This window comes from Xanthomonas sp. AM6, assembly GCF_025665335.1.
Classification (GTDB): domain Bacteria; phylum Pseudomonadota; class Gammaproteobacteria; order Xanthomonadales; family Xanthomonadaceae; genus Xanthomonas_A.
Genome location: NZ_CP106869.1, coordinates 1093015 through 1204160 on the forward strand (window position 1 = coordinate 1093015; position 111146 = coordinate 1204160).

Sequence of the window (111146 nt, forward strand, 5' to 3'; positions counted from 1 at the left end):
CGCCTGCCAGCGCCGTGGCGGTCGGCGCGGGCGCCGCTGCGTAACCGCCGGCGCGACCGCCGCGACCGCCGCAGGCGGCGATGGCGCCGGCTGCCGCGGAGCGATGCCGAGTTCGTCGCCGACCTCGGCGGCGGGACGCTGCAGCATGCCCAGCAGCGCACGCGCCGCCGCTACCGCCTGCGCGCGCGCGTCCGGGGCGGCGGCCAGCCAGTCCCGGTACCGCCGCAAGGTGTCCGCATCGCGGGGCGCTTCGTCCAGGCGCAGGATCCAGCGGACGGCTTGGTCGAACAGGTCGTCGTCGACGGGGGAGTTGTCGGGCATCGTCTGCCTATCCGCTAAGGAATGGGGTTGTCGTCCGCGGCGAAGGGAAGCCGCGGGCCACTGAGGAGCATGACGGGTCCAGCGCTGCCGATCCCGTAGCCGCGCTAGATGTCCCGGCCGGCCTCCTGCAGCCGCCGCCGGCAGTGGGCGAGCGCGACGGCGATGTGCTTTTCCACGGTGCGCGGCGAGATGCCCAGCTGCGCGGCGATCTGCGCCATGCTCAGGTTGCGGCCGCGGAACAGGACGAAGACGCGCCGCGCCTGCGCGGGCAGGTCGCGGATCGCCTGCAGCAGCACCGCGTATTCCTGCTGGCCCAGGGTCGTCTCGTAGGGCGAGGGCCAGGGGCTGGGAACCTCGTCCTGCGGGTCCGCGGCGGCGGCGAAGCGGTTGCGCGACGCGGCCAGCCGATGCCGGTCCACCGCGACATTGTCGACCACCCGGCGCAGATAGGTCAGCGGGTCGCGGACGCTGTGCTGGCCGGGCTCGCCGCCGGCGCCGGCGCGCGATGCCAGGCGGATCCAGGCATCGTGCACGATGTCGCCCGCCGCGCCGGCGTACTTGCGCGTCGCATAGCGGTGCAGTTCCGCGTAGCTGCTTTCCAGTTCGTCCGCCAGCGAGACGGGCGTGGCGGGGGTGGGAGGAGTGGACATGGCATCCGTCCAGGACCACGGGGAGGACAGCAGTGTAGTGCGGATGAGAGTTATTCTCAATTAAGCCGGGCGCTCGGCGCGATCCGTCCTGCGCGGCCTGCGGGCGGACGTCGTGCGCTTTCCGTTGCCGGGCGCCGCATCGGATCCGGCGCAGCGCTCGCCGATCCGCGCCGTCGCCAGCGGCCGACGGACGTGCTGGCGATGCGGTAGGCGCGTCGATCGTTCAGGAAAAGCGTTTGCTGATCATGGCGTTAAGCCCGGCGGCCGGGGCCGGCGGCAAGCGCGCGCGCCGCTGCGCGGCAGGCATCGGGACACCCTGTCGCTTGCGGTCGCGGCTGGGGCTGGTATCGTGCGCCGCCCGACTTCAATCGACGGCGAGACCTGAGCGATGCGCGGCACTCTCTACATCGTTGCGGCGCCCTCCGGCGCCGGCAAGAGCAGCATCGTCAACGCCACCCTGGCGCGCGATCCGCAGATCGCCCTGTCGATCTCGTTCACCTCGCGCGCGCCGCGGCCGGGCGAGCGCCACGCCGAGCACTACCACTTCGTGTCCGCCGACGCGTTCCAGGGCATGATCGATGCCGGCGACTTCTTCGAGTACGCCCGCGTCCACGGCGACTGGAAGGGCACCGCGCGGCAATCGGTGGAGCCGCAGCTGGCCGCCGGCCGCGACGTGCTGCTGGAGATCGACTGGCAGGGTGCGCGCCAGGTGCGGGCCAAGGTGCCCGATGCGGTCAGCGTGTTCATCCTGCCGCCGTCGCGGGCGGCGCTGGAGCAGCGCATGCGCAAGCGCGGCCAGGACAGCGAGGCGGTGATCGCGCAGCGGCTGGCCGCCGCGCGCGAGGAGATGTCGCATTACGCCGACTTCGACTACGTGATCGTCAACGAGGACTTCGACACCGCGGTGGACGAGATGTGCGCGATCTTCGTCGCCAGCCGCCTGCGCCGGCTGCCGCAGCAGCAGCGCCACGCCGCGCTGATCGCGGCGCTGCTCGAGCCGGATCAGCCAACTGGCTGATTCCAAAGGAAACCGGATGCTGGCGGGTTGATTTCGGCCGGCGCGCGGCCTACAATCGCCGCCCTTTCCCTCATTCGAGCGCGCGGCCGTCGCCGGCCCGCCGGGAGCCCGCATGGCCCGCATCACCGTAGAAGATTGCCTGGAAGTCGTTAACAACCGTTTCGAGCTGGTCATGATGGCGTCCAAGCGCGCCCGCCAGCTGGCCAACGGCGTGCAGGCCACGCTCGACAACACCGAATCGGCCGACAAGCCGACGGTGCTGGCGCTGCGCGAGATCGCCGCGCGCAAGATCGACAATGCGCTGATCGACGAAGTCGAGAAGGCCGAACGCGAGCGCGCCGAGCGCGAAGCGCTGGAGTGGGCTGCGGCCGAGGTCGTCGCCGACGAGGACATGTCCAAGAACGACGACTGATCTCGTCCACGTAAGGCCATGGTTCGCCGAACAGCCCGCATCCGCGGGCTGTTTCGCTTTGGCGGGTTTGCCGTCCTCGCGCCGCTGGCATAGTCTTCGCGCATGAACCCAGGCCCTTCCGCCCAGGTCGCCACCGCCGCGCTGTCGCCGGCCAGCGAGGCGATCCCCGACTACGTCCTGCAACTCGAGCGCAGCGCCAGCTATCTGCCGGCCGAGCAGATCCCGCTGCTGCGGCGCGCGTGGGAAGTGGGCGCGGCCGCGCACGCCGGGCAGACCCGCAAGTCGGGCGAGCCGTACATCACCCATCCGGTGGCGGTGGCCGGCGTGCTGGCCGAACTGGGCCTGGACGTGGAGGCGCTGATCGCCGCGATCCTGCACGACACCATCGAAGACACGCCACTGACCCGCGCCGAGCTGGCCGCCGAATTCGGCGAAGCGGTCGCCGAACTGGTGGACGGCGTCACCAAGCTGGACAAGCTCAAGTTCCGCGACCGCCAGGAAGCGGCGGCCGAGAGCTTCCGCAAGATGCTGCTGGCGATGTCGCGCGACCTGCGCGTGATCATGATCAAGCTCGCCGACCGCCTGCACAACATGCGCACGCTCGGCGCGCAGAGCGCGGAGGCGCGCAGCCGCATCGCCCGCGAGACGCTGGAGATCTACGCGCCGATCGCCCAGCGCCTGGGCATGAGCCTGATGAAGTCCGAGCTGCAGAACCTCGGCTTCCGCGCGCTGCACCCGTGGCGCCACGCGATCATCGAAAAGCACATCCGCAGCCAGCCGGTGGTGCGCCGCGAGTCGATGGCGCAGGTGGAGGTGCAGCTGTCGCAGCGGCTGGCCAAGGAAGGGCTGGAGCACCGCCTGGTCAGCCGGATCAAGACCCCGTGGAGCATCTACAACAAGATGCGCGACGAGAACAAATCCTTCGACCAGGTGATGGACGTGTTCGGCTTCCGCCTGGTGGTGCGCGGGGTGCCGGACTGCTACCACGCCCTCGGCGCGGTGCACGCCACGTTCAAGCCGCTGGACGCGCGCTTCCGCGACTTCATCGCCATCCCCAAGGCCAACGGCTACCAGTCGCTGCACACGGTGCTGTTCGGGCCCTACGGCTCGCCGATCGAGGTGCAGATCCGCACCGAGGAAATGGACCTGATCGCCGAGCGCGGCGTGGCCGCGCACTGGACCTACAAGTTCGGCGGCGACTCGCCCAACAGCGCGCAGAGCCGCGCGCATGCGTGGATCGTCGAACTGATCGAGTCGCAGCGCGCCGCCGGCTCGTCGCTGGAATTCCTGGACAACGTCAAGGTCGACCTGTTCCCCGACGAGGTCTACCTGTTCACCCCGAAGGGCAAGATCCTGGCGCTGCCGCGCAACTCCACCGCGCTGGACTTCGCCTATGCGGTGCATACCGACGTCGGCAACCGCGCAGTGGCCTCGCGGGTGGACAAGAAGCTGGTGCCGCTGCGCACCAAGCTGGTCAGCGGGCAGACCGTGGAAGTGATCACCGCGCGCTCGGCCACGCCCAAGCCGCAGTGGCTGGAGTTCGTGGTCAGCAGCAAGGCGCGCACCGCGATCCGCCACCAGCTCAAGCAGCTCGAGCACGAGGACGCGGTGCAGCTCGGCCACCGCATGCTCGACCGCGCGTTGGAGGCGATGGACAGTGCGCTGGAGCGGCTGCCGAAGGGACGCCTGGATTCGTTCCTCAGCGAGCACCGCTATCCGCGCCTGGAGGCGCTGCTGGCCGACATCGCGCTGGGCAACTGGATGCCGAACCAGGCCGCGCAGGCGCTGATGGCCTATGCGGAACTGCGCGGCGGCGGCCATTCCAAGCATTCGCAGGAAAAGATCCTGATCAACGGCACCGAGCGCGGCGTGGTCAGCTTCGCCAACTGCTGCCAGCCGATCCCCGGCGACGACATCATGGGCTACCACACCGCCGGCAAGGGCATCGTCGTGCACCGGCTGGACTGCCCGAACCTGGCCGAGCTGCGCAAGTCGCCCGAGCGCTGGGTGCCGATCGGCTGGGACACCAGCGTCATCGGCGACTACGACACCGCGCTGGTGGTGGACGTGGAGAACCGCACCGGCGTGCTGGCGCAACTGGCCGCGGCGATCGCGCAGAGCCAGTCCAACATCGAGCGCGTGGACTACCTGGACCGCGACTTCAACGCCGCGGTGCTGCGCTTCAACATCCAGGTGCGCGACCGCAACCACCTGGCCGAGGTGATGCGCCGGCTGCGGCGGCTGACGGCGGTGCAGAGTGTGCGGCGGCAGTGAGGCCGGGATTGGGGATTCGGGATTGGGGATTGGCAAGGGCGCGGTAGCTGCGCTTGTGCGAGGGGCTTCAGCCCCGACGCCTTACCGATAGCGTTGGGGCTCAAGCCCCTCCTGCAAAGGCGTTTGCGCCGGAGCCTGAAAAAAGGGCCTTTTTGCATCAGGCCGCTTGACAGCGATTTGCCCCACGGCAGCATCCTGCCGTCCCGAGTCCCGAGTCCCGAGTCCCGAGTCCCGAGTCCCGAGTCCCGAGTCCCGAGTCCCGAGTCCCGAGTCCCGAGTCCCGAGTCCCGAGTCCCGAGTCCCGAGTCCCGAGTCCCGAGTCCCGAGTCCCGAGTCCCGAGTCCCGAGTCCCGAGTCCCGAGTCCCGAGTCCCGAGTCCCGAGTCCCAAGTCCCGAGTCCCGAGTCCCGAGTCCCGAGTCCCGAGTCCCGAGTAAAATACCCATTCCCTATTTCCGTTGGAGCCGCCATGTCCCGCCAGATCATCCACACCGAGCAGGCGCCGGCCGCGATCGGGCCGTATTCGCAGGCGGTGCGCGCCGGCAACACGGTGTACTTCTCCGGCCAGATCCCGCTGGACCCGGCCACCGGCGAGATCGTGCCCGGCGACATCGGCGCGCAGGCGCGCCGCGCCTTCGACAACCTCAAGGCGGTGGCCGAGGCGGCCGGCGGTTCGCTCGACCGGATCGTGCGGCTGGGCCTGTACCTGACCGACCTGTCCCAGTTCGCCCAGGTCAACGCGGTGATGCAGGACTATTTCCAGGCGCCGTTCCCCGCGCGTTCCACCATCGAAGTGTCCGGCCTGCCGAAGGGCGCCGGTTTCGAGGTCGATGCGGTGATGGTGCTCGACTGACCGTCGCCCGTGCCGCGCGTGCAGGTTCCGGCGCCGGCGCTGTCGGCGGCAGGCGAGGCGCCGTTGTCGGCGCTGCCGGGCGTCGGCCCCAAGCTCGCCGAGAAGTTCGCCGCGCGCGGCCTGCTGACCCTGCAGGACCTGTGGCTGCACCTGCCGCTGCGCTATGAGGACCGCACCCGGCTGACCCCGGTGGCGGCGCTGCAGCCGGGCATCCCGGCGCAGGTGGAAGTGCGGGTGGAGGCGGTGGACCGCGGTTTCCGCTACCGGCCGATGCTGCGCGTGGCGGTGGCCGACGACTCGCGCGGCACGCTGGTGCTGCGCTTCTTCCAGTTCCGCGCCGCGCAGGTGGCGCAGTTCGCGGTGGGCGCGCGGCTGCGCGCGTTCGGCACGCCCAAGCCCGGCCAGCACGGGCTGGAGATCGTGCATCCGAGCTACCAGATCCTCGGCGGCGACGAAGCCGCCGGCCTGGACGACAGTCTGGACCCGGTGTATCCGGCGGTCGAGGGCATCGGCCCGGCGACGCTGCGCAAGCTGATCGGGCAGGCGCTGGACCGGCTGCCGGCCGAGGCGTCGCTGGAGCTGCTGCCGGCGGCGATGCTGGCCGAACTGGGCCTGCCGTCGCTGCGCAGCGCGCTGCTGGTCGCGCACCGGCCGCCGCCGCAGGCCGACCTGGGCGCGCTCGCCGCCGGCCTGCATCCGGCGCAGCAGCGGCTGGCGTTGGAAGAGCTGCTGGCGCACCACCTGAGCCTGCGCCGCCAGCGCATCGCCCTGCAGCGCCAGCGTTCGCCGTCGCTGCGCGGGCGCGGCCTGCTGGCCAGGCGCCTGCAGCAGTCGCTGCCGTTCCAGCTCACCGGCGCGCAGCAGCGGGTGTTCGCGCAGATCCGCGCCGACCTGGAGAAGCCCTCGCCGATGCTGCGCCTGGTGCAGGGCGACGTCGGCAGCGGCAAGACCGTGGTCGCGGCGCTGGCGGCGATGCTGGCGGTGGACAAGGGCAAGCAGGCGGCGCTGGCGGCGCCGACCGAACTGCTCGCCGAGCAGCACCTGGCGAACCTGCGCGCGTGGCTGGAGCCGCTGGGCATCCGCGTCGCCTGGCTGGCCGGCAAGGTCACCGGCAAGGCGCGCGCCGCGGTGCTGGCGCAGATCGCCTCGGGCGAGGCGCAGGTGGTGGTCGGCACGCACGCGTTGATGCAGGCCGCGGTGGCCTTCCACGACCTGGCCCTGGCCATCGTCGACGAGCAGCACCGCTTCGGCGTGCACCAGCGCCTGGCCTTGCGCGACAAGGGCGCCACCGGCGCCGGCGTGCCGCACCAGCTGGTGATGACCGCCACGCCGATCCCGCGCACGCTGGCGATGGCCGCCTATGCCGACCTGGACGTGTCGGCGATCGACGAACTGCCGCCTGGGCGCACCCCGGTGCAGACCATCGTGCTCAGCGCCGAACGGCGCCCGGAACTGGTGCAGCGCATCCGCGCGGCCTGCGCCGAAGGCCGCCAGGCGTACTGGGTGTGCACCCTGATCGACGAAGCCGAGGAGGGCGACAAGCCGGCGCAGGGGCGGGGCGGCGGGGCGGGCGGCCGCATCGACGCCACCGCCGCGCAGGCCACCTTCGAGGCGCTGTCGGCGCAGCTGCCCGAGCTGAAGGTGGGCCTGGTGCATGGGCGCATGAAGGGCGCCGAGAAGCAGGCGGCGATGCGCGCGTTCAAGCAGGGCGAGATCGACCTGCTGGTCGCCACCACGGTGATCGAGGTCGGCGTCGACGTGCCCAACGCCTCGCTGATGATCATCGAGAACGCCGAGCGCCTGGGCCTGGCGCAGTTGCACCAGTTGCGCGGCCGGGTCGGGCGCGGCGCGGCCGCCTCCAGCTGCGTCCTGATGTACCAGGCGCCGCTGTCGGCGATGGCGCGGCAGCGGCTGCAGACCATGCGCCAGACCAACGACGGTTTCGTCATCGCCGAGAAGGACCTGGAACTGCGCGGCCCCGGCGAACTGCTCGGCACCCGCCAGACCGGCCTGGCTGCGTTCCGCGTCGCCGACCTGGCGCGCGACGCCGGCCTGCTGCCGCGGGTGCACGGGCTGGCCGAGCGGTTGCTGGCCGACTCGCCGGCCCTGGCCGACCGCATCGTCGCGCGCTGGGTGGGCGGCGCGGCGCGGTTCGCGGGGGCGTAGGGCGTAGGGGCCGGGATTCGGGATTCGGGATTCGCAAGGCTGTCGCTTTCACCGATCCCGAATCCCCAATCCCCAATCCCGGCTTTCCACCGCCACGTTGCGGTGCCAGACTCGGCGGCCGAACGGACGAATGAAGAATCGCGCATGAGCGACAAGATTCCCCTGCTGATCGACACCGATCCCGGTGTGGACGATGCCCTGGCCCTGCTGATGGCCTTCGCCGACGACCGCCACGACGTGGTCGGCCTGACCATCGCCGCCGGCAACGTCGGCCTGCAGCACACCGTGCGCAATGCGCTGAAGCTGTGCGAAGTGGCCGGACGCGAGGACGTGCCGGTGTTCGCCGGCTGCGCCGATCCGCTGCTGCATCCGGCGGTGGACGCCGCCCACGTGCACGGCCTGGACGGCTTCGGCGACATCGGCCTGGCGCCGGCGGCGCGCGTTGCCGAGCGCGAGCACGCGGCGCTGGCGATCCTGCGCCTGTCGCACCAGTACGCGGGCGCGCTGCTGCTGGTCGCGCTCGGCCCGCTGACCAACATCGCGCTGGCGCTGAAGCTGGATCCGACCCTGCCGCAGCGGGTGCGCCGCTTCGTGGTGATGGGCGGGGCGATCACCTGCCACGGCAACATCACCCCGGCCGCCGAATTCAACATCGCCTTCGATCCGGAGGCGGCGCATATCGTGTTTTCCGGATTTCCGCACGTCGAGGTCGCCGACTGGGAGGCCACCGTCGCGCACGGCCTGCCGCACCGCGAGGTCGAGCAGTGGCTGGCGGCGGACGCCGACAAGGCGCGCTTCTACGAGCAGATCTCGCGCAAGACCCGGCTGTGGTCGGAGGATTCGCGCGGCGAGCACTGGTATGCCGCCGATGCGCTGGCGATGGCCTGGGCGCTGCAGCCCGACGGCGCGCTGGAGGTGCAGGCGCGGCCGCTGCAGGTCGAGCTGGCCGGGGTGCACAGCCGCGGCGCCACCCTGGTCGACTGGAACCGCCAGCTCGGCCTGGCCGACAACGCGGCGATGCTGATCCGCTACGACCAGGCCCGCTTCCAGGCGCTGGCGCGCGCGGCGGTCGGCGCCGGCTGAAGCCGGGCCTGTCGACCCGGGCCGGCAGCCTGCCCGGGCGTCGACCGGGGGCGGACGCAGGGGATTGCCGGGAAAGTGGCCCCCGGCCGCGGCGCTTTTCCGCGCCGCGGCCGCGGCAGTGCGGATTCGGTGCAGGTTGTTGTTGCGCGAGGGCCAGGGGAGTTGGTATAGTTTCCCTCTTGTCCAGCAGCCCCCTACGGTGCGAGCCCATGAAGGCCGACATCCATCCCCAGTACCGCGACGTCGTGTTCCACGATGTCACCTCCGATTTCAAGATCCTGACCCGTTCGACCATGTCCTCGAAAGAGACGGTCAAGTGGGAGGACGGCGAAGAGTATCCGTTGATCAAGGTCGAAATCTCCTCGGCTTCGCACCCGTTCTACACGGGCAAGCACAAGGTCATCGACACCAGCGGCCGCATCGACAAGTTCCAGAAGCGCTACGCGCGCTGATCGAGCGGTCGAAGTGGTAAGAAGACGGCCGCGCCCTGCGCGGCCGTCTTCGTTTGGCGCCCCCCGATTCGTCGATTCCCGGCATGCAGCGCCGGCGTAGATTCTCCCGTCCCTGCGGCGGCGAGGATGCAACGCTGTGTCGCCGCCGCACCCTCGCTCTACGACTTCAGTACGAGCGACTACTCAAATGTTGCTGTGCGATAATGGCGCGATCCGTGGTAATTGCCGTGGACTTCCTTCACGCGTCTGTTCGCAAAGCACGGGCAGGCGCCTTCCACTGAGGAGCGCACACTGTGTCCGATCTTGATCAGGTCACGCTCAACGCCGGCGACAAGTCGGTCGTTCTGCCGGTACTCAAACCCACCTTGGGCAACGATTGCGTCGACATTTCCAAGTTGACCAAAGAAACCGGTCTGTTCACCTACGACTCGGGCTTCACCGCGACCGCCAGCTGCAAGTCGGCGATCACCTACATCGATGGCGACAACGGCGTGCTGCTGTACCGCGGCTACCCGATCGAGCAGCTGGCCGAGAAGTCCAACTTCCTGGAAGTGGCCTACCTGCTGATGAACGGCGAGCTGCCCACCGCCGACGAATTCAAGAAGTTCGACCATGAAGTGACGCATCACACGATGATGCACGAGTCGCTGAAGAACTTCCTCGGCGGCTTCCGCCACGATGCGCACCCGATGGCGATGATGGCCGGCACCGTGGCCTCGCTGTCGGCGTTCTACCACGACACGCTGGACCTCAACGATCCGGAACAGCGGCGCCTGGCCGCGATCCGCCTGATCGCCAAGGTGCCGACCATCGCCGCCGCGGCGCACCGCTATTCGATCGGCTGGCCGATCCGCTACCCGCGCAACAACCTCGGCTACGTCGAGCGCTTCCTGCACATGATGTTCGAGGTGCCGAGCGAGCAGTTGGAGATGAATCCGGTCGTGGCCAAGGCGCTGGACCTGCTGTTCATCCTGCACGCCGACCACGAGCAGAACGCCTCGACCTCGACCGTGCGCCTGGTCGGTTCCACCGGCGCCAATCCGTACGCCTCGGTCGCCGCCGGCATCACCGCGCTGTGGGGCCCGGCGCATGGCGGCGCCAACGAAGCCGTGCTGAAGATGCTGGAGGAGATCGGCACCGCCGACAACGTCGAGAGCGCCGTGGCCAAGGCCAAGGACAAGAACTCGAGCTTCCGCCTGATGGGCTTCGGCCACCGCGTCTACAAGAACTTCGACCCGCGCGCCAAGATCATCCGCGAGATGACCCACAAGGTGCTGGGCGAACTGGGCGTCAACGATCCGCTGCTGGAAGTGGCGCTGAAGCTGGAAGAGGCCGCGCTGAAGGACGACTACTTCGTGCAGCGCAAGCTGTACCCGAACGTGGACTTCTACTCGGGCATCATCTACAAGGCGCTGAACATCCCGGTGGAGATGTTCACCGTGATGTTCGCCATCGCGCGCACCGCCGGCTGGGTGTCGCATTGGCTGGAGCAGCAGGTCGATCCGGAAATGAAGATCGGCCGTCCGCGCCAGATCTACACCGGCTACGACAAGCGCGACTACAAGGCCGACGGCCAGCGCTGATCGCGCTGCCGCTGGTCCGTTGCAAGAACGCCCCGCTGTGCGGGGCGTTTTTTTTTGCGGCGCGGACCAGGGGCGGTGGTTCCGGCTTCGCTCGTCGCGACTGAAGCCGCTCCCACAGAAGTCGTTGCCGCAGAAGCGCCGCCGCAAGGGCGGCAGCGTCCGTGCCAGGCGCGATCGGCGCCTACAGCTCGGCCGGCGCCTCGGTCTGCACGACCAGCGCGTGGCTGTCGGCGTCGTGCATGCGCGCGATGCCGTCCAGGTCGAGCAGGTAGAAATGGCCGCGATCGGTCAGGAAATGCCAGGCCAGCACCTGGCCGCCGTTGTGTGCGTGGCTGGGATCGCCGGCGGTGACCCCCTCCAGCGTGTGCCCGCTGGCGGCGCACAGGCGGCGGATCAGCTTCATGTAGCGCGGTTCGTTCTCCAGCGCCGCGGCAATGCGCGCGTGGCGATCGGGCAGGGCGGCGGCGCGGCGCTCGACCTCGGCCTGCATCTCCGCGATCGACAGCACCACCAGCTGCGGATGCGCGCGCAGCCAGGCCGAATTCAAGGCGATCAGGTCTTCCTGCTCCGCCAGCGCATGGAACGCGTCGCCATGCCGGTCGAGCGCGTCGCGCGCCGGGTTGTCGCCGAAATAGTCGCCATCCATGAACGCCTGCAGCGTGTCGTCGTCCATCTGCTCCAGCAGTGCGCGGCTGGCCGCGTACAGCGCCGCATGCCGCGGCGCCTGCATCGCCTCCAGCCCGCGCCCGACCTGGTCCAGCACCACCGGGTCGGCATTGCAGTTGTAGACGAACTGGGCGAAGCCGCCGTTTTCCACCTGCGCCACGTAGAAATCAACGTAGTAGCTGCACATCGCCTCGGCGGCGATCTCGTCCGGGCGCAGCCATTGGTCGAGCTGGGCGTTGATGAAGCTGATGTTGGACTGGATCGGCGCGTACGCATCGTCGCTGTCGAAGCTGTTGCGCGAGATGACGATGGCGGTGGACGGGATGGCGGGCATGCAGTGGTCCGTTGGCGGAAGAGGAGGCGCGCAAGATGCGCGGCAAGGCGTCAGCGCCGCTGCTGGTAGTCGGCGATGTCCTGCTCGGTCAGCAGTTGCCGCAGTTGGCTTGCCGAGGCGCGCCGCATCGGCTTTTCGTCGACCTGCGACAGCGGCGCCTGGCGCAGCGCGTCGTAGGGCAGCACGGTGAGGTCGAAGGTCAGTTCCTCGGCGGCGAACAGCCACGCCGGGAATTCCTCGCTGCGTTCGCGGTCCAGGCGCAGCCGGCGCGTGCGCGATTCGGCCGGGATCCGGTGTTCCTCGAGGAAGCGCGCCACCGCGTCCGCGTCGTCGCTGTGCAGGTGCAGCTGCACCGGGCTGTTCGCATCGGCGGTGCCGTCGTGCACCGGGCCGACCAGGCGCGGTGCGAACGCATGCAGGAAGTCCATCGCGCGCAAGGCCGCCTCGCGCCGCAGGCGCAGGCCGCCGGCGTGGTCGGGCCCGGCGAACAGACGCTGGTATTCGCGCAGCGCATCCTCGATCTCGCGGTTGCGCGGCAGCGAGGCGTCGTCGTGGATGCCGAGCCGCTCGGCGGCCTTCAGCTTGGCCTGGTGGAAGTCGCGGATGCCGCCCTCGGCCATCAGCCGGGCGGCTTCGTGGGCCAGCCGCCGGCGGCGTTCGTGCGTGCGGGTCTGGGCATGTTGCCGAGCGTGGTGCATGGGGCCGCCTCCCTCAAAGCCTGCCCCGACTGTACAACAGCGCCGTGACATCGGCATGCAGTGCACCAAGGCGCCGGCAGCGAACATCCCTGGAGCCGCGCCGGCCAAATGCGATGCCGCATCGGAGGGCTGGCGGCATCGCAGCCAGCGCCACCGGTGCCGGGACTCGACGAGTCCCGAGTCCCCGGTTCCGAACCGATCAGAAAATATCGAACGCCGCGTCGTCGGTCTTCTGGTCCTGCAGGCCGTAGTCGAACTCCTGGATGCGATCCATGTCCTCGACCTTGACCCACTCGGTGGCGCCGTTGAGCGAGGCCTGGACCATGCCGGCCGGCGGGTCGTTGCTGGCGATCGGCTTGTCCTTCAGCGCCACGCGCATGTACTCGATCCAGATCGGCAGCGCGGCCTTGCCGCCGTACTCGCGGTAGCCGAGCGAGCGGAAGTCGTCGCGGCCGACCCACACGGTGGTCACGTAGGGGCCGCCGAAGCCGGAGAACCAGGCGTCGCGGTGGTCGTTGGTGGAGCCGGTCTTGCCGCCGACGTCCTCGCGGCCCAGCACCTTGGCCGCGGTGCCGGTGCCGCGCTGGACCACGTCGCGCATCATCGAGACCAGCTGGTAGGCGGTGCGCTCGTCGATCGCGCGCGGCGCCACCTTGGCCTCGGGGTCGGGCGCCGGCGCGGTCTCGGCCGCAGCCGGGGTCGCGGCGGCGGTGGCCGCAGGCTTGGGCGCCGGCGGCGGGGTGGCCGCGCCGAAGTTGAAGCCGTCGACCACCTGGCTGGCCGGGGTGGCGCTGCCGCCGACGCTGCCGCAGCTGCGGCAGGCGGTCGGCGGGTGCTCCTGGAACAGCACGTTGCCGTCGCGGTCGGTGACCTTGTCGATGATCCAGGTGTCCACCCGCGAGCCGCCGTTGGCGAACACCGCGTAGCCGCGCGCCACCGACAGCGGGGTCAGCGAGGCGGTGCCCAGCGACATCGACAGGTTGGGCGGCAGTTCGGCCTCCTGGAAGCCGAACTGGCTGATGTACTTGCGCGCGAAGTCCACGCCGATGCTGTCGAGCAGGCGCACCGAGACCAGATTGCGCGACTGCACCAGCGCCTCGCGCAGGCGCATCGGGCCGCGGAAGCCGCCGCCGTCGTTCTGCGGCGACCAGGTCTTGCCGCGGCGGTCGCGGAACACCACCGGCGCGTCGAGCACGATCGAGGCCGGGTTGAAGCCCTTCTCGAACGCGGCCGCGTACAGGAACGGCTTGAAGCTGGAGCCCGGCTGGCGCCGCGCCTGGGTGGCGCGGTTGAACTTGTTGCCGGCATAGCTGAAGCCGCCGACCAAGGCGCGCAGCGCGCCGTTGTTGGCGTCCAGCGAGACCAGCGCCGACTGCCCGCGCGGCAGCTGGGTGATCTCCCATTCGCCCGGCTTGTCGCCGGCCTGGATCCGCACCAGGTCGCCGCGCTTGAGCAGGGTCGCCGGGCTGCGCCCGGTCCAGCGGCTGGAGGCGGCCGGCAGCACCAGTTCGGTCTTGTTGGCCAGCACCACGGTGGCGCTGCCGTCGCTGCCGGTGGCGGCGACGATGCTCGGCAGCATGCCGCCCTGCGCATTGATGCCGGCCAGGTGGGTGGCCAGCGCGGCCGCGTCGGCGTCGGCGGGCACGTCGAAATGCTGCTCCACGCCGTGCCAGCCGTGGCGCCGGTCGTAGATCACCAGGCCCTGGCGCACCGCGTGGTTGGCCGCGGCCTGCAGTTCGGTGTCGATGGTGGTGGTGACGTGGTAGCCCTTGTCGACCACGTCGCCGCCGAAGCGCGCGATCATTTCCTGGCGCACCAGCTCGGCCACGTACGGCGACTCCACCTCGACCGGGCGCTCGTGCGGGGTCGCGTGCATCGGCACCGCCTTGGCCGCGTCGGCCTCGGCCTGGGTGATGAAGCCCAGCGCGGCCATGCGGCTGAGCACGTAGTTGTCGCGGCGCTGCTTGGCGCGCTCGGGATTGCTGATCGGGTTGCCGCTGGACGGGAACTTGGGGATGCCGGACAGCGAGGCCATCTCGTCCAGGCTCAGTTCGTTGAGCTTCTTGCCGTAGTAGTACTCGGCCGCGGCCGCGACGCCGTAGGCGCGGTTGCCGAAGAAGCTCTTGTTGAGGTACAGCTCGAAGATCTCGTCCTTGCTCAGCTCGGCCTCGATCTTGCGCGCCAGCAGGATCTCGGCCAGCTTGCGGGTATAGCTGTATTCCGAGCTCAGGAAGAACTGGCGGGCGACCTGCTGGGTGATGGTCGAGCCGCCCGGCACGCGCTTGTCGCTGGTGGTGGCCAGCAGCCACACCGCGCGGGCGATGCCTTTGTAGTCGACCCCGCCATGCTGGTAGAAGCGCGCATCCTCGGTGGCCAGGAACGCCTGCTTCAGCCGCTCCGGCACGTCCTTCATGGTGATCGGATAGCGCCGGGTCTCGCCGAACAGCGCCATCAGCTTGCCGTCGCTGGCATAGACGTACATGGGCTCCTGCAGCTCCACCTGGCGCAGCGTCTGCACGTCGGGAAGCTTGGAGGACACGACGTAATACAGCCCGCCGGCGGCGGCGGCTCCGACCAGGACGAGGACGACAAACGTGACCAGCGCCCAGCGCAGCCAACGACGAAAACGGGGCATCGACAGAGATTCCGATTGCAGATTTCTTGGGCGCAGAGTATAGAGTACGCCGGGGAACGGCTGGGGCCGGTTCCGGGGATGCGAAGGGTTTGCCGCCACAGGACATGCCGTGACCGAGATCACGACATGCGGCTGGGTGGTTGCCAATTGCAAAAAATTTGTTATTAATGCGCGGACGCAAGATTGGCGTCCAAGTGCCCGTCGGCAGGGGAAAATCCGTGGGGCTTATCCCAAAGAGTCAGCAACCGCTGATCGGTGTCGATATCAGTTCGACTGCGGTCAAGCTGTTGCAGCTGTCGCGTAGCGGCAACCGGTTCCGCGTAGAGCACTACGCCGTGGAGCCCTTGCCGCCCAACGCCGTGGTCGAGAAGAACATCGTCGAGGTCGAAGCCGTGGGCGAAGCGATTCGCCGCGCCGTGACCCGTTCCGGCACCCGCGCCAAGCATGCCGCGGCGGCGGTGGCCGGCTCGGCGGTGATCACCAAGCTGATCCCGATGCCGGCCGAGCTCGACGAGAACGAGATGGAAGCGCAGGTCGAGCTGGAAGCGGTCAACTACATCCCGTACCCGATCGACGAAGTGAACCTGGACTTCGAGGTGCTGGGCAGCATCCCCAACAACCCGGAGATGGTGCAGGTGCTGCTGGCCGCGTCGCGCTCGGAGAACGTCGAGCTGCGCCAGTCGGCGCTGGAACTCGGCGGCCTGGTCGCCAAGGTCATGGACGTGGAGGCCTTCGCGGTCGAGAACGCGTTCGCGCTGGTGGCCAGCGAACTGCCGGTGGCGGCCGACGGCGTGGTCGCCCTGGTCGACATCGGCGCCACCATGACCACGCTCAACGTGCTGCGCGGCGGGCGCAGCCTGTACAGCCGCGAGCAGGTGTTCGGCGGCAAGCAGCTGACCGACGAAGTGATGCGCCGCTACGGCCTGACCTACGAGGAAGCCGGCATGGCCAAGCGCCAGGGCGGGCTGCCGGAGAGCTACGAGATCGAAGTGCTGGAGCCGTTCAAGGAGGCGACGGTGCAGCAGATCAGCCGCCTGCTGCAGTTCTTCTACGCCGGCAGCGAATTCAACCGGGTCGACCACATCGTGCTGGCCGGCGGTTGCGCCGCCCTGGCCGGGCTGCCGGAGATGGTCGAGGAACAACTGGGCGTGGCGACCGTGGTCGCCAACCCGCTGGCGCAGATGACCCTCGGGCCGAAGGTCCAGGCGCACGCGCTGGCCCAGGACGCGCCGGCGCTGATGATCGCCACCGGCCTGGCTCTGAGGAGCTTCGACTGATGGCAAGAATCAACCTGCTGCCCTGGCGGGCGGAGCGGCGCAAGCAGCGCGAGCGCGAGTTCTACTCGATGCTGGGCTTGGCCGCATTGGCCGGGGTGCTGCTGGCGGCGCTGATCTGGTTCTACTACGACCGCCAGATCACCGGGCAGAACGAGCGCAACGCCTATCTGCAGACCGAGATCGAGAAGGTCCAGGCGCAGAACAAGGAAATCGACAAGCTCGACGAGCAGAAGCGGCGCCTGCTGGCGCGCAAGCGCGTGATCGAGGAACTGCAGGCCAAGCGCTCGCAGATGGTGCACCTGTTCGACTCGCTGGTGCGCACCATCCCCGACGGCGTGGTGTTGACCGCGGTCAAGCAGGAAGGCGACATCCTGACCCTGGAAGGACGCTCGCAATCCAACGCGCGGGTCAGCGCCTACATGCGCAACCTCGAAGGCTCGGGCTGGATGACCAATCCGGAGCTGTCGGTGATCGAGGCCAAGGCGCAGGACAAGGACGTCAAGGGGCCGATCGTCGACGCCAAGGCCTTGCCGTACGTGTTCACGCTGAAGGTCAAGCTGCCGGTGCCGGGCGACGCCGCCGAAGCGGTGCCGGGCACTGGTACGCCGGCGCCCGGCACGCCTGCCGCGCCGCCCGCAGCAGGAGCCCCCGCAACGCCGGCGCCCGCTGCCCCGTCCACGCCCGCTGCACCGACCGCACCCGCGACGCCGCCGGCCGCCCCGCCGGCCGCGCCTGCCGCCACGCCAGCGCAACAGGGACCGGCGTCATGAGCAAGAAAGTCAACCTGAAAGACCTGGACTTCAACAACATCGGCAACTGGCCGCAGCAGGCCAAGATCGGTTTCTGCGTGCTGCTCGCGCTGTTCATCCTGATCCTGTCGTGGTTCCTGCTGATCAGCGACAAGCGCGACGAGCTGGGCTCGCTGGAGCAGAAGGAAACCGAGCTGCGCGCCTCGTTCGAGAAGGAGCAGAGCCGCGCGGTCAACCTGCAGCCGCTGAAGCAGCAACTGGCGCAGATGGAGCAGGTGCTGCAGCAGATGCTGCGGCAGCTGCCGAGCAGGACCGAGATGCCGGACCTGATCATCGACATCTCGCAGACCGCGCTGTCCAGCGGCCTGGCCAACGAGCTGTTCCAGCCGGGGCCGGAGTCGCCGAAGGAGTTCTACGCGGAGAAGCCGATCGCGCTGCGCATGGTCGGCAGCTACCACCAGTTCGGCGCCTTCGTCAGTGGCGTGGCGTCGCTGCCGCGGGTGGTGATCCTGACCATGCACGACATCAATCTCCAGCCCAAGGACAAGAGGGCCGGGATCACCACGCGCGGCGAGCTGGAACTGTCCGGCACGGTCAAGACCTATCGCTACCTGGACGACAAGGAAATGGCGGACCAGGAGAAGGCGGCGGCCGCGGCGAAGAAGGCTTCCAAGCAAGGCGGTGGCGCATGAAGCGGCGGACCAGGGCATTGCAGTGCTTGGCCGGGCTGGCGCTGGTGGCGTTGCTCGGCGGCTGTGGCCGCGACGTGACCAGCACGCCGGGCGATGCGCCGAACCTGGAGAACTGGGTGAAGGAAGTGCGCGCGCGGCCGGCGCAGCCGCTGGAGCCGTTGCCGGTGATGCAGCAGTTCGAGACCTTCGAATATGCGGCGCAGGGCCTGCGCGATCCCTTCAGCGATGCCTGGACCAACCCGGACGGCAACAACGGCCTGCGCCCGGATCCGAACCGGCGCAAGGAACCGCTGGAGCAGTTCCCGCTGGACAGCCTGAACATGGTCGGCACGCTGGGCAACGGCGCGGGCCTGGTGGCACTGGTGATGGCGCCGGACAAGGTGACCTACCGGGTCCGGCCCGGCATCTACATGGGGCAGAGCGATGGCCGCGTGACCGGGGTGCACGAGGATCGCATCGATTTGATTGAACTGGTGCCGGATGGCGCTGGCGGTTGGCTGGAACGTCCGGCCGCCGTGGCGCTGGACGATCAATGATTGATTATGGGGATAGCACGATGACTTTTTCCAAAGCCCTGAGCCTGCGTCCCATCCGGCGCCACGCGACGGTGCGGCTATGCGCATTGGGGTTGGCGGCGATGCTGGGGAGCTCGGCCGTGATGGGTGCTGCGCTGGCGGCGACGCCGGCACCGGGTCCGGCGCTGGCCGCGCCGCAGGCGCCGGCCAAGCTCGCGGTGTCGAAGATCGATTTCAAGCGCGGCGACGGCGACGCGGGGCGGCTGATCCTGCACTTCAGCGGCGCCGGCGCCAGCCCCGACCTGCGCACCCAGGGCAACACCGTTGTGGTCGACGTCGGCAACGCGTCGCTGCCGGCGGAGCTGCAGCGTCCGCTCAACGTCACCGATTTCGCCACGCCGGTACAGCGCATCGACGCCAAGCCGTACGCCGGCGGCGCGCAGCTGGTGCTGAGCACCAACGGCGCGTTCGAGTCGCTGGCCTACCAGTCCGGCAACGAGTACGTGGTGGAGATCTCGCCGCGGACCTCGGCGCCGGCAGTGGGCGCGGTCAGCGCGGCCACGGTCAGCCAGGCGGCGGCGCAGGTCGCCGCGCGCGGCTACAGCGGCCGCCCGGTGACGTTCAACTTCCAGGACGTGCCGGTGCGCACCGTGCTGCAGCTGATCGCCGAGGAATCCAACCTCAACATCGTCGCCTCCGACACCGTGCAGGGCAACGTCACCCTGCGCCTGGTCAACGTGCCGTGGGACCAGGCGCTGGACATCGTGCTGCGCGCCAAGGGCCTGGACAAGCGCCGCGACGGCGCCGTGGTCTGGGTCGCGCCGCAGCAGGAACTGGCCAAGTTCGAGCAGGACAAGGAAGACGCGCGCATCGCGATCGAGAACCGCGAGGACCTGGCCACCGACTACATCCAGATCAACTACCACAGCGCCAACACCATCTTCAAAGCGCTGACCGAGGCCAAGGGCATCGGTGGCGGTTCCGGTGGCGGCGGTGGCGGTGGTAGTGGTGGCAGCGGCCAGACCGACAACGGCTTCCTGTCGCCGCGCGGCCGCATCGTCGCCGACGAACGCACCAACACGCTGATGATCAGCGACATCCCGAAGAAGATCGCGCAGATGCGCGAGCTGATCAACGTGATCGACCGTCCGGTCGACCAGGTGCTGATCGAGGGCCGCATCGTCATCGCCACCGACACCTTCGCCCGCGACCTGGGCGCCAAGTTCGGCATCGGCGGCACCCATACCTACGGCGACAACACCGCCACCGTCGGCAGTGGCGCGACCGGCGGCGGCGCCGCGGCCACGCGCGGGCTCAATGTCGACCTCGGCGGCACCACCTTCACCAACGCGACGACGCTGCCGAGCCTGGCCTATACCCTGCTCGGATCGAACTTCAACCTGGACCTGGAGCTGTCGGCGCTGCAGGAAGAGGGCCGTGGCGAGGTGATCTCCAACCCGCGCATCGTGACCTCCAACCAGCGCGAGGCGGTGATCAAGCAGGGCAAGGAAATCGGCTACGTCACCATCACCGGCGGCACCGCCGGTACCGCGGCGACGCCGAACGTGCAGTTCAAGGAAGTGTTGCTGGAACTGAAGGTCACCCCGACCATCACCGACGACAACCGCGTCTTCCTGAACATGAACGTGAAGAAGGACGAAGTCGACCAGTACCGCGTGCTCGAAGGCTACGGCACCATCCCGGAAATCAACCGCCGCGAAATCAACACCGCGGTGCTGGTGGACGACGGCCAGACCGTGGTGATCGGCGGCGTGTACGAGTTCACCGACCGCAACAGCATTTCCAAGGTGCCGTTCCTGGGCGACATCCCGTTCCTGGGCAATCTGTTCAAGAAGCGCGGCCGCAGCAAGAGCAAGGCCGAGCTGCTGATCTTCGTGACCCCGAAGGTGATGCGCGTGGCCAAGCGGGCGCCGGCCGCGGGCTGATCCAGGTCTGCTGAAGTACCGTTGCGCTGACGAGACGGGAGAGGCATTGGCTTCTCCCGTCTTCGTTTTGGGGCGGCGGATGAGGAAAATCTGAATTCGCGGCCGATTCCTGGCGCAGGGGCAGAACCATTTCACCGCCGATAGGTCAAACTCGGCGCATGAACACCACGCCCTCGAGCTTCGATCCTTCTCCCGCCGCGTCCGAGCAGCAGCGTTTGCACGCGGCCTTCCTTGCCCTGCGCGACGGCCTGTCCGCGACCATCGTCGGCCAGTCCGCGCTGGTGGAGCGGCTGCTGATCGCGCTGCTCGCCGACGGCCATCTGCTGGTCGAAGGTGCGCCCGGTCTGGCCAAGACCACCGCGATCCGCGCGCTGGCGGCGCGGCTGGAAGCGGAGTTCGCCCGCGTCCAGTTCACCCCCGACCTGCTGCCGGCCGACCTGACCGGGACCGAGGTGTGGCGGCCGCAGGAGAGCCGCTTCGAGTTCCTGCCCGGGCCGATCTTCCATCCCATCCTGCTCGCCGACGAGATCAACCGCGCGCCGGCGAAGGTGCAGTCGGCGCTGCTCGAGGCGATGGGCGAGCGCCAGGTCACCGTTGGCCGTCACACCTATGCGCTGCCGAAGCTGTTCCTGGTGATGGCGACGCAGAACCCGATCGAGCAGGAAGGCACCTTCCCGCTGCCGGAGGCGCAGCTGGACCGGTTCCTGATGCACGTGCGGATCGGCTATCCGGAAGCCGCCGCCGAAGCCGAGATCCTGCGCCTGGCGCGCGAGCGCGCCCGCGAGACCCTGGAGCACGGCGAGGCGGCGCCGCCGCGCCTGCCGCTGGAGGACGTGTTCGCCGCGCGGCGCGCGGTGCTGTCGCTGCACATGGCGCCGCCGCTGGAGCGCTATCTGATCGAACTGGTGCTGGCCTCGCGCGATGCCAGCGGCTACGACCCGGCGCTGGCGCGGCGCATCGCCTGGGGAGCCAGCCCGCGCGGCTCGATCGCGCTGGAGCGCTGCGCGCGCGCGCGCGCCTGGCTGGCGGGCCGCGACTTCGTGACCCCGGACGACGTGCGCGCGGTCGCGCCGGACGTGCTGCGCCATCGCGTGCTGCCCAGCTACGAGGCCACGGCCGAGGGCTGGGACGGCGATCGCCTGGTCGCCGCGCTGCTGGACAAGGTGCCGCCGCCTTGACCGAGCGGCAGCGCGAACGGGAACGGCGGCGGGGCCGGGCACGAGCGTGTCGCGCCGGCCTGCGCCGTGCCGGCGCCGCCGCGCCGCGGGCGAGGTAGCGCGATGGCCGTGCAGACGATGCCGCCGCAGGCGCCACGCGCCGACGGCGTGCGCCCGACCCTGGCCGAGCTGGTGGCGCTGCGCGCGGCCGTGGCGCGGGTGCCGCCGCCGCGGCGCGGCCGTCACGGCCTCAGCGGCAGCGCGCCGGCGGCGCAGCGCGGCCGCGGCATGGAGTACGCCGAGTCGCGCGAGTACGTGGCCGGCGACGACGTGCGCCACATCGACTGGCGGCTCACCGCGCGCAGCGGCCGCACCCATACCAAGCTGTTCCAGGCCGAGCGCGAGCGGCTCAGCCTGATCGTGGCCGATACCGCGCCGACGCTGTATTTCGGCACCCGCGTGCGCTTCAAGTCGGTGCAGGCGGCACGCGCCGGCGCGGTCGCGGCCTGGACCGCGCAGCGCCAGGGCGACCGCCTGGCCGCGTTGCGCGGCAGCCGCAGCGAAGCACCGGTGCCGCCGGCGGCCGGACCGCGCGGCGCGTTGCGCGTGCTCGACGCGCTGGCGCGCTGGTATGCGCAGCCGCCGCAGGACGACGCCGGCCTCGGCGTGGCGCTGGAGCACGCGGCCAAGCTGCTGCGGCCGGGTTCGCGACTGGTGGTGCTGGCCGACCCGGGCAGCGCCAACGCGATTCCTGCGGCGCGCTGGGCCGGGCTGGCGCTGCACAACGACGTGGTACTGCTGTTGTTAGCCGACGCGCTGGAACTACAGCCGCCGCGCGCGGCGCTGCCGTTCTGGAGCGGCGGTCGCCGGGTGGAAGTCGATCTGCTGGCGGCGAGCGCGCACCAGCGCTGGCACGAACAGTTCGTCGCACCGCTGGAAACCCTGGCCGCCGAACTGCCCGGCCGCGGCGTGCAGGTGCGCGTGCTGCGCAGCGATGCGGCCAGCGAATCCTGGCTGCTGCCGGCGCCGGGCGGGAGCGCGGCGCGATGACCCCGCAACAGCTGCCGCTGCGCGACGTGCACCTGCCGCCGGCGCCGCCGTGGTGGCCGCCGGCACCGGGCTGGTGGCTGCTGGGCGCGGCGCTGCTGCTGGCGCTGGGCGTCGCGTTCGGCCTGTGGGCGTGGCGGCGCGCGCGGCTGCGCCGCTGGCAGCGCCAGTTCGACGCGGCGCTGGCCGGCGGCGATGCGCCGGCGCAGGTGGCGGCGGTATCGGAACTGCTGCGCCGCGCGGCGCGCCGCCGCGACCCCGCCGCCGCGGCCTTGCAGGGCGAGCCGTGGCTGCGCTTCCTCGACGGCGGCAAGCGCCAGGATTTCTCCGCCGGACCGGGCCGGGTGCTGCTCGACGGCGGCTATCGGCGCGCATTGGACCATGCGCACCTGCAGGCCTTGCTGCCGCTGGCGCGGCGCCGCTTCCTCGAGCTGATGGGCGGGCGCTGAGCATGGCGGCGGTCGGCATGTTCTCGCAGCATTGGCAGAGCCTCAGCGACCTGCTGGCCGGCTTCGCCTGGCCGTGGATGTGGCTGGCGATGCCGCTGCCGCTGCTGGCGCGGCTGCTGCTGCCGGCGCGGCGCGGCAGCGCGCCGGCCCTGCGCGTGCCGTACGGCGCGCAGTTGCAGGCGGTGGCAGCGGCGCCCGCGCGCGGCGGCCTGTGGCGCGTCGGCCTGTGGCTGGCATGGCTGGCTTGGTTCTGCCTGTGCGGCGCGGCGGCGCGGCCGCTGCAGTTGGGCGAGCCGATCGCGCCGCCGCAGCAGGCGCGGCAGCTGATGCTGGCGGTGGACCTGTCCGGCAGCATGAGCGAGCCGGACATGACCCTGGGCGGACGCGTGGTGGACCGGCTGACCGCGGCCAAGGCGGTGCTGGCCGACTTCCTCGACCGCCGCGACGGCGACCGCATCGGGCTGCTGGTGTTCGGCCAGCAGGCGTATGCGCTGACGCCGCTGACCGCCGACTTGGCCACGGTGCGCGACCAGCTGCGCGACAGCGTGGTCGGCCTGGCCGGGCGCGAGACCGCGCTGGGCGATGCGATCGCGCTGTCGGTCAAGCGCCTGCGCGAACAGCCGCAGGGCGACCGGGTGCTGATCGTGCTGACCGACGGCGTCAACACCGCCGGCGTGCTGGAGCCGGCCAAGGCGGCAGAACTGGCCAAGGCCGAACACGTGCGCGTGTACACGATCGCCTTCGGCGGCGCCGGCGGCTATTCGCTGTTCGGCTTGCCGATTCCCGCCGGCGGCGGCGACGACCAGGTCGACGAGGACACCTTGCGCAAGATCGCGCAGGACACCGGCGGCCGCTTCTTCCGCGCCCGCGACACCGACGAACTGGTCTCGATCTACGCCGAGCTGGAGCGGCTGGAACCGGTGCGTTCGGCCGGGCCGGCGGTGCGCCCGCGCATCGAGCGCTACGCCTGGCCGCTGGCGGCGGCGCTGCTGCTGGGACTGCTCTCCTTCGTGTGGCCATGGAGGCGGCAATGAACGCCGTGCTCGGGTTCCTGGACGCGCTGCACCTGCTGCGCCCGCAGTGGCTGTGGGCGCTGCTGTTGCTGCCGCTGCTGGGCTGGAGCTGGCTGCGCCGGCGCCGGCGCCGCAACGTGTGGCGGCGCGCGGTGGACGCGCACCTGCTGCCGCATCTGCTGGCGAAGGAAGACGGCCGGCGGTCGCTGTCCGGGCTGTGGCTGGCCGCGCTCGGCTACACGCTGGCGGTGCTGGCGCTGTCCGGGCCGAGCTGGCGCCAGGAACAGCAGCCGCTGTGGCAGTCGCGCACGCCGTTGGTGATCGCGCTGGACCTGTCGCCGCGGATCGAGGCCGGCGACCTGCCGCCCTCGCGGCTGCTGCAGGCGCGCGCCAAGCTGGCGGCGCTGCTGCGCGCGCGCGCCGGCGGCGAAGTCGCGCTGCTGGCCTACGCCGGCGAGCCCTACACCGTCGCGCCGCTGACCGACGACGCGGCCAACGTGGCCTTGTTCCTGGACGCGCTGTCGCCGCAGGTGATGCCGGTGCCCGGGCAGCGCAGCGACCTGGCCATCGACTGGGCGGCGCAGTTGCTGCGCCAGGCCGGTTTCACCCGCGGCGACATCCTGCTGCTCAGCGACCAGGCCGACGCGCAGGCGCAACAGGCCGCGGCGCGCGCGGCCGCGCAGGGTTACCGCGTGTCGGCACTGGGGCTGGGAACCGCGCAGGGCGCGGCGTATCGCGACGGCCAGGGCGGGGTCGGCCACGCGCAGCTGGATGCCGGTGCGCTGCGCGCGCTGGCCGCCGCCGGCAACGGCCGCTACGCCGCGCTGGCGCCCAACGATGCCGACCTGCGCGCGCTGGGCGTGCTGCAACCGGCGCAGCAGCAGGACGCGACGGCCGCCGGCGCGGACGGCGGCCGGGTCTGGCTGGACCAGGGCTACTGGCTGTTGCCGCCGCTGTTGCTGCTGGCGCTGTTCGCATTCCGCCGTCGCGGTGGCGCCGCGCTGCTGCTGGTGTTGCTGTTGCCGCTGGCGATGCCGCCGCCGGCGCATGCGGCGGCCGGCGGCGCGGACGGCGCCGCTGCCGGCGGCAACTGGTGGCGGCGTCCCGACCAGGTGCGCCAGCAGCGCCTGGACGCGGGCGTACAGGCCTATCGCAAGGGCGATTTCGCCGCCGCGCAGCAACAGTTCGAAGGCATCGACAGCGACCAGGGCTGGTACAACCTGGGCAATGCGCTGGCCCGCCAGGGCCGCTACGACGAGGCGATCGACGCCTACGACAAGGCGCTGCAGCAGCATCCGCAGATGGCCGATGCCATCGCCAACCGCGCTGCCGTCGATGCCGCGCGCAAGCGCCAGTCCGGGCAGAACCCCTCCGGGCAGAACAAGCCCGGGCAGCAGGGCAAGCCGCAGCAGAACCAGAAGGGCCAGCCGCAGCCGGGCGCAGGCGGCGCGCCCAACAACGGCCAGGACCCGGCGCAGGCCAAGGCGCCGCCGCAGTCCGGTGCGCAGGGCCAGCCGGGGCAGAAGGACGGGCAGTCGCCGTCGCCGGCATCGCCGAAGGACGCACAGCCGCCGGCGCCGCCGAAGCCGGGCGATGCGCAGGCGCAGCAGCAGGCCGATGCGGCGCAACGCCAGCAGATGCAGCAGGCGATGGCGGCGCAGCAGGGCGCGGCGGGCAAGCAGGCGGCCGCGCGCGCCGCCGCGGCCGCGGCGGAAACCCCGCAGCAGCGCGAACAGCGCCAGGCGGTGGAGGCCTGGCTGCGGCGGGTGCCGGACGATCCGGGCAACCTGCTGCGCGCCAAATTCAAGCTCGAACACGAACGCAGGCAGCGGGAAGGACCATGATCGAACGCACGCAACGCCGCTGGCGCGGGTCCGCCACGCCGATGCGGCCGGCAAGACGGGCGCTGTCGGCCACGCTGATGCTGTTGGCCGCGCTGGCGCTGCCGGCCGCGGCCGCCACCCGCGCGTGGCTGGACCGCGACAGCATCGGCGCCGGCGAGAGCGTCACCCTCAACATCGAGACCGACCAGGGCCTGGCGACGCCGGAGTATGCGCCGCTGCGCGCGCAGTTCGCGCTCAGCGACGAGGTCAACAGCCGGCAGATGCAGGTGGTCAACGGCCAGGTCACCGCGAAGTCGCTGTTCGGCGTGGCGCTGACGCCGCGCAGCACCGGCACGCTGGAGATCCCGTCGCTGCGGGTCGGCAACGAGCGCACCGCACCGCTGCGGCTGCAGGTCGGCGCGGCCGCACCGGCGCCGGCCGGCAGCACCCGTGCCGGCGATCCGGCGCAGATCGGCGACGCCGACGTGTTCGTGCAGACCGTCGCCGACGACGCGCAGCCGTACGTGCAGCAGAGCGTCGGCGTGGTGGTGCGGCTGTACCTGGGGGTGCCGCTGAGCTCGGGCGAACTGGACCTGGATCCGCCCACCGGCGCGGCGCTGCAGCGCATCGGCGACGACGTCCAGAGCCGGCGCGAGATCGACGGGCGCATGTTCACCATCGTCGAGCGCCGCTTCCTGCTGGTGCCCGAGCGCAGCGGTCCGCTGACCCTGCCCGGGGCGCGCTTCAGCGGACGCGGCCCCAGCGGCTTCTTCGACGACTATTTCGGCCGTGGCGGCGACCTCAGCGCGCGCAGCGCGGCGCAGACGCTGCAGGTGCGCGCGCAACCGGCCAACGCGCCGCAGCCGTGGTTGCCGCTGCACGACCTGCGCCTGCGCTACACCGCCACGCCGCAGCGCGCGGCGGTGGGCGAGGCGGCCGACATCGTGGTCGAGGCCAACGCGCGCGGCGCCACCCAGGCGCAGTTCCCGGAACTGCCCACGCCCAGCGTCGATGGCGCGCAGGTGTTCGCCGAGCCGCCGCAGTTCGACGAGAAGTTCGTCGACGGCAGCCCGCAACTGAAGATCACCCGGCGCTATTCGATCGTGCCGCAGGCCGCGGGGCCGTTGCGCGTGAGCGGGCTGCGCATGCCGTGGTGGGACGTGGCCGCGGGCAACGCGCGCGAGGCCACCTTGCCCGACCTGACCCTGCAGGTGCTGCCTGGGCGCAGCGCGCCGGCAGCGCCAGCGGCGCCGGCCAGCGCGCCGACACCGAGTGCGGAGGCGGCGCCGGCCGGCAATGCGGTGACGCCGACCCAGGCCGGATCCGGATGGCGCGGTTCGGTGCCGCTGTGGATGGCGCTCGCCGCGCTGTTCGCACTGCTGTGGCTGGCGACGCTGGTCTGGGCCTGGCGCCGCAGTCGCGGTGCGCGCGCGCCGGCGGCGGTGGCGGCCGTGTACGCGCCGGCGTCCGCTGCGCCACGTTCGCGCTACGGTCTGCCCGACCTGCGCAAGGCGCTGGATGCCGGTGGTCTGGACGAGGTCGCGGCGATCCTGTGCGCGCAGGCCGGCGTCGCCGACCTCGATGCGCTGCTGGCCCGGCTGGACGACCCGGCGCAGCGCGAGGCGGTGCTGCGCATGCAGCGCGCGCGCTGGGGCGGCGCCGGCGACGTGTCCGGCGCCCGCGCCGCGCTGCGCGCCGCGTTCTGGGCCGGGCCGCGCTGGCGCGACGCGCCGCGCAAGCCCTCCAACGACGAACTGCCGCCGTTGTATCCGCGCGACGCATGAGGCGGCGCGCGGCCGCGCGGGCACATCGAGGGAAACGGATGCGTCGCGCGGCGCATCCGTTGCGTCAGTCGAAGAACCGCATCCCTGCGTACGGGTTGACCCGGCACGCCGCCAGCCGCGACTGCAGATCGCCGACATGCGCCTCCAGGCGGTGGCCGTCGGGATCGAGGAAGTACACCGAATCGCCCTCGCTGGCGTCCTGCTTCCACAGCGGTACGCCCTGCGCATGCAGGCGTTGCGCGAACTCGGCGAACGCCTGCTGGGCGATGGAGAACGCGTAGTGGGTGTAGTCCGGCAGCGATGGCGGGCGGCGTTGCGGGTCCAGTGACAGGCACAGCCACAGCGTGCCCAGGGTCAGGTAAGCGCCGCGATCCCAGCACGCCTTCGGCGCGAACCCCAGCGTGTCGCGGTAGAACGCGAGGCTGCGCGGCAGGTCGTGCACGGCGAGGGTGAGATGGTTGAGACCGGTCAGCATGGCGGATTCTGCGCAGTGGACGACATGGCCGAACTCTAGAGCATGGGCCGGCGCTGCCGCACCGCGCTCCGACGTCCCGTCCGGCGCCGCCTGCGCAGGCTTGCCGGCCACCGGCGGGGGTTTGTTAAGCTCGCCGTTCTTTCCTGCAAGGCACACAGCATGACCGACACCCCCGTGAAGGCCAAGACCGGCATGCCCTTGCATTGGAAGATGGCGATCGGTTTCGTGCTCGGGCTGGTGCTGGGCCTGGCCGTGCACATGAGCGTCGGCGGCGATGCGGCCTGGGTACAGACGCTGACCAAGTACCTGACCACGCCGCTGTCCAAGCTGTTCCTCAGCCTGATCTTCATGCTGATCGTGCCGCTGCTGTTCTCGGCGCTGGTGATGGGCATTTCCGAGATGGGCGACATCCGCGCGCTGGGCCGGATCGGCTGGAAGACGCTGGGCTATACGGTGGTGCTGTCCGGCATCGCGGTGCTGCTCGGGCTGGTGCTGGTCAACGTGCTCAAGCCGGGCATGGGCGTGGACCACGCACTGGCGCAGCAGCTGCTGCAGCAGAATGCGGAGCGCGCCGCGCAGATCGTCGACCAGAGCAAGCAGCAGCCGCGCGGCATGGACATGCTGCTGTCGATCGTGCCCGACAACGTGGTCGCCGCCGCCTCCAGCAACGGCGCGATCCTGTCGCTGATGTTCTTCGCGGTGATGTTCGGCGTGGGCATGGTGCTCAGCGACGACGCCAAGGTGGCGACGCTGCGGCGCGGCATCGAGGGCATCTTCGAGATCTCGATGACGCTGATCGGGCTGGTGATCCGGCTGGCGCCGTACGCGGTGGCCTGCTTCATGTTCAACCTGGCGGCGCTGTTCGGCTTCGAACTGCTGATCCGGCTCGGCGCCTACGTCGGCGTGGTGGTGCTGGCGCTGGGCCTGCACATGGTGGTGACCTACGGGCTGGCGGTGAAGTTCGCCGGGCGCTCGCCGCTGGCGTTCTTCCGCGCCACCCGCGAGGCCACGGTGATGGCGTTCTCCACCGCCTCCAGCAACGCCACGCTGCCGACCGCGCTGCGCGTGGCCGACGAGATGGGCCTGCCGAACAAGGTCTCGCGCTTCGTGCTGACCGTCGGCGCCACCGCCAACCAGAACGGCACCGCGCTGTTCGAGGGCGTGACGGTGATCTTCCTGGCGCAGTTCTTCGGCGTGGAGCTGAGCATCGCCCAGCAGTTCATGGTGATGCTGGTGTGCATCCTCGGCGGCATCGGCACCGCCGGCGTGCCGTCCGGCTCGCTGCCGGTGGTGGCGCTGATCTGCGCGATGGTCGGGGTGGACCCGGTCGGCATCGGCATGATCCTGGGCGTCAACCATTTCCTGGACATGTGCCGGACGGCGCTGAACGTGACCGGCGATCTGGCGCTGACCACGTTGGTGGCGAAGGGCGAGGGTGATGCGCGGGACTCGTGATGCCGGGATTGGGGAGGCCGGGATTCGGGATTGGTGATTCGGGATTCGCAAGTGCGCTGCATGCGGTGTTTCTGTGGGAGGGGCTTCAGCCCCGACGCGTTACCGGCGAGGCGCCGGGGCTGAAGCCCCTCCTGCAGAACCCGTGAGGCTGAATCGCAAGGAAACCTCGTTCCGCGATGGCGATACGTTCCACCGGATCGCTTGACCGCGATCGGCTCGGCGACACCCTGTCCCGAGTCCCGAGTCCCGAGTCCCAATCCCCAATCCCCAATCCCGGCATGTGGGACAATGATGGACCCGACGCCCCCGCGCCCGCTCACGGTCCAATAGAACCCACATGACGACGCCTACTCGCCGCCAGCTCGCCAACGCGATCCGTTTCCTCGCCGCCGATGCGGTCGAGGCCGCCAAGTCCGGCCACCCCGGCATGCCGATGGGCATGGCCGACATCGCCGAAGTGCTGTGGAACGACTTCCTCAGCCACAACCCGAACAATCCGAAGTGGTTCAACCGCGACCGCTTCGTGCTCTCCAACGGCCACGGTTCGATGCTGCAGTACGCGCTGCTGCACCTGTCCGGCTACGACCTGCCGCTGGAAGAACTCAAGCGCTTCCGCCAGCTGCACAGCCGCACCGCCGGCCACCCCGAGCGCAGCGAAACCCCCGGCGTGGAGACCACCACCGGTCCGCTCGGCCAGGGCTTCGCCAACGCGGTCGGCTTCGCGCTGGCCGAGAAGCTGCTGGCGCAGCGCTTCAACCGTCCCGAGCACCAGATCGTCGACCACCGCACCTGGGTGTTCATGGGCGACGGCTGCATGATGGAAGGCATCTCGCACGAGGCCGCGTCGCTGGCCGGCACCTGGGGCCTGGGCAAGCTGGTCGCGTTCTGGGACAACAACCATATCTCCATCGACGGCAACACCGCCGGCTGGTTCAGCGACGACACCCCGGCGCGCTTCGAGGCCTATGGCTGGCACGTGCTGCGCGATGTCGACGGCCAGGACGCCGATGCGATCAAGGCCGCGATCGAGGCCGCCATCGCCGAAAGCGACAAGCCGACCCTGATCTGCTGCCGCACCACGATCGGCTTCGGTGCGCCGAGCAAGGCCGGCAAGGAGTCCTCGCACGGCGCGCCGCTGGGCAAGGAAGAACTGGAAGGCGCGCGCAAGGCGCTGGGCTGGCCGTACGGCCCGTTCGAGATCCCGCAGGAGATCTACGACGGCTGGCGCGCCGGTGGCGCCGGCACGCTGCGCCAGGCCGAGTGGGAGCAGGCGTTCGACAAGTACGCCAAGCAGTTCCCGGCCGAGGCCGCGGAGCTGACCCGCCGCTCGCACGGCGAGCTGCCGGAGGATTTCATCGCCCAGGCCGACGCCTACATCGCCAAGCAGGCGAGCGAGGCGCAGACCATCGCCTCGCGCAAGGCCTCGCAGATGGCGATCGAGGCGTTCGCGCCGCTGCTGCCGGAACTGGTCGGCGGTTCGGCCGACCTGGCGCATTCCAACCTGACCCTGTGGAAGGCCAGCAAGTCGGTCGCCAGCACCGACCCGAACGCCAATTACGTGTACTACGGCGTGCGCGAGTTCGGCATGACCGCGATCGCCAACGGCCTGGCGCTGCACGGCGGCTTCATCCCGTTCGACGCCACCTTCCTGGTGTTCAGCGACTACGCGCGCAACGGCGTGCGCATGAGCGCGCTGAACCCGGCGCATGCGATCCACGTCTACACCCACGATTCGATCGGCCTGGGCGAGGACGGCCCGACCCACCAGCCGGTCGAGCACCTGGCCTCGCTGCGCTACATCCCCAACAACGACGTGTGGCGCCCGTGCGACACGGTGGAGTCGGCGGTGTGCTGGAAGGCCGCGATCACCCGCCAGGACGGCCCGAGCTGCCTGGTGTTCAGCCGCCAGAACCTGCCGTTCCAGGTACGCAGCGACGCGCAGATCAAGCAGATCGAGCGCGGCGGCTACGTGCTGGCCGACGCCGAGGGCGGCGCGCCGGACGTGATCCTGATCGGCACCGGCTCGGAAGTGGGCCTGGCCGTGGAAGCGAAGAAGACGCTCGACGCCGCGGGCCTGAAGACCCGCGTGGTGTCGATGCCCTGCACTGACGTGTTCGACCGCCAGGACGCGGCCTACCGCGAATCGGTGCTGCCGAACGCGGTGCGCAAGCGCGTGGCGGTGGAGGCCGGCGTCACCGGCTTCTGGCGCAAGTACGTGGGTCTGGATGGCGCGGTGGTCGGCATCGACACGTTCGGCGCCTCGGCTCCGGCCGACGAACTGTACAAGTACTTCGAGATCACCGCAGAGCACGTGGTCGCGGCGGCGAAGGCGTTGTAACGCGCGTCTCCCGCGGGAACGGAAAAGGCCGGCGCAAGCCGGCCTTTTTCTTGTGCGTGTGCCTGCGCCGTCGCGGAATCCAGATGCACCTCCTGTGGGAGCGGCTTCAGCCGCGACAGGCGTCACCGGTAAGGCCTGTCGCGGCTGAAGCCGCTCCTACAAGGGGCGTTGTCGTCGCTGATCGGACGGCGCACCAGGCACGTGCGACCGCGATTTCAGCTGCGCTTGCGCGGCTTGCCGCGCGCCGGCTTCTTGCCGATGGCGGCGCTGGGGTTTTGCCGGGTCGCGAGCACGCCGTCCTCGTGCATCCGCTCCAGCCACGACAGCGTGTCGACGTAGGCCAGGAACTGCTGCAGGTAGCCTGGCGACAGCGTGCGCATCAGCGCCAGCGCGCGGTGCACCAGCACGCCGGAGTTCAGCGGGCCGGCGCCCGATGGCGCTTGCTGCAACGACTGCCGCAGTTGGCTGCGGCTGCGCAACTCGGTCCACAGCTTGCGCGCATCGTCGAGCGCGGGCACCGGCGCGGATGCGATCGGTGCAGCGGAGGCGGCGGTGTTCGGTGCGGCGTCTGCGAACAGTTCCAGCAGCTCGCCGAGCGGGCCGCGCGGGGCGGCCGGTGTGGCGCCAGCGTGCTTGGCGTTGGTATCGGTATCGGCGCCGCCATCGGCACCAACCGCCGCCGCCGGCATCCCGGCCATGTCGGCAGCGTAGGCGTCGAGCAGCGCGGACAGCTTCTGGTCGAGCAGGCGCCGCGCCTGGCCCTGGTGGGCGTCGGCGCGCCGCGCCAGCGCCTCGATGAAGCGCAGGCGCAGCGGATCCACGCGCGCGCCATGCTGCGCGCGCCATGCCGCGATCCGCGCGCTCGCCGTTGTCGGGTCAGCGCGCATGCGGGATCGGGGCGGACTTGGACAGCTTGGGCAGCGGCGCCATTTCCACGCGCCGGTTGCTGGCGCGCCCGGCTTCGTCGACGTTCGGGCTCACCGGTTGCTGCGAACCGAACGCGGCGGCGAACACCGCGTCGGCCGGCACGCCTTCGTCGATCAGCGCACGGGTCACGGTCAGCGCGCGCTGCGCCGACAGTTCCCAGTTGTCGGCGAACTGGCGGTTGCTGTCGCGCACCTGGCGGTCGTCGGTGAAGCCGCTCACCATCAGGATCTCGCCGCGCGCCTTCAGGTAGCCGGCCAGCGGCGCGGCCAGGCTGTTCAGCAGCTCGCGCCCTTCGGGCTGCAACTGGTCGGAGTTCAGCGCGAACAGCACGCTGCCGCGGATGCCGATGCGGCCATCGACCAGGGTCACCCGGCCGGCCGCCAGCGGCGCGGCCAGCGCCTGTTCCAGGGTCTTGCGTTGCCGCGCCTCGGCCTGGCGCTGGCGGACTTCCTCGTCCAGCTTGTGCGACAGCTGCAGCTGCACGCCGATCACGCCGATCAGGATCAGCACGAAGGCGCCCAGCAGCACCGACATCAGGTCGCCGAACACGGCCCAGATCGGCGCGCCGGCCTCGGCGTCGATTTCCAGCTCGTCGCTCATGCCGCTTCGGCCCCGCCATGCGCGGGCCCTGCCGGCAGCTGGCGCAGTTCCTCGATGATCTGCTTCTGCGACAGCATGCTCAGGTCGATGACCTCGCGTGCCTGGGCCACGTAATAAGCCAACTGCTCGTCGCTGCGCGCCAGCGATTTGTCCAGCGCCTGCTCGATGCCGTGCAGGCGTTCCAGCAGCGCCGCGTTCGCCTGGCCGAAGGCCTCCACCGCGCCGCCGAAGGCATCGCCCAGGCTCGCCACTTCGGTGGCGCCGACCGCGACCTGCGCGGCGACCGATTCGAGCTTGCCGGTCTCGGCCTGGATGTGGTCGGTGAAGCGCGCGCCGACGCGATCGAGCAGGTCCGCCAAGGTGGTGACCAGCGCGTCCACCGCCGTGCGTTGCTCGGTGGAGGCGTGGTTCACCGCGTCGAGCAGGGTGTGCAGCGTGTCCAGCAGGCGGCTGCGCTCGTCCAGCATGGCGGTGTCGCGGACCATGCTCTCGGAGAGTTTCTGGCGCAGTTCGGCGACCACGTCGGCGGCGGCCTTCGGCGCTTCGGAGGCGGTCTGCACCAGCCGCGAGATCTCGGCGATGGTCTCGCTGGCGTGCGCCTGGGTCTGCGCCGCGATCGCCCCTGCGCTGCGTTCGAGCGTGTCGCAGATGTCCTGCTGGCGCTGCGCGATGCGGTCGCCGCTCTGTTCCCAGTGCGCGTTCACCGCGGCGGCCATCGCGGCGAACGTGTCGGTCCACGCGGCCAGGCGCGCCTGGTCGCGCGCCTGCAGCGCGTCCTGCAGTTGCGCGTGCGATTGCTGCATGACCGCGACCAGCGCCGCCGCGCGCGCTTCCAGCGTGGTGGCGGCCGCGCCGAGCGCCTGTTCGTTGCGTGCCGCCAGCCCCGCGTTGACCTCCTCCTGGCGCGCCAACGCATCGCGCCACGCCTGCTGCGCGCCGTCCGCGGTGGCGTCCAGGCGCACCGCGATCGCGTCCAGCGCCTGCGCGTTGCGCGTGGCCAATTGCGCGTTGAGTTCCTGCTGGCGCGACAGCGCATCGTTCCAGGCCTGCTGCGCCGCGTCCGCGGTGGCGTCCAGGCGTGCGGCGACCGCCTCCAGCGCCTGCGCATTGCGCGCCGCCAGGCGGTCGTTGAGGTCTTCCTGTCGCGCCAGCGCATCGTTCCAGGCGTGCCTGGCGGCATCCGCCGTGGCGTCCAGGCGCGTCGACACGGCGTCCAGCAGGCCGTTCGAGCGCGTCGCGAAGCCGTCGCCGAACCCGTCCAGCGCGCCGCGCAGGTCCTGCACCAGGGCCTCGTTGCTGCTTCGCTGTTCCGCCAGCGCGGCGTCCCAGCTTTGCGCGGCGCGCGCGGCGGCGTTTTCGAAGCCGGCGGCCAGGCCGTCCAGCTGCCGCTGCACGGCCTGGCCGACCTGCTCGTGCAGCGCGGCGGTCTCGCGCGCCAGGCCGGCCAGCGTGGCCTGCACCACCGGCTGCAGCGCGGCGCCCAGCGCGCGCGCGTTCTCGGCGACGCCGGCCTGCAGCGACTGCTCCACCGCGCCGGCCAGGCGCGTGTAGGCGGCCTCGGTCCGGGCATGGAAGGCGTCCTGGTGGCTCGCGAGCCGGTCGCCGCTGGCCGCGCCCTGTTGCTCGACGCTCGCCGCCATCGCCTGCAGCCGGTCGATCAGCGCCGGCATCAGCTCGGTCTGCCGCTGCAGCAGCTTGAACGCTTCGCTGCGCTGGAAGGCCTGCGAATAGGGGTGCAGGGTGGTGGCGATCTGCAGGTCGAGCAGTTGCACCGCCTGCAGGCGCTCGCGCCGGCACAGCGCGGCGAGCAGGCCGAGCATCGCCGAGCTGGCCACGCCGGCGATCGAGGTGCCGAAGGCGAAGCCCAGGCCCTTGACCGGCGCGGCCAGCGAGTCGCGGATCGCCTGCAGGTCGGTCGCGCTCTCCAGCGCCAGGCCGGTGCCGCGCAGGGTCGCCATCATGCCCAGGAAGGTGCCGAGCATGCCCAGCAGCACCAGCAGGCCGACCAGGTACGGGGTCAGGCCCGGCGCCGGCAGGGCGATGCGCTCGCCGTCGATGCGCAGGCGCACCGCGTTGCGCAGGCTCGGATCCAGCCGCTGCAGCCAGCCGCCCAGGTCGGACTGCGCCGCATCGGCCTCGTTCACCGCGCGGACCAGGCTGGCGGTGGCCTGCCGGTAGCGGTACAGCTCCAGCGCGCCGGCCACGTAGCACGCGCCGATCAGCAGCGCGAAGCTCACGCCCAGCGGGTTGGTGCCGAGGTAGCCGGCACCGATCCAGCCCACGGCGGCGAGGCCGGCAAGGAACACGACGGAATGGAAGATGGTCTTGGACATGATGTCTCGGTCAGCGGGTGCGAAGCGCTGCGAGCAGCGCCTCGATGGGATGGAAGCGGACGTCCAGCTCGGCGCGCAGCACGCTGCGCATGTCCTGGCGGAACACGTCCAGCCAGGCGCCGGCGCCGGCCGCCGGTGGGGCGTCCGCCGGTTGCGCGGCGGCCGGCACGGTGTGCGCGGCCTCGCGCAGGCGTTCGAAATGCTGGCCCAGCAGCGCCGGGACGGCGGACAGCAGGGTCTGCTCGCGCGGGCTCAGGGTCGATTCCATGACCGCGTCCAGCTCCGCCAGCCGCGCCATGTCCGGCGAGGACCGCGCCAGCGTGTCGCGCAGCTGGCCGCGCAGGCGGCCGGTGGCGGTCAGCATCGCCCGCTGCAGCGACAGGTAGCGCTCGCGGAACGGCGCGTAGTCGGCTGCCGCGTTCGCGTCGGCGCCCTCGCCTTGCGCAGTGGCCCGTGGCCGGCCGGTGCCTGCGGCGGGATCGGCGCAGATGGCCTCCTCCAGCGCAGTGCGTGCGCGCGCGCATTCGTCCTCGTCCACGCCCGCGGCGGGCGCCTCGTCGTCGAGGGCGGGCAGCTTGCCGTCCAGGGCCCTGGACACGGCGACGGCGCGCGTCCAGTCGATCCACTGGCCGAGGCGGTCGGCCAGCGCCGGGCTGGACGGCGCCATGTCGGCGTCGCTGAGACGTGCGAGGAGGCGAATGAACGCCGGGCCCGGGACAGGCGGCCGTGGAGGAGCTTTCGCCATGCTTCTGCGCAAAGCGCGCAATTTTACACGCGAATGACATCCGGGGCCGGGAACGCCCTAGCGGCGGGCCGAAAACCCCGCCGGCCGGACCGTTGCGGCTCAAAGGCACCCGGTGTGGAGGCGCCAACCGGTCGTGGACCGCATGCTGCAGCCCGGTGCCGCGCGCGTAGCGGGCCGGATGCATCGGGTCAGTTTGGGATGCGGACATCGGCTGCAGGCGCGGTCGCGGGCTCGCGTGGCTTGGTGGAAAGGGCGCCTGATCCGCGGCGCCAACATGAGTTCGGAATGGCCCGATTCTGGGTTTTGGGCTCAGGCCGGACCACGGACTGGCGCTAGATGGCCTCGGGAGCGTCGTTCGGACGGCACCGGCCAGGGCGCGCGTTTCCGACCCTGCGGGCCGCTACTGCGCCGCAGGCAAGCTCCCAGTGGCCTGCGCGCCGTGTCCAGGCCGCGACTTCGCCGCGGCTGCGCCTACAACTGCTGCTCCCCGCGCAGCAGCGGATACGGGTTGAGCGATTCCCCCTTCCACCATTGCCGTTCCGGGCCGAGCCGGTGGATCTCGAAATGCAGGTGCGGCGCGCCGGGGTCGGCGTTGCCGGTGCTGCCGACGTAGCCGATCACCTGGCCGCGGCGGATCGCCTGCTTCTCGGCCAGCCCGTCCGCGTAGCGCTGCAGGTGCGCGTAGTAGTACGCGTAACGGCCGCCGGGTTCGAACTGGTACACGGTGAGCCCGCCGCGTTCGCTGTCGAACAGCTTTTCCACGCTGCCGTCGGCGACCGCCAGCACCGGCGTGCCGGCCGGCGCCAGGATGTCGATCGCGTCGTGGCGGCGGCCCTGGCTGCGGGCGTCGGTGAAGGTGTCCTGCAACTGGTCCCGGGTCACGCCCTGCACCGGGATCAGCAGGCCGTCGGAGGCGCTGGCAGGGACCGTGGCGGCGCCTGCCGCCGGCGCCGGCTGCGTTTGCGCAGTGTCCGGCGCGGCCGGCGCAGGCACTGCCGCCGCGGCCGCGGGTTGCGCCTTCGCGGCACCGGGAGCGGCGTCCGCCACCGGCGTGGCGGCAGTGGCGACGGCGGCCGACGGCGCCGGGCTGGGGCGCACCTGCACCAGGTCGCCGTGCAGCAGCCAGTAGCCCAGCGCCGCCGCCGCGATCAGCACTGCCATGCCGAGCACGATCCGCATGCGCTCACTCCTGCATGGTGACCGGCACCGACGCGTTCACCGCGGCGGCCACGGTCAGCGCGTCCCAGTTGGTCAGGCGCACGCAACCATGCGATTGCGCCTTGCCGACCCGCGCCGGATCCGGCGTGCCGTGCAGGCCGTAGTGGTCCTTGGACAGGTCGATCCACACCTCGCCGACCGGGTTGTTCGGGCCCGCCGCCAGCGTCGCCTTCTTGTCGGTCTTGTCGGCGTCCCAGAACAGCTTGGGGTTGTAGTGGAAGGTCGGCTGCCGCACCACGCCCTTGATCTTCCACTCGCCGATCGGCAGCGGATCGTGCTCGCTGCCGGTGGAGGCGGGGAACTGCGCCAGGATCGCGCCGTTGGCGTCGAGCAGGCGCACGGTGGAATCGGATTTGTCGACCAGCAGCTTGGCCGCCTTGGGCAGCGCGGCGGTGCCGAGCACGTTCGGCACCTGCACGCTGGCGCCGGCCTGGCTGAAGTCGGTCGATGGATTCAGCGCGCGCAGCAGCGCCGGCGCGGCGTGGAAGCGCTCGCCCAGGCGCTCTTCCACCGAGGTGTAGCCCAGCGCCGGCAGCTTGGCCTTTTCCGCGGTGTCCTCGGGGATCTTGGGGAACGGACCGGCCACGTCCTCGGCGGTGAGCGTGTAGGCGACCAGGGCCGGCGCGGCGTCCTGCGCCAGCGCCTGCCAGGTGGCGTCGTCGAGTTCGCCGCTGGCGGTCAGGCCGCGTGCGGCCTGGAAACCGGACACGGCGCGGCGCTGGTTGGATCCCGCCTGGCCGTCGATCTCGCCCGGCGAGAAGTGCGCGCGGTCCAGCAACACCTGCGCACGCAGCAGCGAGCGCTCGCCGCTGTCCGGCGCCGGCGTGGCGGCGGCCTTGGCGGGCGGCTGCGCCGCCGCGCTGCCGGCCGCGTTCGCGAACAGCACGGCGAGGCAGGCGAGTGGAAGCGATAGACGGGACATCGACGGCTCCAGCAGGGATTTCGCCCACCATGCCCAGGCGCGGCGACTAGCCCGCGTGAAATGGCTGGCTGCCGGATGACCGGAGGTGATTGCGGCCTTGCAGCGGTGCGCTCGAGTCCTGCTGCCTGCGGTCTCGGCATGGGAACTACAGGGCGCACGGATGCACCGCCGCGACTTCACCCCGCCGCAGTCCGCCGCAGCGCGTAGGCCAGCAGGCGCGCCTGCACCTGTTCGCCGAGGCCGCGCGGCGCCTCCAGCGCCATGCGCTGCATGCATGCCGCGTCGGCGGGTTCGCGCGACAGCAGCGCGCGCGCCACGGTCGCGAGCTTCGCGCCGGTGCCGGCGGTATTGCGCTTCAGCCAGGCCAGCGCGCGCAGCAGGCGCTGCTCGACCTCGGTGAAGTCGCTGCCCAGCGGATAGTCGGGCAGGGTGCCGTCGCCGCGGAACGGCGCCAGCGCAGCGCGCACCCGCTCGGCGCGGTTGCGCTGCCACTGCGGCGGGGCGACGAAATCGGCGCCGAGTTTGCGCGCCTGCCTGGCCTGTTGCAGCAGCGCCGGCTGGAATGCCACGTCGGCAAGCCCGGTCATCGCCACCACGCAGTCCTCGTCGGTCATGCCGCGCAGGTCGGCGATGCCGTATTCGTTGAGGTAGATGTCGCGCAGGTGGCGCGGGATGGTGGTGTGGCCGTAATTCCAGCGCAGGTTGGACTGCAGCGCTCCCGCCTCGCCGCGGGTGGCGCGGAACATCAGCACGCTGCGCGCGTCCTCCAGCGCGTGCGCCATCGCCACGAAGTTGTACTGGCCGCCGACCCCGGACACCACGCGGCCATCGTCCAGCGCATCGGACACCGCCGCGCCGAGCGCGGTGGCCATCATGCACGAGTTGAAGAAGCGCGCCTCGCGCCGTTGCAGGCGGCGCAGCGTCTCGCCGCCGTAGAGCTGGTTGATCTCGCTGATGCGGCGCATGCCGATCGCGGCGCGCGCCTGCGGCGGCATCTCGCGCAGCCAGGCGTAGAACTCGGGCGAGCCGAGATAGAACGCGCCCTGCAGGTATTCGCCGTCGCGCTGCAGCCGCGCCTGGTCGTCGGCATCGGCGCTGCCGTCGGCTACGCGCTGCATCAGCTGCGCATCGTCGAGCACCTTGCGCCGGATCACGCCGCACTGAACCAACTGGCGGAAGCCTTCGTTGAGCATCTCGCTGCAGCCGAACAGGCCGACCGAGAACGGCGCCAGCCCGCCGCATTCCTGGACTGCCGGGTGCGCTTCCAGCGCCGGGTCCAGCGCCGCCAGCACCTGCCGGTAGCGCGCGTTGTCGGTGTGCCGCAGCACCAGCGCGTGGCACAGCGCATCGGCCAGCGTACCGATGCCGATCTGCAGCGTGCCGCCGTCGCGCACCAGCGCGCTCGCGTACAGGCCGATCGCGTAGTCGGCATCGGCCACCGGCTGCCGCGGCAGCCCGAACAGGCGCGGGTACGGGCCCGGCGGTGTCGCAACCACGTCGAAGAACGATGGCTCCACCGCCGCGCTGCCGCCGATCCACGGCAGCTGCGGATCGACCTCGGCCACCAGCAGCGGCCGCGGCAGGCCGCGCCGGCGCACCGCGTCCAGCGTGTCCTGGGTGATGTCGTTGTTGCACGAGAACGACAGCCGGGTGCCGCCGGGTTCGCGCGCCACCTTCTGCACGATCAGGTTCGGCGCGCGCTGCGCCACCGCGTCGGCGGCATGGGTGTAGTTGAGGCTGGTGTAGCCGCGCTGTGCCTGCGCCGAGTGCAGCAGCGCGCCGGACTGCATGTAGAACTCCTCGACCTGGATGTGCGCCGGCAAGGCGTCGCGCTGCAACGCCTGCACGTACTTGAGCGCAGGGAAATCCTCGCCGAAATGGCGCTGCACGAACGGCCGCACGAAGCGGCCTTCCAGCCCGCTGCCGGCCGGCGGCGGATTCAGCGACAGCGCGGTGTAGAGCTGCATCGGCCGTTGCGGATCGGCGGCGACGCGGTCGTACAGCGCGTTGAGCAGGCGATGCGGCTTGCCGATGCCCAGCGGCGCGCCGATGCGCAGCGTGCCGGGGATGCGTTGCAGGATCAGGTCGGCGACGGCGTCGAGGTCTTCGAGGTGTTCGGTCATCGGCATAGCTTAGGCGAGCCCTGCGGTCGCATGTTTCGGCGACCTGCGATCGGCGCTTGACACGGCGTTCGTTTACCCGTGTAATCGATAAAAATTACAGGCGTAAACGCTATGTCGATCAGCGATGCGGAAGCGGTGGTGATGGAGGTGCTGTGGAACCGGCATCCGCTTGCGGCCGAGGAGGTGTTCGAAGCCCTGGCCGGGCATGGCGGCTGGGCCGAGCCCACGGTCAAGACCCTGCTCAACCGGCTGCTCAACAAGGGCGCGATCCGCGCCGACAAACAGGGCCGCCGCTATCTGTACGCGCCGCTGCTGCAGCGCGAGCAGTGGGTGCAGCAACAGAGCGAAGGCCTGCTCGAACGCCTGTTCGGCGGCCGCATCGCGCCGCTGGTGGCGCACTTCAGCGAACGCGGCAAGCTCAGCGACGCCGATATCGCCGAACTCAAACGACTGATCCAGGAGCTGGACGATGAGCGTTGAACACTTCGTAGCGGGAATATGGGCGACGGCGCTGGCCGGCAGCGCGGCGATCGTGGCGGTGCTGGCGCTGCGCGCGCCGGTGCGGCGGATGTTCGGCGCCAGCGTCGCCTACGCATTGTGGAGCGTGGTGCCGCTGGCGATGCTGGCGGTGCTGCTGCCTGGCGATCTGCGCCCGGCGCTGCCCGCGGTGCGGGCGCTGGCGCTGCCGCAGGTGTGGGTGGGCGCGTCGCAGGCGTCGGCTGGCGCCGACGGTGCGCTGTCGGCCGCAGGCAACCAGGCCGCGCTCTGGCTGGCTGCGCTGTGGCTGCTGGGCGCCGCGACGATGGCCGTCGCGCTGTGGCGGCAGCAGCGGCGCTACCGGCGCAGCCTGGGGCGGCTGTCGCAGGGCGCCGATGGCGTGCTGTACGCGCAGCACGCGGTGCACGGTCCGCTGGTGCTCGGCGCCTGGCGGCCGCGCGTGGTGCTGCCGCTGGATTTCGCCCAGCGCTATCCGGCCGCGCAGGCGGAACTGGTGCTGGCGCACGAGCGCATGCATATCGCCCGCGGCGATACCCGCTGCAACCTGCTGCTGGCGGCGTTGCGCTGCGTGTACTGGTTCAATTCGGTGCTGCACTGGGCCGCGCCGCGGTTCCGCTTCGACCAGGAACTGGCCTGCGATGCGGCGGTGCTGGCGCGGCATCCGGCCTCGCGCCGCAGCTATGCCGAGGCGATGCTGCAGACCCAGCTGGATGCGATCGCGCTGCCGGTCGGCTGCCATTGGCAGGCCGGGCAGACCTTGCGGCAACGGATCGCAATGCTGCATCGGCCGGCGGTGACCGGCTGGCGGCGGCGTGCCGGCATCGCCGTGGTGGCGATGGCGGCGCTATGCGGCGGCGCTTCGGCCTGGGCGTTGCAGCCGCCGCGGCCTTCCGCGCTGGCGGCGAGCGGCAATGCGCCTGCGAATGCGCAAGCCGCGGATGCGGATGCGCTGGCGGGGAACGCAGCTGCGCTGGGCGCTGCGCCGGCAAGCAGCGGAAAGCGCTTGCCGATGACGCTCGCGGCCGCAACCGGCGCCGCGGACATGGCCGCCAAGCGCGCGACCACGCCTGCCAAGCCAGTGATGCTGCTGCCGCCGCGCTATCCGCGAGCAGCGCTGCGCGAAGGCGCTTCGGGAAATGTGATGTTGTTGGTCGACGTGGATGAAGCCGGTACGGCCAGCGATGTGCGCTTGCTGGGTCGCGGCAGCGGCAATGCGGCACTGGACCAGGCGGCCATCGCGGCCGCCCGGCAGTGGCGCTTCACGCCGGCGCAGGAGCACGGGCGTGCGATCCGTGGCCGGCTAAAGATTCCGGTCACGTTCGAGTCCGGGATGCATCCTGTCGCGGCGCCCGCGGGGCTGGCCGGTGCGGACGGCTACCGCTGGTATCTGCTGGATGCGGATACGCGCGATACGGGCCAGCGCATGTGCGATGTGGTCACGTCCGATGGGCAAGGGCCGGCCCGGCGCGTGTATTGCGGCGTGACCGTGGCGACACGGAGATGAGCGTGCGCCGGATCGGTTCGGCAGGTCTGTGCCTGTGCCTGGTGGCCTGTGCCGGCCAACCGCCGCGCGAGCAGGCGCAGCGGTTGGACTCGGTCGACCAGCGCCTGCTCGCGCCGCGTGGCGATGGCGCACCGGGCGGCGCCATCGCGGCCTATGCGATGCAGCCGCAGCAGGTGTTCCGCATGCCGCAGCCGGTGCAGGCGGCAACGCCGCAGCTGCCGGCCGATTCGCCGCGGCGCACGCTGGCGCCGACCACGGTGTGCGTGCGCGTGATCCTGTCCGCGCTAGGCGAGGTCCAGCGCAGCGAGCCCTTGCGCGATCGCGAGGAATGCGGCGCCGGCGCGCTGGCCGACAATGCCGACCTGCTGCAGGCGGTACAGCAGGGCGTGGCGCGCTGGCGTTTCGTGCCCGCGGCGATCTGCACCTATGCCGATCCGGCGCAGCGGCCGGCAGTGGAGGGACGCTGCGACGATGCCGTGTCGGTGGAAGAGGTACCGGTGACGCTGGCCTACGCGTTCACATTCGAGGTGCGCGAGGGCAAGGCCAGCGTGCAGGCCGGGCGGGTGGGTGGCCGCGGCGGGCGTTGAGTGCGCGCCGAGCTGGTGCGCGCCCGGGTCCGTGACTGGTTTTTCTCTCCTGATTGCAGATCGCGGAGCGAGTCCTGGTTTCGCCATGGGCTTTTGCGATAGGCGTTGCTGGTGAAGGCTGTCGCGACTGAAGTCGCTCCTACAAGGGGGCGGCGCGTGGGTAGTGGCACTGCATGCATCGCGGCAGCATCGCTCTCGCGGTGTCGGCGCGCTACAGCATCTCCGGCTTGAACAGCCGCCGCCGCGAGACTTCCGCGCCGGACAACATGAACTTGCCGTCGCCGCGGTAGTGCAGGGTCCTGGGCAGTTTCGGCGAGGTGGCGACGTGCGCCTTGACCACTTCCCAGACGAACAGGTTGTGCCTGGCGATCTGGCGGCCGTCGTGCAGGCGGCACTCGAAGCTGGCGTAGCACTCGGCGATCGACGGCGCATCGACCTGCGTGCCGGGCACCGCGGTCAGGCCGAACTGCGCGAATTTGTCGCAGTGCGCGCCGCTGCTGTTGCCGATGCCGACCACGGTGTCGAGCAGGTCCGCGGTGGGCAGGTTGATCGTGCATTGCCTGCTGCGCCGGACCAGTTCGAAGCTGTGGTTGGCGCTGGAGATGCAGCAGGCGATCAGCGACGGCGAGAACTCCAGCACCATGTGCCAGCCCATGGTCATGATGTCGCGCTGGCCCTTCCAGGCCGAACCGACCAACACCACCGGGCCGGGTTCGAGGAACCGGCGCACCTGGTCGAGCGGAAAGTCGTGCTTGCGGTAACGGCGCATGGGCGCTGCTTCGGCGGTGGCGATGGGCCCAGTCTGGCCATCGGCAGTGAATGCGGCGTCGGCGCGGCCTGGCCCGGGCGCCGCGCCAGGCCTAATCCAGCCGATGGATCGCGTCGGCGATGCGTTCCACTTCCTCGGCCTGGTGGCTGACGTAGAGCATCGGCAGGCGCACTTCGTCGCGCACGCGCTGCAGGTACGGGATCAGTTCGCCGCGGCGCTGCGCGTCCAGCGCCGATAGCGGTTCGTCGAACAGCAGGATCGCCGGCTGTGACAGCAGCGCGCGGCCGATCGCCACGCGCTGCGCCTCGCCGCCGGACAGGTTGCCCGGGCGCCGCGCCAGCAGCGGCGCGATGCCGAGCAGCTCCACCACCGCATCGAAGCCGAAGCGCTCGGCGCGGCCGCGGCCGTGGCGGCCGTAGCCGAGGTTGCGGCGCACGTCCATGTGCGGGAACAGCCGCGCGTCCTGGAACACGTAGCCGATCCGGCGCCGGTGGGTGGGCACGTCGATGCCGGCGTCGCTGTCGTAGAGCACGCGCTGGTCGATGGCGATGCGTCCGCTGCGCGGCCGCAGCACGCCGGCGATGGCGTTGAGCATGCTGGTCTTGCCGGCGCCGGACGGGCCGACCAGCGCGACCACGCGCGCCTGTTCCTCGACCCGCAAGCGGCGCTGGAAACGGCCGCGCTGCACCTCGATGTCGATGCTCAGCATCGGCGCGCGCTCCCGTGCCGCGAACGCGGTGCGCGCCGGATGCGCGCTGCGGCGCCGGGCTGGCTCATGCGTCCGCCTCCGGCCCGCGCTGGCGCCGCACCAGCCATTCGGACAGCAGCAGCGCGGCCAGCGAGATCGCCAGCGCCACCGCCGCCAGTCGCCAGATCCCGGCTTCGCCGCCGGGCACCTGCAGCAGGCCGTAGATCGCCGCCGACAGGGTCTGGGTTTCCCCCGGAATGTTCGATACGAAGGTGATGGTGGCGCCGAATTCGCCCAGCGCTTTGGCGAAGGCGAGTGCGGTGCCGGCGACCAGCCCCGGCCAGGCCAGCGGCAGGGTGATGCTGAAGAACACCCGCCATGGCCCGGCGCCGAGCGTGGCCGCGGCCGCCTCCAGGCGCCGGTCGGTGGACTCCAGCGCCAGGCGGATCGCGCGCACCATCAGCGGGAATCCCATCACCGCGCTGGCCAGTGCCGCGCCGGTCCAGCGGAACGCGACCTGCACGCCCAGATGCTCCAGCAGCCAGGCGCCGACCGGCCCGCGCGTGCCGAACACGATCAACAGCACGTAACCGGTGACCACCGGCGGCATCACCAGCGGCAGGTGCAGCAACGCATCCAGCAGCGACTTGCCGGGAAAACGGCGCCGCGCCAGCAGCCAGCCGCAGGCCACGCCGAACGGCAGGCTGCCCAGCGCCGCGACCAGCGCGACCTTGACGCTGAGCGCGATCGCGGTGAGTTCCTGCGGGGTGAAGGCGAACAACGGCAAGGGCTCAGGGCGCGAGCGAGAAACCGCGGCGCTGGAAGATCGCCTGCGCAGGCTTCGTACCCAGCCAGCGCACGAAGCCGGCCGCGGCCGGATGCCTGCTCGCGCGCAGCGCCGCCACCGGATACACGATCGGCGCGTGGCTGTCGGCGGGGAACACCGCCACCACCCGCACCTTCGGTTCGGCCTTGGCATCGGAGCCGTAGACGATGCCCAGCGGCGCTTCGCCGCGCGCGACCAGCATCAGCGCGGCGCGCACGCTGTCCGATTCGGCCAGGCGCGCCTGCACGCCGTCCCACTGGCCGAGCTTGCGCAGCGCGGCGCGCGCGTACTTGCCGGCCGGCACGCTGTTGGTCTGGCCGACCGCAAGCCGGCCTTGCGTGCCGAGCGCGGCGGCGAGCGCGCCGGGCGTGCGCAGATCGACCTTGGCGGCGCTGGACGCCGGTGCGACCAGCACCAGCGTGTTGCCCAGAAGATTGCGCCGCTGCGCCGGGTCGACGAGCTGGCGCTGTTGCAGGTAGTCCATCCATTCCAGGTCGGCGGAGACGAACACGTCCGCCGGCGCGCCCTGTTCCAGCTGCCGCGCCAGCGCCGAGCTGGCCGCGTACGACACCTGCACCGGCGTGCCGCTGGACTGCTGGTAGGCCGCGGCGGCCTCGTCCAGCGATTCCTTCAGGCTGGCGGCGGCGAACACGGTCAACGGCGCCTGCGCCAGGGCCGGCGGCATCGCCATGGCGACGGTGAGCGAGAGCAGGTACAGCAGGCTGCGAAGCGTACGGGACATGGGGGATGCTCCGGGGACATCAGGGAAACGGCCGGCGATCGCGGATCTGGCGCACGCAGCGCAGGCCGCTGGTGCTGCAGCGCGAACGCGCGGCGCATGTCCGCATCCTAACGCCTTCAGCGTGGCGCGGCGTGCAGATCGTCGGTGCGGCCGGCCTGGATGTTGGCGCGCACCGAGGGCTGCATCAGCCGCGGCGCGGCCAGCGTCGCATCGCGCGCCTGGCGCAGCGCGACGAACGCGGCTTCGTCGACGCCGTCGCGCACGTGGATGTTGCCGCGGCGCTGCGCACCGATGCTGGTTTCGCAGGCGACCGCGCGGCCGCCGGCGCCGTAGTCGTGGCAGACGAACACGCGGGTGGATTCGGGCAGCGCGTAGAGCCTGTGGATCGAACGGAACAGCGTCGCCGCGTTGCCGCCGGGGAAATCGCAGCGCGCGGTGCCGCTGTCGGGCATGAACAGCGAATCGCCGGGGAACAGCGCATCGCCGATCAGGTAGGCGATGCTGTCGTCGGTATGCCCGGGCACCGCGATCACCTGCGCGGCCAGCGTGCCGATCGCGAAGCGCTCGCCGTCGGCGAACAGATGGTCGAAGCCGCAGCGCGTGTCGCCGCTGTCCGCGGCCAGGCCGAACTGCGGCGCGAAGCGCGCGCGTACCTGGCGGATGCCGGCGCCGATCGCCAGCGTCGCCTGCGGCCAGCGCCGCTTGAACCACTGCGCGGCGGAGACATGGTCGGCATGCGCGTGGGTTTCCAGGATCCAGCGCAACTGCAGGCCGCGCGCGTCCAGCCGCTCGGCCAGGCCTTGCGCCGGCGCGTCGCGCAGCGCGGCGGTGTCCGCATCGAAGTCCAGCACCGGGTCGATCACCGCGGCGTCGTGGCCGTCTTCGACCAGATAGCTCCAGGTGCCGGACCCGGCGTGGTGGAAGGGGTGGACGTTGGGAACCTGGCTCATGGTCCTGCCTTGGCGGGTGAGGAAGGGCCGGCGCTGCAGTAGATGCCGTGCAGGGTATCGAGGATGCGCTGCGCCGGGCCGGGGGCCAGCGAATAGTAGATGGTCTGCCCGTCGCGGCGGGTCTGCACCAGGCCGTCCTCGCGCAGCAGCGCCAGGTGCTGCGACAGCGCCGACTGGCTCAGGTCCAGGCGCGTGTTGAGCTGGCCCACCGATTGTTCGTGGTCCACCAGCAGGCACAGCAGCAGCAGCCGCTTTTCGTTGCCAAGCGCCTTCAGCAGGCGCGCGGCCTCGCCGGCATGCGCGCGTATCGCGGCCGGATCCATCGCAGGTTGCAGGCGGCGGGCCATCGCGCTCAGAAGGCGACCGGCAGGCCGGCGGCGGTCCAGCCGAGGAAGCCGCCGCTCAGCGAGCGCACCTGGCTGTAGCCGAGCTGCTGCAGGCTCAGCGCGGCCAGCGTGGAGCGGCCGCCGCTGGCGCAGTACAGCAGGATCGGCTGGTCGCGGCGGGCCAGCGCCGGATCGGCGTCCAGGCGGAATTCGAGGATGCCGCGCGGGATGTTGATCGCGTTGGGCAGGTGGCCGACGGCGAATTCGCCGGGTTCGCGCACGTCGATGATCCATTCGCCGGGCAGCGGCGTGGCGGCGGCATCGGTGGCGACTTCCTGGATCTGCGGGCGCGCCCGTTCGACCAGGGCGTGGGCGGAGGAATGGGGCATGGGGGGCTCCGGTGATGGCAGTGCCTATAATATCAGCCTGCTCTAATATAAAAAATCGCGATTCATCTGGCGGCCATCTCTGTCCGCTGCGTCGACCGGCGTCGACCGGCGTCGATCGAACAGCGCGGCCTGGACGTCGATGCGCATGCGCGTCCACGCGGTCTTTGCGGCCTGGGCGTAGAGTCGGCACTCCGTTATCGACGTCCTGGACACCTCATGAGCATCGGCGATCCGATCCGCGTCACCCTCGAACAGGAGGCGGACTTCGCGTTCCGCATCCAGTTCGACGAAACCGACCTGGCGCCGTGGCTGGGCGACGAGACCGCGCCGCTGGGCCACGAGCGCGGGCCCAATCCCTCGCGCATCCTGCTGGCCAGCATCGCCAACTGCCTGGCCGCCAGCCTGCTGTTCGCGATGCGCAAGTTCAAGAACGATCCGGTCGGCGTGGTCGCGCACATCACCGCCACGCCGATGCGCAACGCGGAGGGCTTCTGGCGCATTCCGCAGGCGTCGGTGGAACTGCAGTTGCCCGACGGCAACCAGGACTACCAGCAGCTGCAGCGCATCCTCGACCAGTTCGAGCAGTTCTGCGTGGTCACCCAGAGCGTGCGCCAGGGCATCGACGTGCAGGTCACGGTCAAGGACGCGCACGGCAATGTCCTGCTTGGCGACAAGAGCATCGAGGCCGGCGCGTGAGCGAGCCGCTGCATATCGCCTGCCCGCACTGCCAGGCGCTGAACCGGGTGCCGGGCGAGCGCCTGGCGGCGGCGCCGCAATGCGGGCGGTGCCACCGCGCGCTGTTCGTCGCCGCGCCGGTGGCGTTGACCGCGGACAACTTCGCCGCCCACGCCGAGCGCAGCGACATCGCGTTGCTGGTGGACTTCTGGGCGCCGTGGTGCGGGCCGTGCCGGACCATGGCGCCGCAGTTCGAGGCCGCCGCCGCGCAACTGGAGCCGCGCCTGCGCCTGGGCAAGCTGGATACCGAGGCGCAGCCGGCGCTGGCGGCCCGCTTCGGCATCCGCAGCATTCCGACCCTGGCCTTGCTGCGGCACGGCCGCGAACTGGCGCGGCAGAGTGGCGCGATCGGTACCGCCGACATCGTGCGCTGGGCGCGGGCGCACGCCGGCTAGCTTTCCCGGCGAACCCCGGCTCTTCGCCGAACTCCTGTAGGAGCGGCTTCAGCCGCGACTCGGCTCTACCGGTAAAGCGTCGCGGCTGAAGCCGCTCCTACAGCGGCGGCGGCTCGCGAAATCAAGGCAGCCGGCTTGCCAGCAGCGCGCACGCCGCGCCGCGGCCGCGATTACTTGCCCAGCGCGGCGTTCAGCGTCACGGCGAGATCCGCGCCGGCCTGGCGCAGCTGCGCCTCGGCGACCGGGCGCCAGGTCGCCACGTAGTCCGCCGGCAGCTTGGCGCCGGGTGGGTAGAAGCCCGGGCGCAGCATGATCCGGCACGAGGCTTCGGCCCAGGCCGCGGCCGGCGGCGGCAGCGTGCTGCCCGCAGGCGACGGCGCCGGCAGCGGCTGCGCCTGCAACTGCGCCAGGTAGTGCGCCTCGTCCAGGCCGCGGCTGCGCAGCAGGCCGCTGTCCCACAGCGAATGCAGGTTGCTGCCCTTGCCCTCGAACTGGATCTGGAACGTGTTGCCGCCCTTGTCGCCGGCGTAGCCGGCGTGCAGCGGCTGCTGGATGTCGCCGGCGAAATGCACCACGAACTTCAGCGCCTGGGCGCGCGCCGCCTGCGGCTGGCTGCGGTCGGCCAGGATCGCGGCCTGGCGGCGCAGCGCTTCCACCGCGCAGTTGCCGTCGGGACAGTCGCGGGTCTGCTCGTAGTGGCACTTGTCTTCGCCGAGGTTGACGTAGTGCCAGGGGCCGGTGCGCTTGCCCAGGTCCGGGTCGTGCTCGCGCAGCTGGTCGGCCCAGTTGGCGACGCCGGCCAGGGTCGGCTCGGGTTCGCCCTGCAGCAGTTGCTGGACCTGCGCGCGCGCCTGCGGGGTGAGTTGCGCGTCGGCCAGGTCGGCGACCAGGCGATGGCCCAGCGGGCCCCAGGCGAAGGCGGCGGACGGCGCGCCGGCCATTGCCGCGGCGAGCGCGGCGGAAACGAAGAGGGAGGATTTCATGGCGCCGATTCTAGCCGTCGCCGATGACAGCGCCGCGGCCGCGGCGCTGCGCCGTTGCGCATCCGCTAAGCCTCGCCGGCATCGACGAGGCGGCGGACGCGGCGGATCAGAAGTACATCATGTAGGCGACGCCGTAGGTGATCGGATCGAGCTTGGCTTCGCCGAGCTTGCCACTGTTCACTTCCACGTCGCTGCGCATGCTGGTCCAGCGCGCGTCCACGCGCAGCGCGCTGCGCTCGCCGACGGCGAAGTCCACGCCGGCATGCACCGCCGGGCCGAAGCTGTCCTTGAACTTGACGTCGTCTCGGGCGAACGCGCCCTTGCCGTCGGCGCCCAGGAACGTGGTGTAGTTGAGGCCGACGCCGACGAACGGAGAGATGTCGCCGTTGCCGTTGAAGTGGTACTGCAGCGAGAACGTCGGCGACAGCGCCCAGGCGCGGCCGACATCGCCGCCCTGTTCCAGGCCGATCTTCTGCTGCCCGACCAGGGTCTGGATCTCCAGGCCGAGGTTGCCGCGGAAGAAGTATTCGTAGCTGAACGAGAGCGCCGGGGCGGTGTCGGCGCTGAAGCGCTGGTCGCTGCCGGTCAGGGTGCCGTTGGAGGACGCAGGCACCATGCCGTGGATGCCGTAGCTGGTGGTGTAGTGGCCGGCCGACTGTGCGGCGGCGGGCAGGGCGACGGCAGCGAGGGCGGCGACGGCGAGACGGCGGAACAGGCGTGGCTTCATTGGGGACCCCGGTGGACGACGAATGGGCGGATGCGAATCCCAGTGTCGGCCCGGCGGCGACCGATCCACATCCTTGTGGAGCGTAGTCTGCCAGAGAAGCGCGGCGCCCGTGCAGCCCTCAGAACTTCATCACGTAGGCCAGGCCGTACACCAGCGGATCGATCTGCGCGGTGCCCATGCTGGCGCCGTCGACCTTGACCTTGCTGTCGATGTCGGCCCAGCGCAGGTCCACCCGCAGCGCCGACGTGTCGGTGAGCGCGACGTCCAGGCCGGCATGCAGCGCCACGCCCCATGAATCCTCGAGCTTGAGCTTGCTGCCGGCCAGCGCGCCGGTGGTGTCCTCGCTGAAGAAGGTGGTGTAGTTGATGCCGGCGCCGACGAACGGGGACAGCTTGCCGGCGCTGTTGAAGTGGTACTGCAGCGAGACCACCGGCGGCAGCTGCTTGCTGCTGCCGACCTTGCCGACGCCCTTGACCGCGATGTCGTGCTTGAACGGCAGCGCGGCCAGCACTTCGATGCCCAGGTCCGGGCGCACGAAGTATTCGAAGGTCACGGTCGGCTTGGTGTCGCTGTCCACGCTCAACGGCAAGGCGCCGCCGGCGAGCTTGCCGTTGTCGGACTTCGGGTTGACCTGGTGGGCGCCGATGCCGACGGTCCAGTCGCCCTGCGACTGCGCCAGCGCGGGCAGGGCGCACAGCGCCAGGGCGGCCGCCAGGCCGGACAGCAGGAGGGGGGAGGTCTTGCGCATGATGGTGTCTCGGTTGGGTGTGGACGCAGTGTCCCGCCGGCGGTGGCGCGCCGCCTTGATCCTGATCAAACCCGGGTGCCGGGCGCGATACGGCCGGCCTGATAGAATGGCGTTCCCCTTCCATCCGCCGCGTCAGGCGCGGCCGCAGGAGCTACTGAAATGGCAATCAAGGTTGGCATCAACGGTTTCGGTCGCATCGGACGCAACGTACTGCGCTCGGCGGTACAGAACTTCGGCAGCGACATCGAGATCGTCGCCATCAACGACCTGCTCGAGCCCGACTACCTGGCCTACATGCTGCAGTACGATTCGGTGCATGGCCGCTTCGACGGCGAGGTGTCGGTCGACGGCAACCATCTGGTGGTCAACGGCAAGAAGATCCGCCTGACCCAGGAGCGCGATCCGGCGGCGCTGAAGTGGGACGAGGTCGGCGCCGAGGTGGTGATCGAATCCACCGGCCTGTTCCTGACCAAGGAGACCGCGCAGAAGCACATCGACGCCGGCGCCAAGAAGGTGATCCTGTCGGCCCCGTCCAAGGACGACACGCCGATGTTCGTCTATGGCGTCAACGACAGCACCTACGCCGGCCAGGCGATCGTCTCCAACGCCAGCTGCACCACCAACTGCCTGGCACCGCTGGCCAAGGTGATCAACGACAAGTGGGGCATCAAGCGCGGCCTGATGACCACCGTGCACGCCGCCACCGCCACCCAGAAGACCGTGGACGGCCCCAGCAACAAGGACTGGCGCGGCGGCCGCGGCATCCTGGAGAACATCATTCCCTCCAGCACCGGCGCGGCCAAGGCCGTGGGCGTGGTGATCCCGGAGTTGAACAAGAAGCTGACCGGCATGAGCTTCCGCGTGCCGACCTCGGACGTGTCGGTGGTCGACCTGACCGTGGAGCTGGAGAAGCCGGCCACCTACGCCGAGATCTGCGCCGAGATCAAGGCGCAGAGCGAAGGTGCGCTGAAGGGCATCCTCGGCTACACCGAGGACAAGGTGGTGGCCACCGATTTCCGCGGCGACGCGCGCACCTCGATCTTCGACGCCGACGCCGGCATCGCGCTGGACAGCACCTTCGTCAAGCTGGTGTCCTGGTACGACAACGAGTGGGGCTATTCCAACAAGTGCCTGGAAATGGTCAAGGTGGTGGCGAAGTAAGTCGCCCCGCGCCGCCCACAAAAAAAGCGCCTACGGGCGCTTTTTTTGTGGTTGCCATGTTGCGTCAGGCGGATCGCGCCGGCGCTGCGCTCACTCGGCGGCGATGCGCATGTCCTCGCCGCTGCCGGTGACCGTGACCCGGCTGCCCACCGCCAGCCCGGAGACCTCGGCGCTGGGCTTGGACACCACGACCTGCGATTTGTCGTCGAAGCGGATCTTCACCATGTAGTGCGCGGCCGGGCCGTTGCCGGCGATCTTGGCGCCCACGGTCCGGCCTGCGGCTTCGCCGGCACCGGCGGCCACCGCCGTCGTGCCGATGCCGACGGTATCGGCCTTGCTGCTCTTGATGCCCAGGAGGCTGCCGGCCATGCCGCCGAGCTTGGACGCAGCATTGGTGATGTTCTTGGTTCGCTCGGGAACGTCGGTGTTCTTGTTCTCGATCGGCTCCAGCGCCACGATCGCGCCGTGCCGCGGCCCTGCGGCCAGGGTCGGTGTGGCCAGCGCCAGCAGCGTCAGTGCGATCGCCGACCAGGCGATGCGGGCGAGTGCGTTCTGTGCGTTCATCGGATGTTCCCCTGTGGATGCGAATCGAAAAAGCCGGCGCCGGTGCGGCGCACGGCGCTTACTTCTTTTTCTTGGGCCGGCCCCAGCTGCGGATGTACGGCTGGCATTTGCTGCCGGCGAAGTCGTAGCGGGTGATGATGCCGTCGGCATCGGCGACGAAGGTGATCTCGCAATGGTGCTCGGCGGGCACGAAGACGGTCTGGCTGTGCTGGTTCTGCTCGAAGATCGGGGTCGGAGCGACGCCGTTGCCGCCGCCAACCATGCCTACTACCCCTCCCTGCGTGGTCCAGTAATCGGTCCGGTAGTGTGCCTCGGTACCGAAGTTGTAGGTGTAGGCGGTCTCGTGGGTCTCGGTGTTTTCCGAGGTGTACAGGCCGCGGTCCACCGGCCACTGCAGCATCAGCTCGCTGGCGTCGTGGCCGAGCCAGCTGCGGGCGATGTCTTCGGGGCTGCCGAACATGTCGGCCGAGGCCGGCGGCGCCAGGCTCAGCAGCGCCAGGGCACAAAGTGCAGGCAGCACACTCGAACGACGGTAGGTAGGCATTGCGGGTACGTCCTTGCACTGGGGCATCGATGCCGGATCCATGGGCTGCGCATGGGTCGCGCGCGCTGCGCTGGCGCGATTTCTATCATGCCGTGCCGGCGTCGGGCAAGCGCCGGCGCCAGTGTGCTGCCATGCCGATCGGGCGTGGACATCGGCGGCAACGCATGCACTAATGCGTCGCTGGCCAGTGGATGTTCCCGCGCTGGCGTTGCAGACGATGGACAGGGGGCACTCAATGGATTCAAGGAGCGAAAAAATGCAGATCAACCGTGTATGGACGGGCGCCCTGGTGCTGGCCGTGGCGCTGGCGGCGGCGATGCCGATGCAGGCGATGGCGAAGAAGCAGAGCGGCACGCCGAGCTGGATGAACGCCGACGGCGAAGTCACCAACTCCTCGCAGGTGGAGGCCGGCTACGGCGAGACCGTCAAGGGCGTCAACGACTATGAGGGCGAGATCACCGGCAAGCCGGCGCCCGACAGCAAGTTCACCCAGCTCAAGATCGGCATGCCGATGAAGCAGGTGACCGACCTGATCGGCGAGCCCACCGACCAGGGCTCCTACGTCACCGGCAAGGCCTTCATCCCGTTCTTCTACGGCGGCGACCGTTATCGCTACGAACTGGCCTACAAGGGCCAGGGCCGCCTGGTGTTCGCCGGCAAGTCGATGGGCAGCGGCGGCAACCTGATCTGGATCATCCACAACAAGAACGACAGCGGCTACCGCGAATAAACGGCCGCAGCAGCAGCCCGGGCCGCGTCGCGCGCCCGGGCTTTTTTTTGCCTGCCCGATCGCCGACCGACACGCCGGCCAGCAATTGCTGACGGCCACGGCGGTCCAGCGCCACCGCTGGCGGCAAGCGCACAGGTGGGCGTCGCGCGGGATCGCCGCGGTCACGACGCGCTGCGCGTGCCTGCCGCCGGGGCGGGGTCCAACGATGCGAGCAGGGCGGCGCGGCACGTCGCGAGGATTTCGTCGGCCAGCGGCGAGTCGTCGGGGCAGGCCCGAGACATGACGATCGCGCCGAGGGCGTGCGCCAGCATGTTCAGACGCCTGGCGCGCGCTTCGCCAGGGCTGGCGCCGGTCGCCGCGCCATCCTCGCGCTCCAGGGCCGCCAATAGGCCCTCGACGCCGTCCGCGAACGCGGCCCGCACCGCTTCCGGCTGGCGCGCGGCGTCCCCGCCCAGCGCGGCCATGGTGCAGCCGACCGTGCGGGCATCGCGGTGCGCGCGCGACACGTAGCGGCGAACGAATTCCGGCGTGTCGATTCCACCGACCTGGGCCACGGTCTGCGCGATCCCGCACGCCGTCGCCTCCGCCACCAGGTCGGCCTTGGATGCGAAGTGCTTGTAGAAGCCGCCGTGGGTGAAACCGGCGGCGGCCATCAGATCGGCAACGCCGATCCCCTCGTAGCCGCGCTCGCGAAACAGCGCAGACGCGGTTTCGACGATGTGCGCCCGGTTCGCCTGCGCCTGCGCCTTGCTGACTTTCATCGCGGATGCCCTCCAGCGCTGCCTTTTCCAGGGCCAAGGATACATTGATGCTGGTCATCATCAAAACTTGACAAGTTAGATTATGAACATCATCATTGCGCCGACCGCTTCGACCCATGTGCTTCCCGGTAGCGCCTGTCCATCGCCACGACCCGCCACACCGCGGTACCGGTCGTCGCGCCGCCGGCACGCCTCCCCCTTCGAGAGCCAACGCCACCATGTCCGACGCCGCACTGTTCACGCCGTACCCGCTGGGCCCATTGACGCTCGCCAACCGCATCGTCATGGCGCCGCTGACCCGCAACCGCGCCGGCAAGGGCCTGGTGCCCAGCGAGCTGGCCGCCACCTACTACGCCCAGCGCGCGTCCGCGGGCCTGTTGATCACCGAGGCGACGCAGATCTCGGCGGACGCGCAGGGCTACCAGGACACCCCGGGCATCTACACCCCGGCGCAGATCGCAGGATGGCGCGCGGTCACCGATGCAGTGCATGCCGAGGGCGGGCGCATCTTCGTGCAGCTGTGGCACGTCGGCCGCGTCTCGCACGTGGACCTGCGTCCCGGCGGGACCGCGCCGGTGGCGCCTTCGGCGATCGCCGCCGCCACCAAGACCTTCGTCAACAACGGCTTTGCCGACGTCTCCGCGCCGCGCGCGCTTGAGCGCGACGAGCTGCCGCGCATCGTGGACGACTTCCGCCAGGCCGCGGTGAACGCCATCGCCGCCGGCTTCGATGGCGTGGAGCTGCATGGCGCCAACGGCTACCTGCTGGAGCAGTTCATCAAGGACGGCGCCAACCAGCGCACCGACGCCTACGGCGGTACCATCGAGAACCGCGCGCGCCTGCTGCTGGAGGTCGCCGCGGCGGTGGCCGAGGCCATCGGCGCCGAGCGTACCGGCGTGCGCATCTCGCCGGTGTCGCCGGCCAACGGCATCTCCTGCAGCGATCCGCAGCCGCAGTACGACTACATCGCCGAGCGGCTCAGCGCGCTGGGCATCGTCTACCTGCATGTGGTGGAGGGCGCCACCGGCGGGCCGCGCGACGTGGCGCCGTTCGACTACGCGGCGCTGCGCAGCCGCTTCAAGCGGACCTACCTGGCCAACAACGGCTACGACCCGGCGCTGGCCAGCGCCAGTCTCGCCGCCGGCCGCGCCGACCTATTCGCCTTCGGCCGCGCGTTCATCGGCAATCCCGACCTGGTCGAGCGGTTGAAGGCCGGCGCGCCGTTGGCCGCTCCGGATCCGGCCACGCTCTACGGCGGCGGCGCCAAGGGCTACACCGACTATCCGACGCTGGCCGAGAGCGCCAGCGCCTGATCGGCACCACGGCAGCACCGGCCACGTCGTCGTGGCCGCACTTTCCCTTTCGATCCGAAGAGACCACTCGCATGAGCAGCACCTCCACCGTCCTCATCACCGGCGCCTCCACCGGCATCGGCGCCGTCTACGCGCAGCGCTTCGCCCAGCGCGGCCACGACCTGGTCCTGGTCGCACGCGACAAGACCCGCCTGGACGCGCTCGCCGCGCGCCTGCGCGAAGACCACAAGGTCGCGGTCGACGTGCTGCAGGCCGACCTGACCGCAGCAGCCGACGTGGCGGCGGTCGAAGCGCGCCTGCGCGACGACGCGCGCATCGGCATCCTCATCAACAACGCCGGCATGGCCCAGTCGGGCGGCTTCGCCGAGCAGACGGCCGAGAGCGTCGAACGCCTGCTGGCGCTCAACACCGCCGCGCTGACGCGTCTGGCGGTGGCAATCGCGCCGCGGCTGGCGCAGTCCGGCAACGGCGCGATCGTCAACATCGGCTCGGTGGTCGGCCTGGCGCCGGAGTTCGGCATGACCGTGTACGGCGCGACCAAGGCGTTCGTGCTGTTCCTGTCGCAGGGCATGAGCCTGGAACTGGCGCCCAAGGGCGTGTACGTGCAGGCGGTGCTTCCGGCGGCCACCCGCACCGAGATCTGGGAGCGCGCGGGCATCGACGTCAATACGCTGGCCGAGGTGATGGACGTGGAAGAGCTGGTCGATGCGGCGCTGATCGGCTTCGATCGCCGCGAGCCGGTGACCATCCCGCCGTTGCACGACGCCGACCGCTGGGATGCCCTCGACGGCGCCAGGCAGGCGCTGCTGGGAAGCATCCGCCAGGCCAATGCCGCGGAACGCTACCGGCCGGCGGCCTGACGCCTGCAGTCCACCTGTCGAGATCGAGGCCATCACCATGAAACCGCAACGCGACGGCTGGGTGCTGATCACCGGCGCATCGAGTGGATTCGGCGAGGAATTCGCCAGGCAGTATGCGGCGCGCGGCCACAGGCTGATCCTGGTCGCGCGACGCCTGGACCGGCTCGATGCGCTGGCGCAGGCGTTGCGGCAGCGGCACGGCGTGGAGATCCTCGTGGAGCAGGTGGATCTGTCGGAGATCGCGGCGGTGCGCCGGCTCCATGCCGGCCTGCACGCGCGCGGCATCGAGGTCGAGGTGCTGATCAACAACGCCGGGCATGGGCTGCAGGGGCCGTTCCTGCGGGCCGAGCTGGAGCCGGTGCTGTCGATGATCCAGCTGGATATCGCCAGCCTGACCGCGATGACGCACCTGTTCGGCCAGGACATGCGGCGGCGCCGGCACGGGAAGATCCTGCAGGTGGCCAGCCTGCTGGCCTACCAGGGCGTGGAGGACTTCGCGGTGTATTCGGCCGCCAAGGCCTACGTCCTGCGCCTGGGCGAAGCGCTGCATCGCGAGTTCGCGCGCGATGGCGTCACCGTGACCACGCTGTGCCCGGGACTGACCGACACCGGGTTCGCGAGCGTCGCCCAGCAGCGGATCACGCCGCAGCTCGCGGCGTTGATGATGCAGACGCCGCCGGTGGTCCGCGCCGGCATGTGCGCGCTGGATGCCGGCCGCATCAGCGTGGTGCCCGGGCTGATCAACAAGTTGAACGCGGTCTTCATGTGGGCGACGCCGCGCTGGATCCACCAGGCCGTGCTGTCGCGCATCCTCAACCGCTGACCGTCATGCGTCCGGGTTTCCGCTCGTTGTCGGTCCTGACCTCGCTGCTGTTCCTGGCGATCGCCTGCACCTGGATGTTCTCGCCGGGTGCGATGCTGGCGAACTGGGAGATCGGCGCTTCGCCATCGGCCGAGCTGATGGCGCGACGCGGGGCCGCGCTGTATGCGGGCCTGAGCGTGATGTTCTTCCTGGCGCGCGGCGCGGCGCCATCGCCGGCGCGTTCGGCCCTGGTGGCGGGCTTCGTCACCGCCTGTACGTTGCTGGCGGCGCTTGGCATCGGCGAACTGGCCAGCGGGCACGCGGGCCGCGGGATCCTGGTCGCGGTCGTGCTCGAAATCGTGTTCGTCCTCGCGTTCGTTCTGGTCAGGGAAACATCATGAAAGCGTTCTTCATCGAAGGCTATGGCGACAAGCACCCGGGCCGGATCGGCGAACTGCCCGAACCGGAGGTGCATGACGGCGACGTGCTGGTCGAGGTGCATGCCGCGGGCGTCAACGTGCTCGACACGAAGATCCGCAAGGGCGAGTTCAAGCTGATCCTGCCGTACCGCTTTCCGCTGGTGCTGGGCAACGACGTGGCGGGCGTGGTGGTGCGGGTCGGGGCCGGCGTGCGCCGCTTCAAGCCCGGGGACGCGGTGTATGCGCGTCCCGACCAGACCCGCATCGGCAGCTTCGCCGAACGCATCGCGGTCAAGGAAAGCGCGCTGGCGTTGAAGCCTGCCAACCTCGGCATGGAAGAAGCCGCCTCGGTTCCGCTGGTCGCGCTCACCGCGTGGCAGGCCCTGGTGGAAACGGCGGGCCTGCAGAAGGGACAGAAGGTCCTGATCCACGCCGGCTCCGGCGGCGTCGGCAGCATCGCCATCCAGCTCGCCAAGCACCTCGGCGCGTTCGTCGCGACCACCACCGGCACCGGCAACGTCGATTGGGTGAAGGCGCTGGGCGCCGACCTGGTCATCGACTACCGGACGCAGGACTTCGAGACCGTCGTGCGCGACTACGACGTCGTCCTTAACAGCCTGGGCAACGACGTACTGGAGAAATCCCTGCGCGTGCTCAAGCCCGGCGGCATGCTCATCTCCATCTCCGGCCCGCCGGACCCGGACTTCGCTGCGCGACAGGGACTGGCGTGGCCGCTGCGGCTGGTGACCCGCCTGCTGAGCGGCGGGATCCGCAGGAAGGCCAGGCGGCGCGGCGTCAGCTACGCCTTCCTGTTCATGACCGCCAACGGCGACCAGTTGCGCGAAATCGGCGCGCTGATCGAGGCCGGCATCCTCACGCCGGTGCTGGACCGGGTATTCCCGCTGGAGGCCACGGCACAGGCACTGGCCTACGTCGAGAGCGGACGTGCCAAGGGCAAAGTGGTGATCAGGGTCGGCCAGCACTGAGCATGCGGGCCGTCGCGCACGCGCGGCGCGCTACAGTGCCTGCAGGATCAACGAGTGCCAACCGGTGCGGTAGGTCTCGTAGCCGGGCGAGGCGGCGTGCGCGATGCAGTGCGGGCGGCCGCCGAGATCGCTCACCACCGCGCCGCGCGGTTGCTTGAACAGCGCGTCGCGGCCGGCGAAGTCGATCCGTTCCTGCAGCATGCGGCCGGCCGAATCGGCCAGGACCTGGCCGCGCTGGTCGACGATGCAGACCCGGCTGCGGCCCCATTCCTGCTCCGACAGCGGCGTGCGCTGCACCACCGTCTGCGCCAGCGCATCCCAGCGGAACACGATGCCGAGCACGCCCAGCACGCGTCCATCGACGCGTCCGCCGTCGCGCACCGTGCACGCATACACCAGCACGCGTTCGCCATCGGCCAGGCTGCTGGCATGCACGTCCTGGAAACCGAATTCCTCGCCGCTGCGGGTGCGCGTGGCGTCCTCGAACCAGGCCTGGCCGGAGACGTCGCTGCCGGCCGAGGCGTACTGCTGCGGGCGGCCGTTGGCGAGGACGCGGCCGTCGGTGCCGGCCAGCACCAGGTCGAAGTACACGGTGTACGAATCCAGGATCTGGCCCATGCGCCGCGACGCGTAGGCGAGGTCGTCGCCGCTGCGGCCGTGGCGCGCGGCGGCGACGATCGCCGCGTCGGTCGCCCACCAGCGCACGTCGCAGCTGCGCTCGTAGAGGTTGCGGTCGATCAGGTCGATGTTGCTCAGCGCCAGTTCGCTCAGGCGCGTGCGGCGCACGTCGTCCTCCAGCCGCTGCAGGGTGGTGCGCATGTCGGCGCTGGTGTTGGCGGCGACCTTGTCCAGGTCCTGCGTGGCGTCGCCGACGCGCCGCGACAGCACGTCCATTTCCTGCGCGATGACGCTGAAGCCGCGCCCGGCATGGCCGATCCGCGCCGATTCGATGCGCGCGTTCATCGAGATCACGTGGGTGGTGCGGTTGATCTCGTCGATGCGCTGCAGCGACCGCCGCAGCTGCCCGAGCAGTTGGTCGGACAGGCCGACCACCGAGCGGATATGGTCGTCGATGCCCGCTTCGGCGGGTTTGGCTGGCAGGTTCATTGGGCGCTGTCGGTGGGAGGGGAGGGAACAGCAGGCGCAACACGGGATAAGGGAGTTAGCGGCCGCCGATGCACCGGCTTGAGCCACGCGTTTGCGCGGCGTCCGTCGCCGGCATGCGCTGCCGCGCCTGGGCTGCATCGCCCGCGGCCGGGCCGCGGCGAGGCGAACTCGTCTACCATCTGCGCCAGGACCGGCGTCGCCGGGCCATTGGCACGCCGCCGCGCAGCGGCTGCCGCCTTGGGGATGGATACCGGATGGAAGCGTTGATCGTGTTGGTGGTGGTGGCGGTACTGGCGGTGCCGGTGCTGCTGATCGTATTGCTGGTGTCGCTTTCGGGGGTGCGCCGGCGCGTGGCGGCGTTGGAACTGCAACTGGCGCAGGTGCAAGGCGCGGCGCCCCACGCCGGTGCCCGGTTCGGCACCAATGCCGGCATCGGTACGGGAGGCGACGCCGAGGCCGATGCCGGGTTCGAGGACAGCGACGCCGCGGCGGCGCGTCCGTTCGCCGCCACCGCGCCGGCCGCCATCGCGCCCGCAGCACCTGCGCCGCCGCCGCTTCCGCCGCAGTTCGCAACGCGCGTATCCGCGGCGAGGGACGGTGCGGATACCGATGCAGGCGCTGCGCCAGCGCACGAGACGTTTGCGCCGCAGGGCCCGGGCCCGCTCGAGCGGTTGCTGGCCGGCGCCAAGCGCTGGTTCACCGAAGGCAACGTGCCGGTCAAGATCGGTATGCTGGTGCTGCTGGCCGGTGTGGCCGCGCTGCTGAAGTACGCCGGCGACCAGGGCTGGCTGCGGATGCCGATCGAACTGCGCTACGCCGGCGTCGCCGCCGCGGCGCTGGCCGGGCTGGGCTTCGGCTGGCGCCAGCGCGAACGCAAGCGCAGCTTCGCGCTGGCCCTGCAGGGCGGCGCGATCGGCGTGCTGCTGCTGACCGTGTTCGCCGCGTTCAAGCTGTCCGCGCTGATTCCGGCCGGTGCCGCGTTCGCGCTGAGCATCGTGCTGGTGGCCGGCATGTGCGTGCTGGCGGTGGTGCAGGAATCGCGCACGCTGGCGGTGCTGGCCACGCTGGCCGGGTTCCTGGCGCCGATCTGGCTGTCCACCGGCAGCGGCAACCACGTCGGCCTGTTCTCCTACTACGCGGTGTTGAACGCGGCGGTGTTTGCGATCGCCTGGTACCGGCCGTGGCGGGTGCTGAACCTGCTCGGCTTCGGTTTCACCTTCGGCATCGGCACGCTGTGGGGCGTACTGCAGTACCAGCCGGCGAAGTTCGCCAGCACCGAGCCGTTCCTGCTGCTGTTCTTCGCCTTCTATCTGCTGATCCCGATCCTGTACGCGCGGCGCCAGCCGGCCACGCGCGGCAACCTGGTCGACGGCAGCCTGGTGTTCGGCGCGCCGCTGGTCGCGTTCTCGCTGCAGGCCGGATTGCTGCGTGGCGAGGGCCTGCCGCTGGCGCTGTGCGCGCTGGGCCTGGCGGCGATCTATGCGCTGCTGGCCGCGGCGCTGATCCGGCGCGCGCGCTTCGCGGTGCTCGGCCAAGCCTATGCGCTGCTGGCGGTCGGCTTCGCCACGCTGGCGGTGCCGTTGGCGCTGTCCGCGCGCGCCACTGCCAGCATCTTCGCGCTGGAAGGTGCGGCGCTGGCATGGCTCGGATTGCGGCAGCGGCGCTGGTTGCCGCAGTTCAGCGGTGCCGGCCTGCAACTGGCCGCGGCGATCGGCTTCGTGCTGGGGCTGGACATGGTTTGGCACGATACCCAGGCCGTGGCCAATGCGACGTTCATGAGCGGTGCGCTGCTGGCCCTGGCCGGCTTCGCCAGCGCCTGGAGCTATCGCCGCGCGGGCGCCGCCATGCCGGCGCTGGCCTACTACCTGTGGGGCCTGGCGTGGTGGTGCGGAATCGGGATCACCGAGATCGAGCGCTTCGTCGCACCCGACGCGCGCGCCGACGTCTGGCTGGCGTTCGTGGCGCTCAGCGGCTGGCTCGCCGCCGAAGTGCAGCGGCGTTGGCCGGCGCGCGCGCTGGCGGCGACCACGCTCGGCGGCCTGCTGCTGGCGCTGCCGTTGGCGGCGCTGCAGGCCGAGGCGCACGGCCAGCCGTTCGCCGGACACGGCGCCTGGGCCTGGACCCTGTTCGCGGTGCTCGGCGTGCGCAGCCTGGTCTGCCTGCGCGGCAGCGGCGGCGGCGTGGCGCGGGCGGCGCAGTTCGTGTGGTGGCTGGTGTGGCCGTCGGTGCTGTCGCTGCTGGGCATGTGGCTGGCGCAGCGCTTCGCCCTGGCCGAGGGTTGGCAATGGGCGTTGCTGCTGGCGCCGTGGCTGCTGGCGGCGGCGCTGTCGCTGCTGCGCTGGCGCTGGCTGGCCGCGCCGCTGGGCGCGGATTTCGATCCGTGCCGCAGCGCGTTGCAGTGCAGCTATTTCGGCCTGCTCGGCGTGGCCTGGCTGTGGACCCTGTGCGTGCCCGGCGCCAGCGCGCCGCTGCCGTGGGTGCCGGTGCTCAATCCGCTGGAACTGAGCCAGCTGCTGGTGTTGGCGCTGGCCGCGCGCTGGCTGTGGTCGCCGTCCGCGCCGGTGGCGCTGCAGGGCCGGCGCCTGCAGCTGCTGGCCGGCGGCGGCTTCCTGTGGATCACCAGCGTGACCCTGCACGCGGTGCATCACTGGGGGGCCGCGCCGTGGAGTGCGGTGCTGTCCGACGGCGTGGCGCAGACCAGCCTGACCGTGGTGTGGAGCGTGCTCGGCGTGCTCGGCTGGGTGCTCGGCTCGCGCCGCCGCCAGCGTGGCCTGTGGCTGGCCGGCGCGCTGCTGATGGCGGTGGTGCTGGGCAAGCTGTTGCTGGTGGATCGCGGCAATCTCGGCAACGTCGCCGGTATCGCCTCGTTCATCGCCTACGGCCTGCTGTGCACCGTGGTCGGCTATTTTGCGCCGGCGCCGCCGCGCGCCACCGAACCGGCCGAGGAGGCCCATCCATGAAACGCCTGATCTTCCCGGCCCTGCTGTTGGCGCTGTCGCCGCTCGCGGCATCCGCCGCCAGCCAGCGCGACGACTATGCGCAGCAATGGCCGCTGACCCTGCAGGATCCCGCCGCCGGCGCCTACCGCGTGCAGCTGGACGATGCGGTGTACCGCAGCGCGCATCGCGCCTCGCTGGGCGACGTGGAGGTGTTCAATGCCGCCGGCGACGCCTTGCCGTCCGCGCTGTTTGCCGCCGAACAGGCCGAAACCACGCCGCGCCGGCAGCCGCTGCCCTGGTTCCCGCTGCCGCCGGTGGCCGGCGGGGGCGCCGACGACCTGGAACTGATCGCCGAGCGCGACGCCGACGGCAGCGTGCGCCGCATCCGCACGCGCGTGGCCAGCAGCGCCACCGGCGCCAGCGAGGCCGGTTGGCTGATCGACGCCAGCGCGCTGCGCGAGCCCTTGCGCGCGCTGTCGCTGCAATGGGCCGCCGATACGCAGCCGCGGCAGGCGCGCTACCGGGTCGAGGCCAGCGACGATCTGCGCGATTGGGAATTGCTGGTGCAGGAGGCGACGCTGGTCGACCTGGCCAACCAGGGCAATCGCCTGCAGCAGCTGCGCATCGCCATCGACAGCCGGGTGCGCTACCTGCGACTGCTGCCGTTGTCGTCGGCGCCGCTGCCGCGCCTGACCGGGGTGGAGGCCGAACTGGCGCCGGCGCCGGCCGCCGCCGACTGGCACTGGCAGCAGCTGGATGCGCTGCAGGCCGATCCGGTGCAGCACAGCTTCGAGTTCGCCTCGCCCGGCCGCTATCCGGTGGCGCAGCTGGATATCGCGCTGCCCGGCAACAGCGCGATCGAATGGCGCGTGCAGAGCCGCGACGCCGCCGAGGCGCCGTGGCAGGACCGGGCCGGGCCGTGGGTCGCCTACCAGGTCGGTACCGGCGCCGGCCGCTCGCCGCCGCAGGCGCTGGCGACGCCGGTGCGCGATCGCTACTGGCGGCTGCTGGCCACCCAGGACCCGGGCCGGCAACGGCCGGCACTGCGCCTGGGCTACCAGCCCGAGACGCTGATCTTCCTGGCCCAGGGTGCGCCGCCCTACGCGCTGGCGGCCGGCAGCGCGCGCACCCAGCGCGCCGCCGCGCCATTGGCGGCCACGCTGCAGGCGCTGCGCTCGCAGCGCGGGCCGCAATGGGCACCGGCCACCGCCACGCTCGGCGCGGCGGTGCCGCTGGCCGGCGCCGCCGCCTTGCAGGCGCCGCCGCCGCCGCGCGACTGGAAGGCCTGGCTGCTGTGGGCGCTGCTGGTCGGCGGCGCGCTGATCGTGGTCGGCTTCGCCTTCAGCCTGCTGCGCAAGCCGGCGGCGCCCGGCACGGACTGACTGCCGTACGTCGCCACGCGCCTGTGGCGACGTGGCGCTGCGGCGCCCGCGCCGCACGTGATTGCACCGGCCAGCATGCGCGCGGTCGCGCGCTGCGCGCTGTCCCGATTTGCCGCTGCGCGGCCGACGCCGGACAATGCAGCCCCTGGCATCGCCCGGCGCGCGCTGATTCGCGCGAACACCGGGCGTTCCGACAGCCGCGCCTATGCTGCGCACGGCGTCTTCCATTCCCCCCAGCAACCCCACGATAGCGAGCGACCGACAATGCCCATCCTGCGAATGACCGATCTCGACCTGTCCGGCAAGCGCGTGCTGATCCGGCAAGACCTGAACGTGCCGATCGACGACGACGGCCAGATCACTTCCGAGCAGCGCATCCTGGCGTCGGTACCGACGCTGCGGCACGCGCTCGCGCAGGGCGCGGCGGTGATGGTGACCTCGCACCTGGGCCGTCCCAAGGAAGGCGCGTGGACCCAGCAGGACTCGCTGGCGCCGGTGGCCGCGCGGTTGGCCGCGCTGCTCGGCACCGAGGTGCCGCTGCTGCGCGACTGGGTCGACGGCGTGGACGTGCAGCCGGGCAAGATCGTGCTGCTGGAGAACTGCCGCATGAACGTCGGCGAGGGCAAGGACGACGAGGCGCTGGCGCAGAAGTACGCGGCGCTGTGCGACGTGTTCGTGATGGACGCGTTCGGCACTGCGCACCGCGCCCAGGCCTCCACCCACGGCGTGATCAGGTTCGCCCCTGTGGCGGCCGGCGGCCCGCTGCTGATGGCCGAGCTGGACGCGCTGGCCAAGGCGCTGGAGCACCCGGCCAAGCCGCTGCTGGCGATCGTCGCCGGCAGCAAGGTCTCGACCAAGCTGGAACTGCTGTCGAACCTGGTCAACAAGGTCGAGCAGCTGATCGTCGGCGGCGGCATCGCCAACACCTTCATCGCCGCGGCCGGGCACCCGGTCGGCAAGTCGCTGTGCGAGCCGGACCTGCTCGACACCGCGCGCAAGATCGTCGCCGACGCCAACGCGCGCGGCGCGGCGATCCCGCTGCCCACTGACGTGGTGGTGGCCAAGCAGTTCCTGCCCGACGCGCCGGCCACGGTGAAGGCGCTGGCCGAGGTCGCCGACGACGACCTGATCCTGGACATCGGCCCGCAGACCGCCGCGCACTACGCCGAGCTGATCGCCAAGGCCGGCACCGTGGTCTGGAATGGCCCGGTCGGCGTGTTCGAGTTCGACGCGTTCGGCCATGGCACCGAAACCCTGGCGCGCGCGATCGCCGCCTCGCCGGCGTTCTCCATCGCCGGCGGCGGCGATACCCTGGCCGCGGTCGACAAGTACGGCATCGCCGCGCAGGTCAGCTACATCTCCACCGGCGGCGGCGCGTTCCTGGAGTTCCTGGAAGGCAAGACCCTGCCGGCCGTGGCCGCGTTGCAGGCGCGCGGCGCGTGAGCGCCGACACCCTGTTCTTCGACCTGGACGGCACCCTGGTCGATTCGGAGATCGGCATCGTCGGCAGCATCGCGCATGCGTTCGAGCAGCTGCAGCAGCCGGTGCCGGGGCCGGACGCGCTGCGCGCCTGGATCGGCCCGCCGCTGCGCGACAGTTTCCACGCGCATTTCGACGATCCGGCCGTGGTCGAGCAGGCGCTGGCGCTGTACCGGCAGCGCTACGACGCGCGCGGCTGGCGCGAGCACACGGTGTTCCCGGAGATCGGCGCGGCGGTGGAGGCCCTGGCCGCGGCCGGCCATCGCATGGCGGTGGTGACCTCGAAGAACGAGCGCTTCGCCCGGCGCATCGTCGAAACGCTGCCGTTCGCCGCGCATTTCGAGGAGGTCGTCGGCGCCAGCGACGACGGCCAGCGCCGCTTCAAGCCGGACCTGATCGCCGAGGCGCTGCGGCGGCTGGCGTTGCCGGCGCAGGGCTGCCGCATGATCGGCGACCGGCGCATGGACATCGAGGGCGCCAACCACCACGGCATGCGCAGCATCGGCGTGCTGTGGGGCTTCGGCGACGAGGCGGAGCTGCGCCAGGCCGGCGCCAGCGCGTTGGCGCAGGTTCCGGGGCAGTTGTTGGCGCTGGCTGGCTGAGGGGCCGGGATTCGGGATTGGGGATTCGCGAAAGCGGTTCTGCTGGGTCGGTCTCTCCACTGGGATGACCGGCCTGCGCCGCGGCGCAGAGCGGCCTTCGCTGCCGGGCAGGGTTTGTCCGGTGGCGGGGCTTGGCACGACCGGCGGACGCGGCGCCGGATAGGTAAGGTGCGCTTTCCAGGGAGGGCGCGCGCGTCGCCGGGCGTCGCGCAACGGCGGTGCCGAGTCCGCATACTGTCCCGCACTGTCCGCAAGACATGCATGAATCCGCGGCGGCCTATGCCGATTCGACATCCTGCCGCAGCGGCGCCTGTGCTAGTTTTAGCGGCTTTTCCAGGGAATGATGCCGTCATGATCGAACGCCAGCGCCGCACCAAGATCCTCGCCACCCTCGGCCCGGCGACCGATCCTCCCGGCGTGCTCGAGGACCTGTTCCGCGCCGGCGTCAACGTCGTGCGCCTGAACTTCTCCCATGGCGATCCGTCCGGCCAGGCCAAGCGCGCCGCCGAAGTGCGCGCCGCCGCGCAGCGCGTGGGCAGCGAAGTGGGCATCCTCGCCGACCTGCCGGGCCCGAAGATCCGCATCGAGCGCTTCGCCAGCGGCAAGGTGTCGCTGAAGGCCGGCGCGCGCTTCGACCTGGTCGCCGACGCCAATGCGCCGGCCGGCGACGAGAACCAGGTCGGCGTCAGCTACCTGGGCCTGCCCAACGACGTCAAGCCGGGCGACGTGCTGCTGCTCGACGACGGCCTGCTGCAGCTGCAGGTGGTCGAGGTGCAGGGCGAGCGCATCGTCAACACCGTGCTCAACGACGGCGTGCTGTCCGACCGCAAGGGCCTGAACAAGCAGGGCGGCGGCCTGTCGCTGGGCGCGCTGACCGAGCGCGACAAGGAATTGATCGGCATCGTCGCCAAGATCGGCGTGGATTTCATCGCGGTGTCGTTCTGCCGCAACGCGCAGGACATGCACGACGCGCGCCGCATCGCCGAGCAGCACGGCTGCTACGCCGCGCTGGTGTCCAAGATCGAGCGCACCGAGGCGATCGAGAACCTGACCGAGATCGTCGAGGCCAGCGACGTGGTGATGGTCGCGCGCGGCGACCTGGGCGTGGAGATCGGCGACGCCGAGCTGCCCGGCCTGCAGAAGAAGATCATTCGCGAGTCGCTGGCGCAGAACAAGGTGGTAATCACCGCCACGCAGATGCTGCAGTCGATGGTCGAGAACCCGATCCCGACCCGCGCCGAAGTGCTGGACGTGGCCAACGCGGTGATCGACGGCACCGACGCGGTGATGCTGTCGGCCGAGACCGCCGCCGGCGCCTATCCGGTCAAGGCGGTGCAGGCGATGGCGCGCATCTGCCTGGGCGCCGAGCGCCAGTTCGAGATGGACACCGACTTCGAGGCCGCGCAGCGCAACCTCGAGCGCGCCGACCAGGCGATCGCCATGGCGACGATGTTCCTGTCCGAGCACATCGGCCTGAGCGGCGTGGTCACCCTGACCGAATCCGGCGGCACCCCGCGCTTCCTGTCGCGGTTCCGCTCGAAGATGCCGATCTACGCGTTCACCCGCCACGACGGCGCGCGCCGCGGCATGGCGATGATGCGCGGCGTGTTCCCGATCAACTTCGACAGCCGCGGCCTGACCCCGCGCGAAGCGGCGCGCGCGGCGATCCGCCTGCTGGTCGAGGCCGAGCGCATGGGCCCCGGCGACCGCGTGGTGTTCACCAGCGGCGAGCACATGGAAACCCACGGCGCGACCAACACGCTGCGCCTGCTCGAGGTCGGCCCCGACGGCCGCGCCAGCGGCCTGGGCGACCTGTAGCCGAAGCAGGGTCGTCCGCGACCCAGGACCGCGCGATGCCCGGCGTCGCGCGGTTTTTTTTTGCCTGCCGTGCGGCGTGCGGTGCCGCGCACGCGCCACGTCGCCGAGATGCGTGAGGCCGCAATTGCAACCGCAACGCGCCACACGCTGATGGCGTTCCGCGACGCCGCCGAAGCGGCGACGCCAGCGACATCGGGGCCGCGCCCGTCGGCGGTGCTGCACAACACCGCGGACAGCGCAGCGCTTCCTGTCACGGTACGGCAATGCACGCACGCTCGCGCAGCGTGTCTGGCCGATGGAAACGGTTGCAGGCATTCCGTGAAGGAATGGGCGGCGTTTGCCGCGATATACTTCGGGTTTCCCCCCGTGCCATAGGAATTCCATGAGCATCGAACAGCTTGCCGAAACCGCACAGGCGATGGTCGCCCCGGGCAAGGGCATCATCGCGATCGACGAATCCACCAGCACGATCGCCAAGCGCTTCGCCGGCGTCGGCATCGAGAATGTCGAAGAGAACCGCCGCGCGTATCGCGAGCTGCTGCTGACCACGCCCAAGCTGAGCGAGCACATCTCCGGGGCGATCCTGTACGACGAGACCATCCGCCAGAAGACCAAGGACGGCGTGCCGTTCCCGAAGTACATGGCCGAGCACGGCATCATCCCCGGGATCAAGGTCGACAAGGGCACGCATCCGCTGGCCGGCATGCCCGGCGAGCTGATCACCGAAGGCCTGGACGGCCTGCGCGCGCGCCTGGAGGAGTACTACAAGCTCGGCGCGCGCTTCGCCAAGTGGCGCGCGGTGATCACCATCGGCGAGGATATCCCGTCGGGCGTGTGCATCGAGACCAACGCGCATGCGCTGGCGCGCTACGCGGCGCTGTGCCAGGAACAGGGCCTGGTGCCGATGGTGGAGCCGGAAGTGCTGATGGACGGCAACCACGACATCGAGACCTGCTACGAGGTCACCGAAGCCACGCTGCGTTCGCTGTTCGGCGCGCTGTACGAGCAGAACGTGGTGCTGGAAGGCACCATCCTGAAGGCCTCGATGGTCATCGCCGGCAAGGACTGCGACGAGCAGGCCAGCGTCGAGGAAGTGGCCGAGTCCACCGTGATGTGCCTGAAGAGCACCGTGCCGGCGATCCTGCCGGGCATCGTGTTCCTGTCCGGCGGGCAGACCGACGAGCAGTCCACCGCGCACCTGAACGCGATGAACCAGCTCGGCACGCTGCCGTGGCCGCTGAGCTTCTCCTACGGCCGCGCGATGCAGCAGGCCGCGCTGAAGCTGTGGGCGCAGGACATGAAGGGCAACTTCGCCAAGGCGCAGCAGGTGGTCTACGAGCGCGCCAAGGAAAACGGCCTGGCCGCGCTGGGCAAGTGGCAGGATTGAGGTCGGACCTGCCGTTGGAGTGAGCGAGAACGCCGGCAGATGCCGGCGTTCTTCGTTATGCGGCGTCCGCCGCGTTCCGCTTGCCGCCGGTGCGGTCGACCCTGTCCACCCTCTGGGCGCATCCGCTCAACCTGCCGTGCACAGCCGCTGGACGAGGTAGTCGACGAAGCACCGGACCCGCGCCGGCGTATGCGCCCCGCCGACGAACACCGCGTGGATCTCCTCGCCGTCGCCCGGGTTGAACTCCTGCAGGAGCGCCACGAGCTGGCCGGCCTGGATCGCGTCTTCCGCCGTCTCGGCGCAGACCCGCGCGATGCCGAGGCCTTCGATGGCGAGCTGGCGTTGCGTCTCGCCATTGTTGGTTTCCACGCTGCCCTTGATCGGCAACGCGTAGTCGCGTCCTTCCTTGCGGAACGGCCAGGTCGGGGCGGCGCGCTTGTAGTTGAAGCCGATGCAGTCGTGCTCGTGCAGATCCTCCGGGACGACCGGCGTGCCTCGGCGCGCGAGGTACCCGGGCGAGGCCACGATCACCTTGTGGGTCTGGCCGAGCTTGCGCGCGGTCAACGGGCTGTCGGGGAGCGGGCCCAGCCGCACCGCCACGTCCGCCTGGCCCGCGGCGATGTCGACGACGGCATCGGTGGAGATCACCTCGAGCAGGATGCCGGGGTGGCTGTGGAGGAAGTCGCCCAGAAGCGGCACCACGAACATCCGCCCGTACGTGAGCGACAGGCTCACGCGCAGGCGTCCCTTGGGCGAACTCTGATCGGCGATCAACTGCTCGGTTTCGCGCAGGTCCGCCAGGATCCGCCGTGCGGACGACAGGTAGGTCGCGCCTTCCGGCGTCAACGTCAGCGAGCGCGTCGTCCGCAGCAGCAGGCGCACGCCGAGGCGGGCCTCGATCCGGTCGACGACCCGGGCGATGGACGACGGCGCCAGTTTCAGCCGTCGTCCCGCCGCCGAGAAACTGCCGGCCTCGGCCGCCAGGGTGAAGATTTCAAGTTCGCCAGCGATGTCCATGTGGGGCACTTGTGCGAAAAACGCAAAGGATTTTACGGCGATTCCAGTATAGACACGGCAAGCGGTCGATCCCTATCGTTGCGTCGGTCGAAGGACTCGGGTTCCAGCTCAACGAGCGCACCGATCGCCCGGAGTGGCGGTCAACGCCAAGCGACGCGAGGTAACGCAGATGGTCTCGCTCTACACGATCGACATTCCCGACGCGCGGCTCGCCGCCATCCGGGCAAAAGTGGAAGCCTACGACTGGGATCAGCTCGCCGATGCCGGCGGATGGAGCGCAGGCGTCGGGATCGACGACCTCAGGCGGCTCGTCGCCTACTGGCGGGACCGCTACGACTGGCGGGCGGTCGAACGGCGCCTCAACCAGCTGCCCAACTTCACCACCGAGGTGGAGGGCGAGCGCCTGCATTTCGTGCATCTGCGGGGCGACGGATCCAAGCCGCCGCTGCTGCTCCTGCATGGCTGGCCGGGCTCGTATCTCGAATTCGAGCGGCTGCTTGCGCCGCTGGTGGCCGACGGGCACGACGTCGTAGTGCCGTCGCTCCCGGGCTTCGCGTTCTCCACGCCGATCACCGGCGTCATCGGGCCACGCCGCGCCGCCGAACTCATGCACGCGCTGATGGCCCAGCTGTTCGGCCAGGCGCGCTACATCGTCCAGGGCGGCGACTGGGGCGCGCACATCGCCAGCTGGATGGCCTTCCTGCGGCCGGACGCGCTGCTCGGCTTCCACATCAACATGGTGAGCATCTTCGCCAGCGATGCCGCTGCCACCACCGCGCAGGAGAAGGATCTGATCGCCCGCCGCGACGCGATCCTCGATCTGGAGACCGGCTACTCGCACCAGCAGCGCACGCGGCCGCAGACATTGGGCGTGGCGATGGCCGACAGCCCGGTCGGCGTGGCGGCCTGGATACTCGAGAAGATCGGCAAGTGGGCCGATCTTCCGACCAGCGCCGATGGCCGGCCGGACATCTGGAGCAAGTTTTCGGAGGAGGAACTGCTCACCAACATCATGCTGTACGTCGCCCCCGCGGCCGCCGTCACCTCGACCTGGATCTATCTCGGCCAGCGGCTGGAAGGCTCGGACCTCTTTCCACCCGGCACGCGCATCGCGGTGCCCGCCGGCGTGGCGGCCTTTCCCGATCCGGTGTTTCTGCCGACACCGCGCACCTTCGCCGAGAAGACGTACTCCATCGTGCATTGGAGCCGGATGCGCGAAGGCGGCCACTTCGCCGCCTGGGAGGCGCCGCAGCGGATGCTCGACGACCTGCGCGCCTTCGTCGCCACGGTCCTGGTGCGCTCCTGAGGAGCGAGGCCCGCTGTCCAGGCGTCGCGCGGGGCCTGCGGTGTTGCGCGGGCTCGGCGGCATCGGCATGGCGTGCCTGGATGAGCGCGACTTTCTTCGCCCGCTGCGGCACGCCGCGTTCCCGCAGCGGTTCCACGACAACGCCGACCCGGACGTCCCGCCGCGATGCAGAGCGCCGCGCCGGATACCGGGACGGACGTCTTCCACGAGGTGAATCGTATGAACGAACAGATGGCAAGCGTCGAGACCGATACCCTGCGGATCGCCTATGTCGAGCATGGCCCCGCCGAGGGGTGGCCGGTGATCCTGTCCCACGGCTTTCCCTACGACATCCGCGCCTTCGACGAGGTGGCCGCGGTTCTGGCCGGCGCGGGCGCGCGGGTGGTCGTTCCCTACACGCGCGGGTTCGGCCCGACCCGCTTCGTTTCCGATGCCGTCATGCGCAGCGGCCAGCAAGCCGCGCGTGGCCGCGACATCGTCCAGCTTGCCGACGCGCTCGGCCTGGAGCGCCCGATCCTGGCCGGTTTCGATTGGGGCGGCAACGCGTCCTGTGCAGCGGCGGCGCTATGGCCCGAACGCATCGGCGGCCTGGTCTCCTATGCCGGCTACGACATCATCGACGTGCAGGCGCAACAGCTTGCGGCCGTGCCGTCGCTCGAGCGCGTGTGCTGGTATCAGCATCTTTTCCAGAGCGAACGCGGGCGCCAATGCCTGGCCGAACATCGTCGCGCGCTGTGCCGCCTGCTGTGGGAGGAGTGGTCGCCCGGCTGGCAGTTCGACGACGCGACCTTCGAACGGACGGCGAACTCGTTCGACAATCCGGACTTCGTCGACGTGGTGATCCATGCCTATCGCCACGCCTTCGGCCGGGATCCCGGGGACCCGGCGTTGCAGCCGCTCGAAGCCCGCTTGGCCGGTCGACCCGCGATCACGGTTCCGGCCGTGACGCTCGACGGCACGATCGATCCGCTCAAGCCGGGAGGGACCGCGGGCCACGCCCGCATGTTCGTCGGCTTGCATGAGCACCGCGCCTTCCACACCGGGCACAACCTGCCGCAGCAGCAACCACAGGCTTTCGCCGATGCGGTGTTGAAAGTCCACGAGTGGCTCGGCTGACGCCCAGCGGCGCCGTGCGTCGTCAGCGCGCCGTTCTGCGGCCTGCATGCCGCGCATCGAAGAGATGCCCCGGCTCGGCAAACCCGCAGGATGCGGCAGGCGGCGCAAGCGAAGGAACGCGGAGGGCCGCAGGCGATCGCGGCAATCTGCGCCAGCCGCGCGCAGCGCGGCTCAGGCGACCTGCAGCTGGCTCTGCATCAGCGCCTGCTGGTAGGCCTTGTAGGTGGCCTCGTTGTAGGCCACCAGGATCACCCGCTTGGGCACCGCATGCGCGCGCTGCCAGGCGGTGGTCTCGGCCACGGCGATGCGCGCGGCCTGGTGCAGCGGGTAGCCGTAGACGCCGCAGCTGATCGCCGGGAACGCGACCGAGTGCAGGCCCATCTGTTCGGCCAGGCGCAGCGAGCGCCAATAGCAGTTGGCCAGCAGCGCCGGCTCGTCGTGGGCGCCGTCGCGCCACACCGGGCCCACGGTATGCAGCACGTGGCGGGCCTTGAGCCGGTAGCCGGCGGTGGCGCGCACTTCGCCGACCGGGCAGCGCACGCCCGGCTTCAGTTCCGGCAGGCGCTGGCATTCCTCCAGCAACGCCGGGCCGGCGGCGCGATGGATCGCCCCGTCCACGCCGCCGCCGCCGAGCAGGGTTTCGTTTGCCGCGTTGACGATGGCGTCCACGTCCAGTTCGGTGATGTCGCCTTGCCAGATTTCTATCTTCATGACGCGATCTTTATGGGATTCCAATGATGGAAACGTGATGAACCCGGCAACCGGGCCAGCGCGGTGCAACGGTGGCTTAACCGACGAACGGCAAGACTGCAGCCTCCCCATCTCAGCGCCTGCGAATGAACCGCATCCAACCCTCACCCGCCATTGCCGAGGCCCTGGCGCGTGGCGAAATCATCAAGGCAATCAAGCTGTTGCGTGATCAGAGCGGCATGGACCTGCGCAGCGCCAAGCAACAGGTGGACGCGTGGCTGCAGGCCGGGGCGGCGCAGACGGTGACCGAGATGCTGAACCGGCATGCCGGTGGTACGCCGCCGCAGGCCGCCGCATCGACGGGGGCGGAGGCCGATCGGTTGCCGCCGGCCGCGCTGCTGGCGCTGGGCCAAGGGCAGTTGCTGCAGGCGATCAAGCTGACCCGCGAGCAGCATCCGGGCATGGGCCTGCGCGAAGCCAAGGAACTGGTCGAGCGCTACCGCGACCGCAACGCGCCGCGTGCGGGGACGCCGCCGACCGTGGCCGGCGGCGATCGCCAGGGCGCATGGCTGTGGGCCATGCTGGTCCTGCTGCTGGCGGCTGCGGTAGGGTTCTGGGTGCTGCGCGGTTAGCGCGCTTTCCCCCGGCTGTGGGCGGTGCGGGGCGACGGCGGGTGGCCTCGGGCCATCGGGCGCGGACGGCGCTAGCGGCCAGCCCCGCCGCGACTGACGGGGCCGGCGCAATGCGGTGTCTGGATCATGTCCCTCGGCCAGAGGCGAAAGCGGTTGCGATCCCTCGCGGCCTCGCGGCGCACCCGTTCGCCATGCCGTCAGGCTACAGCCAGCGCCTCACCTGCGCGCAATAGCGGTCGTAGGCGCCGCCGAAGCGCTCGCGCAGGCGCGCCTCCTCGAACGGGATCACCACCCGCTGCAGCGCCAGCAGCGGCATCGGCAGCAACAGCAGCGCCCACGGCCAGCCGATCTGCACGCACAGGCCGACGTAGCTCAGCACCAGGCTCACGTACATCGGGTTGCGCGTGTAGCGGTACGGGCCGCGCAGCACCAGGCTGGACGGCGCACGCTCGGGCAGGATCGTGGTGCGGCGCTGCGCGAACAGCACGAAGCAGGCCAGCGCCAACAGCAAGCCGGCGCCAGCGACGGCGCCGCCGGCGATCTGTATCCACGCCAGTGCGCGGCCCTGCGGCAATGGCAGGGCGAGCATGCGTTGCAGCCAGGCGCCGAGCAGCAGCGCGACGAAGAAATGCGCCGGCGAGGTCGCGCGCACTAGCAGCGGCACGTGCGCAGATCGGCAGTCGTCCCGCCCCGAAACTCGATTGCTCAACGCTCCCTCCCCAGTCGCCATGCTCCCAGCGCGGCTACTTTACCGTGCCGTCGCCTGCAGGCGTCAAGGCGGAGGTGCCTGGGAAAAAGCGGCGAAAGCTATACTGCTCGGCTCGAACAGCGAAGCATGGTGTCCTAGGAAGCGGCATGAGCGGATTGACGGATTTCCATCTTTCCTGGGCGGCGCGAGAGGGGAGCGGAACAGCTATCCGCATGGGTGGAGGCGGGTGCGGAGGATTTCGGCAAGGATCTTTACGGCGAGGACGTCGCAGGATTCTCTGGAAAACAAAATGGTGGCGGTTGGATCGCTGCCAGGCTGGGAAACGGCTACGCAGCTGCAATGCGCGCACGTCGCGCTTGCCGCTGCCGTCGCCAAGGCAGGTCGATGGCGCCTTCGGCGCAAACCCCGCTACCCTAGGCGGCCCGCCCGATGCCGGCATTCGCCAGGCACCGGCGCAGCGCACGCGCTGCCGACGCGCCCCGCATTCCCTTCCTTGCCCGTCCCGATCCATGCCCACACCGCACGCTTCCGCCGACACCGCCTCCGTTCCGCGCCGCCGCGTCATCCTCGAAGACGACATCGATGGCTTCACCCCCGCGCAGCTGCTGTTGCTGCAGTCGCCCGAGGTCGAGGTGCTCGGCATCTCGGTGGTCAGCGGCAACATCTGGCGCGACGAAGCGCTGGCGCATACGCGCCGGTTGCTGGAAATCGCCGGGCGCGGCGAGGTGCCGGTGCTGCCCGGGCCTGTGCATCCGCTGCTCAACAGCGAGCTGGCCACCGAACGCTGGGAGACGCTGTACGGCAAGCTGCTGTGGAAGGGCGCGTGGACCCGGCAGTGGGTCGAGCACGACACCGTGCAGAGTGCGCCGCGCTACCACGCGCACGACGTGGTGCCGGACCTGGCGCTGGGCAATCCGTCGGTGGTGCAGGCTTCGGACGAGCCGGCGGCGCTGTTCATGCTGCGCAAGGTGCGCGAGTTTCCCGGCGAGGTCAGCATCGTCGCCACCGGCCCGCTGACCAACCTGGCGCTGGCGCAGCGGCTGGACCCGCAGTTCGCGTCGCTGGCCAAGGAACTGGTGTACATGGGCGGCAGCCTCAATCCGCGGCAGCGGCGCGACAGCGTGTCGGCGCGGCAGTTCGCGCGCGAGTTCGTCAATTCGCCGCGGCGCGAATTCAACATCCGCTGGGATCCGGAAGCGGCGAGCATCGTGATGCGTTCGCCGTGGCGCAGGATGGTGATGGTGCCGGTGGACCCGTCGACCGCGACCGAGCTGAGCCCGCAGCTGCTGGCGCGGATGAGCGCCGCCGACACGCCGATCGGCCATGCGCTGCGCCGGCGCGAGCCGGGCTTCCCGCTGTGGGACGAGCTGGCCACCGCATTGTGGCTGCGTCCGGAACTGGCCACCGTCACCGAGACGCTGTACGTGGATACCAACACCGAGTTCGGCGCCGGCTACGGCGACATCCTGTCGTGGGCGCCGGGCTACCAGCCCGGCCTGGGCGAACAGGCGCAGCAGGTGGTGCGCGAGGTCGACGTGGACGCGATCGAACGCCTGCTGGTGGAGCGGCTGACCGCGCCGCAGCCGCCGGCGCTGGGCGTGCCGCTGCCGGGCTGCTGATCCATGCCCATTCCACGGACGCGGCAGCACGGCCTGCGCTGCGGCGGCAGCGCCCCGTTGCGTGGCCGCGCGCGATCGCGGCAGGCGTGCTTCGCCGTGCCGCCGCGTGCGCGGAGCGGTCGATGACGGTGGACGTGCGCAGCGCAAGCCTGGCCCGCGCCAGGGCGCTGGCGCAGGCGGCGATGCGCGATCCGGACCGTTGCGACGCCAGCCTGGCCGATGCCGAGGCGCTGCTGGTGATCGCGGCCGGCCCGGCCCGCGACCACGTGGACGCGCTCACCTGCCTGGGTGCGGTGCTGTGCGACCAGGCGAAATACCGCGAGGCGGTCGGCGTGCTGCAGCGCGCCGCGCGCCTGCGCTCGGACGACCGCAATACCTACTTCAATCTCGGCGTCGCGCTGCTCCACTGCGGCAAGCGGCGCCAGGCCATGGCGTGCTTCCGCCGGGCGGCGCCGCTGCGCGCATCGCCCTGCACCTGGGAGGCCTACTTCGATCCGCAGGCGCAGTGACGCGGCCGACCCGGGGGGCGCCGCCGCAAGGCCGAGCGCCAGGCGCGGCCGTGCCGCCGGCCCGCGTTACGGCAAACCGGCCAGCCAGTCGTCGTCGGAGCCTTCGTTGATGTCGGCGAACAGCGGCGTGGAGAAGTAGCGCTCGCCGGTGTCGGGCAGCATCGCCAGGATCACCGAGCCGGGCGCGGCGGTCTCGGCCACGCGCAGCGCGGTGGCGACGGTGGCGCCGCCGGAGATGCCGGTGAAGATGCCTTCCTCGGCGGCGAGGCGGCGCGACACGGCGATGGCATCGCCGTCCTCCACGCTCAGCACCTCGTCGTAGACCTCGCGGTTGAGCACTTCCGGCACGAAGTCCGGGGTCCAGCCCTGGATCTTGTGCGGCTTCCATTCCTGGCCCTGCAGCAGCGCGGCGCCGGCCGGCTCGGTGGCGGTGATGCGCACCTCCGGGCGGGCCACGCGCAACACTTCGCCGACACCGGTGAGGGTGCCGCCGGTGCCCCAGCCGCTGACGAAATGGTCCAGCCGGCGGCCGGCGAAATCGCGCAGGATCTCCGCGGCGGTGGTGCTACGGTGGTAGGCCGGGTTGGCCGGGTTGGCGAACTGGCGGGCCAGGAACCAGCCGTGCTGCTGGGCCAGTTCCTCGGCCTTGCGCACCATGCCGCTGCCGCGCTCGGCGGCCGGGGTCAGGATCACCTTGGCGCCGAACGCGCGCATCAGCTTGCGCCGCTCGATCGAGAACGTCTCCACCATCGTCGCCACGAACTTGTAGCCGCGCGCGGCGGCGACCATCGCCAGGGCCACGCCGGTGTTGCCGGAGGTGGCCTCGACGATGGTGTCGCCGGGCTTGAGCAGGCCCTTGGCCTCGGCGTCGAGCACGATCGCCAGCGCCAGGCGGTCCTTGACCGAGCCGCCGGGATTGAACGCCTCGACCTTGACGTACAGGCTCACGTGCTCGGGCGGCAGGCGGTGCAGCTTGACGATCGGGGTGTGGCCGATGGTGTCGAGGATGTTGTCGTAGATGGCCATGCGCAGGGTCTCCGGAAGGGGGATGCGGGTCAGGCGGCGTGGGCCAGGGTAGGCGCGGCCGGCTTCGGGGAAGGTGAGGGTGGTGGCGTCAGCGGCGCGGCGCCGAACCAGTGCAGCGTGCTCGCCAGCGCGGCCACTTCGCCCAGGATCAGCAGCGCCGGCGAACGCACCTGGTGCGCGCGGGCGGTGTCGGGCAGGTCGGCGAGGGTGCCGGTGACCACGCGCTGTTCGGGGCGCGAGCCGTTTTCGACCAGGGCGAACGGCGTGGTCGGCGCGCGTCCGGCCAGCAGCAGGCGCTCGCGCACCGTGTCCAGCCCGGCCACGCCCATGTACACCGCCAGGGTCTGCCGCGCCTGCGCCAGCGCCGCCCAGTCCAGCGTGTCGAACGAATCCTTGCAGTGCGCGGTGGCCAGGCGCAGCGACTGCGCGTGGTCGCGGTGGGTCAGCGGGATGCCGGCATAGGCCGCGCAGGCCAGCGCCGCGGTGATGCCCGGCACCACCGCGTAGGGCACGCCGTGCGCGCGCAGGCATTCCAGTTCCTCGCCGCCGCGGCCGAACACGAACGGGTCGCCGCCCTTCAGCCGCACCACGCGGCGGCCACGCCGCGCATGCTCCAGCATCAGCGCGTGGATCTGCTCCTGGCGCACGCTGTGGCCGCTGGCCGACTTGCCGACTTCGATCCGCTCGGCCGTGCCCGGCAGCAGGTCCAGGATCGCGGCGCTGACCAAGCGGTCGTACAGGACCACGTCGGCGTTGCGCAACGCGTGCAGCGCGTTGAGCGTCAGCAGGCCGGGATCGCCGGGGCCGGCGCCGACCAGGGTCACCGTGCCGGGGCGGAGCGGGGAAGCCTGCGGCGGCGTGGCGGGCGGGCCGATGCGGTCGCCGGCGGCATCGGCCGACGTGGGGGCGGCGAGCGGATCGGCGGCGCCAGGCGCGACCTGCGCCAGCACCCGCCGCGCGGCGGCCGCCTGCAGCGCCTGCCGGTTCAGCGCGGACTCGTCGCTGGCGGCGACCAGGTACCACGCCGCGTCCAGCCAGGCGGCATCGAAACGGCCCCGCAGCCACTGGATGCGCCCGGCGTCGGCCCAGGCCTGCAGCGCCGGGCTCAGCGCCGGCGCGCCCAGCCGCGGCGCGGCGCCGGCGGCGAGCAGCGCCTGCACCTGGCGCTCGGCGGCGGCACCGCCGCCGACCACCAGCACGGGCCGCTCGCGCAGGTCCGGATACAACGCAATCGGGGCAGGGCTCACGGCGGGGTCGCAACGCAGAAGGAGGAAGACGCAGCGACCGTAGCGCCGGCTTATAGCGCCAGGAAATGACTTCATGCCTCTACCAGATAGCTTTCGGTTATAAGGTGGGAGGCACATATCCACTACAGTCGTGGCTGCTCCCGCCAGGCGGCGCCTCGCCCTCGCTCTCGATGACGCTGACCCAACTCCGCTACCTCGTCGCCATCGCCGACGCCGATCTGAACATCACCCTGGCGGCGGCGCGCGTGCATGCGACCCAGCCGGGGCTGTCCAAGCAGCTCAAGCAGCTGGAGGACGAACTCGGCTTCCTGCTGTTCGTGCGCAAGGGCCGCAGCCTGGAGACGGTGACCCCGGCCGGCCGCGAAGTGATCGAACGCGCCCGCGCGGTGCTGGCCGAGGCCAACAACATCCGCACCTACGCCGCCAACCAGCGCCGCGAGAGCCAGGGCCAGCTGACCCTGACCACCACCCACACCCAGGCGCGCTTCGTGCTGCCGCCGGCGGTGGCGCAGATCAAGCAAGCCTATCCGCAGGTCAGCGTGCACCTGCAGCAGGCCGCCGAGAGCGCGGCGCTGGACCTGCTCAGCCAGGGCGATGCCGACATCGCCATCGTCAGCACCGCCGGCAGCGAGCCGGGCGCCGGCATCGCGGTGCCGCTGTACCGCTGGCGGCGGCTGGTGCTGGTGCCGCGCGGGCATGCGCTGGATGTGCCCAAGCGGGTGCCGGACATGGCCGCGCTGGCGGTGCAGCCGCTGATCAGCTACGAATCCTCGACCCGCTCCGGCTCCTCGCTGCAGCGCGCCTTCGGCCGGCTCGGGCTGGAGCCGAGCATCGCCCTGACCGCGCTCGACGCCGACCTGATCAAGACCTACGTGCGCGCCGGCCTGGGCGTCGGCCTGCTCGCGGAGATGGCGGTGCATGCCGGCGACACCGACCTGCGCGCCTGGCCGGCGCCGCCGGAGATCCCCGAATGCATCGCCTGGGCTGTGCTGCCGCGCGACCGGGTGCTGCGCGACTACGCGCTGGAACTGGTGCACGTGCTGGCGCCGCAGATCGACACCCGCGACCTGCGCCGGGTCATGGAAGGCAACCAGGAACCGGACTGGCCGGTCCCGCCGAGCTGGGAAGAACTGACCCAGACCATCACCAGCTGAGCGGCCAAACCGCGGCCGTCTCTTCGCGGCGCTCGCCTCGCCGGCCACGGTGGCGGGGGCGCACGCCGCCTCGCCACATCGGTGCCCGACAAGCTGCACCTGATCGCACGCAAGACGGCCGGGCGGTGCGTTTCGTCGAACGACACCCCGCTGCCGGCGCCACCGAACGCGCCGCGCGCGACCGTGGCCACGCGCCGCCGCGTTGCCGCCGCTGGCACCACCCCCTATGATGCCCGCCGGCATGTCGCCGCCGGCCGTTTGCGCCGCCGCGACCGCCGCAACCAAGCAATCGATCAAGGACGAGCGGAGCGGCGCCGCCAGGCGCGTGTCCGATGCCGGTCACCAGGGGGAAGGATGGCAGCTTGTGCATGTTGTGACGCGACCGTGCTGTTCGGCGGCACGCGGGTCGGCGATCGGCGCTATTGCAACGCGAACTGCGCGGCACGCGGTCCGCTGCAGGGGGCGCTGCCGCAGGTGCCGCTGCAGGACGCGCACGAGCAGGCGCTGCAGATCTTCCGCGGGCGCTGCCCGCACTGCGCCGGCCCCGGCCCGGTGGACGTGCATGCCGCGCACACCATCTGGTCGGCGCTGGTGCTGACCTCGTGGCAGAGCCACCGCGTCTTCGCCTGCCGTGCGTGCGCGACCAGGCGGCAATTGCTGGCCGCGCTGAAATCGCTGTTGCTGGGCTGGTGGGGGTTCCCGTGGGGCGTGCTCGGCACGCCGATCACGCTGGCGCGCAACGGTTACGCGCTGGCGACCCAGCGCAACCTGCGCGCGCCGTCCGCCGCGCTGGTGCAGCAGGCGCGGGTGCTGCTCGCCGCGGGTTTGATCGCGCAGGCGCGGGAGGCGCAGGCGCGTGCGCCGCGCCAGCCACCGCCGCTGCCCGCCGCGCATCCCTGAGCGCCCGCTTTTTATCGCCGCGCGCCGTCGGCCACGACGCGCTGCATTCTTTTTCCCAACGCAAGGAAGTCCATGCATCCCGTCCTCCAGCAGAACCTGTTCTTCGTCAAGGAACAGGTCGGCATGTTCAAGGCCGCCAACAACTACGACGTGTTCGATCCGCAGAGCAACCAGAAGGTGCTCGAATGCCGCGAGCCGAACCTGGGCCTGTTCACCAAGATCTTCCGTTTCACCGACTACAAGCGGATGACCCCGTTCCAGGTGGAAGTGCGCACCCCCGGCGGGCAGAAGGTGCTGACGGTCAAGCGCGGGTTCTCGCTGTTCCTGTCCAGGGTCGAGGTGCTGGACGAGCACGATCGCCTGGTCGGGTCCTTCAGCCAGAAGTTCTTCTCCATCGGCGGCAAGTTCGACGTGCTCGACGCGCGCGAGAAGCTGGTGTGCACGCTGCGCGGCAAGTGGACCAGCTGGGATTTCCGCTTCGTGCAGGGCGAGCGGGAACTGGCGCGTGTGTCCAAGAAATGGGCCGGGCTGGGCAAGGAGCTGTTCACCTCCGCCGACAACTACATGCTGGCGATCGAGAGCGCAGTGCCGGCCGAGGACGACGTGCGCGTGCTGATCATGGCCGCGGTGCTGTGCATCGACATGGTGTTGAAGGAGTAAGCGCGTGCCGCCGCGCGCGCCGCCGTCGGTGCGCGCGGCAGCGTCACTGCGGTGGGCGAGTGCGATGGCGCCTCGCCATCGAGGCACAGCGTCCCGGCGTTACGGCGATCGCCGCTCCTGCTTTCGAGCTGCCGCGCGCCGCGCCTCAGGCCGGCGCGGCGCCGGACGCCGCCGCCAGCGTGTCGGGCGTGGGCAGGCGTTCGCTGTAGCGATCGACCAGGTGCGGGGCCAAGTCGCGGGTGAGCAGGGTGAACTTGACCAGCTCTTCCATCACGTCGACCACGCGGTCGTAGTACGCCGACGGCCGCATCCGCCCGGGCGTGTCGAATTCCTGCCAGGCCTTGGCCACCGACGACTGGTTGGGGATGGTCAGCATGCGCATCCAGCGGCCGAGCACGCGCATCTGGTTGAGCGCGTTGAACGATTGCGAGCCGCCGGACACCTGCATCAGTGCCAGGGTCTTGCCCTGGGTGGGGCGGCGCGCGCCCTGGCTGAGCGGAATCCAGTCGATCTGCGCCTTGAGCACGCCGCTCATCGCGCCGTGCCGTTCCGGCGAGGACCAGACCATGCCTTCACTCCACAGGGTCAGCTCGCGCAGTTCCTGTACCTTGGGATGGGTGTCGGGCACTGCGTCGGGCAGCGGCAGGCCGGCGGGATCGAAGAGGCGCGTGTCGGCGCCCATCGCCTGCAGCAGCCGCGCCGCTTCCTGCGCCAGCAGCTTGCTGTAGGAACGTTCGCGCAGCGAGCCGTACAGCAGCAGGATGCGCGGCGGGTGCGCGGCGCGCGCGGCGGTCAGTGCCGCCGGGTCCGGGCGCACGAACGCGGCCGGATCCAGGTTCGGCAGCGCGGACAGGTCAACCGACACGGCGGCCGTCCGCGTCAATCAGCGGCGCGCCGTCTTCCTTGGCGAAGGCGCCGCGCTGCGGCGACGGCAGGATCTCCAGCACCGTCTCCGACGGCCGGCACAGGCGCGTGCCCAGCGGGGTGACCACGATCGGGCGGTTGATCAGGATCGGGTGCTGCAGCATCGCGTCCAGCAGCGCGTCGTCGTCCAGCGCCGGGTCGTCCAGGCCCAGGTCGGCGTAGGGCGTGCCCTTCTGCCGGATCACCTCGCGCAGCGGAATGCCCATCGCCGCGACCAGCGCCTGCAAGGTGGCGCGGTCCGGCGGGGTCTTCAGGTATTCGACCACGGTCGGTTCGACGCCGCTGTTGCGGATCAGTCCCAGGACGTTGCGCGAAGTGCCGCAGGCAGGGTTGTGGTAGATCGTGATCGTGCTCATCGGGGCTCGGTACGGTGGGAAGAGGGGCGTGACGGCCGGCGCGTGGCCGGGATGGCGTCGGGGAGGGCGGTGCAGGCGCCGTTGCCGCAGCAGTTCTCGGTCAGGAACCCGATCAGCGCGTACATGCGCGCATAGTCGGCGCGCAGCCGGATCACCCGGCCCTGGCGTTCGTCGCCGATCAGCCCGGCGCCGCGCAACACGTGCAGGTGCGCGGTCAGCGTGGCCGGGGCCAGCCCCAGCGCGGCGCGCAGCTCGCCCACCGCCATCCCGTCCGGGCCGGCCTGGACCAGGGCGCGGTAGGCGGCCAGGCGATGTACGTGGGCCAGGGCGCGCAAGGCGGAAACGGTGCTGTCGGTGTCCATACTTCGATAATTCCAGAAATGACGAAATGAGGCAAGCCGGGCGGCCGGCATCGGCGGACGCGGGCGTTGCCGGTCGGGCTGGGCGGACGCCTGCGCGACCAGTGCAGGGCAGGTCGCGCAGCGGCAGGATGCCGGGGTTGCGAGGCGACGCAGAACTTGCGCGGCGGCGGTCCGCGAACAGCAGCTATGCCGGGGGCGGACTCAACGGCTGGGTGGCGCCAGCGAGCGGCGACCAACTGCACGTCGCCCCTCTGCGACGGACCGTGATCCGGTCGCGGAACCGCTTCGTCGCAGGCCGGCCCCTGCGCCTCACCGATCCGCTGCGTCCCATGCCGGAAGCCGCGCTGCACAGCTACGCCGCGGACGTCGTACCGCCGCCTCCGCTCCGCTGGGCCCGCATGCGCGGTTATGTCGCGTTGGCATTGCACCAGTGGCCGACTAGACTGCCGCGGTGATCCGTCGCCGCCAGCCGATGTCGTTCTGGGCAATGCTCGCCACGCTGGCGATCGTGCTGATGCTGGCTGCGCCGCTGGTGAGCCGCTGGCAGCAGGCGCGCTCCAGCGCCTGGGCCGACGCCGCCGCCGGCGCGCTGTGCACCAGCCGCGGATTGCAGGCCTTGCCCGCGCTGCCGATGGCGGCGGTGACGTCGCACGCCGGCGCGCACGACGATGGCGGCCTGCCGCACGAGCAGGCCTGCGACTACTGCCTGCTCGCCGCGCGGCTGCTGCCGTGGCTGGCCCTGCTGCTGGTGCTGCTGCCCTGGGTGCGCCAGCATGCGCCGCGCGTCGCGCCGCGGATGCCCGCGGTGCGGGCCGGCCTCTGGCGCGCTCACGCCGCGCGCGGACCGCCTCTGTTCTCCTGATCCACGAGTTGGCTGTTCTTTCGTGCCGTGGCATCGCCGCGGCACGTCTTCGTGCTTGATGGAGCCATCGATGATCCATTTCCTTTCCGTGCCGCGCATGGCGGCGTACGGCTGCGTATATCTCGCGGCCAGCGTGGCCGCGCCGGCGCACGCGGCCGACGGCGGCGCGCAACCTCCCGCGGGCGATTCCGCCTTCACCCTGGGCAAGGTCCAGGTCACCGCCACTGCGTTGGCGGCGCCGGCCGCGCGCAGCGTCCTCAGTTCCGTGGACATCCTCGGCGGCGACCTGCTGCAGGACCAGCACGTGGACTACAGCTGGGAGCTGCTGCTGCGCGCGCCCGGGGTGCAGGTCACCCAGTTCAAGATGGGCACCGACGCCGGCCGCTTCTCGTTCCGCGGCTTCAACGGCGAAGGCCGGGTCAACGCGGTCAAGCTGCTGATCGACGGCGTGCCCAGCAACGACAACGCCGGCGGCATGCCGTATCTGGACGCGGTGTTTCCGCTGGACATCGCCGCGATCGAGATCGTGCGCGGCACCAACGATCCGCGCTACGGATTGAACGCCATCGCCGGCAGCGTCGACGTGCTGACCCGCAGCGGCGGCAACGACGGCCGCGCCAGCGTCACCGCCGGCAGCTTCGGCACCCGCGAGGTGCAGGCCAGCCAGGGCATCGAGCGCGGCGGCTGGAGCCAGAACTACTTCGTCGCCTGGCGCGACAGCGACGGCTACCGCGACCACGCCGACGCGCGCAAGCGCGCGTTCGCCGGCAAATGGTTCTACACCGCGCCGGACGCCGCCTGGCGCGCCGGGCTCAGTGCGCGCTACTACCGCAACGCAGCGCTGGAAGCCGGCTATCTGGACTACGCCAGCGCGCAACGCGCGCCGCGCAGTTCGCCGGACTATGCGCGCGACGATCGCAGCGAGCGCCAGACCGGGCAGGTGAGCCTGCACCTGGATGCGCAACTGGCCGACGCCGTGCAGGGCAGCGCCAAGCTGTACTGGAACCGCTACCAGAACCAGCGCTGGGTGCGCTTCACCGCCGCCGGCGCGCAGCAGGAACGCGATACCGACGAAACCCAGCGCGGTTTCCTGGCCAGGGCGACCTGGCGCCCGGAGGTGGACTGGGCGACGGCGTTCGCGCTGGAAGGCGGCATCGACGGGCAGTGGCAGGACAACACCTCGCGGCGCTATCGCACCGTGGCGCGCGCGCGCACCGCGCCGCTGCGCGACTGGGACTTCGACCTGGACACGCGCGGCGTCTACGTGCAGGCGGTGATCCGCCCGTTCGAGCGCCTGCAGCTGGTGCCGGCCTACCGCGTGGACTGGGTCGACGGCAGCTTCCGCGACCGGCTCGGCGGCGCGCGCTACCCGGCCTACGCCTATGGCGCGATCAGGCAGCCCAAGCTCAGCGCGGTATTCGCGCTGACCGCGCAGGCCAGCGCCTACGCCAACGTCGGCCGCACCTTCCAGATCGGCAGCGGCAACGGCGCCTACCGCAGCCAGCCCGGCAACCTGGCGCCGTCGTACAACGACGGCTGGGAAGCCGGGTTGAAGTTCGCCGACGCCCGGCGGCTGGATGCGCGCATCGCCTATTGGGAGCAGCGCGCCTCCGACGAAGTGGCGACCATCCTTGGGGTCGATGGCACGGTCGGCAGCGGCGAGGTCGGTAACGTCGGCAAGACCTTGCGCCGCGGCTGGGATGCGCAGGTCAGCCTGCGCGCGGACGAGCGCTGGACGCTGTGGCTGGCGTATTCGCGGCAGCGCGCAAGCATCGTCACCCCCGACCCGAGCGCGCCGGCCACGCGCGGCAAGGAGATCGAGAACGTGCCGCACTCCCTGGCCAGCGTCGGCGCCGACTGGCAGGCCACGCCGCGGCTGAAGCTGTCGGCGTGGGGCAATGCGCAGGGCGACTACTACGTCGAGCGCAGCAACACGCTGGGCCGCTACGGCGGCTACGCGCTGGCCAACGTCGGCGCGACCTGGGCATGGCGCGCGCAGCGCGAGCTGTCGCTGCAGCTGAAGAATCTGACCGATCGCCATTACGTCTACGCCTGGTACGACAGCGGTTCGTCCGGCTATTCGCCGGGCGACGGCCGTGCGCTGTACGCCAGCCTCAGCTGGGGCTGGTGATGGGCAGGCCGAACCCGAACGCGGTTGCGCCGGCGCGTTTCTACCGCGCGGTGTGGCGCTGGCATTTCTACGCCGGCCTGCTGGTGTTGCCGCTGCTGGCCTGGCTGGCGCTGACCGGCGCCGCCTTCGTCTACCAGCAGCCGATCGATGGGTATTTCCACCGCGCGCTGAAGACGGTACAGGTGCCTGCGCGCGCGCAGGCGGCCACACCGCAGCGCCTGCTCGACGCCGCGCTGGCGGCGCAACCGGGACAGGCGTTGCGCTACACCACGCCGGCGCGAGGCGACGCGTCGGCGGAAGTGACCGTGGGCACCGCCGATGGCCGCCGCGTGGTGGTGTACGTGGATCCGTACCGGGCGCGGGCGCTGGGCAGCCTGCCCGAGCACGGCACCGTGGCGTGGACCATCCGGCGCCTGCACAGCCTCGCCCTGGTCGGGCCGTGGGCCAGTGCGCTGATCGAAGTGGCGGCCGGCTGGGCGATCCTGCTGGTGCTGACCGGCGCCTACCTGTGGTGGCCGCGCGGCCGCCGCGGCGGCGTCACCACGGTGCGCGGGCGGCCGCCGCAGCGCGTGTTCTGGCGCGACGTGCATGCGCTGACCGGCAGCGTGGTCGGGGCGATGCTGCTGTTCCTGGCGCTGACCGGGATGCCCTGGTCGTGGTTCTGGGGCGAGCAGGTCAACCGCCTCGCCAATGGCCATCACTACGGCTATCCGGCCGGGCTGCGCGTGGACCTGCCGATGTCCACGCAGCGCCTGAGCGACGCGGAGGTGCCGGCCTGGTCGCTGCGCCAGGCGCGGTTGCCGCAGTCGCAGCTGCCGCAGACTGCGTCGATGCCGATGCCGATGCCTGCGGCGGCGAATGCGGATGCGCCTTCGGCATCAAGCGTGGTGGACGACGGCAACGATGCGCATGCAGAGCACGCAGCGCATGGCGCGATGGCGATGGACGCGATGGCGCCGGAGCCTGCGGCACCCGGCGCCATCGGCCTGGACGCGGCGGTGGCGCGGTTCCAGGCGCGCGGCATCGCCGCCGGCTACGGCGTGGCGCTGCCGCGCGGCGCGCGTGGCGTGTACACCGCCTCGGTGTATCCGGCGGACCTGGCGCAGCAGCGGGTCATCCACCTCGACCAGTACAGCGGCCAGGTGCTGCTGGACATGCGCTATGCCGATTACGGGCCGCTGGCCAAGGCGCTGGAATGGGGCATCAACGTGCACCTGGGGCAGCAGTACGGCACCTTCAACCAGTTGCTGCTGATCGCCTCGTGTCTGGGCATCGTGTTGCTGTGCGTCAGCGCCGCGCTGATGTGGTGGAAGCGGCGGCCGGCCGGCGGACTGGGCGTGCCGCCGCTGCCGGCGGAGCGGCGCACGCTGCGCGTGGTGGTCGGGCTGTTGGCGATCGGCGGCGTGCTGTTCCCGCTGGTGGGAATGTCGCTGCTGCTGATGCTGGCGGTGGATTGGTGTTGCGTGCTGCGGCGGGAGTGAGGCGGTGTCGTTGGGCGACAGGGCGGCTTCGTGAGCTTGCCGACGCCATTGTGGGAAGACTTCAGCTCCGACGGTGTCCGAAGCCGGAAGGTCCGCCGCTCCGTTCGTCGCGACGGAAGTCGCTCCTACAAGGTTTCGCGCGGCCGACTCGTTGGTGCATTATGGGAGGGACTTCAGTCCCGACGGCCTCCGATGCCGGAAGGTTCACCACTTCGCTTGTCGCGGTTGAGACTGTTGCGGCGGAGAGCCGCGCGACGTGACTGCTGGATGCACTGTGGAAGGGGCTTCAGCCCCGGCGGTATCCGAGCCGGAAGATCCATCGCCTCGTTCGTCGCGACTGAAGTCGCTCCTACAAGGGGCCTGCAGCCAAGCTCGTTGGTGCACTGTGGGAGGGACTTCAGTCCCGACAGCATCCGGTGCCGGGAAGGTCCTTCGCTTAGTTCGTCGCGACTGAAGTCGCTCCTACAGGGGGTGCTGTGGCCTGTTGGGCATCTTGGGCGCATGTTGCGCGGCGTCAGACGTCCTCGTGGATGCCGCATTCGCGCTTGAGGCCGAAGAAGCGGGTGTCTTCCTCGCGCATGCCAGGTTCCCAGCGGCGGGTGGTGTGGAAGTCGCCGATCGAGACGTAGCCTTCCTCCCACAGCGGATGGTAGGGCAGGCCGTGCTGCTGCATGTATTGCCACAGGTCGCGGTCGCTCCAGTCGGCGATCGGGTTGATCTTGTAGCGCTCGCCGCGCTTCTGTACGAACGGGGTCTGCGCGCGGCTGTCGGACTGGCTGCGGCGCAGGCCGGTGAACCAGGTGCCGACCTTCAGTTCTTCCAGCGCGCGGCGCATCGGTTCGACCTTGCGCAGGTTGTTGTACTGCTCGATGCCGACCATGCCCTGTTCCCACAGCCGGCCGTGACGCGCTTCCATCCAGGCGCGGCTGACCAGCGGCCGGTACACCTTGAGGTTGAGCTTGAGCCGGTCGCTGAGCGCGTCGGCGAAGCGGTAGGTCTCGGCGAACAGGTAGCCGGTGTCGATCAGGATCACGGGGATGTCCGGCAGCTGCTGGGTCAGCAGGTGCAAGGTGGCCGCCGACTGCGCGCCGAAGCTCGACGACAGCGCGGCCTCGGCCGGGCCGTGCTCGAGCGCCCAGGCCACGCGTTGCGGCGCGGTCATCGGCGCCAGCAGCGCGTTGACCGCGTCGAGGTCCCATGCCGTCGCCGGCGCATTGGCGGAGTCGTGTGGGGCGGAGGCGGGCAGGGCGCTCATGCGTGCAGTTCCGAAGGAATGAGATGGCGGTGGGTGGGATAGGCGGGCAGGTCGACCAGGCCGCTGCGGTGCAGGAAGTCGCCGAAGCCCTCGTCGCGTTCGCGTTCGCCGGCGTAGCGCGCGAACAGCGGGTCCAGCGCGTCGAGAATTTCCGGCTCGGTGATGTTCTCGCGGTACAGCGTGTTCAGGCGCTGGCCGCGGTGGTCGGCGCCGAGCATCAGGTTGTAGCGGCCGGGTGCCTTGCCGACCAGCGCGATCTCGGCCAGGTACGGCCGCGAGCAGCCGTTCGGGCAGCCGGAGATGCGCAGCAGGATCGGTGCCTCGCGCAAGCCGTGCCGGTCCAGCAGCGGCTCCAGCTTGCCGGCGAAATCGGGCAGGTAGCGTTCGGCCTCGGCCATCGCCAGGCCGCAGGTCGGCAGCGCCACGCAGGCCATCGCCGCGCGCGCCAGCGCGGTGCGCGCCTGGTTGCCGGTGTCCAGCGCATGCGCGCGCACCAGCGTGTCGATCGTCTCGCGCTGGCTGGCGGGAATGCCGGCGATGACCAGGTTCTGGTTCGCGGTCATGCGCAGGTGCGCGCCGTCGCCGTCGCGCAGCAGCTGCCGGGCGATCTCGCGCAGGCCGCTGAGGTGCGGCGCGCCGCCGTCGTGGTCGGCGATGCGCCCGGCCGGCAGCGACAGGGTCAGGTGCGCACGGCCATCCTCGCCCTCGCTCCAGCCGTAGCGGTCGCCGTTGTGGTCGAAGGAGAACGCGCGGGTCGGCTGCAGCGCGACGCCGGCGCGGCGCTGGATCTCGGCGACCACGACATCCAGGCCGTGGTCGTCGATGGTGTACTTGAAGCGTGCACGCTTGCGCACGGTGCGGTTGCCGAGGTCGCGCTGGGTGGTGACCACGGCGGTGGCCACGTCGAGCAGCTGCTCGCGCGCGATGAAGCCGATCACGTTGGCCACGCGCGGGTAGGTCTCGGCGTCGCCGTGGGTGGCGCCCATGCCGCCGCCGATGCTGACGTTGTAGCCGGCCAGTTCGCCGTCGGCGCCGGCCACGCCGATGAAGCCCAGGTCGTTGGCGAACACGTCCACGTCGTTGACCGGCGGCAGCGCGAAGCCGATCTTGAACTTGCGCGGCAGGTAGGTGTCGCCGTAGACCGGCTCGTGTTCCTGGCCGCTGCCGACGATCTGTTCCTCGTCCAGCCAGATCTCGTAGTAGGCGCGGGTGTTGGGCAGCAGGTGCTCGGACACGCGCGCGGCATCGGCGTACAGCGTGGCGTGCGCGCGCGAGGCCAGCGGGTTGGCCGCGACCTGCACGTTGCGGTTGACGTCGCCGCAGGCGGCCAGGGTGTCGATCAGCGCGGCGTTGATCGCCTGCATCGTCGCCTTCAGCTCGCGCTTGATCACCCCGTGGAACTGGAACGCCTGGCGCGTGGTGACGCGCAGCGAATGGTTGCCGTAGGTGGTGGCGATGGCGTCGAGCTTGAGCCACTGTTCCGGCGTGATCACCCCGCCCGGCGTGCGCGTGCGGATCATGAACTGGTAGGCCGGTTCGAGCTTCTGCCGGCGCCGCTCGTCGCGCAGGTCGCGGTCGTCCTGCTGGTAGCTGCCGTGGTACTTGATCAGCGTCTGGTCGTCCTCGCGCAGTGCCCCGGTGACCGGATCGGCCAGGCTCTGCAGCAGCGACCCGCGCAGGCGGCGGCTGGCGGATTTGATGTCTTCGACGTTGCTCATCGCGGGATTCGGCAGTCGTGATTCGGGATTGGCAAAGCAGGAACGATGACGGCGGCTCGACAACACGCAGGCCGAGCGAACCCGCTCTTGCGAATCCACACTCCCGAATCCCCCCTCCCGGCCTCAATAGACATCGCGCGCATACCGCCCCTCCCGCTGCAGCGAAGCGAGATACGCCGCCGCGTCCTCGGCAGGAAGCGCGCCGTGCTCGGCCACGATCTGCTGCAGCGTGGCGTGCACGTCCTTGCCCATGCCGATCGCGCCGCACACGTACAGGTGCGCGCCGTTGCGCAGCCAGTCGTAGACGTCGCGGCCCTGCTCGCGCAGGCGCTGCTGCACGTAGACCTTGGGGGGGAGGTCGTTGCCGCGCAGCGGCTGCACGTCGCGCGAGAACGCCAGGTCCAGGCGCTGCAGTTCGCCGCTGCGCAGCGCCTGCTGCCACTCGGCCTGGTACAGGAAGTCCTGGTTGAAGTGGCGGGCGCCGAAGAACAGCCAGTTGCGGCCGCTGGCGCCGCTCTCGGCGCGTTCCTGCACGAAGCCGCGGAACGGCGCCACGCCGGTGCCGGGGCCGATCATCAGGATGTCGCGGCTGGCATCGGCCGGCACCCGGAAGCGTTCGTTGGGTTCGATGTAGACCGCGGCGCTGTCGCCTTCGGCCAGTGCGGCCAGGTGGCCGCTGGCGGCGCCACCGTGCAGGTGGCCGTGCGCCTGGTAGGCCAGCACGTCGACGGTGAGGTGGACTTCGTCGCCGACCCGCTTGCGGCTGGAAGCGATCGAGTACAGGCGCGGGGCCAGGGGCCGCAGCGCGTCCAGCAGGGCGCTGTGGTCCCAATCCGCCGGCCAGCGTCGCAGCACGTCGATCACCTGGTGATCGGCCAGCAACGCCGCCAGACCGGCGGTCTGGGTAGGGTCGAGCAGCTGCTCCAGCGCCGGGGCGGCTGAGCGGCGGGCGACCGCGGCCAGGAACGGCCGCGATGCCCGGGTCAGTTCGCGATGCGCGGCGAGCCACTCGTGCAGGGGAAGAGTGTCCGCACCGACGGTGACGTCCGCATGACCGTCCAGTCGCGTCGCCGTCAACACGGCCTCGACCAGCGCCGGCGGATTGCGGTGGCGGATGCCCAGCGCGTCGCCGGGCTCGTAGTGCAGGCCGCTGCCGGCCAGCGACAGCTCCAGGTGGCGCACGTCCTTGTCGGCGGCGCCATGCGCGGCGTAGCGCGGGCCCTTGAAGTCGCGGCCGCTGATGCGCTGGTTGGCCAGCACCTCGGCGGCGAACGGGCGCGCGTGGCTCCAGCTGGCGCTGGCGGCGCCGCGCAGCGGGGTCACCGTGGCCGACGGCGCGGCCGGGCTCTTCAGCAGCTCGCGCGCCTGCGCCAGCGCCTGAGTGCGCCACGGCGCCGCCACGGTGTCGATGTCCAGGTCGGCCTCGCCCAGCGGCAGCACCCGCTGCGCGCCGAGCTCGGCCAGGCGCGCGTCGATGCGCTTGCCGATGCCGCAGAAGTCGGCGTAGCTGGAATCGCCCAGGCCCAGCACCGCGTACTTCAGCTCGGGCAGCTTGGGCGCGCGACGGCCCTGCAGGAATTCGACCAGGCCGATCGCGTCGTCCGGCGGATCGCCTTCGCCCTGGGTGCTGATGACCACGTACAGCAGGCGTTCGCTGGCCAGTTCGCGGGTCGGGTAGGCGTCGGCGCGCAGCACGCGCACCGTCAGCCCGGCAGCCTCGGCCTCGGCGGCCAGCTGTTCGGCGGCGCGGCGGGCGTTGCCGGTCTGGCTGCCGTAGACCACGCTCAGCCGCTGCGCGCCCTGGCTGGCCGCGGCGCCACCGGGCAGCACCGCCAGCGACGGCGGCGCATGGCCCTGGCCCTGGGCCAGGCCGGCGGCATAGCCGGACAGCCACCACAGGCTGGCCGCGTCCAGCCCCTCCACCGTCCGCGCCAGCAGGGCCTTGCGCTCGTCGGGCAAGGGGCTGGGCGGCAACGCGGGCGAGGCGGCGGTCATGACCGGTCCGGGTGGGAGGAAGGGATGACCGATGTTAGGGATTCGTTGCGCGAGGCAGAAAGGAGCAGGGGTTATCGGCTTATGCCCGGCGCTTATTTCTGCGCCCGCCGGGCGCGCCACACACTGCCGGCCCCGGTCGCCCCAGGCGCCGCGACCGCTGCTACCCTCGGCACGGTCCTTCCCCAATCGAGTCCCGCGTTGTCCCCGATGCGTTCTTCCGCCCTGTCCCACCTCGACCGGCTCGAGGCCGAAAGCATCCACATCCTGCGCGAGGTGGCCGCCGAGTTCCGCAATCCGGTGCTGCTGTATTCGGTCGGCAAGGACAGCTCGGTGCTGCTGCACCTGCTGCTGAAGGCGTTCGCGCCGGCGCCGCCGCCGATCCCGCTGCTGCACGTGGACACGCGCTGGAAGTTCCGCGAGATGATCGCCTTCCGCGACCGCCGCGCCGCCGAGACCGGCGTGGACCTGCGCGTGCACATCAACCCCGACGGCATCGCCCAGGACATCGGCCCGTTCACCCACGGCGCCACCGTGCATACCGACGTGATGAAGACCCAGGGCCTGAAGCAGGCGCTGGACCAGGGCCGGTTCGACGCGGCGATCGGCGGCGCGCGCCGCGACGAGGAGAAGGCGCGGGCCAAGGAGCGGGTGTTCTCGTTCCGCAACGACAAGCACCGCTGGGACCCGAAGAACCAGCGCCCGGAACTGTGGAACCTGTACAACGCCCGCGTCCACGCCGGCGAGAGCGTGCGCGTGTTCCCGCTGTCCAACTGGACCGAGCTGGACATCTGGCTGTACATCTACCGCGAGTCGATTCCGGTGGTGCCGTTGTACTTCGCCGCCGAGCGGCCGGTGGTGGAGCGCGACGGCGCGCTGATCCTGGTCGACGACGCGCGGCTGCCGCTGCGCGCCGGCGAAGTGCCGCAACTGCGCCAGGTGCGCTTTCGCACCCTGGGCTGCTATCCGCTGACCGGGGCGGTCGAATCGCAGGCCGATACGCTGGAGAAGATCATCGCCGAAATGCTGCTGACCACCACGTCGGAACGGCAGGGGCGGGTGATCGACCAGGACCCGGGCGCATCGATGGAGAAGAAGAAGCTGGAGGGGTATTTCTGATGGGCCGGGATTCGCGATTGGGGATTGGGGATTCGCAAGAGCCGTTGCCCACGACGGACGCGAAAGGGGACGGGGCCGCATTTGCGAATCCCCAATCCCCAATCCCCAATCCCGGCTCCATCGCCGCCTACCTGCAGCAGCACGAACAGAAACCGCTGCTGCGCTTCATCACCTGCGGCAGCGTCGACGACGGCAAGAGCACGCTGATCGGGCGGCTGCTGTACGACAGCAAGCGCCTGTTCGACGACCAGCTGGCCGCGCTCAGCGCCGACAGCAAGCGCCACGGCACCCGCGGCGGCGAGATCGATTACGCGCTGCTGCTCGACGGCCTGGCCGCCGAGCGCGAACAGGGCATCACCATCGACGTGGCCTACCGCTACTTCGATACCGACCGGCGCAAGTTCATCGTCGCCGACTGCCCCGGCCACGAGCAGTACACCCGCAACATGGCCACCGGCGCCTCCACCGCCGACGTGGCGGTGGTGCTGGTCGATGCGCGCAAGGGCCTGCTGACCCAGACCCGCCGCCACAGCTACATCGTCTCCCTGCTCGGCATCCGCCACGTGGTGCTGGCGGTGAACAAGATGGACCTGATCGGCTTCGACCAGGCCACCTTCGACGCGATCGCGGACAGCTACCAGGCGCTGGCCGCGCAGCTGGGCATCGCCCAGGTGCAGTGCATCCCGTTGTCGGCGCTGGACGGCGACAACCTGTCGCAGCGCTCCGCGCGCACGCCGTGGTACGCCGGCCCGGCGCTGCTCGAACATCTGGAGGGCCTGGACCTGGCCGCGCGCGACGCCGACAGCGGCCTGCGCCTGCCGGTGCAGTGGGTCAACCGCCCCCACCAGCAGTTCCGCGGCTTCGCCGGCACGCTCGCGGCCGGCCAGGTGCGCCCGGGCGATGCGGTGGTGGTGCTGCCGTCGGCGCGCCGCTCCACGGTGGCGCGGGTGCTCGACGGCAACGGCGACGTGGAACTGGCGGTGGCCGGGCAGGCGGTGACGCTGACCCTGGCCGACGAGATCGACATCAGCCGCGGCGACGTCATCGCCGCCGCCGGCGACCCGCCGGAGGTGGCCGACCAGTTCGCCGCGCACGTGCTGTGGATGGACGATGCCGCGCTGCTGCCGGGGCGCCCGTACTGGCTGAAGCTCGGCACCCGCACCGTGTCGGCCAGCGTCAGCGAGATCAAGCACCGCATCGACGTGAACACGCAGGAGCGGCTGGCGGCCAAGCGCCTGGAACTCAACGAGGTCGGCTACTGCAACCTGGCGCTGGACGAGCCGGTCGCGTTCGAGCCGTACGCGCGCAACCGCGCGCTCGGCGGGTTCATCCTGATCGACCGGCAGAGCAACGCCACCGTCGCCGCCGGCACGCTGGACTTCGCGCTGCGCCGCGCCGGCAACGTGCACTGGCAGCACCTGGACGTGGACAAGGCGGCGCGCGCGCGGATCAAGGGCCAGGCGCCGAAGGTGCTGTGGTTCACCGGGCTGTCCGGCGCCGGCAAGTCGACCATCGCCAACCTGGTGGAGAAGCGGCTGCACGCGCAGGGCCGGCACACCTTCCTGCTCGACGGCGACAACGTGCGCCACGGCCTCAACCGCGATCTGGGCTTCACCGACGAGGACCGGGTGGAGAACATCCGCCGCGTCGCCGAGGTGGCCAGGCTGATGGCCGATGCCGGGCTGATCGTGCTGGTCAGCTTCATCTCCCCGTTCCGCGCCGAGCGGGCGATGGCGCGCTCGCGTTTCGAGGACGGCGAGTTCGTCGAAGTGTTCGTCGACGTGCCGCTGCACGTGGCCGAAGCGCGCGACGTGAAGGGGCTGTACGCCAAGGCCCGCGCCGGGCAGATCCCGAACTTCACCGGCATCGATTCGCCGTACGAGCCGCCGGCGCAGCCGGAGCTGCACCTGCAGGCCGACGGCGACAACGCCGAGGCGCTGGCGGCGCGGGTGCTGGCTTGGCTCGACGCGCGCGACTGAAGCCCGGCCAGGGCACGGTCTGGGCGCTGGCGGTCATCCTGGCCTACCCGTATTCCACCCGCCGCCGCGATGCCCGCGGCGCCTGGGCCGCGGCGTCGGGCGCATTCCGCATTGCGGCCCGCGATGGCCGCCGCCGGCGGCGCGTGGCGCTGCCTGCAAGGGTCGTTGGTCATGCCCGGCGCGTAGCAACGATCGTCACGTGGCCCCGTTAAACTGGACTGAACCTCATGTGCCCGGGATGCCCATGCCGCACCGACCACGCGCCGGCGTCCGCCTGGCGTGCCTCGTCTCGCTGTCCATCGCGCTGACCGGCTGCGGCAAGCCGCCGGCGCCGGCGCCGTCCGCCGCGGCGATCCCGGTGACGCTGCAGACGGTGGCGGTGCGGCCGTGGAGCGACAGCCTGTCGTCGCTGGGCACGGTCAAGGCGCGCGAGTCGGTGACGCTGACCGCCAAGGTCAGCGAGATCGTGGAGCGGGTGCATTTCGACAGCGGCCAGGAGGTGGCCGCCGGCACCCCGCTGGTGACGCTGCGCGGGCAGGGCCAGCAGGCCGCGCTGCGCGAGGCCGAGGCCACCTTCACCGAGGCCGAGCAGCTGTACCGGCGGCAGAGCGAGCTGGTCGGGCGGCAGCTGGTGTCCAAGGCGCAGCTGGACACCCAGCGCGCGCTGCGCGATGCGGCCGAGGCGCGGGTGCTGCAGATGCGCGCGGACATCGGCGACCGCAGCGTGCGCGCGCCGTTCGCCGGCGTGCTCGGCCTGCGCCAGATCAGCCCCGGCGCGCTGCTGACCCCGGATGCGACGATCGCCACGCTCGACGACGTGGCGCGGGTCTACGTGGACTTCCAGGTGCCGGAGGCGGCGATGGCCTCGGTGGCGGTCGGCGACAAGGTCAGCGGCGCCAGCGTGGCCTATCCGGGGCGCAGCTTCGACGGCGCGGTCAGCACCGTCGATGCGCGCGTGGACAGCGCCACCCGCGCGATCACCGTGCGCGCCGATTTCGACAACGCCGACCGCGCGCTGCGCCCGGGCATGCTGATGGACGTGCGCCTGTACCGGCCGCAGCGGCAGGCGCTGGTGATCCCGGAGATCGCGGTGGTGCAGGTGGGCCGCGAAGCGTTCGTGTACCGGGTCGGCGCCGGCGGCAAGGTCGAGCGCGCCGACGTGCGCACCGGCGTGCGCCGCAGCGGCCTGGTCGAGATCCTGGATGGGCTGGCCGCCGGCCAGCGCATCGTCGTCGACGGCACCGGCAAGCTGCGCCCGGGCGTGGCGGTGGTCGACACCGCCGCCGCCGCCGCGGCGGCCGGCGCCGGCGGCGCGAACGGCGCGGCGGACAGCGCCCGATGAAGCTGTCCGACGTCTCGATCACGCGGCCGGTGTTCGCCGCGGTGATGAGCCTGCTGCTGGTGGTGCTGGGGGTGATGGCGTACAGCCGGCTGACCCTGCGCGAACTGCCGGCGATCGATCCGCCGATCGTCTCGGTCGAGGTGCGCTATCCCGGCGCGTCGGCGGCGGTGGTGGAAAGCCGCATCACCCAGGTGCTGGAGGACGCGCTGGCCGGCATCGAAGGCATCGAGACGATCGAGGCGCGCAGCTCCAACGGCGTGGCCGACATCAGCATCGAGTTCCGCGCCAGCCGCGACATCGAGGCGGCCGCCAACGACGTGCGCGACGCGGTCAGCCGGGTGCTGGACCGCATGCCCGACGAGGCCGACCCGCCGGAGATCGCCAAGGTCGAGGCCGACGCCGACGCCATCCTGTGGCTCAACATGAGCTCCAGCACGATGGACGCGCTGCAGCTGTCCGACTACGCCGAGCGCTACGTGGTCGACCGCCTGTCCAGCATCGACGGCGTGGCCCAGGTGCGTCTGGGCGGGCGCCAGCGCTACGCGATGCGGATCTGGCTGGAGCGCGACCAGCTGGCCGCGCGCGGGCTCACCGTGGCCGACGTGGAAGCGGCGCTGGCGCGCGAGAACGTGGAGCTGCCGGCCGGGCGGCTGGAATCGGCCGACCGCGACTTCACCCTGCGCGTGGAGCGCGGCTACCGCGCGCCGGCGGACTTCGCCGCGATCCCGCTGCGCAAGGGCAGCGACGGCTACGTGGTGCGGCTGGGCGACGTGGCCAAGGTGGAGCTGGCCTCGGCCGAGCGCCGCGCCTACTTCCGCAGCAACGGCGTGCCCAACGTCGGCCTGGGCATCGTCAAGACTTCCACCGCCAACAGCCTGGACGTGGCCCGCGCCGCGCGCGCGGCCGCGCAGCAGATCCAGCAGACCCTGCCCAAGGGCACCAACATCTTCGTCGCCTTCGACACCACCGTGTTCATCGACGCCTCGGTGGAGCGCGTGTACCACACCCTGATCGAGGCGGTGGTGCTGGTGCTGGTGGTGATCTGGCTGTTCCTGGGCAGCGTGCGCGCCGCGCTGATCCCGGCGGTGACGGTGCCGGTGTGCCTGATCGCCGCGTTCATCGCGCTGTACGCGTTCGGCTTCTCGATCAACCTGCTGACCCTGCTCGCGCTGGTGCTGTGCATCGGCCTGGTGGTGGACGATGCGATCGTGGTGGTGGAGAACATCCAGCGCCGCGTGGACCTGGGCGAGCCGGCGCTGGTCGCCGCGCGCCGCGGCACCGCGCAGGTGGCGTTCGCGGTGATCGCCACCACCGCGGTGCTGGTGGCGGTGTTCCTGCCGGTGGGCTTCCTGGAGGGCAACACCGGGCGCCTGTTCCGCGAGCTGGCGGTGGCGTTGGCCGCGGCGGTGGCGATCTCCGCCTTCGTCGCGCTGACGCTGACGCCGATGATGTCGTCCAAGCTGCTCAAGGCGCACGCCAAGGAGAAACCCAACCGAGTGCACGGCTGGATCGAGGCGCGGCTGCAGGGCATCAGCGACCGCTACCGGCGCACGCTCGAGCGCCACGTCGGCCGCTACTGGCTGTTCGGCGCGCTGATGCTGGCGGCGGTCGCGGCCAGCGCGCTGCTGGCGCGGAGCATTCCCTCGGAGCTGGCGCCGGCGGAGGACCGCGGTTCGTTCCAAGTCATGGTCGATGCGCCGGAGGGCGCCGGCTTCGACTACACCGTGGGGCAGATGCACCAGGTGGAGCGCATCCTCGACCGCCACCGCGGGCAGGACAAGCCGATCCAGCGCGCCAACCCGCGCGTGCCGGGCAGTTTCGGCGCCAGCGAGGAGATGCATACCGGCCGGGTCAGCGTGTTCCTGCAGGACTGGGGCCAGCGCGACGTGGCCACCGCCGACGTCGCCGCGCAGCTGCAGCAGGAACTGGCCGCGCTGCCGGGCGTGCGTGCGCGCACCCAGGTCGGCGGCGGCCTAGTCAGCGGCCGCGGGCAGCCGTTCCAGATCGTGCTCGGCGGCCCCGACTACGCCGAGATCGCGCAGTGGCGCGACCGCATCCTGGCGCGCATCGGCGACAACCCCGGCCTGGTCGGCGCCGATTCGGACTACAAGGAAACCCGGCCGCAGATGCGCGTGGAGATCGACCGCCAGCGCGCCGCCGACCTGGGCGTGCCGGTCACCGAGATCGGCCGCGCGCTGGAGACGCTGATGGGCGCGCGCCAGGTCACCACCTTCGTCGACAACGGCGAGGAATACGACGTGATGCTGCAGGCCAGCCGCGACGGCCGCGCCACCCCGGACGACCTGGCCGCGATCCGCGTGCGTGCCGACGGCGGCCAGCTGATCCCGCTGTCCAACCTGGTGACGCTGCGCGAGGTCGCCGAACCGGGCAACCTGCACCGCTTCAACCGGCTGCGCGCGATCACCATCAACGCCGGCCTGGCCCCGGGCTATCCGCTCGGCGAGGCGATCGCCTGGGCGCAGCAGGTGGCGCGCCAGGAGTTGCCGGACTATGCGCAGATCGACTGGAAGGGCGAATCGCGCGAATACCAGAAGGCCGGCGGCGCGGTGCTGCTGACCTTCGCGCTGGCGCTGCTGATCGTGTACCTGGTGCTGGCGGCGCAGTTCGAGAGCTTCATCCATCCGCTGGTGATCATGCTGACCGTGCCGCTGGGCGTGCTCGGCGCGCTGATCGGCCTGGCGCTCAGCGGCGGCACGCTAAACCTGTTCAGCCAGATCGGCATCGTCATGCTGGTCGGGCTGGCGGCCAAGAACGGCATCCTGATCGTGGAGTTCGCCAACCAGTTGCGCGACGAGGGCCGCAGCGTGCGCGCGGCCATCGTCGAGTCGGCGGCGGTGCGGCTGCGGCCGATCCTGATGACCTCGCTGGCCACCGTGGTCGGCGCGATCCCGCTGGTGGCCGCCGGCGGCCCGGGCTCGGCCAGCCGCGCCACCATCGGCATCGTGGTGATCTTCGGGGTGTCGGTGTCCACGCTGCTGTCGCTGTTCGTGGTGCCGGCGTTCTATGCACTGCTGGCGCCGTACACGCGCTCGCCGGACGCGGTGAAGCAGCGGCTGCAGCAACTGGAGGCGCAGACGCCGCCGGTGGGCGGCCACGCCTGAGCGCGGCGCCGGCGCGGTTTCGGCGCGCGCCCGGGGGAGGCCAGGCCAGCGGCGGCGGCGCGCGGCACGGCGCCTGGAGCAGCTGCACTGCGCGGCGATCACCGCGCCGGCGAAATGGCGCCGCACGAACTGGCGGCCGGCCTGGTCCATGCGCTGGCGCCGCTGTGCGGGTGCGGCGCACGCCCGCCGTGGCGCGGCAGGCGGACAGGCGCGCGCCGCGGACGTTATGCTCGGCCGCTCATCCGCACGAGCACCGCCGATGCCCGATGACACCAGCACCGCCGCCTGGCGCGACCTGCGCCTGAGCGCCGACGACATGCAGCTGCGCCGCTGGCGCGGCGACGATCTCGATGCGCTGCTGCGCCATGCCGACGATGCGCAGGTGGTGCGCGGGCTCAGCGAGCGCTTCCCGCATCCCTACACCCGCGCCGACGGCGAGGCGTTCCTGGGCGGGCGCGTGGTCGACCTGGGCCACCCGGTGCTGGCGATCGAGATCGATGGCGAGGCCTGCGGCGGCATCGCCCTGCGCCCCGGCCAGGGCGAGCGCGCGCACGCGGCCGAACTGGGCTATTGGCTGGGGCGCCGGCACTGGGGCCAGGGGCGGATGACGCGGATCGTCGCCGCCTACCTGGACTGGGCGGTTCCCGCGCTCGGGCTGGCGCGCGTGGAGGCCACGGTGCTGGAAGGCAATCCCGCCTCGATGCGGGTGCTGGAGAAGAACGGTTTTCTGCGCGAAGGCATACGCCGCAGCGCGCTGCGCAAGCAGGGACGCCTGCACGACCTGCACCTGTTCGGCCGCGTGCACCTGCCGGAGTGAGCCCTGCATTTCGCAGTCATCGCCGATTCATGCACAATCGAGCCAGTCCCCTGTCGCGGGGCCTCCTTCTTGCGCTTCGGGGAATTGCGTGGAATCGATCATCACTGCATTGAACGGCTTGATCTGGAGCAAGGCGCTGATCTTCATGTGCCTGGCGGCCGGCCTGTACTTCACCATCCGCACCCGCTTCATGCAGGTGCGCGGCTTCGTCGAGATGCTGCGGCTGACCATCGGCGGGCAGAAATCCGACGCCGGCGTGTCCTCGTTCCAGGCGCTGGCGATGTCCATGGCCGGCCGCATCGGCATCGGCAACATCGCCGGCGTGGCCACCGCCATCGCCTTCGGCGGGCCCGGCGCGATCTTCTGGATGTGGGTGATGGGCTTCTTCGGCGCCTCCACCTCGTACATCGAATCGACCCTGGCGCAGATCTACAAGGTCAAGGACGCCGACGGCCGCTACCGCGGCGGCCCGGCCTACTACATCGAAAAGGCGATGGGGCTGAAGTGGTACGCGCTGCTGTTCGCCATCGCCACCATCGTCGCCACCGGCTTCCTGATGCCCGGCGTGCAGGCCAACGCGATCGCCGACAGCGTGGTCAACGCCTGCCGCGGCGGCGCGCTGTGCGGTCCGCTCGACGGACAGTGGATGGGCCTGCCGGCGGTGCAGGCGCTGAAGCTGGGCATCGGCATCGCCGTCGCGCTGCTGCTGGCGGTGATCATCTTCGGCGGGGTCAAGCGCATCGCCAACTTCGCCGAGATCGTGGTGCCGTTCATGGCGCTGGGCTACATCCTGATGGCGGTGGTGGTGATGGTGCTCAACGCCGAGCGGGTGCCGGAGATGTTCTCGATCATCTTCCGCAGCGCGTTCGGCGCGCACGCCGCGTTCGGCGCGCTGCTCGGCCTGGCGGTGGAATGGGGCGTCAAGCGCGGCATCTACGCCAACGAGGCCGGGCAGGGCACCGGCCCGCACGCCGCGGCCGCGGCCGAGGTCTCGCATCCGGCCAAGCAGGGCTACGTGCAGGCCTTCGCGATCTACTTCGACACGATGATGGTGTGCACCGCGACCGCGTTCCTGATCCTGGCCACCGGCAAGTACAACGTCTACGCGCCGGACGGTGGCGACCACCTGTTCGCCGGCCTGCGCGGCGTGCAGGAAGGCCCCGGCTACGCGCAGGCCTCGGTCGACGCGATCCTGCCCGGCTGGGGCGCCGGGTTCGTGGCGCTGGCGCTGTTCTTCTTCGCCTTCACCACGATCATGGCCTATTACTACATGGCCGAGACCAACCTCAGCTACGTCAACGGCAACCGCCGCCGCCCGCTCAGCGTGCTGGTGCTGCGGCTGGGTATCCTCGGCATGGTGGTGTTCGGTGCGTTCCACGACGCCAAGCTGGCGTGGTCGCTGGGCGACATCGGCGTGGGCCTGATGGCCTGGCTCAACATCATCGCCATCCTGATCCTGCAGAAGCCGGCGCTGCTGGCGCTGCGCGACTACGAGCGGCAGAAGAAGGCCGGGCTGGATCCGGTGTTCGATCCGCTGCCGCTGGGCATCAAGAACGCCGACCTGTGGCATGAGCGCCTGCAGCAGGCGCCGCGGAAAGAGTGAGCGCTGCGCGGGCGCGGGGTCGCGCCCGCGTCGTCCGGCCGGCAGCGCCGAGGTGCGCGCATGCGCGAGGCGCGGCAGTGCCGGCGCCGTGTCGCGATGCATCGCATGGGCGCAGGAGCGTATCGCCGGCGCGCACGTGCCTGGTGTGGCGAAGCCGGCGGACGTTCGCACGCGGCCTGGCCACCGCGTTCGAGCGGGATCGCGACAGGGTCTGCCCGCCGCCGACCGCGCGGACCGGGCGTGCGGCGGCGCTGAGCCGCGCGCGCAGCCGTTTTCCACCGGCTACGCCAGGATGAGCGAAAATCACCGGGTCGCGCCGCCATGGCGCGTTGCCATTGCGGTCCAGGAGACCTTGCCCATGCGCCATGCCCTTTCCTTCCCGAGCGCCGCCGCCGGCGCGCCGGGCGCCATGTTGCCGAGCGTGCGGCGATGAACAATCCCTGGGGCAAGAGCCCGCGCGGCCCGCGCCCGCCGGCAGCGCCGGAACGCGCCGCCGCCGCGCCGCGCGCAGCCGACGCCAATCGCGGCGAACTGCGCCTGTACGGGCTCAACGCGGTGCGCGCGGTGCATGCGCGCCGGCCCGAGGCGATCCGCAAGCTGTACCTGGCCGAGGCGCGGATCCCGGCGCTGCAGCCCTTGCTCAAGTGGTGCGCGGCCAACCGCGTCGGCTACCGGATCGTGGACGAGGCCGATCTGAACAAGCTCGCGTCCAGCGCGCACCACGAAGGCGTGGTCGCCGACGTGCTGCGCGAGGACGCCTTGCCGCTGGCGGCATGGCTGCAGGCGCTGGCCCCGGGCCCGGCGCTGGCGCTGTGGCTGGACGGCGTCGGCAATCCGCACAATTTCGGCGCGATCCTGCGCTCGGCCGCGCATTTCGGCGCCGCCGCGATCCTGCTGCCGGACACGGCGACGCTGGCGCTGTCCGGCGCCGCCGCGCGCGTGGCAGAAGGCGGCGCCGAGGCGGTGCCGCTGGTGCGGCTGCCGCCGGCGCCGCAGGCGCTGGCGCAATTGCGCGCGGCCGGCTTCGCGCTGGCGGCGACGCTGGTGGACGGCGGCGGGGACGTGTTCGCCGCGGCGCTGCCGCCGCGCCTGGTGTACGTGATGGGCGCCGAGCGCGAGGGCATGGACCGCGATTTCGCGCAGGCCTGCGAACTGCGCCTGTCGATCCCCGGCAGCGGCGCGGTGGAGAGCCTCAACGTCGCCGCCGCCACCGCGGTGCTGCTCGGCGCCTGGCGCAGCCGCGTCGCGCAGCGGTAGCGCCGCGCTGGCCGGCGTTGGCACGGGCGTCGCCAATAAACCGGGTGAAAATGCGGGTTGAGCGGGTTGCCTGCAGCGATGGAGTGGCGACCGCTGCGACTGCGCTCGTGACGGCGCAGTGCGGCCAGGCATTGCCCGCAACGCGAGTGGAAAAGCGCCGCTAGCCAGCCGCCTGCGGCGGCGGCGCGTCGGCGGGCCGCGCGGTCGAGCCGCGCGCCACCAGCGTGTACTTCATCACCTGGTGGACGCCGCGGTTGGGCAGGCCGTCGCGGCGCTGGCGGATCTCGCTGAGCAGCAGCGCCACCGCGGCGCGGCCCATCGCGGTGACCGGCTGGTGGATGGTGGTCAGCTCGGGCCAGATCGTGGTCGCCACCGGGGTGTCGTCGAAGCCGGCGATCGACAGGTCCTCGGGCACGCGCAGGCGCAGGCTGTAGGCGATGGCCACCGCCGCGGCGGCCATGTCGTCGTTGCTGCACAGGATCGCGGTGGGGCGCGGCGCCGCCTGCAGCAGCGCGGTCGCGGCGAGCAGCCCGGAGCGGTAGGTGAACAGGCCTTCGGCCACGCGCGTGTCGGCGACCGCCAGCCCGGCCTCGGCCATGGTGTCGAAGAACGCGCGGCTGCGCAGCGCGCTCGGGGTGTGCTTGGGGTCGCCGCTGATGAAGCCGATGTCGCGGTGGCCGAGTTCGAGCAGGTGCCGGGTGATCGCGCAGGCCGCCTGGTAGTCGTCGATGCGTACCGAACTGACGCCCGGCATCGGCGCGCCGGTGGCCACGGCGACGACCGGGATGCCGCGCGCGTCCAGTTCCTCGATGGTCTGCTGCGAGTCGCACAGCGGCGGCGGCAGGATCACCCCGTCCACGCCGGCTTCGAGCAGGCGCTCGGTCGCGGCGCGCTGGCTGCCCATGTCGTCGCTCTTCTCAACCAGCACCTGGCTGCCGTCCAGGCTGCTCTGCTCGAGGATGCCGAGCATGAACTGGTTGAGATAGGCCGCGCTGGGGTTGCTGTACAGCACGCCGATCCGCGCCAGGCTGGCGGTGCGCAGCGAGCGCCCGGCGAGGTTGGGCCGGTAGCCCAGCGTCTTGATCGAGGCCTCGACGCGCTCGCGCATCGCCGCGCCTACCCGCGGGTGGCGGTTGATCACGCGCGAGGCGGTCATCGGCGAGACGCCCGCGTGCCGCGCCACATCCAGCAGCGTTACCGCCGAGCCTGCACGACCTTGCCGTTTGCCCATCTTGGTCCTGGCGTTGCGAGAAAGGGAAGGGGCCTGCACGCAGCCCCCGCGGCAGGCGTGGCAGCTTACTCCGTGGGCGGTTCCACTGTCTTGGCCTGGCTGCCGAAGCCGCCGTCCGCTTCCGCGGCCAGGTAGGCGAACACCGCGTAGGCGGCGACGTTCTGCGCCAGCGCCTTGGGGTCGATCTTGTCCAGGGTGTCGTCGGCGGTGTGGTGCAGGTCGAAGTAGTCGCTGCCGTCCTGCGCCAGCCACGCCCAGGCGCCGCCCTTGGCCGCGAGCGGGCCCACGTCCGGGCCGGGGCCGCCCTTGTCGGGGGCGTATTCGATGCCCAGCGGCGCCAGCGCGGTGGCGATCTGCCGGGTCGCCTCGCGCGAGCCGGCGGCATTGGCGGAGCCGGTGTTGAACGCGTAGATGCGGCCGGCGCCGAAGTCGCTCTCGGCGGCGATCTGGTGTCGCGCCACGTCCTTGGCGTGCGCCTGCGCATAGGCCTTGCCGCCATACAGGCCCTGCTCCTCGTTGGCGAAGGCGACCACGCGGATGCTGCGCTTGGGCGCGCGCTTGAGCTGGCCGATCAGGTGCCCGGCGGCCATGCTGATGCCCACGCCGGCGCCGTCGTCGATCGCGCCGGTGCCCAGGTCCCACGAATCCAGGTGGCCGCCGATCACCACCACTTCCTCGGGCTTGCCGCGCCCGGTGATCTCGCCGATCACGTTGTACGAGGTGGCCTGGCCGTCCCAGCCGCAATCCAGCGCCAGCCGCAGCCGCACCGGGCCGCGCGCCAGCAGCCGCGCCAGCTGGTTGGCGTCGGGCACCGACAGCGCCGCCGCCGGCACCGGGGTCAGGCCTTCCTCGAAGCGGGTGATGCCGGTATGCGGCACGCGGTGCGAATCGGTGCCGGCCGAGCGCATCACGAAGCCGATCGCGCCCTTGCGGATCGCTTCCGACGGGCCCTTGCTGCGCACCGCGCCGCCGTTGCCGTAATCCTTGCCGTCGCGCGCCTTGACCATCTGGTAGTCGACGAAGGCGATCTTGCCGCGCAGCGCGCCGGCCGGTGCGGCCTGCAGCGCGGCCAGGTCGGCGAAGCGCACCACCTCGGCCTCGACCGTGCCGGCCGGGCTGCCGCCCAGCGCGGTCACGCTCAGCGGCTGCGCATTGGCGCCGAGCACCTGCGCGTGCTCGCTGCGCCGCTCCCACTTCGGGAACGTCACCGGTTCGGTCCATACCTTGTCGAAGCCCAGCGCCTTGAACTTGGCCTTGGCCCACGCGACCGCGCGCGCATCGGCCTCGCTGCCGGCCATGCGCGGGCCGACCTCGGTGGTCAGCGACTCGACCACCTTCCAGCCGGTGTCGTCGGCCAGCGCCTGCTCGCGCAGCGTGGCGGCGGTGGACAGCGCCGCGTCCGGAATGCGGGTGGTCTCGGCCGCGGCGGCGGACGCGGTGGCGAGCAGGGCGGCGATGACGACGGCAAGACGGTGCATGAAGGATTCCGCGACAGGGGACGCCACGAGCTTAGCAGCGCGTGGCGCGCCTGCGGGCGCCTGCAGCCGGGCGCCGCGCTTACTTGGGCAGCGCGTCGCTCTTCAGGGAGTCGCGGATCTCGCGCAGCAGCAGCACTTCCTCGCTCGGGGCCTTGGGCGCCGGCGGTTCCTTGCGCGCGATGCGGTTGATCGCCTTGACCAGCATGAAGATGGCGAAGGCCACGATCACGAACTGGATGATGGTGTTGAGGAAATCGCCGATGCCGATCACCACCGCCGGCACTTCCTTGCCGGCCGCGTCCACCGTCGCCGCCTTCAGCGTCCACGCCCAGCGCGAGAAATCCACGCCGCCGGCGAGCATGCCGATCGGCGGCATGATGATCTTCTCCACCAGCGCGGTGACGATCTTGCCGAACGCGGCGCCGAGCACCACACCGACCGCCAGGTCCAGCACGTTGCCGCGCATGGCGAATTCCTTGAATTCGCGGATCATGCCCATCGGGGATTCCTTGCTTGTTGCGCGGACCTGTCGCCGCCATGCAAGCCTAGCGCAGTCGTCGTCGTGCGCGGATCAAGCGCGCGTCATCGGCGGCGCGCAGGCCGCACCGCTCAGGCGACGATCGTGCCGTGCAGCTCGGCGACGTTCTCCAGGCGCGCGCTGACGCGATCGCCGGGCTGCAGCGCGGCCACGCCGGCCGGCGTGCCCATGAACACCAGGTCGCCGGCGCGCAGCGCGAACAGCTTGGACAGTTCGTGCAGGATCTCCGGCACGTTCCAGATCATCTGGTCCAGCAGCGATTGCTGGCGCACCTGGCCGTTGACCTCCAGCGACAGGTTCAGCGCCTCCAGCGCGCCGACTTCGCCGGCCGGGATCAGTTCGCTGACCGGTGCGGAATGGTCGAAGCCCTTGGCGATGTCCCACGGCAGGCCCTTGGCCTTGGCCGCGGCCTGCAGGTCGCGGCGGGTCAGGTCCAGGCCGACGCCGTAGGCCAGCACCAGCGCGCCGGCGTCCTCGACGCGCAGCACGCCGGCCGGCGCGTCCTGGCCGAGTGCCACCACCAGCTCCACTTCGTGGTGCAGGTCCTGGGTCGCGGACGGGTAGGGGATGGATTCGTTGCCGACCACCAGCGCATCGGCCGGTTTCATGAAGAACGTCGGCTGCCCGCGCTCGGCCCTCGACGCCGGCGCGCTGGCGCCCATCTCGCGCGCATGGTCGGCGAAGTTGCGGCCCACGCAGTAGATGCGATGCACCGGAAACAGTCCCAGCCCGCGCACAGGCACGCGCGGCGCTTCGGCAGCGGCAAACAGGTCTTTCATGGGCACGCATCCAGCAGGAACGGGATGCGGCAGTTTAGCGCGTCAGGTTCGAACCGACTCCGGCAGGCGTGAGGATGTCGCTTTCACGATTTCCCAATCCCCATTCCCCAATCCCGGCCTTACAGCGGCAACGCCGGCTTGCGCACCACCCGGTACTCGCCATCGACCACGTGCTGGCGCGCCGCGGACGCGCGCTTGCCGCCGCGCTGGCTCAGCAGCTTCACCGCGATGCCGCCGAGGATCATCGCCGCGCCGACGAACACGCTGACGAACACCAGCCCGGCGAGGATCGCCAGGCCGAGCAGCCCGACTGCCAGCTTCACCAGCGGATGGCGCGGCTTGCGCGGCGCGAAGACATGCCGGAATTGATCGAAATTGAAGGCGCGTGCACGCATGGCAGAAGTCTGTGTCAGTTGGAACCGAGGCGGCAGTATCGGCGCTGTCTTCCGTGACGGAGTGAAAAGTTCGTTAAGCGAAAAATTAACACTTGCCCGTTCAAGGCCTTGCATGTCGTCGCCAGGTGAAGCGGCGAGGTGCGCGCGGCGGGCATGCAAGAATGGCGGCCCTTCCGTGCCGTCGCCGTCTTCCATGACCGAGTCATCCGCCGCACTGGCGCAACTGGACCAGATCGCACCGGGCAGCCTGGTCGAAGTGGAGGCCACGCTCGGCGGCGAGGCCGAATCGCTGCTGCTGTACCGCGACGGCGACGGCGTGCGCGCCTGGTTGAACGTGTGCCCGCATGCCGGGCGCCGGCTGGACTGGGCGCCGGGCCAGTTCCTGAAGAGCCGCGAGGGCCACGTGGTGTGCGCCGCGCACGGCGCCGCGTTCGAGTTGCAGGGCGGCAGCTGCGTGTCCGGGCCGTGCCGCGGGCAGAGCCTGCTGGCGGTGCCGGTAGCGGTGCGCGAGGGACGCGTGGTGCTGGCCTGAGGCCGGCGCGGCGCAGCGCTAGAACGCGCCCCACCAGGCCATCGACATCAGGTTGACCATCAGCACCACCACTGCCGTGTAGATCAGCGACAGCGGCGCGCCGACCCGCCACAGTTCGCGCGGCTGGTAGTTGGCCGGGCCGGTGATCATCGAGATCACCGGGTTGGACGCGGTCATCAGGTTGTTGGACGCCGACAGCGCCACGATCAGCGCGAACGCGGTGGGGTTGCCGCCGGCCGCCAGCGCCAGGTTGACCGCGATCGGCACCATCACGATGGTCGCGCCGACGTGGCTGATCACCAGCGAAAACGCCGTGGTCAGCAGCGCCAGCGCGATCTCCAGCGCCCACACCGGCACGCCCTCGGGCAGCCGCGCGATGGTGTGGCCGGCGACCCAGGCCGCCGCGCCGCTGCTGTCCATCGCCCAGCCCAGCGGGATCAGCCCGGCCATCATGAAGATGGTCTTCCAGTTGATCGAGGCGTAGGCCTCGTCCATGCGCAGCACGCCGGTCAGCAGCATGCCGGCCACGCCGGTCATCAGGGTCAGCGCCACCGGCAGCTTGGAGGTCAGCGCGATCAGGATGGTCAGCGCGAAGATCGTCATCGCGATCTTGAACTTGTGCGGGCGGTGCTCGCCCTTCGGATAGTCGGTGACTACGACGAAGTCGCGGCTCTCCGAGGCCTGCGCCAGGTCCTGCCAGATGCTGTGGAATACCAGCATGTCGCCGGCGCGCAGCGGCACCTTGCGCACGTCCTCGCGGATCACCTGCTTGTCGCGGTTGATCGCCAGCAGGCTGATCCCGGACTGCTTGCGCAGGCGCAGCTCGGCCGCGCTCT

102 protein-coding genes (2 of these 102 only partly in view) are annotated in these 111146 nt (G+C 71.0%); 58 read left to right on the forward strand and 44 right to left on the reverse strand.

Annotated features, from left to right (window positions below):
• Together OCJ37_RS04520 and OCJ37_RS04525 are read right to left on the reverse strand one after the other, a co-directional pair.
• Nucleotides 1-321: the beginning of a FecR family protein gene (locus tag OCJ37_RS04520; RefSeq protein WP_263112503.1), read on the reverse strand. It extends 717 nt beyond the left edge of the window; only the first 321 of its 1038 coding nucleotides appear in the window; the start codon lies at nt 319-321; its stop codon lies off the left edge, out of view.
• Nucleotides 322-425: 104 nt separating this feature from the next.
• Complete coding sequence (locus OCJ37_RS04525; protein ID WP_263112504.1) at nt 426-971, reverse strand: RNA polymerase sigma factor; 546 nt, start codon at nt 969-971, stop codon at nt 426-428.
• Nucleotides 972-1359: 388 nt separating this feature from the next.
• On the opposite strand from OCJ37_RS04525, the gene gmk reads away from it, so the two are divergent.
• From gmk to OCJ37_RS04565, 8 genes are all read left to right on the forward strand, one after another.
• Complete coding sequence (gene gmk, locus OCJ37_RS04530; RefSeq protein ID WP_263112505.1) at nt 1360-1989, forward strand: guanylate kinase; 630 nt, start codon at nt 1360-1362, stop codon at nt 1987-1989.
• A 112-nt stretch (nt 1990-2101) separates the two neighbouring features.
• Entirely contained in the window at nt 2102-2401 is a 300-nt protein-coding gene (rpoZ, locus tag OCJ37_RS04535) for a DNA-directed RNA polymerase subunit omega (RefSeq protein ID WP_010343101.1), read from the forward strand.
• 102 nt (nt 2402-2503) lie between these two features.
• A complete protein-coding gene (locus tag OCJ37_RS04540) occupies nt 2504-4675 on the forward strand; it encodes a RelA/SpoT family protein (protein WP_263112506.1) in 2172 nt (723 codons plus the stop codon).
• A gap of 467 nt (nt 4676-5142) precedes the next feature.
• Nucleotides 5143-5526, forward strand: coding sequence for a RidA family protein (locus tag OCJ37_RS04545; protein ID WP_206236211.1), 384 nt, complete (start codon nt 5143-5145; stop codon nt 5524-5526).
• A gap of 9 nt (nt 5527-5535) precedes the next feature.
• The gene (recG, locus tag OCJ37_RS04550) at nt 5536-7692 is read left to right on the forward strand and encodes an ATP-dependent DNA helicase RecG (RefSeq protein ID WP_263112507.1); all 2157 of its coding nucleotides are present in this window, start codon (nt 5536-5538) and stop codon (nt 7690-7692) included.
• Between the two features lie 144 nt (nt 7693-7836).
• Nucleotides 7837-8775, forward strand: coding sequence for a nucleoside hydrolase (locus OCJ37_RS04555; RefSeq protein ID WP_263112508.1), 939 nt, complete (start codon nt 7837-7839; stop codon nt 8773-8775).
• A gap of 209 nt (nt 8776-8984) precedes the next feature.
• Nucleotides 8985-9227, forward strand: a complete 243-nt coding sequence (locus OCJ37_RS04560; protein WP_010341537.1) for a type B 50S ribosomal protein L31 — start codon at nt 8985-8987, stop codon at nt 9225-9227.
• Between the two features lie 293 nt (nt 9228-9520).
• Nucleotides 9521-10810: a citrate synthase gene (locus OCJ37_RS04565; RefSeq protein ID WP_184411971.1), complete on the forward strand. Its 1290-nt coding sequence runs from the start codon at nt 9521-9523 to the stop codon at nt 10808-10810.
• Between the two features lie 181 nt (nt 10811-10991).
• Here OCJ37_RS04565 and OCJ37_RS04570 read toward each other — a convergent pair whose 3' ends face one another.
• The 3 genes from OCJ37_RS04570 to OCJ37_RS04580 form a co-directional block, all read right to left on the reverse strand.
• Entirely contained in the window at nt 10992-11810 is an 819-nt protein-coding gene (locus OCJ37_RS04570) for a DMP19 family protein (RefSeq protein ID WP_263112509.1), read from the reverse strand.
• A 50-nt stretch (nt 11811-11860) separates the two neighbouring features.
• Nucleotides 11861-12508: a hypothetical protein gene (locus OCJ37_RS04575; protein ID WP_263112510.1), complete on the reverse strand. Its 648-nt coding sequence runs from the start codon at nt 12506-12508 to the stop codon at nt 11861-11863.
• Nucleotides 12509-12707: 199 nt separating this feature from the next.
• The gene (locus OCJ37_RS04580) at nt 12708-15143 is read right to left on the reverse strand and encodes a penicillin-binding protein 1A (protein WP_263112511.1); all 2436 of its coding nucleotides are present in this window, start codon (nt 15141-15143) and stop codon (nt 12708-12710) included.
• Nucleotides 15144-15361: 218 nt separating this feature from the next.
• Between OCJ37_RS04580 and OCJ37_RS04585 the strand changes: the two genes are divergently transcribed.
• From OCJ37_RS04585 to OCJ37_RS04635, 11 genes are all read left to right on the forward strand, one after another.
• The gene (locus tag OCJ37_RS04585) at nt 15362-16420 is read left to right on the forward strand and encodes a pilus assembly protein PilM (protein ID WP_343237551.1); all 1059 of its coding nucleotides are present in this window, start codon (nt 15362-15364) and stop codon (nt 16418-16420) included.
• Nucleotides 16420-17190 (forward strand): PilN domain-containing protein, encoded by a 771-nt coding sequence (locus tag OCJ37_RS04590; protein ID WP_263112512.1) that lies wholly within the window; start codon nt 16420-16422, stop codon nt 17188-17190. Before OCJ37_RS04585 ends, OCJ37_RS04590 begins: the two co-directional genes overlap by 1 nt.
• On the forward strand, nt 17187-17861 hold the full coding sequence (locus OCJ37_RS04595) for a type IV pilus inner membrane component PilO (RefSeq protein WP_263112513.1): 675 nt from the start codon (nt 17187-17189) through the stop codon (nt 17859-17861). Before OCJ37_RS04590 ends, OCJ37_RS04595 begins: the two co-directional genes overlap by 4 nt.
• On the forward strand, nt 17858-18397 hold the full coding sequence (locus tag OCJ37_RS04600) for a pilus assembly protein PilP (protein ID WP_263112514.1): 540 nt from the start codon (nt 17858-17860) through the stop codon (nt 18395-18397). The genes OCJ37_RS04595 and OCJ37_RS04600 overlap by 4 nt, the downstream gene beginning before the upstream one ends.
• 20 nt (nt 18398-18417) lie before the next feature.
• Nucleotides 18418-20322 carry a type IV pilus secretin PilQ gene (locus OCJ37_RS04605; RefSeq protein ID WP_263112515.1) on the forward strand — a complete coding sequence of 635 codons (1905 nt, stop codon included), beginning with the start codon at nt 18418-18420 and terminating at the stop codon, nt 20320-20322.
• 158 nt (nt 20323-20480) lie between these two features.
• Nucleotides 20481-21500, forward strand: a complete 1020-nt coding sequence (locus OCJ37_RS04610; protein ID WP_263112516.1) for an AAA family ATPase — start codon at nt 20481-20483, stop codon at nt 21498-21500.
• A 102-nt stretch (nt 21501-21602) separates the two neighbouring features.
• Complete coding sequence (locus tag OCJ37_RS04615) at nt 21603-22529, forward strand: DUF58 domain-containing protein (protein ID WP_263112517.1); 927 nt, start codon at nt 21603-21605, stop codon at nt 22527-22529.
• Complete coding sequence (locus OCJ37_RS04620) at nt 22526-22975, forward strand: DUF4381 family protein (RefSeq protein ID WP_263112518.1); 450 nt, start codon at nt 22526-22528, stop codon at nt 22973-22975. Before OCJ37_RS04615 ends, OCJ37_RS04620 begins: the two co-directional genes overlap by 4 nt.
• 17 nt (nt 22976-22992) lie before the next feature.
• Nucleotides 22993-24009: a vWA domain-containing protein gene (locus tag OCJ37_RS04625; RefSeq protein ID WP_263112519.1), complete on the forward strand. Its 1017-nt coding sequence runs from the start codon at nt 22993-22995 to the stop codon at nt 24007-24009.
• A complete protein-coding gene (locus tag OCJ37_RS04630; RefSeq protein WP_263112520.1) occupies nt 24006-25832 on the forward strand; it encodes a tetratricopeptide repeat protein in 1827 nt (608 codons plus the stop codon). The genes OCJ37_RS04625 and OCJ37_RS04630 overlap by 4 nt, the downstream gene beginning before the upstream one ends.
• 41 nt (nt 25833-25873) lie before the next feature.
• A complete protein-coding gene (locus OCJ37_RS04635) occupies nt 25874-27595 on the forward strand; it encodes a BatD family protein (RefSeq protein ID WP_263113584.1) in 1722 nt (573 codons plus the stop codon).
• A 64-nt stretch (nt 27596-27659) separates the two neighbouring features.
• Here OCJ37_RS04635 and fos read toward each other — a convergent pair whose 3' ends face one another.
• On the reverse strand, nt 27660-28070 hold the full coding sequence (fos, locus tag OCJ37_RS04640; protein WP_263112521.1) for a fosfomycin resistance glutathione transferase: 411 nt from the start codon (nt 28068-28070) through the stop codon (nt 27660-27662).
• 159 nt (nt 28071-28229) lie between these two features.
• Between fos and OCJ37_RS04645 the strand changes: the two genes are divergently transcribed.
• Entirely contained in the window at nt 28230-29525 is a 1296-nt protein-coding gene (locus OCJ37_RS04645; protein WP_263112522.1) for a dicarboxylate/amino acid:cation symporter, read from the forward strand.
• A 337-nt stretch (nt 29526-29862) separates the two neighbouring features.
• On the forward strand, nt 29863-31863 hold the full coding sequence (gene tkt, locus OCJ37_RS04650; RefSeq protein WP_263112523.1) for a transketolase: 2001 nt from the start codon (nt 29863-29865) through the stop codon (nt 31861-31863).
• Between the two features lie 215 nt (nt 31864-32078).
• Here tkt and OCJ37_RS04655 read toward each other — a convergent pair whose 3' ends face one another.
• The 7 genes from OCJ37_RS04655 to OCJ37_RS04685 all read right to left on the reverse strand — a co-directional run bounded on the left by OCJ37_RS04655 (nt 32079) and on the right by OCJ37_RS04685 (nt 40731).
• Entirely contained in the window at nt 32079-32750 is a 672-nt protein-coding gene (locus OCJ37_RS04655) for a DUF2894 domain-containing protein (protein ID WP_263112524.1), read from the reverse strand.
• Entirely contained in the window at nt 32740-33390 is a 651-nt protein-coding gene (locus tag OCJ37_RS04660) for an OmpA family protein (RefSeq protein WP_263112525.1), read from the reverse strand. The genes OCJ37_RS04655 and OCJ37_RS04660 overlap by 11 nt, the downstream gene beginning before the upstream one ends.
• Entirely contained in the window at nt 33387-35723 is a 2337-nt protein-coding gene (locus OCJ37_RS04665; protein WP_263112526.1) for a DUF802 domain-containing protein, read from the reverse strand. Before OCJ37_RS04665 ends, OCJ37_RS04660 begins: the two co-directional genes overlap by 4 nt.
• 10 nt (nt 35724-35733) lie before the next feature.
• On the reverse strand, nt 35734-36468 hold the full coding sequence (locus OCJ37_RS04670) for a DUF3348 domain-containing protein (protein WP_263112527.1): 735 nt from the start codon (nt 36466-36468) through the stop codon (nt 35734-35736).
• Nucleotides 36469-36939: 471 nt separating this feature from the next.
• On the reverse strand, nt 36940-37647 hold the full coding sequence (locus OCJ37_RS04675; protein ID WP_263112528.1) for a M23 family metallopeptidase: 708 nt from the start codon (nt 37645-37647) through the stop codon (nt 36940-36942).
• 4 nt (nt 37648-37651) lie between these two features.
• Nucleotides 37652-38608, reverse strand: a complete 957-nt coding sequence (locus tag OCJ37_RS04680; RefSeq protein WP_263112529.1) for a L,D-transpeptidase family protein — start codon at nt 38606-38608, stop codon at nt 37652-37654.
• A gap of 176 nt (nt 38609-38784) precedes the next feature.
• Nucleotides 38785-40731 carry an acetyl-CoA hydrolase/transferase C-terminal domain-containing protein gene (locus tag OCJ37_RS04685; protein ID WP_263112530.1) on the reverse strand — a complete coding sequence of 649 codons (1947 nt, stop codon included), beginning with the start codon at nt 40729-40731 and terminating at the stop codon, nt 38785-38787.
• A gap of 111 nt (nt 40732-40842) precedes the next feature.
• Between OCJ37_RS04685 and OCJ37_RS04690 the strand changes: the two genes are divergently transcribed.
• Genes OCJ37_RS04690 through OCJ37_RS04700 form a run of 3 tightly spaced genes read left to right on the forward strand, consistent with a single transcriptional unit; the run spans nt 40843 to nt 43320 of the window.
• A complete protein-coding gene (locus tag OCJ37_RS04690; protein ID WP_263112531.1) occupies nt 40843-41211 on the forward strand; it encodes a BlaI/MecI/CopY family transcriptional regulator in 369 nt (122 codons plus the stop codon).
• A complete protein-coding gene (locus tag OCJ37_RS04695; protein ID WP_263112532.1) occupies nt 41201-42733 on the forward strand; it encodes a TonB family protein in 1533 nt (510 codons plus the stop codon). The genes OCJ37_RS04690 and OCJ37_RS04695 overlap by 11 nt, the downstream gene beginning before the upstream one ends.
• A complete protein-coding gene (locus OCJ37_RS04700) occupies nt 42730-43320 on the forward strand; it encodes a hypothetical protein (protein ID WP_263112533.1) in 591 nt (196 codons plus the stop codon). Before OCJ37_RS04695 ends, OCJ37_RS04700 begins: the two co-directional genes overlap by 4 nt.
• 211 nt (nt 43321-43531) lie before the next feature.
• On the opposite strand, the gene OCJ37_RS04705 is transcribed toward OCJ37_RS04700, so the two are convergent.
• The 7 genes from OCJ37_RS04705 to OCJ37_RS04735 all read right to left on the reverse strand — a co-directional run bounded on the left by OCJ37_RS04705 (nt 43532) and on the right by OCJ37_RS04735 (nt 48010).
• Complete coding sequence (locus OCJ37_RS04705) at nt 43532-44089, reverse strand: flavin reductase family protein (RefSeq protein WP_263112534.1); 558 nt, start codon at nt 44087-44089, stop codon at nt 43532-43534.
• Nucleotides 44090-44180: 91 nt separating this feature from the next.
• Nucleotides 44181-44798: a molybdenum ABC transporter ATP-binding protein gene (locus OCJ37_RS04710; protein WP_263112535.1), complete on the reverse strand. Its 618-nt coding sequence runs from the start codon at nt 44796-44798 to the stop codon at nt 44181-44183.
• Nucleotides 44799-44862: 64 nt separating this feature from the next.
• The gene (gene modB / locus OCJ37_RS04715; RefSeq protein WP_263113585.1) at nt 44863-45558 is read right to left on the reverse strand and encodes a molybdate ABC transporter permease subunit; all 696 of its coding nucleotides are present in this window, start codon (nt 45556-45558) and stop codon (nt 44863-44865) included.
• A gap of 10 nt (nt 45559-45568) precedes the next feature.
• Nucleotides 45569-46294 (reverse strand): molybdate ABC transporter substrate-binding protein, encoded by a 726-nt coding sequence (gene modA, locus OCJ37_RS04720; protein ID WP_263113586.1) that lies wholly within the window; start codon nt 46292-46294, stop codon nt 45569-45571.
• 167 nt (nt 46295-46461) lie between these two features.
• Nucleotides 46462-47295 (reverse strand): MBL fold metallo-hydrolase, encoded by an 834-nt coding sequence (locus OCJ37_RS04725; RefSeq protein ID WP_263112536.1) that lies wholly within the window; start codon nt 47293-47295, stop codon nt 46462-46464.
• Entirely contained in the window at nt 47292-47642 is a 351-nt protein-coding gene (locus OCJ37_RS04730) for an ArsR/SmtB family transcription factor (RefSeq protein WP_263112537.1), read from the reverse strand. Before OCJ37_RS04730 ends, OCJ37_RS04725 begins: the two co-directional genes overlap by 4 nt.
• A 5-nt stretch (nt 47643-47647) precedes the next feature.
• The gene (locus tag OCJ37_RS04735) at nt 47648-48010 is read right to left on the reverse strand and encodes a rhodanese-like domain-containing protein (RefSeq protein WP_145702560.1); all 363 of its coding nucleotides are present in this window, start codon (nt 48008-48010) and stop codon (nt 47648-47650) included.
• A 216-nt stretch (nt 48011-48226) separates the two neighbouring features.
• Between OCJ37_RS04735 and OCJ37_RS04740 the strand changes: the two genes are divergently transcribed.
• Both OCJ37_RS04740 and trxC read left to right on the forward strand, forming a co-directional pair.
• Nucleotides 48227-48706 carry an OsmC family protein gene (locus tag OCJ37_RS04740; protein ID WP_263112538.1) on the forward strand — a complete coding sequence of 160 codons (480 nt, stop codon included), beginning with the start codon at nt 48227-48229 and terminating at the stop codon, nt 48704-48706.
• On the forward strand, nt 48703-49140 hold the full coding sequence (gene trxC / locus OCJ37_RS04745; RefSeq protein WP_263112539.1) for a thioredoxin TrxC: 438 nt from the start codon (nt 48703-48705) through the stop codon (nt 49138-49140). Before OCJ37_RS04740 ends, trxC begins: the two co-directional genes overlap by 4 nt.
• 170 nt (nt 49141-49310) lie before the next feature.
• On the opposite strand, the gene OCJ37_RS04750 is transcribed toward trxC, so the two are convergent.
• The 3 genes from OCJ37_RS04750 to OCJ37_RS04760 all read right to left on the reverse strand — a co-directional run bounded on the left by OCJ37_RS04750 (nt 49311) and on the right by OCJ37_RS04760 (nt 51598).
• Nucleotides 49311-50123 carry a S1/P1 nuclease gene (locus OCJ37_RS04750; RefSeq protein ID WP_263112540.1) on the reverse strand — a complete coding sequence of 271 codons (813 nt, stop codon included), beginning with the start codon at nt 50121-50123 and terminating at the stop codon, nt 49311-49313.
• A 106-nt stretch (nt 50124-50229) separates the two neighbouring features.
• Nucleotides 50230-50850: an OmpW/AlkL family protein gene (locus OCJ37_RS04755; protein WP_263112541.1), complete on the reverse strand. Its 621-nt coding sequence runs from the start codon at nt 50848-50850 to the stop codon at nt 50230-50232.
• Nucleotides 50851-50968: 118 nt separating this feature from the next.
• A complete protein-coding gene (locus tag OCJ37_RS04760; RefSeq protein ID WP_263112542.1) occupies nt 50969-51598 on the reverse strand; it encodes an OmpW/AlkL family protein in 630 nt (209 codons plus the stop codon).
• A 159-nt stretch (nt 51599-51757) separates the two neighbouring features.
• Here OCJ37_RS04760 and gap point away from each other — a divergent pair, with 159 nt between their 5' ends.
• Nucleotides 51758-52759 (forward strand): type I glyceraldehyde-3-phosphate dehydrogenase, encoded by a 1002-nt coding sequence (gap, locus tag OCJ37_RS04765; protein WP_263112543.1) that lies wholly within the window; start codon nt 51758-51760, stop codon nt 52757-52759.
• Between the two features lie 90 nt (nt 52760-52849).
• On the opposite strand, the gene OCJ37_RS04770 is transcribed toward gap, so the two are convergent.
• On the reverse strand, nt 52850-53323 hold the full coding sequence (locus OCJ37_RS04770) for a hypothetical protein (RefSeq protein WP_263112544.1): 474 nt from the start codon (nt 53321-53323) through the stop codon (nt 52850-52852).
• A 58-nt stretch (nt 53324-53381) separates the two neighbouring features.
• Complete coding sequence (locus OCJ37_RS04775) at nt 53382-53867, reverse strand: hypothetical protein (RefSeq protein WP_263112545.1); 486 nt, start codon at nt 53865-53867, stop codon at nt 53382-53384.
• Between the two features lie 316 nt (nt 53868-54183).
• Here OCJ37_RS04775 and OCJ37_RS04780 point away from each other — a divergent pair, with 316 nt between their 5' ends.
• Entirely contained in the window at nt 54184-54597 is a 414-nt protein-coding gene (locus tag OCJ37_RS04780; protein ID WP_263113587.1) for a hypothetical protein, read from the forward strand.
• A 161-nt stretch (nt 54598-54758) separates the two neighbouring features.
• On the opposite strand, the gene OCJ37_RS04785 is transcribed toward OCJ37_RS04780, so the two are convergent.
• Nucleotides 54759-55358 (reverse strand): TetR/AcrR family transcriptional regulator, encoded by a 600-nt coding sequence (locus OCJ37_RS04785; RefSeq protein ID WP_263112546.1) that lies wholly within the window; start codon nt 55356-55358, stop codon nt 54759-54761.
• A gap of 218 nt (nt 55359-55576) precedes the next feature.
• Here OCJ37_RS04785 and OCJ37_RS04790 point away from each other — a divergent pair, with 218 nt between their 5' ends.
• The 5 genes from OCJ37_RS04790 to OCJ37_RS04810 all read left to right on the forward strand — a co-directional run bounded on the left by OCJ37_RS04790 (nt 55577) and on the right by OCJ37_RS04810 (nt 59738).
• Nucleotides 55577-56671: an alkene reductase gene (locus tag OCJ37_RS04790; RefSeq protein WP_263112547.1), complete on the forward strand. Its 1095-nt coding sequence runs from the start codon at nt 55577-55579 to the stop codon at nt 56669-56671.
• A gap of 71 nt (nt 56672-56742) precedes the next feature.
• Nucleotides 56743-57531: an SDR family NAD(P)-dependent oxidoreductase gene (locus tag OCJ37_RS04795; RefSeq protein ID WP_263112548.1), complete on the forward strand. Its 789-nt coding sequence runs from the start codon at nt 56743-56745 to the stop codon at nt 57529-57531.
• A gap of 37 nt (nt 57532-57568) precedes the next feature.
• Entirely contained in the window at nt 57569-58354 is a 786-nt protein-coding gene (locus OCJ37_RS04800; protein ID WP_263112549.1) for an SDR family NAD(P)-dependent oxidoreductase, read from the forward strand.
• Nucleotides 58355-58380: 26 nt separating this feature from the next.
• Nucleotides 58381-58734 (forward strand): hypothetical protein, encoded by a 354-nt coding sequence (locus OCJ37_RS04805; RefSeq protein WP_263112550.1) that lies wholly within the window; start codon nt 58381-58383, stop codon nt 58732-58734.
• On the forward strand, nt 58731-59738 hold the full coding sequence (locus OCJ37_RS04810) for an NADP-dependent oxidoreductase (protein ID WP_263112551.1): 1008 nt from the start codon (nt 58731-58733) through the stop codon (nt 59736-59738). The genes OCJ37_RS04805 and OCJ37_RS04810 overlap by 4 nt, the downstream gene beginning before the upstream one ends.
• A gap of 30 nt (nt 59739-59768) precedes the next feature.
• Here OCJ37_RS04810 and OCJ37_RS04815 read toward each other — a convergent pair whose 3' ends face one another.
• On the reverse strand, nt 59769-60845 hold the full coding sequence (locus OCJ37_RS04815; RefSeq protein WP_263112552.1) for a methyl-accepting chemotaxis protein: 1077 nt from the start codon (nt 60843-60845) through the stop codon (nt 59769-59771).
• Nucleotides 60846-61099: 254 nt separating this feature from the next.
• Here OCJ37_RS04815 and OCJ37_RS04820 point away from each other — a divergent pair, with 254 nt between their 5' ends.
• The 6 genes from OCJ37_RS04820 (at nt 61100) to OCJ37_RS04845 (ending at nt 70452) form a co-directional block, all read left to right on the forward strand.
• On the forward strand, nt 61100-63805 hold the full coding sequence (locus OCJ37_RS04820) for a DUF2339 domain-containing protein (protein WP_263112553.1): 2706 nt from the start codon (nt 61100-61102) through the stop codon (nt 63803-63805).
• Nucleotides 63802-65166, forward strand: a complete 1365-nt coding sequence (locus tag OCJ37_RS04825; protein ID WP_263112554.1) for a DUF3999 domain-containing protein — start codon at nt 63802-63804, stop codon at nt 65164-65166. The genes OCJ37_RS04820 and OCJ37_RS04825 overlap by 4 nt, the downstream gene beginning before the upstream one ends.
• A gap of 264 nt (nt 65167-65430) precedes the next feature.
• Nucleotides 65431-66609, forward strand: a complete 1179-nt coding sequence (locus OCJ37_RS04830; RefSeq protein ID WP_263112555.1) for a phosphoglycerate kinase — start codon at nt 65431-65433, stop codon at nt 66607-66609.
• Nucleotides 66606-67247 (forward strand): HAD hydrolase-like protein, encoded by a 642-nt coding sequence (locus tag OCJ37_RS04835; protein ID WP_263112556.1) that lies wholly within the window; start codon nt 66606-66608, stop codon nt 67245-67247. The genes OCJ37_RS04830 and OCJ37_RS04835 overlap by 4 nt, the downstream gene beginning before the upstream one ends.
• A 351-nt stretch (nt 67248-67598) precedes the next feature.
• Entirely contained in the window at nt 67599-69065 is a 1467-nt protein-coding gene (gene pyk / locus OCJ37_RS04840; protein ID WP_263112557.1) for a pyruvate kinase, read from the forward strand.
• Nucleotides 69066-69447: 382 nt separating this feature from the next.
• The gene (locus OCJ37_RS04845; protein WP_263112558.1) at nt 69448-70452 is read left to right on the forward strand and encodes a class I fructose-bisphosphate aldolase; all 1005 of its coding nucleotides are present in this window, start codon (nt 69448-69450) and stop codon (nt 70450-70452) included.
• A 126-nt stretch (nt 70453-70578) separates the two neighbouring features.
• Here OCJ37_RS04845 and OCJ37_RS04850 read toward each other — a convergent pair whose 3' ends face one another.
• Complete coding sequence (locus OCJ37_RS04850) at nt 70579-71469, reverse strand: LysR family transcriptional regulator (protein WP_263112559.1); 891 nt, start codon at nt 71467-71469, stop codon at nt 70579-70581.
• A gap of 169 nt (nt 71470-71638) precedes the next feature.
• Between OCJ37_RS04850 and OCJ37_RS04855 the strand changes: the two genes are divergently transcribed.
• Both OCJ37_RS04855 and OCJ37_RS04860 read left to right on the forward strand, forming a co-directional pair.
• Complete coding sequence (locus tag OCJ37_RS04855; protein ID WP_263112560.1) at nt 71639-72775, forward strand: epoxide hydrolase family protein; 1137 nt, start codon at nt 71639-71641, stop codon at nt 72773-72775.
• A 219-nt stretch (nt 72776-72994) separates the two neighbouring features.
• The gene (locus OCJ37_RS04860) at nt 72995-73891 is read left to right on the forward strand and encodes an alpha/beta fold hydrolase (RefSeq protein ID WP_263112561.1); all 897 of its coding nucleotides are present in this window, start codon (nt 72995-72997) and stop codon (nt 73889-73891) included.
• 171 nt (nt 73892-74062) lie between these two features.
• On the opposite strand, the gene OCJ37_RS04865 is transcribed toward OCJ37_RS04860, so the two are convergent.
• Nucleotides 74063-74602, reverse strand: a complete 540-nt coding sequence (locus OCJ37_RS04865; protein ID WP_263112562.1) for an O-acetyl-ADP-ribose deacetylase — start codon at nt 74600-74602, stop codon at nt 74063-74065.
• Nucleotides 74603-74727: 125 nt separating this feature from the next.
• Between OCJ37_RS04865 and OCJ37_RS04870 the strand changes: the two genes are divergently transcribed.
• Complete coding sequence (locus OCJ37_RS04870) at nt 74728-75213, forward strand: hypothetical protein (protein WP_263112563.1); 486 nt, start codon at nt 74728-74730, stop codon at nt 75211-75213.
• A 202-nt stretch (nt 75214-75415) separates the two neighbouring features.
• On the opposite strand, the gene OCJ37_RS04875 is transcribed toward OCJ37_RS04870, so the two are convergent.
• Nucleotides 75416-75922: a methyltransferase family protein gene (locus tag OCJ37_RS04875; RefSeq protein ID WP_263112564.1), complete on the reverse strand. Its 507-nt coding sequence runs from the start codon at nt 75920-75922 to the stop codon at nt 75416-75418.
• Nucleotides 75923-76431: 509 nt separating this feature from the next.
• Here OCJ37_RS04875 and OCJ37_RS04880 point away from each other — a divergent pair.
• Nucleotides 76432-77541, forward strand: a complete 1110-nt coding sequence (locus OCJ37_RS04880) for a nucleoside hydrolase (protein ID WP_263112565.1) — start codon at nt 76432-76434, stop codon at nt 77539-77541.
• A 122-nt stretch (nt 77542-77663) separates the two neighbouring features.
• Complete coding sequence (locus OCJ37_RS04885) at nt 77664-78050, forward strand: tetratricopeptide repeat protein (RefSeq protein WP_263112566.1); 387 nt, start codon at nt 77664-77666, stop codon at nt 78048-78050.
• A gap of 66 nt (nt 78051-78116) precedes the next feature.
• Here OCJ37_RS04885 and cysK read toward each other — a convergent pair whose 3' ends face one another.
• Both cysK and cobA read right to left on the reverse strand, forming a co-directional pair.
• Nucleotides 78117-79076, reverse strand: coding sequence for a cysteine synthase A (cysK, locus tag OCJ37_RS04890; protein WP_263112567.1), 960 nt, complete (start codon nt 79074-79076; stop codon nt 78117-78119).
• Nucleotides 79077-79105: 29 nt separating this feature from the next.
• Nucleotides 79106-80323: a uroporphyrinogen-III C-methyltransferase gene (cobA, locus tag OCJ37_RS04895; protein WP_263112568.1), complete on the reverse strand. Its 1218-nt coding sequence runs from the start codon at nt 80321-80323 to the stop codon at nt 79106-79108.
• Between the two features lie 170 nt (nt 80324-80493).
• On the opposite strand from cobA, the gene OCJ37_RS04900 reads away from it, so the two are divergent.
• The 3 genes from OCJ37_RS04900 to OCJ37_RS04910 all read left to right on the forward strand — a co-directional run bounded on the left by OCJ37_RS04900 (nt 80494) and on the right by OCJ37_RS04910 (nt 83037).
• Nucleotides 80494-81477, forward strand: coding sequence for a LysR family transcriptional regulator (locus OCJ37_RS04900; RefSeq protein ID WP_263112569.1), 984 nt, complete (start codon nt 80494-80496; stop codon nt 81475-81477).
• Between the two features lie 81 nt (nt 81478-81558).
• Nucleotides 81559-82377 (forward strand): hypothetical protein, encoded by an 819-nt coding sequence (locus tag OCJ37_RS04905; RefSeq protein ID WP_263112570.1) that lies wholly within the window; start codon nt 81559-81561, stop codon nt 82375-82377.
• 72 nt (nt 82378-82449) lie between these two features.
• The gene (locus OCJ37_RS04910) at nt 82450-83037 is read left to right on the forward strand and encodes an LURP-one-related family protein (RefSeq protein WP_263112571.1); all 588 of its coding nucleotides are present in this window, start codon (nt 82450-82452) and stop codon (nt 83035-83037) included.
• 145 nt (nt 83038-83182) lie between these two features.
• On the opposite strand, the gene arsH is transcribed toward OCJ37_RS04910, so the two are convergent.
• Genes arsH through OCJ37_RS04925 form a run of 3 tightly spaced genes read right to left on the reverse strand, consistent with a single transcriptional unit; the run spans nt 83183 to nt 84679 of the window.
• The gene (gene arsH / locus OCJ37_RS04915; protein ID WP_317633215.1) at nt 83183-83902 is read right to left on the reverse strand and encodes an arsenical resistance protein ArsH; all 720 of its coding nucleotides are present in this window, start codon (nt 83900-83902) and stop codon (nt 83183-83185) included.
• Nucleotides 83892-84317, reverse strand: coding sequence for an arsenate reductase (glutaredoxin) (gene arsC, locus OCJ37_RS04920; RefSeq protein ID WP_263112572.1), 426 nt, complete (start codon nt 84315-84317; stop codon nt 83892-83894). The genes arsH and arsC overlap by 11 nt, the downstream gene beginning before the upstream one ends.
• Nucleotides 84314-84679 carry an ArsR/SmtB family transcription factor gene (locus tag OCJ37_RS04925; protein ID WP_263112573.1) on the reverse strand — a complete coding sequence of 122 codons (366 nt, stop codon included), beginning with the start codon at nt 84677-84679 and terminating at the stop codon, nt 84314-84316. The genes arsC and OCJ37_RS04925 overlap by 4 nt, the downstream gene beginning before the upstream one ends.
• Nucleotides 84680-85151: 472 nt before the next feature.
• On the opposite strand from OCJ37_RS04925, the gene OCJ37_RS04930 reads away from it, so the two are divergent.
• The 3 genes from OCJ37_RS04930 to OCJ37_RS04940 all read left to right on the forward strand — a co-directional run bounded on the left by OCJ37_RS04930 (nt 85152) and on the right by OCJ37_RS04940 (nt 89153).
• Nucleotides 85152-85541, forward strand: coding sequence for a DUF2946 family protein (locus OCJ37_RS04930; protein WP_263112574.1), 390 nt, complete (start codon nt 85152-85154; stop codon nt 85539-85541).
• A gap of 70 nt (nt 85542-85611) precedes the next feature.
• Nucleotides 85612-87672, forward strand: coding sequence for a TonB-dependent receptor (locus tag OCJ37_RS04935; protein WP_263112575.1), 2061 nt, complete (start codon nt 85612-85614; stop codon nt 87670-87672).
• The gene (locus OCJ37_RS04940; protein WP_263112576.1) at nt 87672-89153 is read left to right on the forward strand and encodes a PepSY-associated TM helix domain-containing protein; all 1482 of its coding nucleotides are present in this window, start codon (nt 87672-87674) and stop codon (nt 89151-89153) included. The genes OCJ37_RS04935 and OCJ37_RS04940 overlap by 1 nt, the downstream gene beginning before the upstream one ends.
• 514 nt (nt 89154-89667) lie before the next feature.
• On the opposite strand, the gene OCJ37_RS04945 is transcribed toward OCJ37_RS04940, so the two are convergent.
• From OCJ37_RS04945 to OCJ37_RS04955, 3 genes are all read right to left on the reverse strand, one after another.
• The gene (locus OCJ37_RS04945) at nt 89668-90408 is read right to left on the reverse strand and encodes a phosphoadenylyl-sulfate reductase (RefSeq protein ID WP_263112577.1); all 741 of its coding nucleotides are present in this window, start codon (nt 90406-90408) and stop codon (nt 89668-89670) included.
• On the reverse strand, nt 90405-92126 hold the full coding sequence (gene cysI, locus OCJ37_RS04950) for an assimilatory sulfite reductase (NADPH) hemoprotein subunit (protein ID WP_263112578.1): 1722 nt from the start codon (nt 92124-92126) through the stop codon (nt 90405-90407). Before cysI ends, OCJ37_RS04945 begins: the two co-directional genes overlap by 4 nt.
• Before the next feature lie 123 nt (nt 92127-92249).
• Nucleotides 92250-94121: an assimilatory sulfite reductase (NADPH) flavoprotein subunit gene (locus tag OCJ37_RS04955; protein WP_263112579.1), complete on the reverse strand. Its 1872-nt coding sequence runs from the start codon at nt 94119-94121 to the stop codon at nt 92250-92252.
• Between the two features lie 81 nt (nt 94122-94202).
• Between OCJ37_RS04955 and cysD the strand changes: the two genes are divergently transcribed.
• From cysD to OCJ37_RS04990, 7 genes are all read left to right on the forward strand, one after another.
• Complete coding sequence (gene cysD, locus OCJ37_RS04960) at nt 94203-95237, forward strand: sulfate adenylyltransferase subunit CysD (protein WP_263112580.1); 1035 nt, start codon at nt 94203-94205, stop codon at nt 95235-95237.
• Complete coding sequence (cysN, locus tag OCJ37_RS04965) at nt 95237-97216, forward strand: sulfate adenylyltransferase subunit CysN (RefSeq protein WP_263112581.1); 1980 nt, start codon at nt 95237-95239, stop codon at nt 97214-97216. The genes cysD and cysN overlap by 1 nt, the downstream gene beginning before the upstream one ends.
• A gap of 244 nt (nt 97217-97460) precedes the next feature.
• Complete coding sequence (locus tag OCJ37_RS04970; protein ID WP_263112582.1) at nt 97461-98558, forward strand: efflux RND transporter periplasmic adaptor subunit; 1098 nt, start codon at nt 97461-97463, stop codon at nt 98556-98558.
• Nucleotides 98555-101680, forward strand: coding sequence for an efflux RND transporter permease subunit (locus OCJ37_RS04975; protein ID WP_263112583.1), 3126 nt, complete (start codon nt 98555-98557; stop codon nt 101678-101680). The genes OCJ37_RS04970 and OCJ37_RS04975 overlap by 4 nt, the downstream gene beginning before the upstream one ends.
• 259 nt (nt 101681-101939) lie before the next feature.
• Nucleotides 101940-102497, forward strand: coding sequence for a GNAT family N-acetyltransferase (locus OCJ37_RS04980; RefSeq protein WP_263112584.1), 558 nt, complete (start codon nt 101940-101942; stop codon nt 102495-102497).
• Nucleotides 102498-102585: 88 nt separating this feature from the next.
• The gene (locus OCJ37_RS04985; protein ID WP_263112585.1) at nt 102586-104100 is read left to right on the forward strand and encodes an alanine/glycine:cation symporter family protein; all 1515 of its coding nucleotides are present in this window, start codon (nt 102586-102588) and stop codon (nt 104098-104100) included.
• Between the two features lie 429 nt (nt 104101-104529).
• The gene (locus OCJ37_RS04990; protein WP_263112586.1) at nt 104530-105357 is read left to right on the forward strand and encodes a TrmH family RNA methyltransferase; all 828 of its coding nucleotides are present in this window, start codon (nt 104530-104532) and stop codon (nt 105355-105357) included.
• A 160-nt stretch (nt 105358-105517) separates the two neighbouring features.
• Here the strand turns inward: OCJ37_RS04990 and OCJ37_RS04995 are convergent, their stop codons facing one another.
• From OCJ37_RS04995 to OCJ37_RS05015, 5 genes are all read right to left on the reverse strand, one after another.
• On the reverse strand, nt 105518-106588 hold the full coding sequence (locus OCJ37_RS04995; RefSeq protein WP_263112587.1) for a LacI family DNA-binding transcriptional regulator: 1071 nt from the start codon (nt 106586-106588) through the stop codon (nt 105518-105520).
• A gap of 65 nt (nt 106589-106653) precedes the next feature.
• Nucleotides 106654-108066: a M28 family peptidase gene (locus tag OCJ37_RS05000; RefSeq protein ID WP_263112588.1), complete on the reverse strand. Its 1413-nt coding sequence runs from the start codon at nt 108064-108066 to the stop codon at nt 106654-106656.
• 79 nt (nt 108067-108145) lie between these two features.
• The gene (mscL, locus tag OCJ37_RS05005; RefSeq protein ID WP_263112589.1) at nt 108146-108565 is read right to left on the reverse strand and encodes a large-conductance mechanosensitive channel protein MscL; all 420 of its coding nucleotides are present in this window, start codon (nt 108563-108565) and stop codon (nt 108146-108148) included.
• Nucleotides 108566-108675: 110 nt separating this feature from the next.
• Nucleotides 108676-109383 carry a fumarylacetoacetate hydrolase family protein gene (locus OCJ37_RS05010; RefSeq protein ID WP_263112590.1) on the reverse strand — a complete coding sequence of 236 codons (708 nt, stop codon included), beginning with the start codon at nt 109381-109383 and terminating at the stop codon, nt 108676-108678.
• Nucleotides 109384-109502: 119 nt separating this feature from the next.
• Nucleotides 109503-109778, reverse strand: coding sequence for a hypothetical protein (locus OCJ37_RS05015; RefSeq protein WP_263112591.1), 276 nt, complete (start codon nt 109776-109778; stop codon nt 109503-109505).
• 193 nt (nt 109779-109971) lie between these two features.
• On the opposite strand from OCJ37_RS05015, the gene OCJ37_RS05020 reads away from it, so the two are divergent.
• Nucleotides 109972-110310, forward strand: a complete 339-nt coding sequence (locus tag OCJ37_RS05020; protein WP_263112592.1) for a Rieske (2Fe-2S) protein — start codon at nt 109972-109974, stop codon at nt 110308-110310.
• A gap of 18 nt (nt 110311-110328) precedes the next feature.
• Here OCJ37_RS05020 and OCJ37_RS05025 read toward each other — a convergent pair whose 3' ends face one another.
• A protein-coding gene (locus OCJ37_RS05025) for an SLC13 family permease (protein WP_263112593.1) crosses the window boundary here: on the reverse strand, nt 110329-111146 show its end. Its footprint extends 1051 nt past the window's final position; 818 of the gene's 1869 nt are visible here — the last part of the coding sequence; the start codon falls outside the window, past its right edge — the gene reads right to left on this strand; the stop codon is at nt 110329-110331.

What these genes read in the sequence shown, in the direction of transcription:
- OCJ37_RS04525 (WP_263112504.1), bottom strand. Translation starts at nt 971, where the DNA reads ATGTCCACTCCTCCCACCCCCGCCACGCCCGTCTCGCTGGCGGACGAA.
- gmk (WP_263112505.1), top strand. Translation starts at nt 1,360, where the DNA reads ATGCGCGGCACTCTCTACATCGTTGCGGCGCCCTCCGGCGCCGGCAAG.
- rpoZ (WP_010343101.1), top strand. Translation starts at nt 2,102, where the DNA reads ATGGCCCGCATCACCGTAGAAGATTGCCTGGAAGTCGTTAACAACCGT.
- OCJ37_RS04540 (WP_263112506.1), top strand. Translation starts at nt 2,504, where the DNA reads ATGAACCCAGGCCCTTCCGCCCAGGTCGCCACCGCCGCGCTGTCGCCG.
- OCJ37_RS04545 (WP_206236211.1), top strand. Translation starts at nt 5,143, where the DNA reads ATGTCCCGCCAGATCATCCACACCGAGCAGGCGCCGGCCGCGATCGGG.
- OCJ37_RS04555 (WP_263112508.1), top strand. Translation starts at nt 7,837, where the DNA reads ATGAGCGACAAGATTCCCCTGCTGATCGACACCGATCCCGGTGTGGAC.
- OCJ37_RS04560 (WP_010341537.1), top strand. Translation starts at nt 8,985, where the DNA reads ATGAAGGCCGACATCCATCCCCAGTACCGCGACGTCGTGTTCCACGAT.
- OCJ37_RS04570 (WP_263112509.1), bottom strand. Translation starts at nt 11,810, where the DNA reads ATGCCCGCCATCCCGTCCACCGCCATCGTCATCTCGCGCAACAGCTTC.
- OCJ37_RS04575 (WP_263112510.1), bottom strand. Translation starts at nt 12,508, where the DNA reads ATGCACCACGCTCGGCAACATGCCCAGACCCGCACGCACGAACGCCGC.
- OCJ37_RS04580 (WP_263112511.1), bottom strand. Translation starts at nt 15,143, where the DNA reads ATGCCCCGTTTTCGTCGTTGGCTGCGCTGGGCGCTGGTCACGTTTGTC.
- OCJ37_RS04590 (WP_263112512.1), top strand. Translation starts at nt 16,420, where the DNA reads ATGGCAAGAATCAACCTGCTGCCCTGGCGGGCGGAGCGGCGCAAGCAG.
- OCJ37_RS04595 (WP_263112513.1), top strand. Translation starts at nt 17,187, where the DNA reads ATGAGCAAGAAAGTCAACCTGAAAGACCTGGACTTCAACAACATCGGC.
- OCJ37_RS04600 (WP_263112514.1), top strand. Translation starts at nt 17,858, where the DNA reads ATGAAGCGGCGGACCAGGGCATTGCAGTGCTTGGCCGGGCTGGCGCTG.
- OCJ37_RS04605 (WP_263112515.1), top strand. Translation starts at nt 18,418, where the DNA reads ATGACTTTTTCCAAAGCCCTGAGCCTGCGTCCCATCCGGCGCCACGCG.
- OCJ37_RS04610 (WP_263112516.1), top strand. Translation starts at nt 20,481, where the DNA reads ATGAACACCACGCCCTCGAGCTTCGATCCTTCTCCCGCCGCGTCCGAG.
- OCJ37_RS04615 (WP_263112517.1), top strand. Translation starts at nt 21,603, where the DNA reads ATGGCCGTGCAGACGATGCCGCCGCAGGCGCCACGCGCCGACGGCGTG.
- OCJ37_RS04620 (WP_263112518.1), top strand. Translation starts at nt 22,526, where the DNA reads ATGACCCCGCAACAGCTGCCGCTGCGCGACGTGCACCTGCCGCCGGCG.
- OCJ37_RS04625 (WP_263112519.1), top strand. Translation starts at nt 22,993, where the DNA reads ATGTTCTCGCAGCATTGGCAGAGCCTCAGCGACCTGCTGGCCGGCTTC.
- OCJ37_RS04630 (WP_263112520.1), top strand. Translation starts at nt 24,006, where the DNA reads ATGAACGCCGTGCTCGGGTTCCTGGACGCGCTGCACCTGCTGCGCCCG.
- OCJ37_RS04635 (WP_263113584.1), top strand. Translation starts at nt 25,874, where the DNA reads ATGCGGCCGGCAAGACGGGCGCTGTCGGCCACGCTGATGCTGTTGGCC.
- fos (WP_263112521.1), bottom strand. Translation starts at nt 28,070, where the DNA reads ATGCTGACCGGTCTCAACCATCTCACCCTCGCCGTGCACGACCTGCCG.
- OCJ37_RS04645 (WP_263112522.1), top strand. Translation starts at nt 28,230, where the DNA reads ATGACCGACACCCCCGTGAAGGCCAAGACCGGCATGCCCTTGCATTGG.
- tkt (WP_263112523.1), top strand. Translation starts at nt 29,863, where the DNA reads ATGACGACGCCTACTCGCCGCCAGCTCGCCAACGCGATCCGTTTCCTC.
- OCJ37_RS04655 (WP_263112524.1), bottom strand. Translation starts at nt 32,750, where the DNA reads ATGCGCGCTGACCCGACAACGGCGAGCGCGCGGATCGCGGCATGGCGC.
- OCJ37_RS04660 (WP_263112525.1), bottom strand. Translation starts at nt 33,390, where the DNA reads ATGAGCGACGAGCTGGAAATCGACGCCGAGGCCGGCGCGCCGATCTGG.
- OCJ37_RS04665 (WP_263112526.1), bottom strand. Translation starts at nt 35,723, where the DNA reads ATGTCCAAGACCATCTTCCATTCCGTCGTGTTCCTTGCCGGCCTCGCC.
- OCJ37_RS04670 (WP_263112527.1), bottom strand. Translation starts at nt 36,468, where the DNA reads ATGGCGAAAGCTCCTCCACGGCCGCCTGTCCCGGGCCCGGCGTTCATT.
- OCJ37_RS04675 (WP_263112528.1), bottom strand. Translation starts at nt 37,647, where the DNA reads ATGCGGATCGTGCTCGGCATGGCAGTGCTGATCGCGGCGGCGGCGCTG.
- OCJ37_RS04680 (WP_263112529.1), bottom strand. Translation starts at nt 38,608, where the DNA reads ATGTCCCGTCTATCGCTTCCACTCGCCTGCCTCGCCGTGCTGTTCGCG.
- OCJ37_RS04685 (WP_263112530.1), bottom strand. Translation starts at nt 40,731, where the DNA reads ATGACCGAACACCTCGAAGACCTCGACGCCGTCGCCGACCTGATCCTG.
- OCJ37_RS04690 (WP_263112531.1), top strand. Translation starts at nt 40,843, where the DNA reads ATGTCGATCAGCGATGCGGAAGCGGTGGTGATGGAGGTGCTGTGGAAC.
- OCJ37_RS04695 (WP_263112532.1), top strand. Translation starts at nt 41,201, where the DNA reads ATGAGCGTTGAACACTTCGTAGCGGGAATATGGGCGACGGCGCTGGCC.
- OCJ37_RS04700 (WP_263112533.1), top strand. Translation starts at nt 42,730, where the DNA reads ATGAGCGTGCGCCGGATCGGTTCGGCAGGTCTGTGCCTGTGCCTGGTG.
- OCJ37_RS04705 (WP_263112534.1), bottom strand. Translation starts at nt 44,089, where the DNA reads ATGCGCCGTTACCGCAAGCACGACTTTCCGCTCGACCAGGTGCGCCGG.
- OCJ37_RS04710 (WP_263112535.1), bottom strand. Translation starts at nt 44,798, where the DNA reads ATGCTGAGCATCGACATCGAGGTGCAGCGCGGCCGTTTCCAGCGCCGC.
- modA (WP_263113586.1), bottom strand. Translation starts at nt 46,294, where the DNA reads ATGGCGATGCCGCCGGCCCTGGCGCAGGCGCCGTTGACCGTGTTCGCC.
- OCJ37_RS04725 (WP_263112536.1), bottom strand. Translation starts at nt 47,295, where the DNA reads ATGAGCCAGGTTCCCAACGTCCACCCCTTCCACCACGCCGGGTCCGGC.
- OCJ37_RS04730 (WP_263112537.1), bottom strand. Translation starts at nt 47,642, where the DNA reads ATGGCCCGCCGCCTGCAACCTGCGATGGATCCGGCCGCGATACGCGCG.
- OCJ37_RS04735 (WP_145702560.1), bottom strand. Translation starts at nt 48,010, where the DNA reads ATGCCCCATTCCTCCGCCCACGCCCTGGTCGAACGGGCGCGCCCGCAG.
- OCJ37_RS04740 (WP_263112538.1), top strand. Translation starts at nt 48,227, where the DNA reads ATGAGCATCGGCGATCCGATCCGCGTCACCCTCGAACAGGAGGCGGAC.
- OCJ37_RS04750 (WP_263112540.1), bottom strand. Translation starts at nt 50,123, where the DNA reads ATGAAATCCTCCCTCTTCGTTTCCGCCGCGCTCGCCGCGGCAATGGCC.
- OCJ37_RS04755 (WP_263112541.1), bottom strand. Translation starts at nt 50,850, where the DNA reads ATGAAGCCACGCCTGTTCCGCCGTCTCGCCGTCGCCGCCCTCGCTGCC.
- OCJ37_RS04760 (WP_263112542.1), bottom strand. Translation starts at nt 51,598, where the DNA reads ATGCGCAAGACCTCCCCCCTCCTGCTGTCCGGCCTGGCGGCCGCCCTG.
- gap (WP_263112543.1), top strand. Translation starts at nt 51,758, where the DNA reads ATGGCAATCAAGGTTGGCATCAACGGTTTCGGTCGCATCGGACGCAAC.
- OCJ37_RS04770 (WP_263112544.1), bottom strand. Translation starts at nt 53,323, where the DNA reads ATGAACGCACAGAACGCACTCGCCCGCATCGCCTGGTCGGCGATCGCA.
- OCJ37_RS04775 (WP_263112545.1), bottom strand. Translation starts at nt 53,867, where the DNA reads ATGCCTACCTACCGTCGTTCGAGTGTGCTGCCTGCACTTTGTGCCCTG.
- OCJ37_RS04780 (WP_263113587.1), top strand. Translation starts at nt 54,184, where the DNA reads ATGCCGATGCAGGCGATGGCGAAGAAGCAGAGCGGCACGCCGAGCTGG.
- OCJ37_RS04785 (WP_263112546.1), bottom strand. Translation starts at nt 55,358, where the DNA reads ATGAAAGTCAGCAAGGCGCAGGCGCAGGCGAACCGGGCGCACATCGTC.
- OCJ37_RS04790 (WP_263112547.1), top strand. Translation starts at nt 55,577, where the DNA reads ATGTCCGACGCCGCACTGTTCACGCCGTACCCGCTGGGCCCATTGACG.
- OCJ37_RS04795 (WP_263112548.1), top strand. Translation starts at nt 56,743, where the DNA reads ATGAGCAGCACCTCCACCGTCCTCATCACCGGCGCCTCCACCGGCATC.
- OCJ37_RS04800 (WP_263112549.1), top strand. Translation starts at nt 57,569, where the DNA reads ATGAAACCGCAACGCGACGGCTGGGTGCTGATCACCGGCGCATCGAGT.
- OCJ37_RS04810 (WP_263112551.1), top strand. Translation starts at nt 58,731, where the DNA reads ATGAAAGCGTTCTTCATCGAAGGCTATGGCGACAAGCACCCGGGCCGG.
- OCJ37_RS04815 (WP_263112552.1), bottom strand. Translation starts at nt 60,845, where the DNA reads ATGAACCTGCCAGCCAAACCCGCCGAAGCGGGCATCGACGACCATATC.
- OCJ37_RS04820 (WP_263112553.1), top strand. Translation starts at nt 61,100, where the DNA reads ATGGAAGCGTTGATCGTGTTGGTGGTGGTGGCGGTACTGGCGGTGCCG.
- OCJ37_RS04825 (WP_263112554.1), top strand. Translation starts at nt 63,802, where the DNA reads ATGAAACGCCTGATCTTCCCGGCCCTGCTGTTGGCGCTGTCGCCGCTC.
- OCJ37_RS04830 (WP_263112555.1), top strand. Translation starts at nt 65,431, where the DNA reads ATGCCCATCCTGCGAATGACCGATCTCGACCTGTCCGGCAAGCGCGTG.
- pyk (WP_263112557.1), top strand. Translation starts at nt 67,599, where the DNA reads ATGATCGAACGCCAGCGCCGCACCAAGATCCTCGCCACCCTCGGCCCG.
- OCJ37_RS04845 (WP_263112558.1), top strand. Translation starts at nt 69,448, where the DNA reads ATGAGCATCGAACAGCTTGCCGAAACCGCACAGGCGATGGTCGCCCCG.
- OCJ37_RS04850 (WP_263112559.1), bottom strand. Translation starts at nt 71,469, where the DNA reads ATGGACATCGCTGGCGAACTTGAAATCTTCACCCTGGCGGCCGAGGCC.
- OCJ37_RS04855 (WP_263112560.1), top strand. Translation starts at nt 71,639, where the DNA reads ATGGTCTCGCTCTACACGATCGACATTCCCGACGCGCGGCTCGCCGCC.
- OCJ37_RS04860 (WP_263112561.1), top strand. Translation starts at nt 72,995, where the DNA reads ATGAACGAACAGATGGCAAGCGTCGAGACCGATACCCTGCGGATCGCC.
- OCJ37_RS04865 (WP_263112562.1), bottom strand. Translation starts at nt 74,602, where the DNA reads ATGAAGATAGAAATCTGGCAAGGCGACATCACCGAACTGGACGTGGAC.
- OCJ37_RS04870 (WP_263112563.1), top strand. Translation starts at nt 74,728, where the DNA reads ATGAACCGCATCCAACCCTCACCCGCCATTGCCGAGGCCCTGGCGCGT.
- OCJ37_RS04880 (WP_263112565.1), top strand. Translation starts at nt 76,432, where the DNA reads ATGCCCACACCGCACGCTTCCGCCGACACCGCCTCCGTTCCGCGCCGC.
- OCJ37_RS04885 (WP_263112566.1), top strand. Translation starts at nt 77,664, where the DNA reads ATGACGGTGGACGTGCGCAGCGCAAGCCTGGCCCGCGCCAGGGCGCTG.
- cysK (WP_263112567.1), bottom strand. Translation starts at nt 79,076, where the DNA reads ATGGCCATCTACGACAACATCCTCGACACCATCGGCCACACCCCGATC.
- OCJ37_RS04900 (WP_263112569.1), top strand. Translation starts at nt 80,494, where the DNA reads ATGACGCTGACCCAACTCCGCTACCTCGTCGCCATCGCCGACGCCGAT.
- OCJ37_RS04910 (WP_263112571.1), top strand. Translation starts at nt 82,450, where the DNA reads ATGCATCCCGTCCTCCAGCAGAACCTGTTCTTCGTCAAGGAACAGGTC.
- arsC (WP_263112572.1), bottom strand. Translation starts at nt 84,317, where the DNA reads ATGAGCACGATCACGATCTACCACAACCCTGCCTGCGGCACTTCGCGC.
- OCJ37_RS04925 (WP_263112573.1), bottom strand. Translation starts at nt 84,679, where the DNA reads ATGGACACCGACAGCACCGTTTCCGCCTTGCGCGCCCTGGCCCACGTA.
- OCJ37_RS04930 (WP_263112574.1), top strand. Translation starts at nt 85,152, where the DNA reads ATGTCGTTCTGGGCAATGCTCGCCACGCTGGCGATCGTGCTGATGCTG.
- OCJ37_RS04935 (WP_263112575.1), top strand. Translation starts at nt 85,612, where the DNA reads ATGATCCATTTCCTTTCCGTGCCGCGCATGGCGGCGTACGGCTGCGTA.
- OCJ37_RS04940 (WP_263112576.1), top strand. Translation starts at nt 87,672, where the DNA reads ATGGGCAGGCCGAACCCGAACGCGGTTGCGCCGGCGCGTTTCTACCGC.
- OCJ37_RS04945 (WP_263112577.1), bottom strand. Translation starts at nt 90,408, where the DNA reads ATGAGCGCCCTGCCCGCCTCCGCCCCACACGACTCCGCCAATGCGCCG.
- cysI (WP_263112578.1), bottom strand. Translation starts at nt 92,126, where the DNA reads ATGAGCAACGTCGAAGACATCAAATCCGCCAGCCGCCGCCTGCGCGGG.
- OCJ37_RS04955 (WP_263112579.1), bottom strand. Translation starts at nt 94,121, where the DNA reads ATGACCGCCGCCTCGCCCGCGTTGCCGCCCAGCCCCTTGCCCGACGAG.
- cysD (WP_263112580.1), top strand. Translation starts at nt 94,203, where the DNA reads ATGCCCGGCGCTTATTTCTGCGCCCGCCGGGCGCGCCACACACTGCCG.
- cysN (WP_263112581.1), top strand. Translation starts at nt 95,237, where the DNA reads ATGGGCCGGGATTCGCGATTGGGGATTGGGGATTCGCAAGAGCCGTTG.
- OCJ37_RS04970 (WP_263112582.1), top strand. Translation starts at nt 97,461, where the DNA reads ATGCCGCACCGACCACGCGCCGGCGTCCGCCTGGCGTGCCTCGTCTCG.
- OCJ37_RS04975 (WP_263112583.1), top strand. Translation starts at nt 98,555, where the DNA reads ATGAAGCTGTCCGACGTCTCGATCACGCGGCCGGTGTTCGCCGCGGTG.
- OCJ37_RS04980 (WP_263112584.1), top strand. Translation starts at nt 101,940, where the DNA reads ATGCCCGATGACACCAGCACCGCCGCCTGGCGCGACCTGCGCCTGAGC.
- OCJ37_RS04990 (WP_263112586.1), top strand. Translation starts at nt 104,530, where the DNA reads ATGAACAATCCCTGGGGCAAGAGCCCGCGCGGCCCGCGCCCGCCGGCA.
- OCJ37_RS04995 (WP_263112587.1), bottom strand. Translation starts at nt 106,588, where the DNA reads ATGGGCAAACGGCAAGGTCGTGCAGGCTCGGCGGTAACGCTGCTGGAT.
- OCJ37_RS05000 (WP_263112588.1), bottom strand. Translation starts at nt 108,066, where the DNA reads ATGCACCGTCTTGCCGTCGTCATCGCCGCCCTGCTCGCCACCGCGTCC.
- mscL (WP_263112589.1), bottom strand. Translation starts at nt 108,565, where the DNA reads ATGGGCATGATCCGCGAATTCAAGGAATTCGCCATGCGCGGCAACGTG.
- OCJ37_RS05010 (WP_263112590.1), bottom strand. Translation starts at nt 109,383, where the DNA reads ATGAAAGACCTGTTTGCCGCTGCCGAAGCGCCGCGCGTGCCTGTGCGC.
- OCJ37_RS05015 (WP_263112591.1), bottom strand. Translation starts at nt 109,778, where the DNA reads ATGCGTGCACGCGCCTTCAATTTCGATCAATTCCGGCATGTCTTCGCG.
- OCJ37_RS05020 (WP_263112592.1), top strand. Translation starts at nt 109,972, where the DNA reads ATGACCGAGTCATCCGCCGCACTGGCGCAACTGGACCAGATCGCACCG.